General features: G+C 60.3%; 117 protein-coding genes (2 of these 117 only partly in view). 56 read left to right on the top strand and 61 right to left on the bottom strand.

Annotation, left to right across the window (positions count from 1 at the left end; genetic code table 11):
* Positions 1–1,185, top strand: partial view of an ATP-binding protein gene (locus C934_RS0104505; protein WP_018855508.1) — the 3' portion only. Its footprint begins 141 nt before the window's first position; only the last 1,185 of its 1,326 coding nucleotides appear in the window; the start codon falls outside the window, past its left edge; the stop codon is at positions 1,183–1,185.
* On the top strand, positions 1,182–1,835 hold the full coding sequence (locus C934_RS0104510) for a LuxR C-terminal-related transcriptional regulator (protein ID WP_018855509.1): 654 nt from the start codon (positions 1,182–1,184) through the stop codon (positions 1,833–1,835). Before C934_RS0104505 ends, C934_RS0104510 begins: the two co-directional genes overlap by 4 nt.
* Here the strand turns inward: C934_RS0104510 and C934_RS0104515 are convergent.
* From C934_RS0104515 to C934_RS35025, 3 genes are all read right to left on the bottom strand, one after another.
* Entirely contained in the window at positions 1,829–2,320 is a 492-nt protein-coding gene (locus C934_RS0104515; protein WP_018855510.1) for a hypothetical protein, read from the bottom strand. The two genes, C934_RS0104510 and C934_RS0104515, sit on opposite strands and share 7 nt — an antisense overlap.
* Before the next feature lie 326 nt (positions 2,321–2,646).
* A complete protein-coding gene (locus C934_RS0104520) occupies positions 2,647–3,114 on the bottom strand; it encodes an Lrp/AsnC family transcriptional regulator (RefSeq protein ID WP_018855511.1) in 468 nt (155 codons plus the stop codon).
* A 228-nt stretch (positions 3,115–3,342) separates the two neighbouring features.
* Positions 3,343–3,489 (bottom strand): hypothetical protein, encoded by a 147-nt coding sequence (locus C934_RS35025; RefSeq protein ID WP_198011797.1) that lies wholly within the window; start codon positions 3,487–3,489, stop codon positions 3,343–3,345.
* A 280-nt stretch (positions 3,490–3,769) separates the two neighbouring features.
* Between C934_RS35025 and C934_RS0104530 the strand changes: the two genes are divergently transcribed.
* The gene (locus C934_RS0104530; RefSeq protein ID WP_018855513.1) at positions 3,770–4,216 is read left to right on the top strand and encodes a GNAT family N-acetyltransferase; all 447 of its coding nucleotides are present in this window, start codon (positions 3,770–3,772) and stop codon (positions 4,214–4,216) included.
* A 48-nt stretch (positions 4,217–4,264) separates the two neighbouring features.
* Here C934_RS0104530 and C934_RS0104535 read toward each other — a convergent pair whose 3' ends face one another.
* The 6 genes from C934_RS0104535 to C934_RS0104560 all read right to left on the bottom strand — a co-directional run bounded on the left by C934_RS0104535 (position 4,265) and on the right by C934_RS0104560 (position 9,023).
* The gene (locus tag C934_RS0104535) at positions 4,265–4,516 is read right to left on the bottom strand and encodes a hypothetical protein (RefSeq protein WP_018855514.1); all 252 of its coding nucleotides are present in this window, start codon (positions 4,514–4,516) and stop codon (positions 4,265–4,267) included.
* Positions 4,517–4,616: 100 nt separating this feature from the next.
* Positions 4,617–5,324 carry a TfuA-like protein gene (locus tag C934_RS0104540; protein WP_026371553.1) on the bottom strand — a complete coding sequence of 236 codons (708 nt, stop codon included), beginning with the start codon at positions 5,322–5,324 and terminating at the stop codon, positions 4,617–4,619.
* On the bottom strand, positions 5,321–6,487 hold the full coding sequence (locus tag C934_RS0104545; protein WP_083929817.1) for a YcaO-like family protein: 1,167 nt from the start codon (positions 6,485–6,487) through the stop codon (positions 5,321–5,323). Before C934_RS0104545 ends, C934_RS0104540 begins: the two co-directional genes overlap by 4 nt.
* An 11-nt stretch (positions 6,488–6,498) precedes the next feature.
* Complete coding sequence (locus tag C934_RS0104550; protein ID WP_018855517.1) at positions 6,499–6,720, bottom strand: hypothetical protein; 222 nt, start codon at positions 6,718–6,720, stop codon at positions 6,499–6,501.
* 20 nt (positions 6,721–6,740) lie between these two features.
* Positions 6,741–8,576, bottom strand: a complete 1,836-nt coding sequence (locus tag C934_RS0104555; RefSeq protein ID WP_018855518.1) for a peptide antibiotic resistance protein — start codon at positions 8,574–8,576, stop codon at positions 6,741–6,743.
* 3 nt (positions 8,577–8,579) lie between these two features.
* Positions 8,580–9,023 (bottom strand): helix-turn-helix domain-containing protein, encoded by a 444-nt coding sequence (locus tag C934_RS0104560; protein ID WP_018855519.1) that lies wholly within the window; start codon positions 9,021–9,023, stop codon positions 8,580–8,582.
* Between the two features lie 464 nt (positions 9,024–9,487).
* Here C934_RS0104560 and C934_RS0104565 point away from each other — a divergent pair, with 464 nt between their 5' ends.
* Positions 9,488–9,685: a hypothetical protein gene (locus tag C934_RS0104565; protein WP_018855520.1), complete on the top strand. Its 198-nt coding sequence runs from the start codon at positions 9,488–9,490 to the stop codon at positions 9,683–9,685.
* Between the two features lie 159 nt (positions 9,686–9,844).
* Here the strand turns inward: C934_RS0104565 and C934_RS0104570 are convergent, their stop codons facing one another.
* The 3 genes from C934_RS0104570 to C934_RS0104580 form a co-directional block, all read right to left on the bottom strand.
* The gene (locus C934_RS0104570; protein WP_018855521.1) at positions 9,845–10,144 is read right to left on the bottom strand and encodes a hypothetical protein; all 300 of its coding nucleotides are present in this window, start codon (positions 10,142–10,144) and stop codon (positions 9,845–9,847) included.
* 140 nt (positions 10,145–10,284) lie between these two features.
* Positions 10,285–11,472 carry a mannonate dehydratase gene (gene uxuA / locus C934_RS0104575; RefSeq protein ID WP_018855522.1) on the bottom strand — a complete coding sequence of 396 codons (1,188 nt, stop codon included), beginning with the start codon at positions 11,470–11,472 and terminating at the stop codon, positions 10,285–10,287.
* 44 nt (positions 11,473–11,516) lie between these two features.
* Positions 11,517–12,239, bottom strand: a complete 723-nt coding sequence (locus C934_RS0104580) for a GntR family transcriptional regulator (RefSeq protein WP_018855523.1) — start codon at positions 12,237–12,239, stop codon at positions 11,517–11,519.
* A gap of 208 nt (positions 12,240–12,447) precedes the next feature.
* Between C934_RS0104580 and C934_RS0104585 the strand changes: the two genes are divergently transcribed.
* Genes C934_RS0104585 through C934_RS0104600 form a run of 4 tightly spaced genes read left to right on the top strand, consistent with a single transcriptional unit; the run spans position 12,448 to position 16,500 of the window.
* Positions 12,448–13,623, top strand: a complete 1,176-nt coding sequence (locus C934_RS0104585) for an extracellular solute-binding protein (protein WP_018855524.1) — start codon at positions 12,448–12,450, stop codon at positions 13,621–13,623.
* Between the two features lie 56 nt (positions 13,624–13,679).
* On the top strand, positions 13,680–14,780 hold the full coding sequence (locus C934_RS0104590; RefSeq protein ID WP_037089274.1) for an ABC transporter ATP-binding protein: 1,101 nt from the start codon (positions 13,680–13,682) through the stop codon (positions 14,778–14,780).
* On the top strand, positions 14,777–15,655 hold the full coding sequence (locus C934_RS0104595; protein WP_018855526.1) for an ABC transporter permease: 879 nt from the start codon (positions 14,777–14,779) through the stop codon (positions 15,653–15,655). Before C934_RS0104590 ends, C934_RS0104595 begins: the two co-directional genes overlap by 4 nt.
* A 2-nt stretch (positions 15,656–15,657) precedes the next feature.
* Positions 15,658–16,500: an ABC transporter permease gene (locus tag C934_RS0104600; RefSeq protein ID WP_018855527.1), complete on the top strand. Its 843-nt coding sequence runs from the start codon at positions 15,658–15,660 to the stop codon at positions 16,498–16,500.
* 57 nt (positions 16,501–16,557) lie between these two features.
* Here the strand turns inward: C934_RS0104600 and C934_RS0104605 are convergent, their stop codons facing one another.
* Positions 16,558–16,809, bottom strand: coding sequence for a YMGG-like glycine zipper-containing protein (locus C934_RS0104605; RefSeq protein WP_018855528.1), 252 nt, complete (start codon positions 16,807–16,809; stop codon positions 16,558–16,560).
* Positions 16,810–17,029: 220 nt separating this feature from the next.
* On the opposite strand from C934_RS0104605, the gene pepT reads away from it, so the two are divergent.
* The gene (pepT, locus tag C934_RS0104610) at positions 17,030–18,262 is read left to right on the top strand and encodes a peptidase T (RefSeq protein ID WP_018855529.1); all 1,233 of its coding nucleotides are present in this window, start codon (positions 17,030–17,032) and stop codon (positions 18,260–18,262) included.
* An 87-nt stretch (positions 18,263–18,349) separates the two neighbouring features.
* Here pepT and C934_RS0104615 read toward each other — a convergent pair whose 3' ends face one another.
* The 4 genes from C934_RS0104615 to C934_RS0104630 form a co-directional block, all read right to left on the bottom strand.
* Entirely contained in the window at positions 18,350–18,796 is a 447-nt protein-coding gene (locus C934_RS0104615; protein ID WP_037089275.1) for a helix-turn-helix domain-containing protein, read from the bottom strand.
* A gap of 224 nt (positions 18,797–19,020) precedes the next feature.
* Complete coding sequence (locus tag C934_RS0104620) at positions 19,021–19,299, bottom strand: hypothetical protein (RefSeq protein ID WP_018855531.1); 279 nt, start codon at positions 19,297–19,299, stop codon at positions 19,021–19,023.
* Between the two features lie 121 nt (positions 19,300–19,420).
* Entirely contained in the window at positions 19,421–20,581 is a 1,161-nt protein-coding gene (locus tag C934_RS0104625; RefSeq protein WP_018855532.1) for a fumarylacetoacetate hydrolase family protein, read from the bottom strand.
* A gap of 250 nt (positions 20,582–20,831) precedes the next feature.
* Positions 20,832–22,667, bottom strand: a complete 1,836-nt coding sequence (locus C934_RS0104630; protein WP_026371556.1) for an IlvD/Edd family dehydratase — start codon at positions 22,665–22,667, stop codon at positions 20,832–20,834.
* A gap of 117 nt (positions 22,668–22,784) precedes the next feature.
* Here C934_RS0104630 and C934_RS0104635 point away from each other — a divergent pair, with 117 nt between their 5' ends.
* Complete coding sequence (locus C934_RS0104635) at positions 22,785–23,693, top strand: LysR family transcriptional regulator (RefSeq protein WP_018855534.1); 909 nt, start codon at positions 22,785–22,787, stop codon at positions 23,691–23,693.
* Between the two features lie 9 nt (positions 23,694–23,702).
* Here the strand turns inward: C934_RS0104635 and C934_RS0104640 are convergent, their stop codons facing one another.
* Positions 23,703–24,611, bottom strand: a complete 909-nt coding sequence (locus C934_RS0104640) for a helix-turn-helix domain-containing protein (RefSeq protein ID WP_018855535.1) — start codon at positions 24,609–24,611, stop codon at positions 23,703–23,705.
* Positions 24,612–24,697: 86 nt separating this feature from the next.
* Here C934_RS0104640 and C934_RS0104645 point away from each other — a divergent pair, with 86 nt between their 5' ends.
* The 6 genes from C934_RS0104645 (at position 24,698) to C934_RS0104670 (ending at position 31,402) form a co-directional block, all read left to right on the top strand.
* Positions 24,698–25,975 carry an ABC transporter substrate-binding protein gene (locus tag C934_RS0104645; protein WP_018855536.1) on the top strand — a complete coding sequence of 426 codons (1,278 nt, stop codon included), beginning with the start codon at positions 24,698–24,700 and terminating at the stop codon, positions 25,973–25,975.
* A gap of 76 nt (positions 25,976–26,051) precedes the next feature.
* The gene (locus tag C934_RS0104650) at positions 26,052–26,912 is read left to right on the top strand and encodes a carbohydrate ABC transporter permease (protein WP_018855537.1); all 861 of its coding nucleotides are present in this window, start codon (positions 26,052–26,054) and stop codon (positions 26,910–26,912) included.
* On the top strand, positions 26,909–27,745 hold the full coding sequence (locus C934_RS0104655) for a carbohydrate ABC transporter permease (protein ID WP_018855538.1): 837 nt from the start codon (positions 26,909–26,911) through the stop codon (positions 27,743–27,745). Before C934_RS0104650 ends, C934_RS0104655 begins: the two co-directional genes overlap by 4 nt.
* Before the next feature lie 14 nt (positions 27,746–27,759).
* Entirely contained in the window at positions 27,760–28,845 is a 1,086-nt protein-coding gene (locus C934_RS0104660) for an ABC transporter ATP-binding protein (protein WP_018855539.1), read from the top strand.
* Positions 28,846–28,889: 44 nt separating this feature from the next.
* On the top strand, positions 28,890–30,893 hold the full coding sequence (locus C934_RS0104665) for an aldo/keto reductase (protein ID WP_018855540.1): 2,004 nt from the start codon (positions 28,890–28,892) through the stop codon (positions 30,891–30,893).
* Positions 30,894–31,063: 170 nt separating this feature from the next.
* Positions 31,064–31,402: a DUF2147 domain-containing protein gene (locus C934_RS0104670; RefSeq protein WP_018855541.1), complete on the top strand. Its 339-nt coding sequence runs from the start codon at positions 31,064–31,066 to the stop codon at positions 31,400–31,402.
* A 36-nt stretch (positions 31,403–31,438) separates the two neighbouring features.
* Here the strand turns inward: C934_RS0104670 and C934_RS0104675 are convergent, their stop codons facing one another.
* Together C934_RS0104675 and C934_RS0104680 are read right to left on the bottom strand one after the other, a co-directional pair.
* Entirely contained in the window at positions 31,439–31,750 is a 312-nt protein-coding gene (locus tag C934_RS0104675; RefSeq protein ID WP_018855542.1) for a hypothetical protein, read from the bottom strand.
* A 442-nt stretch (positions 31,751–32,192) separates the two neighbouring features.
* Positions 32,193–33,344: an alpha/beta hydrolase gene (locus C934_RS0104680; protein ID WP_026371557.1), complete on the bottom strand. Its 1,152-nt coding sequence runs from the start codon at positions 33,342–33,344 to the stop codon at positions 32,193–32,195.
* A 230-nt stretch (positions 33,345–33,574) separates the two neighbouring features.
* Between C934_RS0104680 and C934_RS0104685 the strand changes: the two genes are divergently transcribed.
* The 15 genes from C934_RS0104685 to nuoG all read left to right on the top strand — a co-directional run bounded on the left by C934_RS0104685 (position 33,575) and on the right by nuoG (position 49,435).
* Positions 33,575–34,633 (top strand): AI-2E family transporter, encoded by a 1,059-nt coding sequence (locus C934_RS0104685; protein WP_018855544.1) that lies wholly within the window; start codon positions 33,575–33,577, stop codon positions 34,631–34,633.
* Between the two features lie 384 nt (positions 34,634–35,017).
* Positions 35,018–35,518 carry an NADH-quinone oxidoreductase subunit J family protein gene (locus C934_RS0104690; RefSeq protein ID WP_018855545.1) on the top strand — a complete coding sequence of 167 codons (501 nt, stop codon included), beginning with the start codon at positions 35,018–35,020 and terminating at the stop codon, positions 35,516–35,518.
* Positions 35,518–35,820, top strand: a complete 303-nt coding sequence (nuoK, locus tag C934_RS0104695) for an NADH-quinone oxidoreductase subunit NuoK (protein ID WP_018855546.1) — start codon at positions 35,518–35,520, stop codon at positions 35,818–35,820. The genes C934_RS0104690 and nuoK overlap by 1 nt, the downstream gene beginning before the upstream one ends.
* Positions 35,821–35,824: 4 nt before the next feature.
* On the top strand, positions 35,825–37,288 hold the full coding sequence (locus C934_RS0104700) for a monovalent cation/H+ antiporter subunit D family protein (RefSeq protein WP_018855547.1): 1,464 nt from the start codon (positions 35,825–35,827) through the stop codon (positions 37,286–37,288).
* Positions 37,285–37,539 carry a hypothetical protein gene (locus tag C934_RS0104705; protein ID WP_018855548.1) on the top strand — a complete coding sequence of 85 codons (255 nt, stop codon included), beginning with the start codon at positions 37,285–37,287 and terminating at the stop codon, positions 37,537–37,539. Before C934_RS0104700 ends, C934_RS0104705 begins: the two co-directional genes overlap by 4 nt.
* Entirely contained in the window at positions 37,532–39,289 is a 1,758-nt protein-coding gene (locus C934_RS0104710) for a Na(+)/H(+) antiporter subunit D (protein WP_018855549.1), read from the top strand. Before C934_RS0104705 ends, C934_RS0104710 begins: the two co-directional genes overlap by 8 nt.
* A gap of 9 nt (positions 39,290–39,298) precedes the next feature.
* Positions 39,299–40,774, top strand: a complete 1,476-nt coding sequence (locus C934_RS0104715; protein ID WP_018855550.1) for an NADH-quinone oxidoreductase subunit M — start codon at positions 39,299–39,301, stop codon at positions 40,772–40,774.
* A complete protein-coding gene (locus C934_RS0104720; RefSeq protein ID WP_018855551.1) occupies positions 40,771–42,210 on the top strand; it encodes an NADH-quinone oxidoreductase subunit N in 1,440 nt (479 codons plus the stop codon). The genes C934_RS0104715 and C934_RS0104720 overlap by 4 nt, the downstream gene beginning before the upstream one ends.
* Before the next feature lie 161 nt (positions 42,211–42,371).
* Complete coding sequence (locus C934_RS0104725; RefSeq protein WP_018855552.1) at positions 42,372–42,737, top strand: NADH-quinone oxidoreductase subunit A; 366 nt, start codon at positions 42,372–42,374, stop codon at positions 42,735–42,737.
* The gene (locus C934_RS0104730) at positions 42,725–43,228 is read left to right on the top strand and encodes a NuoB/complex I 20 kDa subunit family protein (RefSeq protein WP_018855553.1); all 504 of its coding nucleotides are present in this window, start codon (positions 42,725–42,727) and stop codon (positions 43,226–43,228) included. The genes C934_RS0104725 and C934_RS0104730 overlap by 13 nt, the downstream gene beginning before the upstream one ends.
* Complete coding sequence (locus C934_RS0104735; protein ID WP_018855554.1) at positions 43,225–43,761, top strand: NADH-quinone oxidoreductase subunit C; 537 nt, start codon at positions 43,225–43,227, stop codon at positions 43,759–43,761. The genes C934_RS0104730 and C934_RS0104735 overlap by 4 nt, the downstream gene beginning before the upstream one ends.
* Positions 43,762–43,789: 28 nt before the next feature.
* Complete coding sequence (gene nuoD / locus C934_RS0104740) at positions 43,790–45,004, top strand: NADH dehydrogenase (quinone) subunit D (RefSeq protein WP_018855555.1); 1,215 nt, start codon at positions 43,790–43,792, stop codon at positions 45,002–45,004.
* 17 nt (positions 45,005–45,021) lie between these two features.
* A complete protein-coding gene (gene nuoE / locus C934_RS0104745) occupies positions 45,022–45,534 on the top strand; it encodes an NADH-quinone oxidoreductase subunit NuoE (RefSeq protein ID WP_018855556.1) in 513 nt (170 codons plus the stop codon).
* Between the two features lie 4 nt (positions 45,535–45,538).
* Positions 45,539–46,804, top strand: a complete 1,266-nt coding sequence (gene nuoF, locus C934_RS0104750; RefSeq protein WP_018855557.1) for an NADH-quinone oxidoreductase subunit NuoF — start codon at positions 45,539–45,541, stop codon at positions 46,802–46,804.
* A gap of 30 nt (positions 46,805–46,834) precedes the next feature.
* Entirely contained in the window at positions 46,835–49,435 is a 2,601-nt protein-coding gene (gene nuoG, locus C934_RS0104755) for an NADH-quinone oxidoreductase subunit NuoG (RefSeq protein WP_018855558.1), read from the top strand.
* Between the two features lie 15 nt (positions 49,436–49,450).
* Here nuoG and C934_RS0104760 read toward each other — a convergent pair whose 3' ends face one another.
* The 9 genes from C934_RS0104760 to C934_RS0104800 form a co-directional block, all read right to left on the bottom strand.
* A complete protein-coding gene (locus C934_RS0104760) occupies positions 49,451–49,891 on the bottom strand; it encodes a CBS domain-containing protein (RefSeq protein WP_018855559.1) in 441 nt (146 codons plus the stop codon).
* A 45-nt stretch (positions 49,892–49,936) separates the two neighbouring features.
* Positions 49,937–50,503, bottom strand: coding sequence for an NADH-quinone oxidoreductase subunit I (locus tag C934_RS0104765; RefSeq protein ID WP_018855560.1), 567 nt, complete (start codon positions 50,501–50,503; stop codon positions 49,937–49,939).
* A gap of 30 nt (positions 50,504–50,533) precedes the next feature.
* Positions 50,534–51,520, bottom strand: a complete 987-nt coding sequence (gene nuoH, locus C934_RS0104770; protein WP_026371558.1) for an NADH-quinone oxidoreductase subunit NuoH — start codon at positions 51,518–51,520, stop codon at positions 50,534–50,536.
* Between the two features lie 225 nt (positions 51,521–51,745).
* Complete coding sequence (locus tag C934_RS0104775) at positions 51,746–52,756, bottom strand: zinc-binding alcohol dehydrogenase family protein (protein ID WP_018855562.1); 1,011 nt, start codon at positions 52,754–52,756, stop codon at positions 51,746–51,748.
* A gap of 149 nt (positions 52,757–52,905) precedes the next feature.
* The gene (locus C934_RS0104780; RefSeq protein ID WP_245267905.1) at positions 52,906–53,697 is read right to left on the bottom strand and encodes a transporter substrate-binding domain-containing protein; all 792 of its coding nucleotides are present in this window, start codon (positions 53,695–53,697) and stop codon (positions 52,906–52,908) included.
* A gap of 34 nt (positions 53,698–53,731) precedes the next feature.
* Positions 53,732–54,460 (bottom strand): amino acid ABC transporter ATP-binding protein, encoded by a 729-nt coding sequence (locus tag C934_RS0104785; RefSeq protein WP_018855564.1) that lies wholly within the window; start codon positions 54,458–54,460, stop codon positions 53,732–53,734.
* On the bottom strand, positions 54,444–55,094 hold the full coding sequence (locus C934_RS0104790; RefSeq protein WP_018855565.1) for an amino acid ABC transporter permease: 651 nt from the start codon (positions 55,092–55,094) through the stop codon (positions 54,444–54,446). The genes C934_RS0104785 and C934_RS0104790 overlap by 17 nt, the downstream gene beginning before the upstream one ends.
* Before the next feature lie 14 nt (positions 55,095–55,108).
* Positions 55,109–55,792, bottom strand: a complete 684-nt coding sequence (locus C934_RS0104795) for an amino acid ABC transporter permease (RefSeq protein WP_018855566.1) — start codon at positions 55,790–55,792, stop codon at positions 55,109–55,111.
* Positions 55,789–56,904, bottom strand: coding sequence for a hypothetical protein (locus C934_RS0104800; protein ID WP_018855567.1), 1,116 nt, complete (start codon positions 56,902–56,904; stop codon positions 55,789–55,791). Before C934_RS0104800 ends, C934_RS0104795 begins: the two co-directional genes overlap by 4 nt.
* 209 nt (positions 56,905–57,113) lie before the next feature.
* On the opposite strand from C934_RS0104800, the gene C934_RS0104805 reads away from it, so the two are divergent.
* On the top strand, positions 57,114–58,010 hold the full coding sequence (locus tag C934_RS0104805; RefSeq protein WP_018855568.1) for a GntR family transcriptional regulator: 897 nt from the start codon (positions 57,114–57,116) through the stop codon (positions 58,008–58,010).
* An 88-nt stretch (positions 58,011–58,098) separates the two neighbouring features.
* On the opposite strand, the gene C934_RS0104810 is transcribed toward C934_RS0104805, so the two are convergent.
* Positions 58,099–58,893 carry a potassium channel family protein gene (locus C934_RS0104810; protein ID WP_018855569.1) on the bottom strand — a complete coding sequence of 265 codons (795 nt, stop codon included), beginning with the start codon at positions 58,891–58,893 and terminating at the stop codon, positions 58,099–58,101.
* Between the two features lie 135 nt (positions 58,894–59,028).
* On the bottom strand, positions 59,029–59,235 hold the full coding sequence (locus tag C934_RS0104815) for a hypothetical protein (RefSeq protein ID WP_018855570.1): 207 nt from the start codon (positions 59,233–59,235) through the stop codon (positions 59,029–59,031).
* Positions 59,236–59,901: 666 nt separating this feature from the next.
* On the opposite strand from C934_RS0104815, the gene C934_RS0104820 reads away from it, so the two are divergent.
* Positions 59,902–60,369, top strand: a complete 468-nt coding sequence (locus C934_RS0104820) for an L-2-amino-thiazoline-4-carboxylic acid hydrolase (RefSeq protein ID WP_018855571.1) — start codon at positions 59,902–59,904, stop codon at positions 60,367–60,369.
* A gap of 473 nt (positions 60,370–60,842) precedes the next feature.
* Complete coding sequence (locus C934_RS33475; protein ID WP_018855572.1) at positions 60,843–60,989, top strand: DUF1127 domain-containing protein; 147 nt, start codon at positions 60,843–60,845, stop codon at positions 60,987–60,989.
* 547 nt (positions 60,990–61,536) lie between these two features.
* On the opposite strand, the gene C934_RS0104830 is transcribed toward C934_RS33475, so the two are convergent.
* The gene (locus C934_RS0104830; RefSeq protein WP_018855573.1) at positions 61,537–62,178 is read right to left on the bottom strand and encodes a DUF1109 domain-containing protein; all 642 of its coding nucleotides are present in this window, start codon (positions 62,176–62,178) and stop codon (positions 61,537–61,539) included.
* Positions 62,175–62,723 (bottom strand): sigma-70 family RNA polymerase sigma factor, encoded by a 549-nt coding sequence (locus C934_RS0104835; protein ID WP_018855574.1) that lies wholly within the window; start codon positions 62,721–62,723, stop codon positions 62,175–62,177. The genes C934_RS0104830 and C934_RS0104835 overlap by 4 nt, the downstream gene beginning before the upstream one ends.
* 192 nt (positions 62,724–62,915) lie before the next feature.
* On the opposite strand from C934_RS0104835, the gene C934_RS0104840 reads away from it, so the two are divergent.
* The 6 genes from C934_RS0104840 (at position 62,916) to C934_RS36140 (ending at position 66,236) form a co-directional block, all read left to right on the top strand.
* Positions 62,916–63,179 carry a hypothetical protein gene (locus C934_RS0104840; RefSeq protein WP_018855575.1) on the top strand — a complete coding sequence of 88 codons (264 nt, stop codon included), beginning with the start codon at positions 62,916–62,918 and terminating at the stop codon, positions 63,177–63,179.
* An 81-nt stretch (positions 63,180–63,260) separates the two neighbouring features.
* Positions 63,261–64,103 carry a cytochrome b/b6 domain-containing protein gene (locus C934_RS0104845; RefSeq protein ID WP_018855576.1) on the top strand — a complete coding sequence of 281 codons (843 nt, stop codon included), beginning with the start codon at positions 63,261–63,263 and terminating at the stop codon, positions 64,101–64,103.
* Positions 64,100–64,876 carry a molybdopterin-binding protein gene (locus C934_RS0104850; protein WP_018855577.1) on the top strand — a complete coding sequence of 259 codons (777 nt, stop codon included), beginning with the start codon at positions 64,100–64,102 and terminating at the stop codon, positions 64,874–64,876. The genes C934_RS0104845 and C934_RS0104850 overlap by 4 nt, the downstream gene beginning before the upstream one ends.
* Positions 64,877–64,978: 102 nt before the next feature.
* Positions 64,979–65,596: a hypothetical protein gene (locus C934_RS0104855; protein WP_018855578.1), complete on the top strand. Its 618-nt coding sequence runs from the start codon at positions 64,979–64,981 to the stop codon at positions 65,594–65,596.
* A gap of 279 nt (positions 65,597–65,875) precedes the next feature.
* Positions 65,876–66,121 (top strand): hypothetical protein, encoded by a 246-nt coding sequence (locus C934_RS0104860; RefSeq protein ID WP_198011798.1) that lies wholly within the window; start codon positions 65,876–65,878, stop codon positions 66,119–66,121.
* On the top strand, positions 66,102–66,236 hold the full coding sequence (locus C934_RS36140; RefSeq protein WP_272481242.1) for a hypothetical protein: 135 nt from the start codon (positions 66,102–66,104) through the stop codon (positions 66,234–66,236). Before C934_RS0104860 ends, C934_RS36140 begins: the two co-directional genes overlap by 20 nt.
* A gap of 303 nt (positions 66,237–66,539) precedes the next feature.
* On the opposite strand, the gene C934_RS0104870 is transcribed toward C934_RS36140, so the two are convergent.
* The 3 genes from C934_RS0104870 to C934_RS0104875 form a co-directional block, all read right to left on the bottom strand.
* Positions 66,540–66,875: a helix-turn-helix domain-containing protein gene (locus C934_RS0104870; protein ID WP_018855581.1), complete on the bottom strand. Its 336-nt coding sequence runs from the start codon at positions 66,873–66,875 to the stop codon at positions 66,540–66,542.
* Positions 66,876–66,877: 2 nt separating this feature from the next.
* Complete coding sequence (locus C934_RS35515; protein ID WP_335326411.1) at positions 66,878–67,087, bottom strand: type II toxin-antitoxin system RelE/ParE family toxin; 210 nt, start codon at positions 67,085–67,087, stop codon at positions 66,878–66,880.
* 640 nt (positions 67,088–67,727) lie between these two features.
* Entirely contained in the window at positions 67,728–68,024 is a 297-nt protein-coding gene (locus tag C934_RS0104875; protein ID WP_018855582.1) for a hypothetical protein, read from the bottom strand.
* Positions 68,025–68,198: 174 nt separating this feature from the next.
* Here C934_RS0104875 and C934_RS0104880 point away from each other — a divergent pair, with 174 nt between their 5' ends.
* The 5 genes from C934_RS0104880 (at position 68,199) to C934_RS0104900 (ending at position 73,367) form a co-directional block, all read left to right on the top strand.
* Complete coding sequence (locus C934_RS0104880) at positions 68,199–69,725, top strand: ABC transporter substrate-binding protein (RefSeq protein WP_018855583.1); 1,527 nt, start codon at positions 68,199–68,201, stop codon at positions 69,723–69,725.
* Between the two features lie 78 nt (positions 69,726–69,803).
* Positions 69,804–70,745 carry an ABC transporter permease gene (locus C934_RS0104885; RefSeq protein WP_018855584.1) on the top strand — a complete coding sequence of 314 codons (942 nt, stop codon included), beginning with the start codon at positions 69,804–69,806 and terminating at the stop codon, positions 70,743–70,745.
* Entirely contained in the window at positions 70,745–71,623 is an 879-nt protein-coding gene (locus tag C934_RS0104890) for an ABC transporter permease (RefSeq protein WP_018855585.1), read from the top strand. The genes C934_RS0104885 and C934_RS0104890 overlap by 1 nt, the downstream gene beginning before the upstream one ends.
* Position 71,624: 1 nt before the next feature.
* Positions 71,625–72,836 (top strand): amidohydrolase/deacetylase family metallohydrolase, encoded by a 1,212-nt coding sequence (locus C934_RS0104895; RefSeq protein ID WP_018855586.1) that lies wholly within the window; start codon positions 71,625–71,627, stop codon positions 72,834–72,836.
* An 18-nt stretch (positions 72,837–72,854) separates the two neighbouring features.
* The gene (locus tag C934_RS0104900) at positions 72,855–73,367 is read left to right on the top strand and encodes a RidA family protein (RefSeq protein WP_026371560.1); all 513 of its coding nucleotides are present in this window, start codon (positions 72,855–72,857) and stop codon (positions 73,365–73,367) included.
* Positions 73,368–73,377: 10 nt separating this feature from the next.
* Here the strand turns inward: C934_RS0104900 and C934_RS0104905 are convergent, their stop codons facing one another.
* The gene (locus C934_RS0104905) at positions 73,378–74,211 is read right to left on the bottom strand and encodes an IclR family transcriptional regulator domain-containing protein (protein ID WP_018855588.1); all 834 of its coding nucleotides are present in this window, start codon (positions 74,209–74,211) and stop codon (positions 73,378–73,380) included.
* A gap of 96 nt (positions 74,212–74,307) precedes the next feature.
* On the opposite strand from C934_RS0104905, the gene C934_RS0104910 reads away from it, so the two are divergent.
* Together C934_RS0104910 and C934_RS0104915 are read left to right on the top strand one after the other, a co-directional pair.
* Positions 74,308–75,504 carry an aminotransferase class V-fold PLP-dependent enzyme gene (locus tag C934_RS0104910; protein ID WP_018855589.1) on the top strand — a complete coding sequence of 399 codons (1,197 nt, stop codon included), beginning with the start codon at positions 74,308–74,310 and terminating at the stop codon, positions 75,502–75,504.
* Between the two features lie 40 nt (positions 75,505–75,544).
* Positions 75,545–77,377, top strand: coding sequence for an ABC transporter ATP-binding protein (locus C934_RS0104915; protein ID WP_018855590.1), 1,833 nt, complete (start codon positions 75,545–75,547; stop codon positions 77,375–77,377).
* A 199-nt stretch (positions 77,378–77,576) separates the two neighbouring features.
* On the opposite strand, the gene C934_RS0104920 is transcribed toward C934_RS0104915, so the two are convergent.
* The gene (locus tag C934_RS0104920; RefSeq protein ID WP_018855591.1) at positions 77,577–78,596 is read right to left on the bottom strand and encodes a LacI family DNA-binding transcriptional regulator; all 1,020 of its coding nucleotides are present in this window, start codon (positions 78,594–78,596) and stop codon (positions 77,577–77,579) included.
* Between the two features lie 182 nt (positions 78,597–78,778).
* Between C934_RS0104920 and C934_RS0104925 the strand changes: the two genes are divergently transcribed.
* The 9 genes from C934_RS0104925 to C934_RS0104970 all read left to right on the top strand — a co-directional run bounded on the left by C934_RS0104925 (position 78,779) and on the right by C934_RS0104970 (position 89,963).
* Entirely contained in the window at positions 78,779–79,807 is a 1,029-nt protein-coding gene (locus tag C934_RS0104925; protein WP_018855592.1) for an ABC transporter substrate-binding protein, read from the top strand.
* A gap of 82 nt (positions 79,808–79,889) precedes the next feature.
* Complete coding sequence (locus tag C934_RS0104930; RefSeq protein WP_026371561.1) at positions 79,890–82,124, top strand: ABC transporter permease; 2,235 nt, start codon at positions 79,890–79,892, stop codon at positions 82,122–82,124.
* A complete protein-coding gene (locus C934_RS0104935; RefSeq protein WP_018855594.1) occupies positions 82,121–83,182 on the top strand; it encodes an ABC transporter ATP-binding protein in 1,062 nt (353 codons plus the stop codon). Before C934_RS0104930 ends, C934_RS0104935 begins: the two co-directional genes overlap by 4 nt.
* Before the next feature lie 35 nt (positions 83,183–83,217).
* Positions 83,218–84,018, top strand: a complete 801-nt coding sequence (locus C934_RS0104940; RefSeq protein ID WP_018855595.1) for an inositol monophosphatase family protein — start codon at positions 83,218–83,220, stop codon at positions 84,016–84,018.
* Between the two features lie 178 nt (positions 84,019–84,196).
* Positions 84,197–85,504 (top strand): sn-glycerol-3-phosphate ABC transporter substrate-binding protein UgpB, encoded by a 1,308-nt coding sequence (ugpB, locus tag C934_RS0104950; RefSeq protein WP_018855597.1) that lies wholly within the window; start codon positions 84,197–84,199, stop codon positions 85,502–85,504.
* Positions 85,505–85,569: 65 nt separating this feature from the next.
* Positions 85,570–86,451, top strand: coding sequence for a sn-glycerol-3-phosphate ABC transporter permease UgpA (gene ugpA, locus C934_RS0104955; protein ID WP_018855598.1), 882 nt, complete (start codon positions 85,570–85,572; stop codon positions 86,449–86,451).
* A 9-nt stretch (positions 86,452–86,460) separates the two neighbouring features.
* Complete coding sequence (ugpE, locus tag C934_RS0104960; protein ID WP_018855599.1) at positions 86,461–87,309, top strand: sn-glycerol-3-phosphate ABC transporter permease UgpE; 849 nt, start codon at positions 86,461–86,463, stop codon at positions 87,307–87,309.
* Complete coding sequence (locus tag C934_RS0104965; protein ID WP_018855600.1) at positions 87,309–88,352, top strand: sn-glycerol-3-phosphate import ATP-binding protein UgpC; 1,044 nt, start codon at positions 87,309–87,311, stop codon at positions 88,350–88,352. Before ugpE ends, C934_RS0104965 begins: the two co-directional genes overlap by 1 nt.
* A gap of 207 nt (positions 88,353–88,559) precedes the next feature.
* The gene (locus C934_RS0104970) at positions 88,560–89,963 is read left to right on the top strand and encodes an ATP-binding protein (protein ID WP_018855601.1); all 1,404 of its coding nucleotides are present in this window, start codon (positions 88,560–88,562) and stop codon (positions 89,961–89,963) included.
* 294 nt (positions 89,964–90,257) lie between these two features.
* Here C934_RS0104970 and C934_RS0104975 read toward each other — a convergent pair whose 3' ends face one another.
* From C934_RS0104975 to C934_RS0105085, 23 genes are all read right to left on the bottom strand, one after another.
* On the bottom strand, positions 90,258–91,250 hold the full coding sequence (locus C934_RS0104975; protein ID WP_018855602.1) for a dihydroxyacetone kinase subunit DhaK: 993 nt from the start codon (positions 91,248–91,250) through the stop codon (positions 90,258–90,260).
* 55 nt (positions 91,251–91,305) lie between these two features.
* Positions 91,306–91,716: a hypothetical protein gene (locus C934_RS0104980; RefSeq protein WP_018855603.1), complete on the bottom strand. Its 411-nt coding sequence runs from the start codon at positions 91,714–91,716 to the stop codon at positions 91,306–91,308.
* 2 nt (positions 91,717–91,718) lie between these two features.
* Positions 91,719–93,299 carry a putative PEP-binding protein gene (locus tag C934_RS0104985; RefSeq protein WP_018855604.1) on the bottom strand — a complete coding sequence of 527 codons (1,581 nt, stop codon included), beginning with the start codon at positions 93,297–93,299 and terminating at the stop codon, positions 91,719–91,721.
* Entirely contained in the window at positions 93,283–93,627 is a 345-nt protein-coding gene (locus tag C934_RS0104990; protein ID WP_018855605.1) for an HPr family phosphocarrier protein, read from the bottom strand. The genes C934_RS0104985 and C934_RS0104990 overlap by 17 nt, the downstream gene beginning before the upstream one ends.
* Positions 93,627–94,025, bottom strand: coding sequence for a dihydroxyacetone kinase phosphoryl donor subunit DhaM (gene dhaM, locus C934_RS0104995; protein ID WP_018855606.1), 399 nt, complete (start codon positions 94,023–94,025; stop codon positions 93,627–93,629). Before dhaM ends, C934_RS0104990 begins: the two co-directional genes overlap by 1 nt.
* Positions 94,022–94,636 carry a dihydroxyacetone kinase subunit DhaL gene (gene dhaL, locus C934_RS0105000; RefSeq protein ID WP_018855607.1) on the bottom strand — a complete coding sequence of 205 codons (615 nt, stop codon included), beginning with the start codon at positions 94,634–94,636 and terminating at the stop codon, positions 94,022–94,024. The genes dhaM and dhaL overlap by 4 nt, the downstream gene beginning before the upstream one ends.
* A gap of 22 nt (positions 94,637–94,658) precedes the next feature.
* Positions 94,659–96,299: a dihydroxyacetone kinase subunit DhaK gene (locus tag C934_RS0105005; protein WP_018855608.1), complete on the bottom strand. Its 1,641-nt coding sequence runs from the start codon at positions 96,297–96,299 to the stop codon at positions 94,659–94,661.
* Between the two features lie 46 nt (positions 96,300–96,345).
* The gene (locus C934_RS0105010; RefSeq protein WP_018855609.1) at positions 96,346–97,353 is read right to left on the bottom strand and encodes an ABC transporter ATP-binding protein; all 1,008 of its coding nucleotides are present in this window, start codon (positions 97,351–97,353) and stop codon (positions 96,346–96,348) included.
* Positions 97,346–98,443, bottom strand: coding sequence for an ABC transporter ATP-binding protein (locus C934_RS0105015; protein WP_018855610.1), 1,098 nt, complete (start codon positions 98,441–98,443; stop codon positions 97,346–97,348). Before C934_RS0105015 ends, C934_RS0105010 begins: the two co-directional genes overlap by 8 nt.
* A gap of 3 nt (positions 98,444–98,446) precedes the next feature.
* Entirely contained in the window at positions 98,447–98,662 is a 216-nt protein-coding gene (locus tag C934_RS0105020) for a hypothetical protein (protein WP_018855611.1), read from the bottom strand.
* Positions 98,659–99,612, bottom strand: coding sequence for a carbohydrate ABC transporter permease (locus tag C934_RS0105025; protein WP_018855612.1), 954 nt, complete (start codon positions 99,610–99,612; stop codon positions 98,659–98,661). Before C934_RS0105025 ends, C934_RS0105020 begins: the two co-directional genes overlap by 4 nt.
* Positions 99,609–100,577, bottom strand: a complete 969-nt coding sequence (locus C934_RS0105030; protein ID WP_026371562.1) for a carbohydrate ABC transporter permease — start codon at positions 100,575–100,577, stop codon at positions 99,609–99,611. Before C934_RS0105030 ends, C934_RS0105025 begins: the two co-directional genes overlap by 4 nt.
* A gap of 101 nt (positions 100,578–100,678) precedes the next feature.
* Entirely contained in the window at positions 100,679–102,004 is a 1,326-nt protein-coding gene (locus C934_RS0105035) for an ABC transporter substrate-binding protein (RefSeq protein ID WP_018855614.1), read from the bottom strand.
* 365 nt (positions 102,005–102,369) lie between these two features.
* Complete coding sequence (gene atzF / locus C934_RS0105040) at positions 102,370–104,199, bottom strand: allophanate hydrolase (protein WP_018855615.1); 1,830 nt, start codon at positions 104,197–104,199, stop codon at positions 102,370–102,372.
* Positions 104,196–104,549: a cupin domain-containing protein gene (locus C934_RS0105045; RefSeq protein ID WP_018855616.1), complete on the bottom strand. Its 354-nt coding sequence runs from the start codon at positions 104,547–104,549 to the stop codon at positions 104,196–104,198. Before C934_RS0105045 ends, atzF begins: the two co-directional genes overlap by 4 nt.
* Entirely contained in the window at positions 104,542–105,210 is a 669-nt protein-coding gene (locus C934_RS0105050) for a cysteine hydrolase family protein (protein WP_018855617.1), read from the bottom strand. Before C934_RS0105050 ends, C934_RS0105045 begins: the two co-directional genes overlap by 8 nt.
* Positions 105,210–106,760 carry an ABC transporter ATP-binding protein gene (locus C934_RS0105055; RefSeq protein ID WP_018855618.1) on the bottom strand — a complete coding sequence of 517 codons (1,551 nt, stop codon included), beginning with the start codon at positions 106,758–106,760 and terminating at the stop codon, positions 105,210–105,212. The genes C934_RS0105050 and C934_RS0105055 overlap by 1 nt, the downstream gene beginning before the upstream one ends.
* Positions 106,757–107,818, bottom strand: a complete 1,062-nt coding sequence (locus C934_RS0105060; protein ID WP_018855619.1) for a ring-opening amidohydrolase — start codon at positions 107,816–107,818, stop codon at positions 106,757–106,759. Before C934_RS0105060 ends, C934_RS0105055 begins: the two co-directional genes overlap by 4 nt.
* Entirely contained in the window at positions 107,818–108,519 is a 702-nt protein-coding gene (gene biuH, locus C934_RS0105065; RefSeq protein WP_018855620.1) for a biuret amidohydrolase, read from the bottom strand. The genes C934_RS0105060 and biuH overlap by 1 nt, the downstream gene beginning before the upstream one ends.
* 9 nt (positions 108,520–108,528) lie before the next feature.
* Positions 108,529–109,545 (bottom strand): formamidase, encoded by a 1,017-nt coding sequence (locus C934_RS0105070; protein WP_018855621.1) that lies wholly within the window; start codon positions 109,543–109,545, stop codon positions 108,529–108,531.
* A gap of 10 nt (positions 109,546–109,555) precedes the next feature.
* On the bottom strand, positions 109,556–110,482 hold the full coding sequence (locus C934_RS0105075; RefSeq protein WP_026371563.1) for an ABC transporter permease: 927 nt from the start codon (positions 110,480–110,482) through the stop codon (positions 109,556–109,558).
* Positions 110,482–111,612: an ABC transporter permease gene (locus tag C934_RS0105080; RefSeq protein ID WP_018855623.1), complete on the bottom strand. Its 1,131-nt coding sequence runs from the start codon at positions 111,610–111,612 to the stop codon at positions 110,482–110,484. The genes C934_RS0105075 and C934_RS0105080 overlap by 1 nt, the downstream gene beginning before the upstream one ends.
* A gap of 18 nt (positions 111,613–111,630) precedes the next feature.
* Positions 111,631–112,254 carry the 3' portion of a BMP family ABC transporter substrate-binding protein gene (locus C934_RS0105085; RefSeq protein ID WP_018855624.1) on the bottom strand. 501 nt of this gene lie beyond the right edge of the window, so the window shows 624 of its 1,125 coding nt (coding positions 502–1,125); its start codon lies off the right edge, out of view; the stop codon is at positions 111,631–111,633.

Consider the following 112,254-nt stretch of genomic DNA (forward strand, 5'->3'; position numbering starts at 1 on the left):
CAAGAGCTCGACGATACTGTATCGCGCGCCCTCGACGAGACGCTGGAGCAGGGGGCGCTTGGAAACCGCCTGATCTCCTTCCGGCTTTGGCGCGCGGACGGCACGGTTCTCTATTCAAACGATAAAAGCATGCAAGGAAAGCGCTTCGAGTTGAGCGACGACCTCAAGGCGGCCTTTTCCGGCAAGATGGTCGCCCAGTTCAATCGTCTGGACGATGCTGAGGATCAGGTCGAGCGGGCGAGTGGCAAACCCCTGCTCGAAATCTACAATCCCGTCCTGCAGCCATGGTCCGGGCAGGTCGTCGCTGTCTCCGAATTCTATGAGATAGCCAACGATTTCGAGCGCAGCCTCAATGAGGCGCGATTGCATAGCTGGATGGCCGTCGCCGCCTTCACGCTTGCATTCTTTATCGTGTTGTCGGCGATCGCATTGAGAGGTAGCCGAACCATCGAGGATCAGCGGCATGCTCTAAGGCGCCGCGTGGACGACCTTTCGGCCCTGCTATCCCAGAACCAGGCCTTGCGTCGGCGCGTCCAGCGTGCGTCCCAACGCGCAACAGCACTCAATGAAAGCCACCTGCGCCGTATTGGTGCAGATCTCCATGACGGCCCAGCCCAACTCGTTGCATTCGCCTCGTTGCGCCTGGACAGCAATGCCCTGATCGATCCCTCAACACCGGCATCCCGGCGCGAGGGTGAAATTGCAGCCATCAAGGAAAGCCTGGACGAGGCAATGCATGAGATCAGGACCATCTGCAATGGGCTGGTGCTGCCACAGATCGAGGCCGCAACCCTAACGGAGATACTGGAGCGCAGTGTGCGCGCGCATGAGCAGCGAACAGGATCAAGCGTTGAACTGTCTGTAGCGGAGGCGCCCGAACATCTTTCGCCTTCGGCCAAGATCTGCGTATACCGCTTTGTGCAGGAAGGCTTGAACAACGGCTACCGTCACGGCGGCGGCAAAGAGCAACGCGTCGTGCAACGCATGGAAGGTGACCGCGTCTGTATCGAGGTGTCCGACGGTGGCTCCGGTTTTGACCCCGACGACGTTGGCCCTGCCAGCCTTGGCCTTGCAGGATTAAGAGAGCGGATTGAAAGCCTCGGCGGCACCTTCCAGCTCCGATCGTCCGCTAGAGGCACCATAGTCAGCATGTCGCTCAGCAGCGAGGAGATTACCCAGACATGACAGCAGGAATTCGTGTCGCAGTCATAGATGACCATCCATTGTTCAGGGAAGGGGTATCCCGGAGCCTGTCCGAGATAGATGGATTTCAGATTGTCGCGGAAGGAGGCACGCGGGACGATGCAATCAGGGTCGCCGAAACCCTCCAGCCCGATGTCCTGCTCATGGACATTTCCATGCCTGGCGGCGGGTTGAACGCGATCCTTCCCATTCTGGCAACCGTACCATCACAAAAGATTGTCATGCTTACGGTTTCCGAATCCAGCGATGATGTCACGGCGGCATTGAATAGCGGCGCAAAGGGCTACGTGCTGAAGGGGGTCGGCTCAAGGGCGCTTGCAGAGATTATCCGCAGCGTGGCAGCTGGTGAAAGCTATGTCGCGCCGGCGCTGTCTGCGCGTCTACTTTCCAGTCGCTCTTCACCCGCACCGAAAACACCATCGGCTCTGGAGGCGTTGACCGCCCGTGAGCTGCAGGTCCTGCAGCTGGTCGCTTCCGGCTTGAGCAACAAGCACGTCGCAAGGCAGCTCGATCTGCACGAAAAGACCGTCAAACATCACATGACGCAGATCATGGCCAAGCTCGGGGTTGCCAACCGAACGGAAGCGGCTATAGCGCTGCGCGATGCCACCGACGGGCGAGGCAATCAGTGAATGAAGGATTCAAGGCGCGCCTCATCTGCTGAGGTTGCCCGCCGATTGACGATCGTGCGTCCCCGGGCGTCTTTCATGATGTAACGGCCGTTCCGGATGAATTCGCTCATGCCGTCGCGGTGGCGAACCTCCATTGACGCGTTGTCCGCATCACCATCAACCGTCGGGCCTTTTCCGGTCGTGGCGCTACCATTGGACTTGCCGCCGCTGTTCCCGTTACCATTCCCTCCGCCGTTGCCGTTTCCCCCGCCATTCCCATTACCATTGCCACCGCCATTTCCACCCCCGTTGCCGCCACCGCCTCCATTGCCTCCGCCGTTTCCGTTGCCTCCGCCGTTTCCGTTTCCGTTGCCGCCATTGCCTCCGCTGTTTCCATTGCCGTTGCCGCCTTTGGCGGCCTCGGCAGTCTGAAGACTGAGCTTGAACGAACCGCCCGAAACCGCGACCTTGAACGGCATTGCCGCAAGCGACAGACCGATTGACATTGAGCATAGAGCCACAACAAAACTACGTCGTGAGAGCATCACCATTCCCTTGCATTCCATGGTTTTCCTGGTCGCGGTCCAGCCAGCTGGCGCTGTCAGCCATCTTGGGCTGGGGCCCAGATAAACCACGCGGCATTGCAAATGCTAGCCGCTCAACCCTTGCCAATTTGCCCACGGGTCGACCCGACCGTCAATTCGCAATCGTTGACATCAGACCTTTCCTTGATCACCGCCCGACGTTAGTCCGGGCCTCCTAGGACCAAGGTCCGAACTTGTGGCTGGGGAACAACGGACCTCGCGGGAGTAACCAGAGAAAAGCGACCGGCTCAGACTGGAACCGAAGTGGAGTACTTCACCCGCTTCAAGGCGAAATGCGACGACGATGTCGCCACTGCGTGGTGCGTCAGAATACCCTGCATGAGGAGACGCTCGTAGTCCTGGACATCGGCGACGGCTACGCGCAACAGATAGTCCCAATCACCGGACATCGAATAGCATTCAAGCACTTCCTCATGGCTCTCTGCGAACCGCTCGAAATCATCTCTTGCAGCCGGATCATGCGTCTTCATTCGCACCTGGCAGAACACGGTCAGCCCACGACCAACGGCTTCGGGGCTCACGAGCCTGACAGTCCGCCCCAGCATGCCCGCCGCCTCCAGCGCCCTGATGCGGCGCCAGCACGACGCGCTCGATGCCCCGACCCGCTCGGCGAGCGCGGCGTGGCTGAGATCACCCTCGCTCTGGAGCAATCGGAGGATCTTTCGATCGATATTGTCAATTACGGGCAATTTCATTGGAATCTCTCGCTTCCGCGATATGTGCGGTTCTCGTGACAAGGCGCTTCGGGCGAAACTATGCGGCCCGCACGAGTTTTGCGCACCACTCGATTTAAAAGAGTAGCGCGCCTTGTCTCAGATAAAATGCCTGGATGAGAGAGTTTTGCCGAACGATGCGGCCCGCACATCAGGCCGTGCTCTTGTGCTGCCACCGTCAAACGCCAACGGCACCAGCGCGACGCGATGTCAGACCGGCGGGCTGAACAGGGTGAAATACCCCCATGCGGCAACGAACAGCGCAAGAATTGCTGCGGCGATCGCGAGCTTGCGAAGCCCTGGCCGGGGTGGCCGGGGCGGCTTTCGTCGACGGAATTGAATGACATTATCGTTCATCTGCGGTTTCTCCTCGCGCCAGATCATACGCTGTTTCGGGCGAGCAACAGCAAATGTCAAAAGGAAAAAGGCGCTCAGTCTTTCACGAAGCGCCCTTTCTTTGCCGGGCAGGACCCGGCACAAAGCGCTGGCTTGCAGGTCGCTCCGGAGTTCGCGCAAAACGCGTGTCACGATGAAGTCACAACACGGGTCGTTTGGCCTATGCTTTAACGCTCTGGGGTGGAGTGAACAGGAAGGCGCCATGAAGCGTGTCGTGCGCGGTGATGGCGACAGTGTATGAATGCCGATAATTTATAGACGCGTGACCCGGGATGAAGCACTCCTCAATGCTGACATCATCGTTGAAGCCTACGCGAGGCCGCCCTGGCATGAGGAGTGGTGCCTTCAGAACGCAATCTCACGCATAGACGAACTGACAACGACGCCGATGTGCCTGGCGGTGGCCGCGTTCGATGCCGAACGACCCGTTGGCTTCGCCTTCGGCCTGCCGCACACCTCTGTCATGGGACGCGGGATCCACGTCGCGGAAATAGCGATAAGGCCACGGTTCCAGCGCACGGGGATCGGCTCCCGCCTCCTGCGCACATTGGAGGAGGACGCGCGCACAATGGGCTATGTCCACGTTTGGCTCGTCTCGCGCAGCACTGGGGGCGTTGCGGAGTACTACAAGAGCAACGACTATGAACACTCCGAAAAGCTCTGCGTCTACTCCAAGAAATTGAAATAGGGCCGACGCAACGCGCCGGCCCCATCCCCACCGTCCCCTCAATTCATGTCAATTCAGGCATGTCGCCGCTTTAGACGCCATCACGTCCGCCAGGCCCTCATGCGGACCGTCCCCAATTTCACGCAGAACCTCATTCAGCGCCATGCCAAGGTAGTCCATAGCCCCCACCAGATCGGCATCTCCAGCGGCATTTTTCGCGTAGGCGATCATACGCGCCAGTGCGACGAGCTCATCCAAGTCATCAGAAGATCGCTCACTGCTGTCCAATACCACCGATCCGTTTGCCGATGCTGCACTCATATCTGTTCTCCCTCGAACCATTGGAGAATAGTAAGTCTGCGCGCAAAAGGCTCGTGAAAAACCCGTGACACACTTTATTGTTGCATTGCAGGAGGCAGTTTCAAAATTGTTGCTCTTCCGAGCGGACAAAGGTCTCGTTGAATTGCCAAGCCAACTCAGCCGGGGTCGAGCAGTCATCGTCCGCCACTCGGACAGCGTCCAGCAGAGCAAGAGCGTCCGCCCGTTTCTGATCGACCTCGTTCGATCGCAGCAACGACAGGAGCTCTTGCCGATCGGCGGAAACATCCGCATTTGCCACAATCGCGCGCCAAGTCCGCTCCTTGAAGAACAAATCGCCCGCAGCCACTTCGAGCGCCACGCGAAGATCATGCGTCAGCATCTGCCGGCCCTCCAGCCTATCGAGTGTCGACCTGACATTCACCAGCGGCACGGTCAACGCCCGATATGCGAGTTCCATGGGTCCATGCAGCAGCGCTACATCGGCGTCGTCCACCGTCGCTCCCGAGGCATATTCGCCGTAGATCCGGCCAACGCCGACCATTCCGAAGACTTTACATTCCGCCGCGCGAAGCGCCCCCATGCTTGCACCACCGAACACACGGACCTGCCGTGAGAGTGCAAAAAGGATCTCTTTGTGCCAGACAGGCGCGGTGTATTCGAAACCGCCATCGACGATGCCGATCACTCGCGCGCCTCTCCGCACTGCGGCCAACACATCACCTTGAACGGCGGGCGGATATACGGTGACCCCATCTCCTGCCAGCGTCGCGGCGTCCGGGAGACTCGGCCCAACAAAGATGACTTTCATGAAAACAGCGCCTTTGCGATCGCGCGGGCGCCAAAGCGACGCGCCCGCGCGCCCTCGGGGTTTTCGAGGCTTGGAACGAAGACTTTGACGACATGGAAGGGCAAGGCGGGGTCGCTGAGTGGGAGCGATATCACTGGCGCGATCTGTCGCTCCCGCAAGGCATCGAGGATCCTGTTGAGGTGCGGTTTGTCATCGCACCGCGCAGCAGCGCTCCAGGCGATTGGGATGGCATCGAGGGCATGCAGGGTCTCCGCAGGCACAGGCCTTTGAAACTCGTCCGGCGACAGGTCGTCGCGGGCGCCGCTAATGTATGTTATCCTCGACTGAACGGCTTCTGTTATTGCCCGAATGGCCGCGCGGACAGGGGAGGGATGCGCACCGCTTCCTCCCGTCACCTCGACAAAGCGAATATTGTTGCCCCGTCGCTCCGCGGGCCCGAGGACGGTCGTGAAGCAGGGCACAGCTAGATCGCTTGTCATATCGAACAGGCGAACGACAAGACCGGCGGCCTCAATCTTTCGAACGAGGACATCGAGCCACGGATCTTCGAAGCTTGCCGGATCAATGCAGCGCGAAAGCCGATCCTCAACGGCGCCAACCTGCCAGAGGCAAAATGCGTCGCGTTCGACACGCTCAAGGAGTCCGTGCAGGGTGGCCTCTTCCATCGTATTGCCGGAGGCAAGACCATCGGAAGACATCCAGAAGCGATTGCGGCGGGTGCGGTCCAGAAGTGCCGCCTCAAACGGAACATACACGTCCCGATCGGTCAGGAGATCCTTGCCAAGCGCCCAGTCAATCTGTTCGTCGAGGCGAATGTCGTCCTCATGCCGACCAATCAGGCAAGCAAGCGTGTCAAAAGAGAATCCCTCCTCCCGCAGATCGTGCGCCGAGGCCCAAAGCGTTGCAATGGCCGGCCTGTTGGCAACGACGCGCTCAAGCGCTTCCATAACGGCCGAAGCCTTGGCATCGTCGTCGGTCAGACCCTTGCCTTGGGCGATCGCGATCGACCGCCCATTGGGGACATAAGCGCACCACACCGGGATGCCGATGTTGTCCAAGCCGGTGTGGCGCGCCACGCGTGTTATACCAAAGTTCGCGAGTAGTGGCGCGGTTCGGGCCAGCGTCTCAGAGGCTGGAACCGTGCGGTCGGAATAGGCGGCCAGCTTGATGTTGGTCAGGGGTTCGGCTCGACGTGACCGGAGAACGCCGCTTTCGCCGAAGAAACCGCAATTGCGAAATCCACCTGCTTGACGACGGAGGCACCTGACTTGCGCAGATCCGCGACCTTGGCCAGATCACCGGTTGCCCCATCGAGTGGCTTGACGGTCCCCGCATCGAGGTCGGCAATCCAAAGTTTCGCATCCCCTGCAATGCCGAATACTACTGCCCTTGACATGACGTTTCCTTTCGTTGGTGTCAAAATCCAGCTTTCAAAAGCCCTTCTCTGTAGAGATCCTTCTGCCATTGTTCCTTGAACGGAATGACAGAAAGCCATTTTTCCAGGTCGAAGACCGGGTTCAGCGCTTGCGCACGCTGCCGATAAAACTGGGCCCGCCTGCGATCGCCAATCATTGCACAACTCGCAGCAGCAATGCGGTAAGCCGGCTCCTTGTCCTTCATGGCTTCCACATAGGCAATGGCGTCGTTGTAGCGCTCGAGGAAGTAGCTCGCGCCTGCGGCACACCAAAGATAGCTGTCAGGCGAAATGGGATTGAGCGAGATCGCCTTTTCGATCTTGGCCAATGCCTCCTTGGGACGCGAGGCATGAACAAGTGTGTCGGCGTGGCTGTAGATCACGTCCGCGAAATGAGGGCTCAATTCTTCCGCGTGGCTGAGCGCCGCCACGCTCTGATCGACGTCGCCGAGATAGAGTTTTGTCACGCCGAGTTCGCGATAGCCGCCGGCGAAAGCTTCGTCCCGCTCGATGGCCTTCAACGCACTCTGTTCAGCAAGGCCCAAGAGCTCCTCGTTACCCTGTGCCGTCACCAGCCATTCGCTGGTGTAAGTCCGCGCCAGGCCGGTAAACGCTGGTGAAAAATCCTTGTTATATTTCAACGCCTCCTTGAAGGCCGCTCTCGCCCTGCGAATGTGCGGCAAGGTCAGCTTGCCCATCAGGCTCGCGCCGACAAGGTAGGAGTGGTATGCCTGCGGGTTCGCCTCCAGGCTAAGCCGGGCTTCCTCGTTCCTGGCAAGTTCATCCACGACGGCTAATGACAAGTGCTGGGCCATGAGCCGCCGCTGGGTTGGCAGCGTTGCCGCGGTCATGGGAAATCGCACGGCCCAGATGATTTCGTCCGTCGGGAAATAGACCAGTTGCGCATAGAGGCCTTCGCCCGAAAATCTTGTATCGAGAAGATAGGAGATCGAGTGGCGGGCAATCATGGCTGCCTTGTCAGAGTCGCGACGGATTTGCTCCGCAGTGTGAGGCGCAACGATGGAAATGTTTCGGAGGCCGCATAGCTCGATCGTGACATCTTCGATCAGCGCTGCGGCAAGCGACAGACCAACGACGTTACCCTGGGAAGTTGGCGGAAGCAGAACCAGCCGCGGCAGGCTCGAAGTGGCCCGAAGCTCCGCCTCACGAGTGGTCGCATTCTGCGCCTCCGCTGACACGAAATAGCTTCTCGCTTGGCGTTCGCCCCGAGGCAGTACGTCCGGGTCGGCTACTCCCGGCAGCCCGCGGAGGATCGCCCGGATCTGCTCATCGGACGGGTCCTGTTCCAGGAGCTGTAGAGCAGCGCCCGACACAACGCGATAATCCTCGGCACACTGAGCAGCCGAGCCCGCATCGAGGAGCGTCTGGCGCAACTTGGCCCTATGGCTTCGCTGCTCCCGCGCGATCCAGTTGTCGACCGCTTTGCTGGCTGAGCGAACATTGCCGACGAATTCACGCTGAAGCAGATCGCTACTCGCTTTCAGCCTGTCCATCGGCGATTTTGCCTCATCGAGTATTCCAATATCAACGGTCAGGAGTTCCGCCCGCAGTTCGACGGAGGCCGAGGTGATCCGAAGTGGTGCGGCAAGGCTGTCATCGATTTGTCGAATACGGGAAATCAGCTTTCGCAGATTGAGCCCGGCCTGATCGGCTTCGGCATCCGACCACAGAAACGAAGCCACCTCTTGGCGTGTGAGCGCATGACCCTTGCACGTGAAGAGATACGCCATCGTCAACAGTGCCTTGGCGGGATAGCCGACTGCATTGCCCGCTTCATCTGTCAGCCGCAGTTCGCCAAATGTCTGGAGGTGCAGCACCGCCTATCCTCGTGTTTCGTCCGCGCGTTCCCAGCCCTCATGCGAGTCCGTGACCGATTGCGCGGAGCCAAGGCTCCTTGCAAGCGCCAACAGCTTTCGACGAATGTTCGGATCTTCGATCGCGATAAAGGCGCGCGTTAGCGCCAACCCCTCCTTCGAGGCGATGAAATGCGCAACTTCATCGGTCTCAGCGCTCAACTGCAGACCAGCCGTATGCGCCCCCTCTTCATCGAAAAAGAAGCCAATAGGCACGCCAAGGACCTCTGCAATCCGCTGCAGCCGGCTCGCACCTATGCGATTGACACCTTTTTCGTATTTCTGGAGCTGTTGAAACGTAATCCCAAGCGATTCTGAAAGGCTAACCTGGCTCATGCCAAGTAGCTTCCGCCTCAACCTGACACGCTCGCCCACATAGGCATCAATGGCGTTTGGAGTCTTGGCCTTCATGGCGCCCACCGTTTCCTCGTGTCAGACTGGCATTATCTTCGAACTCTGAAAAAATACAACCGGGAGTAAATTATTTCAAGAAGCTAATTGCTGATCGCCCAAATTTTTCCAGGGCCGTTGCGAATTTATCCCTGGCGCGCAAATGCGACCAAGGTCAAAGCGGTCAAGCAACAGTATTGATGCAGCACAACATTGACCCTGGGCGGTACATATTTTTGGCGATTCAATTTATGGTCGTGTCACGTCGATTTCACGAGCCGCTTTGAACTTTTGCGACTATGGTCGAGGCACGGTTAAGTTGAAGCTTCGATCGCCGATCGCTCCAGCGGAGATGATTGGTGGCAAAGCCATTTCGCTGAACTGAGCGATGGGTGGGCGTCTTCGACAGCGTCTCTGTTGTCAACAGGTGCACCGCTTAACCAATGTCAGCATTCAACACAGATCAAGAACGACCGGAGAGGGCAATGGAACTACGTCCTATAGTAATCAGTCACGCCGACAGGCTTTCCGCCTGCAGGGAGAAGATCGAGCAAGCCGTCTATCTGATCATCCAGGGCGACAAACTCGACGGCTTTTCGTCGACCGAAATCGCAATGGCAATCGCCGATATTGCCGACGACTACATCCTTGCCGCCTCCAGAAAGCGCGCAGCGACACACTGATGGAGCGTGGGACACCCGGCTCCGGGGAGCCGGACAACACGCCCTATCGTCGCTAGCCAGGCCGTGGCCAGGAGAGCCGGGGCCGGCTGAAACCGACCAGAGTGCGATCAGAAAACGGGAGCCTCCGAGGAACGGCAAGGCTCCCGATTCCGCTCATGGTTATTGCGGTGTCGTGCCGCCGGTCGAAGGATTGGCCGGGGCTGGCGTTGCCGGCTCGCTTGACGGCGCGGCGGGCGCTACCGGCGGCTTCACCGGCTGAGTTTCAGTCGTCGAAGCCGTCGGGTTCATGTCGGTACCCGGCCGGCCGAACCATTCCGTGATAGCAAACGCCGCAACGAGGATCACAGCGATCGCGGCAACCCATCCTATCCAGGCACTCGAGCTGCGACGCACCGGTGGCGTGCGCAGATCGTGATCTGTGTCGGGATTGCGGTTGGGATCATTGGGGTCGTACGTCATGTCGTTTCTCCTCTCTGCAAGAAGAGAAATGAGCCTTGCCGAAGTTTGTTCCCGATGCGGGAGATGCGGCGTGCGGGACGATCAGCCGTTTCACCCCCGCAACAAGCGCTTAAAAGATCGACAATGCGATGCGGCCACCGTCACGACGGTGCCGCCCCCAGCGCATGGAGAATGCCGCGGAGCTCCGCCAGACCGCGCAGACGCCCGATTGCCGGGTAGCCTGGTGTCACGTTCTTGTTGAGATCGTCGAGCATGCGATGACCATGGTCGGAACGGAAAACGATCGTTTCGTCTGCCTGACGCCGCCGGTCCTCCGCAACAAGCTCCTTCAGGACCGCGACCATATCAACGTCACCCTCCAGATGGGCGCTCTCATGGAAGGTACGGCCGTCGCCCTCGCGCCTGGTTGCCCGCAGATGCGCGAAATGGATCCGGGCGGCAAAGCGCCGCGCAATTGCGGCCAGGTCGTTGTCTGCACGAACACCGAGGCTGCCGGTGCAATAGCACATGCCATTTGCCTTGGAGGGCACGGCATCGAAGAGTGCTGCATAGTCATCCGCGGTAGATGCAATACGCGGCAGGCCAAACAGCGAGCGCGGCGGATCGTCGGGGTGCAGCGTCAGCTTCACGCCACGCGCCTCGGCAGCCGGTGTCACCGCTTGAAGGAATTCAATGAGGTGCTGGCGCAGCCTGGGGGCATCGATCCCAGCATAGGCGGCGAGCTTTTCGCGGAACTGTGGGATCGTCAATGGCTCGGTCGTAGAGCCGGGCAGGGCAGATGTGATGATCCGGGTGATCTCCGCAATTTCGTTTTCGCTCATCGTGTCGAACACTTCGCGCGCCCGCGCCGCATCCTCGGCGCTGTATTGCTCCTCGGCGCCTGCGCGCTGTAGTACAAACAGATCGAAGGCAGCAAACTTCTCGTGATCGAAACGCATGGCGGTGGCGCCGGTATCGATCACATGGTCGAGTTCGGTGCGCGTCCAGTCGACGACGGGCATGAAGTTATAGCAAACAATTGGAATACCGCAGGCGGCAACAGCTTCCAGGCTGGCAATCCAGGCCTCGATTTCCGCCTTTGCCCGCCCGCCATTGCGCTTGACCGCATCGGGAATGGGGATGCTCTCCACGACGGACCATGTCAGGCTCGAGCGCCCAGCCGGCGTGGTTTCGATCATCGCCTGCCGCTCACGCACTTCAGCCTCAGTCCACGCGCGCCCGATCGGAACCTGATGCAGGGACGAAACAATATTCGTCGCTCCGGTCTGGCGCACCTCATCAAGTGTCACCGGAGCCTCAGGCCCAAACCATCTCCAACCCTGGCGCATGCACTTCCTCCTTGGGATCGTCTTGTCGTTGTCCGCTGATCGGCTCAGCAGAAGTAATCTGGATACTGCGTTCGAAGCTCGGCGACATCGGGTATGACGGCGCTGAGGTGATGCATCATTGCCGCGCGCGCTGCTTGAAGATCATGGGCCGCAATCGCATCGCGAATAAGTTCGTGTTCGTGCACGACATTGTCCATGCGGCCAAGAACGGGCAGCGTCAGCCGACGCGCCCTGTCGATCTGCACCTTGACCGTCTTGAGGATCGTCCAGATCCCGGGATATCCAGCAATGCTGGCAATCGCCTCGTGGAACGCCTCATCCTCTTCGTGAAAGGCCGAGGGGTCGCCGAGTGCGGCCAGTGATCTCTGTCGTGAGATGATGCCATCCAGGCGACTGATATCGGCAGCTGTCGCGATCTCAGCCGCACGTTCCACCGTGGTACCCTCAAGCGACTTGCGAACGACGACTGCCTCCGGGATGGCCGCGACGGGCACGCGCGACACAACGGTGCCCGATTGCGGATAGATATCGACAAGCCCGCCTTCCGACAGTCGAAGCAGCGCCTCACGCACAGGGGTGCGGCTGACGTTGAACTCTTCGGCAATGCGCTTTTCCTGCAGTTGCATTCCAGGTCGCATACGCAGAGCAAGAATGTCGGCGTACAGCGTGTTGTAAATGGCATCTGCGGTCGTCACGCGACGAAGCTTCGCCGGCCTCTCGGCCCCGGAAGGCAAGGTCGCGGGAATGGAAACAACTGATGCCTGCATTACGTGCGGCCCTGACATTGACTCGTTCATGAATACTAGTATATCAATTTATCGCGACTGCCAAGCTGCACCTGGAGGAATGGTGTTTTCGGCAATCATTTCAGATGTTCACGCATCTAAGAGAAGGTGCCGATCCCTGCAACGATCGGTTCGGGGACGCGCAGCACCACGTTTTGCGGTGCCCGGCAACAAGAGGAGGAGAAACAATATGAAAGTCACCCGCAGAACATTTGTCGGCACCGCCGCAGGCGCGGCCGTCGCGAGCATGCTGCCGTTGAAGGTCTTTGCACAGGCCAAGAAACCGGCAAGTCCAGTCACCATCACGATCGCGGATGTCGCCGGCAACCTCGCGCTCACGCAGGGCATGTTCGAGGCCTATGCCGCGGAGAAGCCGGAATGGGTCTCCAGCTTCGCCTTCACAAAGGCACCGGCGCCGGAACTCCCTGGCAAGATCAAGGCGCAGCAGGCAGCCGGCAAGGTCGATATCGATCTCGTTCTGACAGGCACGGATGCACTTTCGGCCGGCCTCGACCAGGGACTTTGGATCGATCTCGGAGCGCACAAGTCCGAGCTTCCCAACCTCGAGCAAATCCTGCAGCCGCAGGCCTTCAAGATGCAGGCCCTTGCCAAGGATCAGGGCGTCGTCGTCACCTATTACCCATCCGGTCCCCTCATCGAATATATGCCGGACAAGGTGCCCACGCCGCCGAAGTCGGCGCAGGAGCTGCTTGACTGGGCGAAGGCCAACAAGAACCGCTTTATCTACGCTCGCCCTGCCAATTCCGGCCCCGGCCGCACCTTCCTCATGGGCTTGCCCTATCTGCTCGGCGACAGCGACCCGCGTGATCCCGCCAAGGGCTGGTCAAAGACGTGGGACTATCTCGCAGCACTCGGCGAACACATCGAATACTATCCGACCGGCACTGGCCAGGTGATGAAGGAGCTTGGCGAGGGGACCCGCGACATCGTCGTCTCGACGACCGGCTGGGACATTAATCCCCGCGCGCTCGGCATCGTTCCGGCTGAAGCGAAGGTGCAGAAGCTCGATGGCTTCCATTGGGTCACCGACGCCCACTACGCAGTGATCCCGAAGGGCGTGTCCGACGAGAAGATCGGCGTGCTGATCGACGTCCTCAACTACGTCCTGCAGCCCAAGCAGCAGGCAATCGCCTACGACGCCGGCTACTTCTATCCGGGTCCGGCCGTCAAGGACGTCACAATTGACATGGCGCCGCAGGAAAGCCAGGACACCCTCAAGGAATTCGGCCGGCCGGAATATGCCGACTGGATTGCCAACAATCCCCTGGAGGTTCCGCTGGAGCCGAAACAGTTGGTCGAAGCCTTCCGCATTTGGGACGAGAAGATCGGCGCCAAGAAGGGCTGATCGAAGAACATCAGCCGGCCGGGATTTTGTCCCGGGCCGGCCACCTCATTCTGCAGATGGAGATTGGTTTGACCTCGGTATCGAATGCCGCAGCATCGACGCGCAAGAACGCGCGCCTGGAACTCGACGGAATGCGTCGCGCCTTCGGGGCGTTCAACGCCTTGAATGGCATCGATCTTGCGATCGAGCCCGGCGAGTTCGTGGCGCTGCTTGGTCCATCCGGCTGCGGCAAGTCGACCGCGCTGAACTGCATTGCCGGCTTGCTTGCACTGACCGGTGGCGAAATCCGCCTTGGTGGCACGCGCATAGACCAGCTCGAACCGGAGCGCCGCGGTTTTGGGATGGTTTTTCAGAGCTACGCCCTTTTTCCACACATGACTGTCCGAAAGAACGTCGGCTTCGGGCTTGCCATGCAGGGCATAAAGGGTCCAGAGGCCGACCAGCGCGTTCGCGATGCCTTGGCCCTGGTTCGCCTCGAAAGCCAAGCCGACAAATTGCCGGGCCAGCTCTCTGGCGGGCAGCAGCAGCGCGTCGCAATCGCCCGCGCCATTGTCATTCGCCCGCCAATCGTCCTGATGGACGAGCCGCTATCCAATCTCGATGCAAAGCTCCGGCTTGAGATGCGCGCCGAAATTCGCGGTATCCACGACCAGATCGGGTCCACCACCATCTATGTCACGCATGACCAGGACGAGGCACTGTCGCTTGCCGACCGTATCGTGGTCATGAGCCAGGGTCATATCGAGCAGATCGGTTCGCCCCAGGATCTCTACCAGCGGCCGGTCAACGTTGATGTCGCCGACTTCATGGGCTTCAGAACCCGTGTTCCGGGCCGCATTACGCGCGTGTCCGGCGATGAGGCTGAGATCGAGGTCGCCGGCGCTCGCCTCGTCGGCACGATGCGTGCGCCCCTCAAGGCAGGTGATGCAGCCATCCTGTCTGTCCGTCCGGAAGATCTTGTCGCGTCCAACGGCGAGGGGATCGCCGCCACCGTCAGCAGCATGGAGTATCGCGGACGCGCATTTTTCGGCATGGCGCGGGCAGGCGACGGTTCGGAACTCTATTTCCGGGCGGACGAGCCGCTGGGCCGCGGCGCATCGACGAGGCTGCAGCCGGTTGCCGGTCGGGCCCTGGTCTTTTCGGGGGCGGCGGGATGAACCAGCCCTCGCTGCAAACTCGACTTGCCGCTCGTGGGCTTGACGGCACGACGCTGCTGCTTCTGCCAGGCCTGATCTTCATGATCGCGCTGTTCGTCTACCCCTTCCTCTATGGCCTGGCCGATTCACTCATGCCGAAAGAGGGCGCCTGGTATGCCAACTACACGAAATTCTTCAGCGATCCGTTCCAGTACCAAACGATCGCTGCGACCATGTGGCTGGCCCTGCCGGTAACCATAATTAACCTCGCATTCGCGGTGCCGGTTGCCCTGCGTGTGCGCCTGATGCGCCGACAGCGCTTGCTGACGACCATTCTCGTCTTGCCAATCACCCTTGGCACGGTCTTCGTGGCCGACGGATTGCTGACCTTTCTCGGACCGCGCGGCTGGTTCAATCATACGCTCCTGCTGCTCGGCATCCTCGACACCCCTGTGAAGCTGACGAACAATTACTGGGGCGTCTTTGCCTCGCTGCTGATCACCGGCTTTCCGTTTGCCTTCCTGCTCACGTTGTCCTACGTCACCGGTATCGATCCCGCGATTGAACAGGCAGCCGCAACATTGGGCGCAGGGCCACGGCAGCGCTTCTTCCGCGTCTTCCTGCCGCTTCTGGTTCCGGGCCTAGCCGTCACCTTTTGCCTTGCCTTCGTCCAGGCCTTTGCTGTCTTTCCCTCCGCCGTGCTTCTGGGTGCGCCGGCAGGGCCGACGCGTGTCATCTCCATTGCCGCCTATCAGGCCGCCTTCGAGCAATATGATCATTCGCTCGGTTCGGCGATCGCGCTCATCATGGGTGCCGTGGAGCTCGCTGTCGTGCTGGCGGTTCTCGCCATACGCTCACTCTTCTACCGCGGCCCCGCCGGCGGCACGAAAGGCTAATCATGATCCGAGATCAGGGCCTCACCTCGAAGATCTGGCGTTTCGCCATTTGGGCGCTAGCCATCCTCTTTGTCCTAAACCTGCTTGCCGTCATCGCAGCCGTCATTGTCAATTCGTTTGCGACGCGCTGGCTTGGCACATGGCTGCCAGCCGGCTGGACGACACGCTGGTACTTCAGTGCCTGGAAGGAATTTCAGCTTTCCAGTGTCGTTCTCGTCACCTTCGAGATCGTCTTCACCGTCGTCATCATTTCCGGAATTCTGGGCGTCACGACCGCCTACGCGCTTGCGCGGCGTAACTTTCCCGGAAAGGGCCTTGTCGTCCTGCTGTTCCTGTTGCCGTTGCTGATCCCGCCGCTGACCTACGGTATTCCGCTCGCAACCGTCCTCTATCGGCTCGGTCTCGGCGGCACATTCTGGGGTGTCGTGCTGATCAACATCGTGCCTTCGCTGCCCTTTGTGGTCCTGGTGATGATCCCCTTCATCGAGCAGATCGACCCGCGTATCGAAGCGGCAGCCCGCGTGTTCGGTGCAGGAACGACGAGCCTCTTTCTGCGGATCTTGCTACCGCTGCTCCTGCCGGGAATGCTGGCTGCCTTGCTTTTGGTTCTGGTTCGAACCATCGCGATGTTCGAGCTCACCTTCCTGATTGCCGGTCCCACGACCCAGACACTCGTCGTTTCCCTCTACTATGCCGTCTTCGCGTCAGGCGTCCGGGCAGGCCAGTCCATCGATGCGATGGCGGTGGTCTACATGGTCACGACATTGTTCTGGCTGGTTCTCGCGCTGCAGTTCGTCAACCCGACGCAGATCGTCGCGCGGGCAAAACAACAAAGTGCCCACTAGCGAGGACATGATGGAAATGACCGCCTCTTGAGGAGGAGGCGGTCATCGGGCATGCGCCTAGCAGCGCGCCTCATACCTGCGGCCATACCGGTCACGATAGACACAGTAGCCGCGATGTTCGGTGGAGCGCCCGATCAGGGCACCCGCCACGCCGCCGGCCACGGCACCAATGGCCGCACCTTCCCAGCTATTGCTGACTGCACCGCCGATGATGGCTCCCGAACCGGCGCCGATCGCCGTTCCCTTCTCGGTCGCGGTGCACGAGGCCAACGCGCCCATAAATGCACCAACCAGGATAATTTTTCTCATCTTCCACTCCAACCATAATAGATTTTTTGCGTTACGGCGTAGGAACTAAGTCGGACGTCTCAAGGTTCCATCGGACTTAGGTCTGACACTGGCATTCGCTGGACGGCAGGACCCCGGTCTTTCGCCAACCTGCGGTCGAACATGGGCGTCGAAGGCCACTATTCAAGACCTGTCCTTGAAGGCTATACCCGTGCGACGCCAAACACAAACCGGAGCCGCCATGACCGACACTGTCCTCGATCGTTTCCTCCGCTACGTCGTTATTGACACTCAATCGGATGCGGGATCACCAACACAGCCGTCGACAGCCAAGCAGAAGGACCTCGGTCGATTGCTCGTGGACGAGTTGCTGGAGATTGGCGTATCCGATGCTCACCTCGACGAGCACGGCTATGTCTATGCGACCATTCCGTCGAATACCGACAAGGCAGTCCCGGTCATTTGCTTCTGCTCGCACATGGACACGGCACCAGATTTCACGGGAACGAATGTGAGGCCAAAAGTCCTGCACAACTATGGCGGCGGCGATATCAAGCTTTCCGGCGACCAGAAGCAGGTCATTCGCGTTACTGAAAATCCTGCGCTCAATGACCAGATCGGCAACGATATCGTTACAACCGACGGGACGACGCTGCTCGGTGCCGACGACAAGGCCGGCATCGCCGAAATCATGACGGCGGCGCAAATCCTGATGGACAATCCCGACATCAGGCACGGAACGATCAAGCTGCTTTTCACGCCCGATGAGGAGATCGGTCGCGGCGTCGACAAGGTCGACCTGACCAAGCTTGCTGCGCAGTTTGCCTATACGATGGATGGGGAGACAGCTGGACACATAGAAGACGAGACGTTCTCGGCCGACGGTGTGGACATTGCCATCGAGGGCGTCGCCATCCATCCAGGCTTTGCGAAGGGAAGAATGGAGAACGCCATCAAGATCGCCGGTGCGATCATTGATCGGTTGCCCAGGAATATCGCACCGGAAACGACCGACGGACGGGAAGGCTTCATCCATCCGACCGGTCTGAGCGGATCGATGGAAAAGGCGGCTATCAGCCTCATTGTCCGGGACTTCGAAGAAAGCGGCCTCGTCGACAAGGAGAAGCGTCTCGAAGCAATCGTGCGGGAGGTGATGAAGGACTATCCGGGCTCGTCTTACACCTTCGCCGTCAAGCAGCAGTATCGCAACATGAAGGTGGTTCTCGATCGCCACCCGCAGATTGTCGAAAACGCAATCGAAGCGATCCGCCGTGCCGGAATGTCGCCGGTTCGCGGCAGTATTCGAGGGGGAACGGACGGTTCGCGTCTCTCCTTCATGGGACTGCCGTGTCCGAACATATTTGCAGGCGGGCACGCCTTCCACTCGCCACGCGAATGGATCAGCAGGCAGGACATGGAAAGGGCCGTCGCCACTCTGGTTGAGCTTGCAAGGGTTTGGGAAGAGCGAGCATGAGTTGCCCGACCGCCCGAACAACGCACGGGGATGACAGGCGGAATTGCATCTTGCCGACCGGCCCTACATCACCTGAGCCTGATTTGCTCAGGCGAAGGTTTCGCCGTGTTTTCCTCGCTCACCTGATACGTCACGCCCTTCCTGCGCCTGCGCCATGGCCTTGACCAGGGCGACGATTTTTTCGCGCAGCTGCGTATCGGTGATCTTTAGGAACGCGCGGTTAAGTGCGAGCCCCTCCTTCGAATGCAGGAATTCGGCGACGGGGTCAGCCGCGACATTCGTCTCAACCAGGCTCAGTGGCACGGATTCGTTCTGTTGGAAGAAGAAACTCGGCGACGTACTCAGGACCTCGGCGATCCGTTGCAGCCGGCTGGCACCGATCCGATTCAGACCCTTCTCGTATTTCTGCACCTGCTGGAACGTAACACCGATCTGGTCGGCTAGCCTTTCCTGACTGAGACCTAGGAGTTGCCTGCGCATCCTCACGCGAGAACCGACATAGGTATCGATGGCATTTGGTGTCTTTGCATTCATCATACGCGTTTCCATGACCGGGCCGGCGTGGCGATCATCGCTCGATCTCCGGTATAGCACTCCCATAAATGTGTATTAGGCATGGGCCAAATTCAATTGGTAGTTCTTCCTAGTTGGGTAATATCATCTGACAAGAATGTGACTCCAGCCTGAGCATGCGGCAAGCGCTCGCTCACAACGACCGCCAGGCTACGGCCTTCGCTAAAGCCCCGTGTCAACATTGCTTACCGGTTGAAGCGAATTGGCCGGAACTCCCTGTGGACGATCTTCAACGACCTGTCGGGCTGTATCATGTAGGTTTCATCCACTTGTCGACCCCACTGGTCTATGAAGTTGTGGGGGAAGGTCGATCCGGGCGGGGATTTCGTCAGCTTGGTGCGTGGCTGACCGCCATAAGTGACACTGCCGGGGATCGGCTCGAGGCCGGGCGATGAAAAATCCTTCGCAGCCGTGCATGCAGCAAGAAGGAATGCTCCAACCAGTACAAGAGCTCTCTTCTTCATGGCATCCTCAACGCTTCGGCCCTGTTTCAGAAGCATATATGTGATCAGTTGCGCCGGAACAGGTAGCCTGCCCGTCCGGCGCAAGATTTCAGCGGCGCCTGCCGCACCACATCTTCAAAACCTACAGCAGATCGCGCCTTGCAAGGCTTGCCATCAGGGCCGTAATCCCGAAGCTCCAGGGCGGGCACTCGGTCGAAAGCCTCACCGTGTTGACGAGCGAGCCGAGACCCGCCGAAGAGATTTCGACGACGTCGCCAACCTTGTGGGTGAAGCCCTGATTCGGCGCGTCGCGATCCTGCGTTGGGGCAAACAGCGTTCCCAGAAACAGCATGAAGCCGTCCGGATACTGATGATGGGCGCCGCAGGTCTGCTTGACGAGGTCAGTCGGGTCGCGGCTGATCTTCGACATCGAGCTCTTGCCGTGCAGGACGAAACCGTCTGTCCCGGTAACCTTGAGGTCGAGCTCTGCGCTGCGCACGTCATCGAGGCCAAAGGTCTCGTCGAACAGACGGATGAACGGGCCGATCGAGCAGGAAGCATTGTTATCCTTCGCCTTGCCGAGCAGAAGCGCCGAGCGGCCCTCGACGTCGCGCAGATTGACGTCGTTGCCAAGCGTTGCACCCTTGATGTCCCCGCGACTATTCACGGCAAGCACGATCTCGGGCTCGGGATTGTTCCAGGTCGAGATCGGATGCAGACCAACATCGGCACCCCAGCCGACAGAAGAAAGCACCGGCGACTTGGTGAACACCTCGGCGTCGGGCCCGATGCCGACCTCGAGATATTGTGACCACATGCCTTCCTCGATCAACGCCTGCTTGACCTTGGCAGCTTCCGGCGACCCGGCCTTCAGGTTGTTGAGGCTACCGCCGATGAGCGTGCTGACCCGCTCCCGGATGGCCGCTGCACGATCCGGGTTTCCAGCGGCCTTCTCCTCGATGACCCGCTCGATCATCGACTGGGCAAACGTCACGCCGCAGGCCTTGATAGCCTGAAGGTCAGCCGGGGCAAGCAGATGGACGCGCGACAGGTCGGGTGTGCCGATGCCCGAGGCAGCGATCTCCTCCAGCGTGCCGAGCACAGGGCCTTGTGCATTACGGGCAACTGCTGCGGCGTCGGCCTGCTCCAGAAGTGCGCTCAGCGTCGGCACGGCCTTGGAGGTGATATCGACCACTTGGCCATCCCGAACCACCACGACGCTCGGCCCTTGGACAACAGGGTTCCAGGCACGACCTACAAACAAGCCACCGGCGGCAGCAGAGTCCAGAAGATTATAAGACATCGTCATGTTCCGTCACGCGAGCGATGGACGCGCTCAAAATGAAAAACGAACCGGCCGCCCTCCAACCCAGCGGCCGCGGAAATCGATCACAATCGATGCCTGACGACAAGGTCAAAACCAAGGATTCTCGACCTCCGGAAACGCAATTGGACGAAACGCGAAAGGACGCGATGCCGGAGACAGCGTCGCGCCCATTGTACTCGATCAGACCGTCTTCGGCGCCACGCGCTCTCGCCCGCGCGCCGACGACTTAGTGGTTATCGCGCGGAATGCCCTTCGTCTGAGCGATACGCTGATACTTGACGGCAGGCTCGAGCACGGCACCGGTTTCCATCTGACCAACGCAGGCACGCTGCATTTCCTGCCAGGGCGTCTGGCTTTCCGGATAGACATAGCCCCCGGCTGCCTCGAGCGCCTTGCGGCGTTCGGCGAGCTCCTCGTCGCTGATGAGGATGTTGGCGCTCCCCTTCTTGAGATCGATACGAACCTGGTCGCCGGTCTTGAGGAGCGCAAGCCCACCGCCTGCTGCCGCTTCTGGCGAAGCGTTGAGGATGGAGGGCGATCCGGACGTCCCGGACTGGCGGCCATCGCCGATGCAGGGCAGGGAACTGATCCCCTGCTTCAGGAGGTAGTCCGGAGCGCGCATGTTGACGACTTCGGCCGCACCCGGATAGCCGATCGGGCCGGCGCCGCGCATGAAGAGGACCGTCGAAGCGTCGATCGCCAGTGACGGATCGTCGATGCGGTGATGGTAATCTTCCGGTCCGTCAAAGACGACAGCGCGGCCAACAAAGGCTTCCGGATCATTCGGGTTGGAGAGATAACGCTGACGGAACTCGGGCGAGATCACGCTCGTCTTCATGATTGCCGACGAGAAGAGGTTGCCGCGCAGGACGCGGAACCCGGCGCGCTCCTTAAGCGGACGCTCGAACGGGCGAATCACCTTGTCGTCTTCGATCGTCGCCGTGGTGTAATTCTCGCCAACAGTCTTGCCGTTGACGGTCATTGCGCCGGTGTTGAGAAGGTTATGCTTGATCAGTTCGCCCATGACAGCGGGAACGCCGCCGGCGTGATAGTAGTCCTCGCCGAGATATTCGCCAGCCGGCTGCAGGTTGACGAGCAGCGGGATTTCCTCGCCGTAGGTCTGCCAATCGTCGACCGTGAGCTCGACGCCGATGTGGCGGGCAAGTGCGTTGAGATGGATCGGAGCATTGGTGGAGCCGCCGATCGCGGAGTTGACCTTGATCGCGTTGATGAAGGCTTCCTTGGTCAGAATGTCGGAGGGCTTCAGATCTTCCCGAACCATTTCGACGATCCGCAGGCCGGTTTCATAGGAAACTTCCTGGCGGTCACGATAGGGGGCCGGAATGGCAGCGCCGCCCGGCAACTGCATGCCGAGTGCTTCGGCAAGCGAGTTCATCGTGGTTGCCGTGCCCATCGTGTTGCAATATCCGGTCGACGGCGCGGAGGATGCGACGAGCTTGACGAAGCCCTGATAGTCGATTTCGCCACGCGCCATCATTTCGCGTGCCTTCCAGACAATCGTGCCCGAGCCGGTGCGTTCGCCGCGGAACCAGCCGTTCAACATCGGGCCGACCGACAGCGCGATCGCGGGAATATTGACGGTTGCCGCGGCCATCAGACAGGCCGGCGTCGTCTTGTCGCAGCCGATGGTCAGAACGACGCCGTCAAGCGGGTAGCCGTAGAGAACCTCGACGAGACCGAGATAGGAAAGGTTGCGATCGAGGCCCGCCGTCGGGCGCTTGCCGGTTTCCTGGATCGGGTGGACCGGGAACTCGATGGCGATACCGCCAGCGTCACGGATGCCTTCGCGAACGCGCTTGGCGAGTTCGATGTGGTGACGATTGCACGGCGACAAGTCAGAGCCCGTCTGGGCGATACCGATGATCGGACGACCCGACTGCAGCTCTTCCTGGCTGAGACCGAAGTTCATGTAGCGCTCGAGGTAGAGCGCGGTCATGTCGGGATTTGCGAGATTGTCGAACCAGGCCTTCGAGCGAAGCTGGCGCGATCCGTCCTGCTCTTGAACTGCGTTCTGATTCGGGGAAGGTGTTTTCTCAACCACGATGAATTTCCTTGCTTTGACGCCGTTGTTGTCATGCACTTAGCTGATCGATACAGGAATGTATAATCAGTCTTTCGCATTTTGATATGCAAATCCCTTATATCAAGTGAGGCAAGCATGGGATTGGATGGTTTCAGGCTACGCCACCTGAAGATGCTCGTGGCGCTCAGCGAGCACGGAAAGCTCGGTGTCGTTGCAGAGATGTTCGGCGTCTCGCAGCCGGCACTGTCGAGGACATTGAACGAGTTGGAGCAAATGTCCGGACACCAGCTCTTCGAGCGACACAACCGTGGACTTATCCCCACCCCTCAAGGAGAGGTGATCGTTCGCCACGCCAAGATGTTGATCTCCGAGGCGCAGCGCGCCGAATACGAAATGGTGGTCGCTGCAGCCGGGCAGGGCGGCAGTGTCGCGTTCGGCACGATCATGACGCCAGCCGCCGACTATGTCGCCCCCGCGCTGAAACGCATCTTCCAGACCCATCCGACAATCGACATCAGCATCGCTGTAGGAAGCAGCGACGTGCTGCTCGAGGACGTGCTGAGCAGGAGGCTCGACTTTGCCGTTTGCCGAATTCCGAGCGGCATGAACCCACTCTGGTTTGATTATCTGCCTGTTGGCCAGGAGACGCTGCGCGTCATCGTGGCGGTGGATCATCCGCTCTCGGCAAAGCCTGTCGTCACCGAGGACGACCTCCGGCACCAGAGCTGGGTGCTGCAGCCGCATGGCTCCTTCCTCAGGCAGGTCATTGATGATTTCATCCGACGCCATGGCATCGTACCGGCCAGCGTCGTTTCGACCTCCGATGCGCTCCTGACCATGCTGTTGATCCTGCAGAGCCAGCGGCTCGGCATCTTCGCCGAGCCTGTCGCCGCGCTCCTCGAGAGGCATGGTCTCGTCAAGGCGCTGCAGATCGAGGGAGACATTTCCGTTCCGGGTTTCGGCCTCATCAAGCTCAAGGAACGTGACCTGTCGGCCTCCGCCGAGCTTGTCTACAATGTGTTTGCCACGACACGAAATCTGTGAGGCCATGGACTAGGGCGCATACTGCGTGACCATGCGCGCATCGCGACGAAAATCGGAAGGCGACATCCCGGCGATATGGCGGAACGACTTGTTGAAGGCGCTGATCGACCCGAAGCCGCTGTCCATCGCGACCTGCAAGACGTTCGCCTCATCGTTCATCAGCATTGCCTGTGCCCGTGACAGACGCAGCAGATTGACATATTTGCTGAGCGTCATGCCTGTCGTCTTCTTGAACAGGTTCATCGCATATTTCGGATGAAGATCGGCGGCGCGAGCGATATCGACCGAATCGATTTCCTGCAGGAAGTTGACGGCGATGAAGTCGCACATACGCGCCACGCTTCGCGACGATTGCGGGTAGCATTGCTCGATATCGTCGGCATCCGTCGGCCCGAGGGTCGGGATCATTGAATAGGGTTCGAGTGCGATTCGCTCCACCCGCAACAGCATCTCGTCGACAGCGTGCTGCGCCTTGGCGGGATCGCCGGATTTGGTATAGCGCACCCAGCGCGGAAAGTTCTCGAGGTCGGCCGCATCAGTTGCCGAGGTGAACAGGATCTCACCCTTCATCAGTCGGCTGGAGATGTTGATCGGCAGGCGCATACGGAAGAAATAGACCAGTGGCAGGTGGCCGCCGGCGTAGATCGCGTCCTCGGAGCAATCGTCCATCTGGTGCGGTTGCCCACCCCAAAACAGGCACATATCGCCCGCCTTCATCGAGATTTTCTGGCCGTTCATGCGGTAGTGCACGCTACCCTGCATGATATAATTCACTTCGACCTGCACATGCCAATGAGGCATGAGCATCACTGGTGGATGGTTGTGAAACATCTGAAGGGCCGTCGGCAAACCCTCGATGCTGCTCGCTCCCGGTTGATAGACTGCCCGCCTTACGATCTTACTTTCCGCCAAGTCCATGTTCCCTTTTTAGGAGACAGCGGCTCCCTTGTAGATAGTCTAGCCGCGTTCGCTAAGGGACGGCAATTGAAAAGGGAGGATTTTCAATGCGCTTCAAACTCATCGGTGCGACCGCTGCAGTCGCACTTCTTGCTTCCGGTTCTGCTTTCGCACAGCAGTCGGGCAATCTGACCATCTGGAGCTGGAACATCGCCGCATCGGCGCTGAAGTCCACGCTCGAAGGCTTCAACAAGCAGCATCCTGACATCAAGGTCACGGTCGAGGATCTTGGCAACCAGCAGGTCTTCGACAAGATGCTGGCCGCCTGCGCCGCCGGTGGCGAAGGACTGCCCGACATCGTCAGCGTGGAAAACTTCGAGGCTGAAATCTTCTGGAGCCGCTTCCCTGACTGCTTCGCCAATCTGAAAGAGTTGGGCTACACTCCCGAAATCCAGGCGAAATTCCCGGATTTCAAGCGCACGGAGCTCGAAGTCGGTGATGTCGCCTACGCCATGCCGTGGGATTCCGGTCCGGTCGCCGTTTTCTATCGCCGGGATTTCTATGAAAAGGCCGGCGTTGATCCGTCGACGATCAAGTCCTGGGACGATTTCATTGCGGCTGGTAAGAAGATCTCCGCGGCCAATCCGGGCGTCGTCATGGCGCAAGCCGACTTCAACGGCGACAGCGAATGGTTCCGCATGATTTCCAACGAGCAGGGCTGCGGCTATTTCTCGACGGACGGCCAGACGATTACCATCAATCAGCCGGCCTGCGTTGCGACACTCGAAAAAGTCAAGCAGATGAAGGACGCCGGAACGCTGACGGCAGCCATCTGGGACGAGAAGATCCAGGCCAATACCGCTGGCAAGGTAGCAAGCCAAATGTATGGCGGCTGGTATGAAGGCACCATTCGCTCCGGCTCGCCCGACCTTTCCGGCAAGTGGGGCGTCTACATGATGCCAAGCCTGACGCCCGATGGCCCGCATGCTGCGAATCTCGGCGGCTCGTCGCTTGCGATCGCTGCCAATTCCCAGAACAAGGAAGCAGCCTGGACCTACATCAACTACGCACTTGGCACCAATGAGGGCCAGGTGACGATGCTGAAATCCTTTGGTCTCGTCCCGTCGCTGTTGACCGCAGTCCAGGATCCCTTCGTCAACGAACCACAGGCCTACTGGCACGACCAGAAGGTATGGGCCGATATCCTTTCGACCCTGCCGAAGATCGTTCCAAGCCGCGGGACGCCGTTCCAGACGGATGCGGACTCGATCTACAGGGCAGCGCAGACCAAGTACTTCGCCGGCGGCTATCCTGATGCGAAGGCCGCGCTTGACGACGCCGCAAAACAGATCGCGACGGCGACCGGTCTTCCCCTTGCGAAATGAGTAACGGTGCCGGGCGTCGCTTGGCGCCCGGCCTCCATCCTCAGGGATGGCTCGTCTCGTCTGTGAGGAGAATAGAATGCCGATCCGGAACCGGAACGCCTACGCTTTTCTTGCGCCCTATCTCTTGGTATTTGCCGCCTTCTGGATATGGCCGATCATCAGTTCGTTTCTGACCTCGTTTCAGAATACCCGTGTCAATCCCTGGAAATTCAGTCCCGGCGTTAACTGGGGTCGTCTCATTGGTGACCCTGCCTTTTACAACGCGCTCTACAACACGCTGATCATCCTGGTCATCCAGGTACCGGTCATGATCGCGATTGCGACCGTCATGGCGGTCCTGCTGAACTCCCCGCTTCTAAAGGCGCGGCCCCTGTTTCGCTTTGCGTTTTTCGCACCCGTCGTCGTCGGCGAAGTGGCCTATTCCGCAGTCTTCCGCCTGATGTTCAGCTTCGATTTCGGGATCATCAACAAGATCATCACCTTGGTTGGCCTCCCGGCGGTCTCCTGGTTCGACAATGCCAACGCCGCCATGGCCTTGATCATCATCGCGGTGACGTGGCGCTGGGCTGGCTACAACGCGATCATCATACTTGCCGGCCTGCAATCCATTCCAGACGACGTCTACGAGGCAGCAACGCTCGATCGCGTCAGCAAGACGCAGCAGTTCTTCCACATCACCCTGCCGCTCCTGAAACCGATCATCCTGTTTTGCGTCATCCTGTCGGTCATCGGCACGATGCAGCTCTTTACCGAGCCATTCTTGATCACCAATCGCGGCGGCCCGGGCGGTGGAACCGAAACGCTTGGCCTTCTGCTTTATCGCGAAGGTTTCCGCTCTCTCAATTTCGGATACGCCTCCGCTGTCGCCTACACGATGGCAGCTCTGGCGGTGGCGATTTCGCTGCTCAACCTCTGGATCGGAAGGGAACCCAAATGAGATCGAAGTCTCAATCCCTGCTGCTGCGACAGATCGCTCTTCATGCCGCCCTGACGCCGCTCGCCATCATCTGGCTGTTTCCGCTATGGATGATGTTCGTCTTCTCCACGATGTCGGATTTCGGCATCTTCAGCCCCGAGATTGTTCTCTGGCCGTCGACCAACTTCGTCGAGAACTTTAAAAACCTGCAGGCGGACACCGACTTCCTCCGCGCGATGTTCATCTCCATCGGCGTCGCGGCGATCTATACGTTCCTGTCGGTGCTTCTCACTTCGATGGCCGGCTGGGCGCTGGCGCGCTACCGCTTCGTCGGGCGGTCAATCGTGATTGGCATCATTCTTGGGACCATCACACTGCCCTTTGCCGTCGTCGTCATTCCGCAGTTCATCATGGTGGCCCGCGAATTCAGGCTGGCCAACACGTGGATTGCACTGATCGTCCCGCCGCTCTTCAATTCCCTCGGCGTTCTTTTCATGCGTCAGGCCTTTTCGATGATGCCCGGCGAGCTCTTCGATGCCGCACGTGTCGAGGGCGTCAAGGAGTGGCAAATCTTCCTCCGCATCGCCCTGCCACTTGCAAGGCCGACGATGGCCGCGCTGGCCATCATCCTCTTCCTGCACTCCTGGAACAACTACCTCTGGCCGCTCCTCATCAACTCCAAGCCCGGAATGATGACGGCGCCTGTGGCCCTTGGAACGCTGATCGGCCTGACCAAGGTGTCCTGGGGAGGCATCATGGCCGGTGCGATCATGCTGACAGCCCCGATCCTGGTCGTCTTTGTGTTCCTGCAACGCCACTTCATCGCCGGCATCGCGGCCGGCGCAGTCAAATAATCGGGGAACGGCTGATGTCGGAACTTTCGTTGAAAAATGTCGTCAAGCGCTTCGGCGCGCTGGAAATCATCCATGGCGCCAATCTTGAAGTGAAGGACGGCGAATTTGTCGTCTTCGTTGGCCCTTCCGGCTGCGGCAAGTCGACATTGCTTCGCATGATCGCGGGCCTTGAGGATATCACGGGCGGCGAGATCAATATCGGCGGCAAGGTCGTCAATGACGTCGAACCTGCCGAGCGCGGCATCGCCATGGTCTTCCAATCCTACGCGCTCTACCCGCACATGACTGTCGAGGAAAATCTGAGCTTCGGCCTGCGCATGAACGGCAACCCGAAGCAGGATACGGAAAAGCGCGTCAAGCACGCGGCCAACATCCTGCAGATCAACGAGTTGATGCAGCGACGGCCGAAGCAACTGTCCGGCGGCCAGCGCCAGCGCGTCGCCATCGGCCGTGCCATCGTGCGCGAACCGCAGGTCTTCCTGTTCGATGAACCGCTGTCGAACCTGGATGCCGAACTGCGGGTGCAGATGCGTGTCGAGATATCACGACTGCACAAGCAGCTCGGTACGACGATGATCTATGTTACCCACGACCAGACCGAAGCGATGACGCTCGCCGACAAGATCGTCGTCCTGCGGGCCGGCAACATCGAGCAGGTGGGCGCGCCGCTGGACCTTTATGATGATCCCGCCAACCAGTTCGTTGCCGGCTTCGTCGGTTCGCCGAAAATGAACTTCCTCAAGGCCGAAATCCTGGAACGGAATGCTGCAGGCGTCACCGTTGCGATCACCGGTGACAAGAATGTTCGTCTGACCATGCCAGTAACAGGCCCGCTCGAGGCCGGTCAGTCGGTGACGCTTGGGTTGCGCCCGGAGCACTTCGTCGATGCAGGGCAGGGCGATGCGGATCTTGCCGTTACGATCGATGTCGCTGAACACCTCGGCAACACCAGCTACATCTATGCGACCACGGCGGCAGGCGAACAGCTGATCATCGAGCGTCCCGAATCGCGGGCGGCCGGCAATCGCAACACGCTGACTGTCGGTCTGAGCACCAACCGCAGCTTCCTGTTCGACAGCGCCGGCAACCGCCTCCGGTGACTGCCACCTCATCCCAAGACCTATTCAATGAAAGAGGAATTCCCATGAGCACAGACCAACCGATCCGTTGGGGCATCATCGGCCCGGGTGCCATCGCCCGCACCTTCGCGGACGGTATCGCCCATTCGCGCACCGGAAAGCTCGTTGCCATCGCCACCCGCAATCCGGAAAAGCCGGGGCTTGTCGAAAACTTCCCAGGCGCCCGGATCGTCAAAGGCTATGAAGCGCTGCTGACGGATGCAGAGATCGACGCGATCTATATCGCGACCCCTCATACCGGCCATGCTGAATGGGCGATCAAGGCGATCCGGTCAGGCAAGCACGTTCTCGTCGAGAAGCCAATTGCGCTGTCCGCGTTCGATGCCGAAGCGATCTATCATGAAGCCAAAAAGGCTGGCGTCTTCGCCGGGGAAGCCTTCATGTATCGGGTTCACCCGCAGACCGCCAAGATCGTCGAACTGGTCAAGAGCGGCGTCATTGGCACTGTACGGATCATCCGTTCGAGCTTTGGTTTCAACATGGGCTCGTTCAAACCCGAACACCGTCTCTTTTCCAATGATACCGCCGGTGGCGGCATCCTCGACGTCGGCGGCTATCCGGTCTCCATGGCGCGGTTGATTGCGGGTGCTGCCGAGGGCAAACCGTTCCTCGAACCGGACAAGGTCTCCGGTGTCGGTCATCTCGGTCAGTCGGGTGTCGATGAATGGGCCTCCGCGGTCCTGAAATTTCCGAACGGCGTTATCGCCGAAGTGTCCTGCTCCATCATGGCGCAACAGGACAACACGCTGCGCATCATCGGTTCGGAGGGTCGCATCGAGGTCAAGGACTTCTGGTTTGCCTCCGGTCACAAGGGCGGCGTCGGTCGGATCGAGATCTTCAAGGGCAGCGAGCAGCAGACCGTCGAGGTCAAGGAAGACCGCTGGCTCTATTCATTTGAAGTAGACGCAGCCGGCGATGCAATCGGCGCCGGCGAAAAGGAATTCCGCGCACCCGGCATGGGCTGGAGCGATTCCATCGGAAACCTGCGCGTTCTCGACCAATGGCGCGCCTCGATCGGCCTGGAATATGGCGTCGAGAAGTCAGACAGGCGGACCACGAACCTTGCAGGCGGTATCGTTCGGCGCGGCAGCAGTATACCACAGCGGCAGATTCCCGGCATTTCCAAGCCTGCTTCGGTCGTCACTCTCGGCTTCGAGTTCTTCCCGAATTTCGCTGCCGCGTCGCTGACCCTCGACGCCTTCTACGAGGCAGGCGGCAACGTCTTCGACACGGCCTTCGTCTATGGAGGTGGCAAGACGGAGAGCATATTTGGTGACTGGCATACGAGCCGGAATGTTCCGCGCGACGAGATCGTGCTGATCGGGAAGGGCGTTCACTCCCCACTTTGCTACCCCGATGTGATCGGCAAGCAGCTCGACCAGTCGTTGAACCGCCTGAAGACCGATTACGTCGACATCTACTTCATGCATCGCGACAACACCGATATTCCGGTCGGCGAGTTTGTCGACGCCATGGACGCGGAAGTCAGGCGCGGTCGGATCCGTGGCATCTTCGGCGGTTCAAACTGGACGCGAGAGCGCATGGATGAAGCCGCAGCCTACGCCGCCAAGAACGGCAAGACGGCGCCGGCTGCCCTATCCAACAACTTCTCGCTTGCCGAAATGCTTGATCCGATCTGGGCTGGATGCGTGGCGGCCTCAGACGACGACTGGAAGAAATGGCTGAACGCAAAGCAGATCCCGAACTTCGCCTGGTCGAGCCAGGGCCGCGGCTTCTTTACCGACCGTGCGGGCCGCGGCAAGCACGACGATGAAGAAATCGTCCGTTGCTGGTATTCGGATCGCAACTTCGACCGCCGGGACAGGGCCATCGAGCTGGCAACCAAGCTCGGCCGCAGCCCGATCCATATCGCGCTCGCCTATGTGATCGCCCAGCCTTTCCCGGTCATTCCCCTGATCGGGCCGCGCACTATCGCCGAACTGGAAGACAGCCTCTCGGCGCTCGACATCAAGCTCACACCAGAACAGGTGAGGTGGCTGGAAGGCTGAGCCGACAGCAACAATCGCCCGGGTCTGCCTAACACCAGTCCCGGGCGCATGACCTGCCGAGACAGCATGGGGAGCACGCAGCGCTGGAGCGGGGCGCCATCGGGGCGTATAGTGGAACGCTTTAGGCCTCCCACGGCCTCACCCTGATTGCCAAAGAAGGGGAGCAAACCATGCTAAGGCTGGCACTGATCACCGCGCCAATGGCGCTCGTGACCTTCACCGCTCTGGCTCAAGAGCCTGTTGTGGGTAACTGGAAGACACAAGTCGGCACCACCGCGACAATCGACGAATGCGCCCAAGGCTACTGCATTACCATGAAAACTGGCAATAATGCGGGAAGGCGCATAGGATCATTCAAAGGCAGTAACGGCAATTTCACCGGCAGCATCATCGAGCCCGAGAGCAAGAAGACATTCACTGGCGTACTGACCCTGAGCGGCGACACCGTGCGCATGCGCGGCTGCACGATGAAGGTGATCTGCGTCTCGCTTGTCTGGACGCGATTGTGATAGGCAATCCGAACTGGTGCCGGCTCTCGTGAGCCGTCAGTTGTTTCGCCTCACCTCATCGATAACCTGCCGGTATTCCTCCGCGATCGAGATTGCCGCTTTTGCAACCAACGGATTGACTGATTTGCGATCAATAGCATCAGAGCAGGCTTCGAATACGCCGCGCAGCTCGCTCTCGATCCAGAAGAGTTCCGGGTAGTGCTCCACCAGAACCTGCGGGAGAAATTTTGCTTTCTCTCTCATGGACTTGGAGCAGACCAGAATGTCCGGATCTGCAGTGGTCGCATCGAGAATCGCTGCTTCAAGCTGACCAGTGGCGCTGACGATATCGGTAACCAAAGCCGTCATTTTTCCCTCCTGACAAAGGAACCCCGGCAAAGGTCATGCATACGCCGTGCCAAACTGGTGCCGGGCGGCCTTACGGCTGCAGAAAGACGCCCTTGGCAGCGTTCGATGCCGAAGTGTTGATCTGACGTGCCGTTTCCCCGATCCCGCCGCGAACTAGTTTCTGTCACAACTGGTGGCAGGCTACGCAGGGGTGGATGCAATGAAAACGCTTCGAAAAATGATGTGCCTGGGAATAGTGCTTGCCGTAGCGGGTGTCGCAACGGCGTGTTCGACGAGCTCGGAGGCTCCCAGAACGACGGGGTCAGTCGGCTATGGCGCTCACAATGCCGACTTTGCACTGCGGCCAGCGTGCAGTGGCGGATTTGGCAACGATCGGCCCTGCAGTTACTGAAGCAGGCGAAACGTTGGCCAAGCGTATCCCGCTGGCTATCGGGCACGATGGCTATTGGCTGGCGGCTGCCTGTGTGATCCCGCCCAGAATGCGGCTTGGCAGAAAAATGATCAGCGATGCAGCGCCTTCGATCACCGATGCGCCGTCGGCAAGCATTGTCTGCCCGGCGGGGGGCTCGTCATCTCTGATAAGACCACGCATCAAAGTATCGTTGTTGACCATGTCCATCAGCGTCGGTGAACTCGCAAAGACGCTGTGTGTGCCGCCATCAACAGCAGAGGCATCGATGACCGCGATCTCTCTCGCCTGAAGGACGGCGAGCTCGGAGCCACTGCCGACGCGCGGACGGCCGCCTGCCAATCGCCGGGAAAACCCGAGCGCGCGATCACGGCGCGAGACGATGATTGTAAACGGTCTCGGTATGTCACCAATGTCGTCAAGCTGGCTGAGGAACACGTCGACATCGATATCGGGCGCAGCAAGAACCACGCCACCCAGCCGCTTCAATGCATTGGTGCGCCCCCTGAGGGCAAGATCGCGCAGGGCCTCGGTGACGACATAGGCGCCCATGGAATGACCAACCAGGATTATTCTCTTCGCATTGGTTTCGGCTGCGATCTCGATTGTTTCGGCAAGGCCACGCCGGCCAACAAGGGCGCTGTCACGATCGAAGACGTAGAGCGGAACCGACGCGCCTGACGGCCAGGCGTAATGCAAAGAGACCGACTTGACATCGAAGTCGTAGCTGATCTGGGCGTTTCGAAAGACGCTGTCGGCGAAGTTGTTGTTGTAACCGTGGACGAAGATGAAGATCTCACGGTTTTCGGGCGCCTTCTGCGCCAGCGCCGCATTAAGCCGTCGGATGAAGTCCTCTCGCCCGGCAATTGGCTGATAGGTCCTTGCCGAAAAGTGCCTTCTCGGATCGGGGGTCCTGCCACTTTTCTCGACGCGGCCGGCAACATGGTTTTGCGGGATCCCAACGTCGATTTCTGCAAAATTCAACGTTTTCGACCGCTCAGCCGAGTATGGCAGGGAGAGATTATTGGATCGGGCGCGGTTGGTCGCGACATAGATCGGAACGATGGCTCGCGGTTCTGCGCCTGATGATGATGCGACGGGGAGGCCAAGGACCGCACGCGGTCCGCCACAACCGACGAGAGCCAACAGGATGACGACAATGACCGACAAACGGATTGAGGACACGGGTGCGACCTAATCTTCTGCCAAGCTAATCAAAACGGTCAACAACAAAGACAAGCGGTCCGGTGGCTCCCTGTGGCAACATGCATGATCCGAAGCACGCCATTGTTCTAAGCTATCCGCAGCAGTTGCGGTAGATAAATTCCAGTCCTGCGCGAAGTATTCAATTTGCCGTCGAGCTCCGCTATCATCGGGCGGCATCCGGAAACTCTATCACTATTCAAGGGGCGAGCATGCAGGAAGCGGGCGGTGGTCGCATGATCGGTTCGATAGCAACCGGTATCTTGGTGCTTGCTTTGCTTTATGTCGCCCAATCGATCTTTGCGCCCCTGATCTTTTCGCTCTTTGTCATAGCCCTGGTCTGGCCATGCCAGGCCGCCCTGCAGCGCTGGCTTCCCAAGCTCGTCGCCCTCCTGATAACGCTTATCGTCACAATGACCGTTATCGTCGCGATCGGGTCTGCGGTAGCGTGGGGGTTTGGCAAGCTCGCGCAATGGCTGTTCGTCAATGCTGACCGTTTCCAGGCAGTCTATGTCGACTGGACAAATTGGCTGGAGGAGCGGGGCCTTGCGGTCGCTGGTCCCCTGGCCGACCGTTTCGATGTTGCCTGGCTGGTTGGTTTCGTGCAGGGAATGGCCGGCCGCTTGAACAGCTTCGCCGGCTTCGCGCTGCTGGTCTTCATTTTCGTCATGCTCGGCCTCCTCGAGGTCGAAGACTTCAACAAACGCCTTGTCTCTCCCGCAGCGCAACCTCACGGAATGCGTATCCTGACTGCCAATCGCGTGATTGGTGCCAAGCTGCGTCGCTTCATGACCGTGCGGACGTTTGCCAGTATCCTGACCGGACTGGTGGTCTGGCTGTTTGCGCTGGGTGCAGGGCTTGAACTTGCCACCGCTTGGGGCGCGATCGCATTCGCGCTCAACTACATCCCCTTCCTCGGAGCGTTTGTCGCAACCGCGCTCCCAACCCTGTTTGCCATTGCCCAATTCGAGAAATGGCAATCCGTGGTCTTGATCTTCGCAAGTCTGAACGTGATCCAGTTCATCATCGGGAGCTATCTGGAGCCGCGCCTTACCGGCGCGTCGCTGGCAATATCCCCCTTCGCCGTCATTTTCGCTGTCTTCTTCTGGAGCTTCATGTGGGGCATCTCCGGTGCCTTCATCGGCGTGCCTATTCTGATCGCCTTCATCGTCTATTGCGCAGGCACGCCATCTGGAAAGTGGATCGCGACGCTGCTGTCGGGCGGTACAAACGCACACCCGGATCACGGCGTGATGAAGCAGGATCTGTAGCACATCGAGTGCCTTCCAGAGGCTCGCTGAAGTCCAACCAATATCGCGTTCGTCAAGCCTCAGATATGGGTTGCGTGACCCTCACCCCGCGCTTGACCAGCTGCGATGATGTGCTTTCAGTTTGAGCCAGCGGCAAGACGGAGTTTTCTGGCGCGTCGCAGCGACGCAGAGCGCCGGTGACGGAACCGGTGGCTCCCCGGCCAATGGGTTGCCTTGAGCATTGTTCGCCCTACGCGGGTTGGCCCGCCTTTTCTGCCACCATGACAATAATCTTGTGAAAGATCCGAGACTAGGGCACAATTTATAAATGCACCTGAGGTGCGCAACTATCTCAAATCCGGCCATCACGCGCTGGGTGACAGTTTGCGTGGGAGGGTCGCGTCGATGGGTCAGGGGTTTTTTCTTCTGTTCGCGACGGTGTGCGTGATTGCGGCACTCATTGTGGTCGTGGCGCGCAATCCCGTTCACAGCGCATTGGCGTTGATGGTCTGCTTCCTGCAGATCTCGGCAATCTTCATCCTGCTTGAAGCACCGTTGCCCGCCGTCATCCAGATATTCGTCTATGTCGGCGCGATCATGGTCCTCTTCCTGTTCGTGATCATGATGATCGATGTACGCGAAGCCGTGTTGCAGCGGTTCTTGCCGGGCCCCAACCTGCCCGCTCTTGTGCTGCTGGTCCTGCTTGGGATCGAGATGCTTGCGCTGGTGCTCTGGAGCAGCCGCTTTTCGGTTGCGTTGCCCCCCGCAATATCAAGCGACGACTCGGTCAGGCAACTTAGCACGGCACTTTTCGCCGACTATCTCCTGCCGTTTGAAACAGCCTCCGTCATCCTGCTGGCCGCCCTGGTCGGCGCCATCGTGCTGGCGAGAAAGGACGAGCGATAATGGTTCCGCTCTCCTGGTTCATCCTGCTCGGAGTGGTCGTCTTCGTGATTGGGGCGGCCGGCGTCTTGCTGAGACGCAATATCCTGGTCGTGCTGATGTCGCTGGAGCTGCTGCTCAACTCGGTCAACATCAACTTCATCGCATTTGGGCGCCAGCATGGTGATTTCCGCGGCCAGGTTTTCGCGATCTTCGTCATCGCGATCACCGCGGCGGAAGTTGCAGTCGCCCTTGGCATCCTGGTCGCCTTTGTGAGGAACAAATCCACTCTCAAGGTCGACGATGTGACGATGATGAAAGGATAGCGGTTTGGACCCGGTGACATCGATCCGGCCCCTGCTTGCCATCGCCATACCAGGTCTGGCGGCCCTTTCGATTCTCCTTTTGAACAACCGTGAGAAACTCCGCGACGCCGTCTCGCCGATCGCCGCGGTCGCCATGTTTGCGATTGTCGCCTCGATGGCGCCAACAGTGCTTTCCGGCCAGACAATCGACTTGCGCCTGTTCGAGGTCCTGCCGGGGATTGACTTTGCCTTCCGGGTCGACGCGCTCGGCATGGTGTTTGCCACCGTCTCATCGCTGCTATGGATCGCGGCGGCGATCTATTCCATCGGCTACATGCGACATTTGAAGGAGCACGCGCAGACCCGGTTCTTCGCCTGCTTCGCCAGCAGCCTTGCGGCCGCCGCCGGCGGCGCCTTCGCGGCCAATCTGTTCACACTGGTGATATTCTACGAGGTGCTCAGCCTCGTTACCTACCCGCTCGTCTATCACCACGAGGACGAAGCGGCATGGACTGGCAGCCGCAAATACCTCGTCTATCTGATGGGCGCCTCGAAGAGCGCACTTCTGGCCGCTCTGGCCCTGACCTACTCGATTGCGGGATCGCTCGACTTTGTGGCGGGTGGTCTGCTGGCGGGGGTTAATGCTACTGCAGCGCTGCTGACGGTGGTCTACTTCTGCTATCTCTTCGGCTTCGCCAAGGCTGCGGTGATGCCGATGCACGCCTGGCTGCCAGCCGCGATGGTGGCGCCGACACCTGTCAGCGCGCTCCTGCATGCCGTGGCCGTCGTCAAGATGGGCGTCTTTTGCGTATTGCGGGTGGTTTTTCATGTCTTCGGCACCGGGCTGATGGGCAGTCTGCATCTCGGCATCGCCACGGCCTATCTGGTCTCGTTCACGATCCTGATGGCGTCTGTCTACGCGCTCACGCGGGACGACCTGAAGGCGAGGCTCGCCTATTCGACGGTCAGCCAACTCTCCTATATCGTGCTCGGCGCGGTTCTGCTGTCGCCGGTCGCCATGGTCGGCGGCATCGTCCACATTGCGGCGCATGCCTTCTCCAAGATCACCCTGTTTTTCTGCGCCGGGTCGATCTATTGCGCGTCGGGGAAGCGCAACATCAGCGACATGGCCGGGATCGGCCGCCGGCTGCCCTGGACGATGGGGGCGTTCTTCGTCGGGTCGCTGAGCATGATCGGGGCGCCCCCGACCGCCGGTTTCGTCAGCAAATGGTATCTGACGCTGGGCTCTATGGAGGCGGGGGATGTTGCCTTCCTGATCGTGCTTTTGGTGAGTTCGGTTCTGAACGCCGCCTATTTCCTGCCAGTGACCTATCTCGCCTTCTTCAGGACGGAGGCGGAGGGAAGCCCGGAAACGGTCCGGGAAATTCCGATGATGACGATCCCGTTGGTCGCAACCGCGATCCTGTCTGTCTCGATGGGTGTCTTTCCCAACTATTTCCTCGCTCTGGCGGAAGGAGTTGTCAGATGATCAAGCGCGTGGTCGATTTCCTTGGCGAGGAGAGATATGCCAGCCAGCGACGCCGGCTGTTCTACCTTGCGCTTGTTCTGATCGTCATCGCGGACTTTCTGGTCCCGCGCGAACACGCAGAATACCTCTGGGACCGCCTGCCGGGCTGGTCGGCCGTCTACGGATTCGTATCCTGTGTACTGCTGATCTTCGTTTCCAAGTTCCTCGGCCATCAGGGTGGGCTCATGCGGCGCGAGGACTATTATGATTGACTTCGCCCATCCCGCCCTGCTGTTCGTTCTTGGTGCCGTGCCGATCCCTTTCCTTAAGGATCCGATCCGCAGGATCTATCTGGTGCTGGTCCCGCTGCTGGGCCTGCTTGCAGTGGTCACAATGCAGCCGGGCAGCTATGGGGCGACGCAGTTCCTGGGGCAGGACATCCTGATTGCCAGGGTCGACAAGCTCAGCATCGTCTTCGCGACGGTTTTTGCGATCATGGCTCTGATCGGAACGGTCTACGCCCTGCACCTGTCTCACCCCGGCCAGCACGTCGCGGCGTTCGTCTACGTCGGCAGCTCGCTTGGCGTGGTGTTCGCCGGCGACTACCTGACCCTCTACCTGTTCTGGGAAATCATGGCGTTTGCTTCCGCCTATCTGGTCTTCGCACAGGGCGGTCAGCGAGCCATCGGTGCCGGTTTCCGGTACCTCATGGTCCATGTCACGGGGGGCGTCGTCCTGCTTGGCGGTATCATTCTCCATGGACATTCAACAGGATCGCTCCTCTTCGGACCGATCGGGGAAATGGGCACCGGGACTTACCTGATCCTTGCAGGGTTCCTGCTCAACGCTGCCGTACCACCGCTCAACGCCTGGCTGACAGATGCCTATCCCGAGGCGACCGTGACGGGAGCGGTGTTCATGAGCGCCTTCACCACGAAGACCGCGGTCTATGTGCTCGCCCGTGCCTTTCCGGGAACCGAGCTTCTTGTCTGGCTTGGCACCGCGATGGCGCTTTACGGCGTCGTCTATGCGGTCCTGGAAAACGACTGCCGGCGCCTCCTGGCCTATCACATCGTCAGTCAAGTGGGCTACATGGTGGCCGGCATCGGGATCGGAACCGAAATGGCGGTTAACGGGGCCACTAGTCATGCCTTCGCGCACATCCTCTACAAGTCCCTACTGTTCATGGGCGCCGGGGCGGTGATCCATGTTACGGGCAGGCGCAAGCTGACCGAACTCGGCGGGCTCTACAAGAGCATGCCGGTAACCGTTGCACTCTACATGATCGGTGCTTTCGCGATCTCGGCATTTCCATTCTTCTCGGGCTTCGTAACCAAGTCGATGGTGATTGCCGCTGCGGGCGAGGATCATCGGGCGCTCGTGGTGCTGGCCCTGACCATGGCGTCCTCCGGCACTTTCCTGCACACCGGGCTCAAGCTTCCCTATTACATGTTTTTCGGGACGGACCGAAGGCTTCAGGCGCGGGAGCCGCCAGCAAACATGCTGGTGGCAATGGCCATGGCGGCGGTGCTCTGCATCGCGATCGGGGTTTTTCCGCAGCCGCTCTACGCGCTCCTGCCATACCCGGTCGACTTCGAACCCTATACGGGCTCCCACGTCACCGAGACCCTCGGCATACTGATGTTTACCGCCCTGGGTTTTATACTGTTCCTCAGGGCGCTCGACCCCGAGAATACGATCAGCCTCGACACCGACTGGTTCTATCGCAAGGGCGCGCGGGCATTCATGTGGTTCGCCGAAAAGCCGCTCGCGCGCTACGAGCAGGCGGTGAGCAACGTATCGGAGACAGTGGCGCTGCCCCTCCTCTACCACGCGGCGCGGGCAGGACTGCGGATCGATGTCGTCGCCGTGGATGGCGTCGTGAACGCCGTCGCCCACTCGATCCTGCGCGGTGGCGGGGCGCTGCGGCGGCTCCAGACGGGCGTCGTGACCCATTACGCACTGGCGATGATTGTCGGTGTGATCGCAGCCACCGTCATTCTCGCCGTGGCGTGGCGATAGGGGGCGTTCATGGGGTTGCCGCTGCTCAGCCTCATCGTATTCACGCCCGCCATCGGGGCAGGGGTGTTGATGCTTCTGCGCAGCGAAGGTGCGATCAGATGGACAGCACTGGGCGTCGCCATCCTCGATCTCGTCCTCTGCATCATCATGCTTGCGCGTTTTGACACCACGACGCACGCGATGCAGTTCAGCGAAAGACACCTCTGGGTGCCCGCGCTTGGGATCAGCTATGCGCTGGGCGTGGACGGGATCAGCGCGCTTTTCGTATTCCTGAGCGCGCTCCTTGGCGCGATCTGCGTGCTCGCCTCATGGGTCGCGATTGACCGGAGGGTGAAAGCGTTCATGGTCAGCCTGCTAGCCATGCAGGCGCTGATGCTCGGAGTGTTCTGCGCGCTCGACCTGTTCCTGTTCTATGTCTTTTGGGAAGCGATGCTGATCCCGATGTACCTCATCATCGGCGTCTGGGGTGGCGAGGGCCGGGTCTATGCGGCATTCAAGTTCTTCCTCTACACCTTGGCCGGCAGCGTCCTCTTCCTGATCGGCGTCATCGTGCTCTATTTCAATGGCGGCGAGACCTTCGACATCCTCGCGCTGACAGCGCAGGAATTGCCGTTCCGGATCCAGTCGTGGCTGTTCTTCGCCTTCCTGGTCGCCTTTGCAGTCAAGGTACCCATGGTTCCGCTCCACACGTGGCTGCCGGACGCCCATGTCCAGGCCCCGACGGCAGGCAGCATCATCCTTGCCGGCGTGCTCCTGAAGATGGGCGCCTACGGTTTCCTCAGGTTCTCTCTGCCGATGCTACCGGAAGCGTCGGCCCATTATTCCACGCTGATGCTGGCGCTTTCGGCCCTTGCGATCGTCTACGGCGGACTGCTTGCGCTGGCGCAGGATGATCTCAAGAAACTGGTCGCCTATTCAAGCATCAGTCACATGGGCTTCGTGACGATGGGGATATTTACGCTGAACCTGCGCGGGCTCGAGGGCGCCATCCTCCAGATGTTCAATCACGGCGTAACGACGGGCGCGCTGTTCCTGTTCGTCGGCCTGATCTACGAGCGGACGCATACGCGCAGCATCGCGGATTATGGCGGGTTGATGAAGGCAGCGCCTGTCTATACCGCGTTTTTCCTGCTGTTCACGCTGTCGTCGATGGCGCTCCCGGGAACGAATTCCTTCGTGGGCGAACTGCTCGTGCTGTCAGCTGGCTTTGCGGCCAACCTAGTTGTCGGTGCGGCAGCCGTCTTTGGCGCCTTGCTGGGCGCGGCCTACCTGCTCGGCATGTATGGGAAAGTTGCGCTCGGTCCGGCAAAGATCAGTGCGAAGTTCAAGATACGCGATGTCAACACCCGCGAGATGGCGGCGATCCTGCCGCTGGCGCTCTTCGTGCTCTGGGTCGGCTTTTATCCAAAGCCCTTTCTCGGCATCATCGACGCCTCGGTGAAGCAGCTCATGCTACATGTGCACGGTGAGGGGAGTGTCCAATGACTGCTGCCGCGCTCTTGCAGTCGATTGTAGCAAGCCTGCCCGAAATCGTGGTCGTCACCGGGGCCTGCATCCTCCTCATCCTCGGACAGCTTGTCCGGAAAAGGCAGGAGCATTTCCTTCTTTCGGCATCGGTCGCGGTGATCCTGACGGCCGCTGTCCTGACGATCATGCTCGCCGGCGAGGTGCGCCCCGCTTACACGGGCATGTTCATCGCCGACCGTTTTTCGGTCTTTTTCAAGATGGTCTTTTATCTGGCCACCGTTCTGACACTCCTCCTTTCCAGAAAATATGCGGAGATCGAAGGCATAGCGAACAGCGAATATCATGTCCTGTTGCTCCTTGCGCTTTCAGGAATGATGATCATGGCCTCGGCGATCGATCTCCTGTCGATCTATGTTGGGCTCGAACTGATGGCGCTTTGCACCTATGTTCTGACCGGCTTCCTGCGCAAAGAACGGCGGTCGAACGAAGCAGCGCTGAAATATGTGATCCTTGGCTCGGCCTCGACCGGGATTTTCCTTTATGGCGTCTCGCTGGTCTACGGGCTGACCGGCACGACGCAACTGGATGGGGTCGCTGCGGCTGTGACCGGTGTCCGGCCCGATCCCGGATTGTTGCTTGCTGTCGTCTTCATTGTCGCGGGGCTTGTCTTCAAGGTCGGCGCGGTTCCGTTCCACATGTGGTTGCCGGACGCCTATGAAGGGGCGCCGACAACCATCACCGCCTTCATGTCTGTCGGACCGAAAGCGGCGGGTTTTGCAGTGATCCTGCGTGTGTTTCTCAACCCGCTGGTCGCAGCCTCAAATGCCTGGATCATCGTCGCTGTCATCGCTGTCGCGACGATGGCGCTCGGCAGTTTCTCAGCGCTGGTGCAGGATAATTTCAAGCGCCTGCTCGCCTATTCCAGCATTGCCCATGCCGGCTTCGCCCTATTCGGCGTGGTTGCCGGCGGCACAGATGGGATCGCCAGCGTGATGCTCTACCTGCTGATCTACTCGTTCATGAATCTCGGCATTTTCGGCACCATCATCATGATGCGCAACGGCAATTTCTCGGGCGAGACTATCGATGACTATGCAGGTCTTTCCAAGTCGCATCCCGGGCTGGCACTTTTGATGCTACTCTACCTGTTTTCACTGGCAGGCATTCCACCGACGGCCGGGTTCTTCGCCAAGTTCTACGTGCTTGTCGCGCTGGTCGAGCAAGGGTTCGTCATACTGGCGGTGACCGCAGTGCTGCTCAGTGTTGTGGCGGCCTATTTCTATATCCGCATCGCCATGCTGATCTACATGCGCGAACCCAAAAGGGTGTTTTCCCCCGCACTGTCTCCCTTGTTGCGCGCCACGCTTGCTTTTACCGCCGCCGGCACCATAGGAATTGGCCTGTTTCCGGCATGGTTTCTGAGGCTTGCCCAGCACTCGGTATTTGGCGGCTGATCTATTGAATTTGCAATGATCCACCCGACGGAATACACTGACAATTCTAGAAAGGATTGCCAAAGTCGCTCCCTTTGCGACCGCACCTCCGGTTCCGAACTGGCGCCGGCGGCGGCCTGAAAAGAACCCTCGGTGGGCGACCGCAGCAATGCGATATGGCTATGACTGCAATGGAATTCCTGCCAGTCCTCGTCATGGTCGCCGGAGTTGCTCTGGTGACGGGAGCAACGCTTTTTGTCTCGTCACTGCTACGGCCATCCAATCCCTATCCTGCAAAGAACGTGGCCTATGAATGCGGCATGGACCCGGCCGGGGAGGCCGCCGGCGGCCGTTTCAGGGTGCAGTTCTTCATGCTGGCGATCCTGCTGGTGGTCTTCGACGTCGAGACGATGTTTCTCTTTCCCTGGGCCGTCGTCCTGAAGGACATCGGTCTGGTCGCCTATGTCGAGATGTTCGTGTTCATGTTGCTGCTGATCGTGGGTTTCGCCTACGCCTGGCTGAAGGGAGCGCTGGAATGGGAGGCGTAGGCGATGCGATCCGCGACAGCGTGCTGTTCACGACTGCCGACAGCATCATCGGCTGGAGCCGACGCTCGGCGCTGTGGCCAGAGACCTTCGGCATTGCCTGCTGCGCCATCGAGATGATCTCGGCAGGATGCGCGCGTTACGACCTCGACCGGTTCGGTGTGGTGTTCCGGCCTTCGCCGCGCCAATCCGACGTGATGATCATCGCCGGTACCGTGACCCGGAAATTCGCTCCCGTCGTGCGCCGGCTTTATGACCAGATGCCGGAGCCGCGCTGGGTGATCGCGATGGGCACCTGCGCGATCTCGGGCGGGGTCTACAATACCTATGCGGTGGTGCAGGGATCGGAAACCTTCGTGCCGGTGGACGTGCACGTTCCCGGCTGCCCGCCTCGGCCCGAGGCGCTGATGCACGGTTTCCTGCTGCTTCAGGAGAAGATCAAGAAATCCCGCGCGCTGGCCGGGACGCCTCTCGATCGGATTGCAGTCTCATGAGCGTCAAGTCGTCTTTCAATCCCGCTCTGGTCATCGAACATTTCAACGCCGCAATCGAGGATCTCGGCGCCAGGCATGGCATTCATGCCTTTGCCGTTCCACCGGAAATGATCGTTGAGTTCTGCCGATTTCTGAAACAGCACCCGGCGCTGCAGTTCAATTTCCTGTCCGATATCTGCGGCGTCGATCATTACCCCGAGCTGCCACGCTATGAGGCCGTGTACCACCTCTATTCGCTGGAGAACAAATGGCGCGTGCGCATCAAGTGCCGCCTTAGTGAACTGCCAAGCGTTCCGTCGGTGACGGGCATCTGGCGGACGGCCAATTGGCATGAGCGCGAAGCCTGGGACATGTACGGCATCAAGTTCGAGGGCCATCCCGATCTGCGCCGGATCTACATGTGGGAAGGCTTCGAGGGCTTTCCCCAGCGCAAGGATTTCCCCTTGAGGGGCTACAAGGACAAACTGAATCCCTTCGGTGCCGAAGGTCCGCCGCCGACGCAGCCGGACATTGCCACCAGGGACATCCCATAAGGAGGCCGTTCTACGCCGGAGGGTTGAGATGACCGAAGTCACCGAGCTCAGCAGGCCGCAAGGCGAAGCGCTCCACACCAAGGAAGTGCTTCTCAATCTCGGCCCGCAGCACCCCAGCACTCACGGGGTGCTCCGGCTCGTTCTCGAACTGGACGGCGAGTATGTCGAGCGCGTGGACCCGCATATCGGCTACCTCCATCGCGGCACGGAAAAGCTCGCCGAGAGCTTCACCTACACCCAGATTTTCCCGCTGACGGACCGGCTCGACTATCTCTGTCCGCCGTCGAACAACCTGGCCTTCGCGCTGGCGGTGGAGAAGCTCCTCGGCATCGAAGCGCCGATCCGCGCTCAGTATATCCGCGTGATGATGGCCGAACTGGCAAGGATTTCCGGTCATCTTCTGATCACGGGTGCGCTGCCAATGGATCTCGGCGCAATGACTGCGCTGCTCTACGTCATGCGTGAGCGCGAAATGATCATGGACTTGCTGGAGATGGTTACCGGTGCGCGCATGCACACGTCCTTTTGCAGGGTTGGCGGAGTGCGCGAGGATCTGCCCGACGGCTTCCTGCCCAAGATCAGGGAGTTCTGCGACATCTTCCCGAACCGGATCCGCGACTATGAGCGATTGCTCGAAGATAACAGGGTCTTCCTCAAGCGCACGAAGGGGATCGGCGTGATCTCCGGCGAAGATGCGGTCGATCTTGGTCTGAGTGGCCCGAACCTGCGGGCCTCAGGTGTCGACTGGGATATCCGCCGCGACGAGCCCTACGAGATTTATGAAAGGCTCGCCTTCAACGTCATCACCCGCAACGAGGGCGATTGCTATGCGCGCTGGCGGTGCCGCGTTGACGAGATGCGCGAAAGCATCGCGATCATCGAACAATGCCTCGAGCAGATGCCGGACGGGCCATTCCAGATCGACATGCCGACGATCGCGTTCCCGGTGGACAAGGAACGCGTGCATTGTTCGATGGAGGCCCTGATCCAGCATTTCGACCTGTCGGCCTACGGCTTTGACGTACCCAGGGGCGAGGTCTATTCGGCGATCGAGGCGCCAAAGGGTGAATTGGGCTTCTACATTATCAGCGATGGGTCGCCGAAACCGTTCCGCATGAAAGTGCGCGCCCCGTCCTTCGTCAATCTTCAGGGGCTCTTCGGGGTGACCAACGCACACTACCTGGCCGACATGATAGCCGTGCTGGGTAGCCTCGACCCGGTGATGGCGGAGGTGGACAAGTAACTGGAGATCTGGATGCAATGAGCATGCGCGAAAAAATAGAAGCAGCGGCAGCGCGGTATCCGAACCAGCGCTCAGCGATCATGCCCGCGCTTCTGATCGCGCAGAAAGAACATGGTTATCTGCCAGGCCCCGTGCTCGAGGAGGTCGCCGACATCCTCGGCGTCGAGCGGATCTGGGTTTACGAGCTGGCGACTTTTTACACGCTCTTCCATACCGAACCGATTGGCCTGTTCCACCTGCAGCTCTGTGACAATGTTTCCTGCATGCTGTGCGGCTCGGAGAATCTGCTGAAACATCTCGAAACCGTGCTGCAGATCAAAAAGGGAGAAACGACCCCGGACGGGCTGTTCACGCTTTCGACCGTGGAATGCCTCGGGGCCTGCGAGATGGCTCCAGTGATGCAGGTTGGCGACGACTACCATGGCAAGCTGGATGACGCGCGGGTGAATCAACTGCTCGACAGTCTGCGGGCAGGAGTGTCGCGAGCGGCAGGCATTGAGCCCGCTTCGGCGCGGCCGCCGGGAGAGTAAAGCCATGTTCGAACCGGTTCTCCTCAAGAACATCAACGCGCAGGATGGTCATTTGTTGTCGACCTATGAAGCCGGCGGCGGCTACCAGGCGCTGAAGAAGGCGCTGCGCGAGCACGCCCCCGACGAGGTCATCGACCTCGTCAAGGAGGCAAACCTGCGAGGTCGCGGCGGTGCCGGTTTCCCGACGGGGATGAAATGGAGCTTCGTCCCGAAGCAAACAGGCAAGCCGAAATATCTCTGCTGCAACGCCGACGAGGGCGAGCCCGGTACCTTCAAGGACCGCATCATCATGGAGCGCGACCCACACCAGCTCGTGGAGGGGTTGGCGGTGAGCGCGTACGCAATTGGCGCCAAGACCGCTTATGTCTATGTTCGTGGAGAGTATGTGACAGCGATCCGTCGCCTGGAGCAGGCGATCGCCGAGGCCCACGATAAAGGCTACCTCGGGCGGAGAATCCTGGGTACCGATTTCGATTTCACCGTGCATATCCATTGCGGTGCTGGCGCCTATATTTGCGGCGAGGAGACCGCGATGCTCGACTCGCTCGAGGGTAAACGCGCCCAGCCCCGGCTGAAACCGCCGTTTCCGGCAGTCGAGGGGCTATATGCCAGCCCCACGGTGATCAACAATGTCGAGACGCTTGCCTGCGTGCCGCATATCGTGATGCGTGGCTCGAGGTGGTTTCGGGAGATCGGACCGGACAAGAGCCCCGGCCCGAAGCTCTATTGCGTCAGCGGACAGGTGTTGAAACCCGGTCTCTATGAGTTGCCGATGGGCATACCGCTGCGGGAACTCGTCGAGAGCCACGCCGGCGGCCCGTTGCCGGGACGCAAAATCAAGGCGGTGATCCCGGGCGGGGTCTCGGCGCCGGTCATACCGGAGAACGGGCTTGATGTGGGGATGGATTTTGACTCGCTAGCTGCCGCCGGCTCGATGCTCGGCTCGGCCGGCGTGATCGTGATCGATGATGCGACCTGCATGGTCAAGGTCGCCACACGGATCGTCGAGTTCTTCCATCACGAATCCTGCGGCAAATGCACCCCATGCCGTGAAGGGCTGGACTGGGCGGTGAAAGTACTGCGCCGGGTCGAGGCGGGACAGGGTGAGCCCGGTGATCTGGAGCAGCTCGACGCCCTGTGCAAAGGCATTTTCGGAAATACGTTCTGCGCGCTGGGTGACGGCGCGGCGATGGGACTGCGGGCTGCGCTCAAGCATTTCCGCGACGAGTTCGACGTCCATATCAAGGAGCACAGGTGCCCGTACCACTAGGGTGCATCGGGAGAAGACCGCGAGGAAGCCATGGTTCGCGTCACGATCAATGACCAGACACTGGACGTGGAGGCCGGGTCTACGGTGCTGCAGGCGGCTCAGCGTCTGGGTATCGACATCCCGACTTTCTGCTATATGAAGCGGCTGCCGCCGCTGGCCTCGTGCCGGATGTGCCTGATCGAAATCGAAGGACAGCGAAAGCTGCAGCCGTCCTGCGCCACCACGGTCACAGACGGCATGGTCGTGCGAACGAACACGCCGCTGATTGACGAAACACGTTCGTCCATGCTCGACATGCTGCTCGCCAATCACCCCCTCGACTGCCCCATCTGCGACAAGGGCGGCGAGTGTGAACTGCAGAACCAGGTGATGGCCTATGGGCCACGCGAAAGCCGTTTCCGCGATGCCAAACGCGTGTTCCATTCTGAAGATATCCGTCTGAGCCCCGTCGTCATCATGAATGTCAATCGCTGTATCCAGTGCCAGCGGTGCGTGCGGATGTGCGAGGAGGTGGTCGGCGCGGTCGCCTTGGGCACGGTCGAGAAAGGCATGGATACTGCCGTAACCGGGTTTGAGGGCAGTCTCGCGAGCTGCGACCAATGCGGCAATTGCATCGAAGTCTGCCCGGTCGGTGCGCTGATGAGCTTCCCCTATCGTTACAAGGCGCGGCCCTGGGATCTGACTGAGACCGACACCATCTGCCCGCATTGCGGTACCGGCTGCCAGCTGACAGTTGGCACGCGCAAGGGCGAGTTCATGCGCGTGCGCTCAAAATGGGACGAGGGGGTCAACCGCGAAACGCTCTGCGTGCGCGGGCGCTTTGGCCTCGATTTTGTCACAAGCCCGAAGAGGATCAGGCGACCGATGGTCCGCCGTGATGGCGCCCTTGTCGCAGTTTCCTGGGAAGAGGCCGGGGACCACCTGAAACGGCGCCTTTCGGCGGTGCAAGGAAAGGCCGCAGGCGGGCTTGCCTCGCCACGCCTTCCAAACGAGACGCTTTATCAATTCCAGAAAATGATGCGCACGGTCTTCCGGACCAACAACATGGACTGTTCCTCGCGCTGGTCGACACCCTACGATCCGCTCGGTGCGTTGGTCACCGGCCACTACAGCCGCGCGCCGCTGACGGACGTGATCGGCAACGATTGCGTGCTTGTCATCGGTGGTAACCCGACCGAGGAAAACCCGGTCACCGAATACCTCCTGCGGGACGCTGCGCGGCGGCGACAGACCGGATTATTCATGCTTTCGGCCCGGCCATCCCGTCTGGACGCCGATGCCAGGGCGGTCGTTCGTGTGTCACCGGGCGGTGAGGGGCCAGGTCTCGCTGGGGTGGTGGCTGGGCTCATGGCAGCGGCTGATCCGAACCTGCTGGGCGCCGTTCCCGCGAACCTCGGCGGATCGCCGGCGGCCATTGGCGATGAGGTATCTCGTTTGGTGCGGGCATTGCTCGACGCGCAGAGCGTCACACTGCTTGTCAGCGCCGAGCTCCTGAGGTCGTCGACAGCACGTGACACACTGCAGCAACTCTCAAACCTTGTGCAGCTTGTCCGCCTGCTTGGCAAAAGACTGGCGATGCAGTTTCTCTTCGACCGCGCCAACCAGCTTGGAGCCTGGGATATGGGCGTGCTGCCGGCAACTCTGCCGGGGCTGCGCCCGGTCGCTGACGATCAGACACACACAACACTCGAACGGAGCTGGGGCACTGAGATACCGTCCGAGCCCGGCTCGGATTTCGACGGGATGCTCGGCCTCTGCGACAAGGGGCAGATGGGCGCGCTCTACATTGCCGGAAGCGACCCGCTTGGGTCCTATCCCGACCGTGCGTACGTACAGCAGGCCCTTCGTGCCGCCGAGCTCCTGATCGTGCAGGATGCGTTTCTCACCGAGACTGTCGGCATGGCCGAGGTGGTGCTGCCGGCCGCGAGTTACGGCGAGGAGCCCGGGACCTTCACCAACAATGAGGGCCGGCTACAGAAGGTCTGCAAGTTCCATGAACCCTTCGGCGAGGCACGCGGCAATCTGGCGATCTTCGACTTCGTCGCGGCACTTCGTGGCCACTCACTGCGACCATCGATCCAACGCGAGATTTTCGACGAGATTGCCAGGCTGGTTCCTGCTTACGAGGGCTTGAACTGGGACGGCCTTGGCGCAGACGGAGCGTTCACCAAAGGGGGACTTGCCCCACCGGCTGGCGGGTTCTTCGCCCCGGCGCCTGCTTGCGCTCAATCCGACCGTCTCATGCTGGTCACCGGCAACTGCCTGTTCCACAACGGATATCTTTCCGAACGATCGGAAATCCTGAATACGGTCGCAGATGACCCCTATGTCGAGATGGGCGCACAGGATGCCGAGGAGTTGGACCTTTCCGATGGCGATCAGCTTGTCGTGCGCTCAGCAAAGGGCGAGCTGACTGCAAAGCTCAAGGTCAACAGGCGCTTCCCAAGGAACCTTGTGTTCGTTCCTGAAAACTACAGCGCGTTGCGCCTCAACAGCCTGATGCAGCGGGGCGAATACCCGTGTCCGGTGGAGGTTCGAAAGGCGCGGGTGGCCGATGGAACCGCAGCCGCGCTCGTCCTCGCACCTGACCCCGAAGACAACGCCCAGGGCAGCACCGGTGGCCGCCTCTGACCCTGGCGTGCCTTGTCAATGATAGCTGACCCCGCAGATGTAATCCTGCAGATCCTGCTCCGTGCGCATCGCTTCCTCGAGCCTGTACTTGACCACGTCGCCGATGCTGACGATGCCGGCGATGTTGTCGCCTTCCATGACGAGCACATGGCGCGTACGCCGCTCGGTCATGATCGCCATCACGAGAGGCAGTAAATCGTCTGTGGCGCAGGTCGCCACACGTTGGCTCATGATATCGCTGACGCGCATGGCGGGTGCTTGGGTGCCATATTTGGCGACGGCATTGCAGCAGTCCCGCTCCGACACCGTTCCCAGGCATTCCCCCGGGTAACGGGCGACGATAACAAAGCCGATGTTGTTTTCGCGGAACAACCTCAGGACCTCCACCATCGTGTGGTTGGGTGTAACCGAGATGACCTCGGGAGACTTGCTGTTCAAGATCTGGCGCACATGCATGTGGGCCTCCTCTCTGCGCGCTTTGCCTAGACGGCTGGCGCATTTTCACCTTCGTCGGATATTACGCCACCAATTGTACCCCTGCCGCCCGCCGGTCTCGACCAGGACCTTCGGTTCGACACTGAGGCGCGCAGCCACCACGCTGCCGCCAGTCGCTGCCTTGCCCGGCTTGGCAAGCAGATCGTCACGCCCGATCACCAGCTCGCGCGAAGAGAAGCTGGAGAATTCGTATTCCTGGCCAAGCGCGATCGCGTCGGCGGGACAGGCATCCTCGCACAGGCCGCAGAAGAGGCACCGTGCCGTATCGATCTCGAATTTTGCCGGGTGACGCTTGCCCTTCTCATCCTCGTAGGGGACGACTTCGATGCAGTCGCATGGACAAATGCGCGCGCAGAGTTCGCAGGCCACGCACTTGATCTCACCCTCATCGTCACGCTTCAGGAAGTGATGCCCACGGTAGCGTGAATAGGGGAGCCATTTTTCCTTGTCCGGGTACTGCATGGTTACCGGTTTGGAAAACATGTAACCGAAGGTCAGAGCCAAAGCTTTCGCCAGGTCGGCGAAGAACGCCCAGCCGATCCATGCGCCAATTCTGTCCTGCGCGTGCGACATCGCTGCCTCACTACCGAGCCCGCTCTGGCCCTAAAGGAAGACAAGACCAGTGATAATTATGTTCGCCATCGAGAGAGGAAGCAAGACTTTCCATCCGATCGCCATCAGCTGGTCGTAGCGGTAGCGTGGGAAGGTGAAACGAAACCAGATGAACATATAGACGAAGAATGCGACCTTGAGCGCGAACCACAGGAGCGGTGGCAAGGGAATGAGCGCGCCGTTCCAGCCGCCGAAGAAGAGGATCACCGCCAGGACCGACACCAAAAGGACGATGGCATATTCGCTCACCATGAACAACGCAAACCGGATACCGCTGTATTCGGTATGGAACCCGGCACCGAGATCGCCTTCCGCTTCCGCCAGGTCGAAAGGAATGCGCTGCGCCTCGGCCAGGCCGGCGACAAAAAACACGAAGAAGCCGATCGGCTGGTAGACGATGTTCCACACATCGGCCTGCGCACGCACGATTTCCAACAGGCTCATGGATTGCGCCAGCATGACCACGCCGATCACCGCGAACCCCATCGGGATCTCGTAGCTGATCATCTGCGCGCAAGTCCTGAGGCTGCCGAGGACGGCGTATTTGCTGTTGGCGGCCCAGCCACCGAAGATAACGCCATAGACCTCGATCCCAAGCACCGCGAAGACGAAGAGAAGCGCGACATTCATGTTGGAGACATAGAGGGAAATCTCGTTGCCGAGCACCGAGACGGATTCGCCGAAGGGGATCGCGACGAAGACGACAAAGGGCGGAGCGAGCGCCAGGATGGGGGCCATTTTGAACAGCAAGCGATCGGCCTCGGCGGGAATGTGGTCCTCCTTGGTCAGAAGCTTGATTCCGTCCGCCATAGGCTGCAGCAGCCCATGCCACCCAACCCGCATCGGCCCCATCCGCTGCTGCATGTGCCCGGCGATCTTGCGTTCGAGCCAGGTGAGCGGCAGAGGCAGCAGCAGCAGCATCGCAATCAGCAACGCGACCTTGAAGACGATCAATCCGGTGGCGAGTATGAGTTCCATGGTCCGCGGCTGCTTGTTCACGGGTTGAAACACATGGCCGGTTTCTATCTCCGGCTATTCATTGCGCATCTTGCACCTGTCAGGTCGCAGATACAACTGTGACGCAGCCCAATGCGGTTGCGCCCATGATCTTGTCGCTGCCTCACAGCTGCTGTCGCAGGCATTCGATGCTTCGGCGATAGCCCGTCAGGGACCCGAGCTCGCGCTTGAAATTCGTCGATGCTTTCAAACGTCCAGGATCGCTTTGATCACGCCCGCCTCGGGACGGGCCCATTCCACCAGCAGCGCCGCGCCATCTTCCAGGCGTCCCCGATGCGTATTGAGAGCACGGGTCGGCACCTTGCCGGCCTCTATCTGGCGCACGACCTCGGCAAAGTCGTCCGGCTGGGCATTGCGGCTGGCCAGAAGCGTCGCCTCACGCTTGTGGAATTCGGGGTCGGAGAAGGTGATGTCTTGCCGTACGACGGAGAGCAGCACATAGCGCGCGCCGTGGGCGAGGAAGGCGAAACCCCGCTCGATGGGGCCGGCACTCCCGGTCGCGTCGATCACCACATCGAAACCGTCGCCGCCGGTCAGGCGGTTCGCTTCCGCCTCGGCGGAGGCATCGGCGAGCATTGCAGCGTCAGCGCCGAGCCGGTCTGTGGCAAAGGCAAGCCGGTCGGCGCGCGTGTCCATGACAGTCACCTGCGCTCCGCGCGTCTTGGCGAAAATGATTGCCGACATGCCGATCGGACCGGATCCGGTAACGAGCACGCGGTCGGTGGCGTGGATCGCGCCGCGCTTGACGCCGTGCGCGCCAATCGCCAGGAATTCGATCATCGCCGCATCTTCTAGCGCGATACCGCCCGTCGGCACCACGTTGGCCTCGGGCACCGAAACATATTCGGCCATGCCGCCGTCGCAGTGCACGCCCAGCACGCGGATCGACTGGCAGGCATTTGTCAGCCCCTTCCGGCAGGCATGACATGTACCGCAGGAGAGATAGGGCACGATATAGACGTGTTCGCCCGTCTTGAGACGGCTGCCCTCAGGGGCTTCCTCGACCGTACCGGAAAGTTCGTGGCCCATGACACGCGGGTATTCGAGAAAGGGGTGCTTGCCGGCGAAGATGTGAAAATCGGTCCCGCAGATGCCGACATGGCGGATGCGCACGAGAACCTCGCCAGCGCCGCGTGCCGGTGCCGGACGGGAGACAAGCGAAAGACGGCCGGGTTCTTCGCAGAGAAGCGCTTTCATGAAGTTCATCCTGATTGTCTGAAGGTTTGGACGGCACCACAGAGCCGCCGGGCATATCGACAGGGTCCTTACGCCTCATCATCAGCAGGCAACCCGACCGGACGAGGGAGGTGCATGGGCGACCGTGGGTCGGCCGCCCCGCTGTTCGCTTACGGTTTCGGCATTTCCGCCGGCAGGTCGACGTTGTTGTACTTCTTGTAGATCTCGTTCAGCTTTCCGTTGGCGAGATCGGTCTTGACCCAGTCGTTGACCGCCGCCTTCAGCGCATCGTCGCCCTTGCGCAGGCCAACGGCATACGGATTGACCTTGAGCACGAACTTGACCTCGAGCGGGTCGTTCGTCCGGCGCTCGTTGACGGCATTCATGATCTGCGGAGCGGAGATCATGATATTGTTCTGGTCGGAGACGAGTGCGGTGACGAGGGTCGCGTCGTCGTCATAACGCACGATGTTGGCTCCCGTTGCCTGGCTGGTGGCTACCTTGTCGTTGGTCGTACCGCGGGTTGTTGCGACATCCTTGCCCACCAGCTCTTCCACCCCCTTGATCTCAAGGCCCTTCGGAGCAGCTGCGATGACCTGGATGACGCCGTGCGGATCGGCGAAATCGATCACCTTCTTGCGTTCCTCACTGATGGAGAGCGAAGCGACGACCACGTCGGCCTTGTTTGTGAGCAGGAAGGGAATGCGGTTCGGGCTGGTCACTTCGATGATTTCGAGTTTCACCCCAAGGTGATCGGCGAGCAGCTTTGCGCTTTCCACCTCGGAGCCCGTCGGCTGCATGTTGGCGTCCTGCATGCCGAAGGGCGGTGAGCCGAGGTCGATGGCCGCGCGCAACGTGCCGCGTGCCTTGATGTCGTCAAGCGTATCGGCGATGGCTATTGCCGGGACGGCACCAAAGAGAGCGAGCGCCAAGGCGCTGGTCATCAGGGTTCTGCGTTTCATCATTTAATCTCCTCCTTGAGACAGTTCGATCGAATTAGAGGCCGTTGCTCAGGAACTCGCTTAGTTCCTTGGTCTGCGGATTATCCAGCATCGCGCCGGGGCCTGTTTCCCAGACCTTGCCCTGGTGCATGAAGATCACCTTGCTCGCCACCTTGCGGGCGAAGGCCATTTCGTGGGTGACGAGGATCATGCTCATGCCCGCGCGGGCGAGATCCTCCATGACGCGAAGCACCTCGCCGGTGAGCTGCGGGTCGAGTGCCGAGGTCACCTCATCGAAGAGCATCAGCTTCGGTTGCATGGCGAGCGAACGGGCGATGGCGACGCGCTGCTGCTGGCCGCCGGAAAGTTGTTCGGGGTAATTGTCGGCCTTCTCCAGGAGACCGACCTTCGCCAGCACCTGCTCGGCAAGCGCGCGCGCTTCAGCCTTGCCCATGTTCTTCACGCAGGAGGGCGCGAGCATGATGTTTTGTGCCACCGTCAGATGCGGGAAGAGGTTATAGCTCTGAAAGACGATGCCGACATCGCGACGCAGCGCCCGCCGGTCGAGAGCAGCGTCGTGGACCTTGTGGCCGCAAACGAGGATCTCACCGCTGTCGATGGTCTCGAGTGCGTTGATACAGCGTAGCGCAGTCGACTTGCCTGAGCCCGAAGCGCCGATCACCGCGATCACTTCGCTGGCGCCGATATCGAAACTGACACCCTTCAGGACCTTCACGGCCCCGAAGCTTTTGTGCACGTTGCTGAGGCTAACGACGGCCGACATTGAGTTTCCTTTCAAGGCTGCGGCTCCAGGCCGAGAGCGGGTAGCAGATGGCGAAGTAGAAGGCGGCGACGACGATGAACACCGTGAAAGGCTCAAAGATCGTGTTGTTGACAAGCTTGCCGGCCTGGGCGAGCTCGACGAAGCCGACAACCGAGGCCAGCGAGGTGTTCTTGACGATCTGCACGAGGAAGCCGACGGTCGGCGCCGTGGCGATGCGCATGGCCTGCGGAAGGATCACCCGGGTCATGCGTTGCCAGCGGCTGAGCGCCAGGCATTCGGCCGCCTCCCACTGGGTCTTCGGCACAGATTCCAGGCAACCGCGCCAGATTTCCGCAAGGAAGGCAGAAGAGTAGATGACAAGGCCAAGGCCGGCGGCGACAATGGCCGGCAGGCTATCGAGGCCGATGACGGCAAGGCCGAAATAGAAGAGGAAGAGCGTGACGAGCAGCGGTGTGCCCTGCACGATCTGGATATAGCCGCTGGCAAGTCGCCGCAGCAGCGGGCTTGGCGAAATCCGGGCGAGCGCCATGGAGAAGCCCAAGACGGAACCGCCGATGAAGCCGACAGCTGAAAGACCGATGGTCCAGAGCGCCCCGACGGCGATGAATTCGATGTGGACGGGCGTGAGCGACATGTCCTGTTCCTTCCTCAGATGGCCGTGCCCAGCTTGCGCCGACGGGGGAAAATAACGAGGCCGAACAGGATGAAGGCTACCCGCACCACGAAGGACAAGACGATGTATAGAGCCCCTGTGACGATATAGGTCTCGAAGGAGCGGAACGTGTCCGACTGGATGCGGTTTGCCACAGCCGTCAGTTCCTCGGCGGAAATTTGCGATGTGATCGACGAGGCGAGCATCAGGAGTACGTACTGGCTGGTCAGTGCCGGATAGACACGCTCGATCGCAGGACGCACGATGACGTGCCAATAGGTCTGGGTGCGCGTCAACCCAAGACATTCGGCGGCTTCCAACTGGGACTTGTGAATGGATTCGAGGCCCGCCCGCACGATCTCGCAGGTATAGGCACCAACATTGACCACAAGGGCTGCGACGGCTGCCGTGTTCGCCGATACCTTCAAGCCCATCGAGGCGAAGCCAAAATAGACCAGGAAGATCTGCACCAGCAGCGGTGTGTTGCGGATCGTCTCGACGTAGACCGCTACCAGAAATTTCAGCCAGGAAGGACCGTCCGCCCGCGCGATGGCGCAGAGCGTGCCGACAACGAAACCAAGGACTGTTGCGAGCGCAGAAAGCTTCAGCGTAAGCCAGACCCCCTGCAGGAACACCGGCCAGTACGGCAGGAGGGCGGAAAAGTCGAATGTATAGCTCATGCCGTCGCCTTCTGCCGGGAAACGATCGAGGAAAGAACCGGCGCTGGCGTACCGGCCCAGTCGAGGAAGGCCGCGATACGCCGTTCGACCTTCAGCGCGTGATTGCCAGCGATGTCGGCGATGCGGTGGTCGAGATAGGGATTGCGGAAGCGGTCCATGGTGGTGGCGACATAGGCGCGCGCCGCATCCTCCATCCCGCGTGCGGAGAAACCGGGCAGGACCTCGTCGCGATAGATCGCGTCGAGGCGGGTGTTGACGGCAGGGTCTGCCAGGATGGCACGAACGGTCTCATCCTCCGGACGTCCGTCGCGCTGCCAGATATCGGCAAGGACACTGTGGCCGAGATTGAGAATATGCAGCTTGAGCCGCTCGTAGGGTTCGAGGTCGTCCGTCAGCACGATGGACGGATGCGTGCAGGGAAGGCTGAGGCCCGGCGCCCGCTCGATCGCCCAGAGCGCATAAGGCTCCGCCACGGCGCCCGCGGGCTGCAGCGGCTCGGAGACGATGCGATCGACGAGGGTGTTGGCGAAAACCACCTCCTGGTCGAGGAACCTCAGGAAATCCGCAGGGGCGTTGGCCGTCGCCGCAAGGTCGCGGACAATGGCCCTTAGCGCCGGTCCGTTGCGGTTGACGAGTTCGCAGGGCAGGACCGTCAGCGGACGCCCGCCACGTTGCCAGCGGGCATGGAGGAGCTGAAGGAGCTTGCCGGGAAACGAGACAAGCGGCGTGTCAGCAAAAAGGCCGGTGGACGCCTCGCCGGGAGTGACCGCATAGCCTGAGTCACCCGTGTTGGAGACCACAAAATCGGCTTCGCGTGCGAAGAGATCGACGATCTCGACCCAGTCGCCGGCGGTCGAAAGGCCGCGCGATACGCTTTTCACTGCCACGCGACGCTCGGTGGCCATGCCGTTTTCAAGGCCGCGAAGAACGACAGGAAAGCCCGCCGGATCGGAAAAGGCCGCAAGCCGACCGGCCCTCTCGGCAGAGCCCGAGGTCTGCACGATGACGACCGATGGCACGTCCTGACCCGCTTCCCGTGCCTCGTGCAGGAACAGATCAACATGCGCCTGAAGGAAGCGGCTCGTGCCGAATTGAAGGATGAGCCCCGTCATAGGCCGAACACCGGGAGGCGGCCGGTGCCCAGAAGAGGACAGCAACAGAAAAGGGTGTGAGGATGCGCTTCGCATCCATTGTTCGCGTGCATGAACTCCTCCTTCCACACAGCTGGTCTGTTTTTTTTGTATAAAAGACATTATTTGGGCGGGCAATCTGTTTTTTTTATAAAAAAATCATTGTAAAAGACAAAGCGTCGGGGGGCGGCATGAAGACGAACACGCTTTACAAACGGACGCTCAATCAATGTCTTGACGTACTCGCACGCAAGTCGCCGGGATCAAAGCTTGCGTCTGAGCCGGTCCTGGCGGCCGAACTCGGCGTCAGCCGGACGACGCTGCGCGCCGTGCTAGCGGAGCTTTCGAGCAGTGGTATCGTCGCGCTCGACGGGCGCTCAAAAGTGCTCCTGCGCCTGCCGTGCGCCAAGGACTATCAGGCAGGCACTGATCTTGGGCCGCTCGCGGAGATCGTCGAGCGCAAGTTCATGACCTGGATGGTGGGACCCGATTGCAGTCCTGGCCAGAGCATCAATGCGCTCGATCTGGCCCGCCAGTTTGGGGTCTCCACGTCCGCCATCCGCGAATGCCTCAACACGTTCAGTCATTTCGGCCTGCTGGAGCGGCAGAGCAGCGGACGCTGGAAGGCCCTCGGTTTGACGGTGGACTTCGTGGCCGAGCTTTTCGACATGCGCGAATTCATGGAAATCCGGGCAGTGGAGCGCTTCATGGCGCTACCGCCCGACCATGCCGCATGGCGCACGCTTGCGTTCCTCGAACAGGAGCATCGGGAGATGCTGGCCGAAATCAGCTGGCGCTACCGCGATTTCTCCGATCTCGACCACCGGTTCCATAAGCTGGTCCACGGCGTCGCCCCCAACCGGTTCTTCATCAATATCCAGGGCGTGATGTCGGTCATTTTCCACTATCACTATCAATGGAGCAAGAAAGACGAGCGACAGCGCAATCACGTCGCGGTCGGGGAACATCTGGCCTATATCGCCGCCCTTCAGAGTGGCGACCTCAACCAGGCGCGCCATGCCTGCGCCGAGCATCTGAAGACCGCCCGCTCAACGCTTCTCTCCTCGATCGAGATCGCCTCGGACTGACCACGTCGCGTCCTTTCTCGGACAGACATCGCCACATGTCGCCCCGGGTTCGAAATCCGCCTCGAAACCCTGCCATCGGTAAGGCCCTTCAGTTTCCTTCGTCGGGGATATTCAGCACCTCCCCACAGGCCTTGCAATGCACGGCATCGGTATCGTGCCGCTGCAGGCCGCATCTGGGGCACGGGAAGGTGACCTTGTGCGGACGCACGACCGCCTGCGCCAGCCGTACAAAAAGCGAGACGCCGACGATCATGGTAACCACCGACGTGAGCTTTCCGAGGGTTCCGGGCAGCGTGATGTCGCCGAAGCCGGTCGTTGTGACAGTGGCGACCGTGAAATAGAGGGCGTCGACGAATCCTTCCTCACCGTTTCTGTCGTAGAAGAACGACGTGTAGACGAATCCCGTGATCAGGAAGAGGAAGACCAGGAAGTTCAGGATCGCGCGCAGAACCTCAACGAATTCGCTGCAACCAATCCGACGCAATCCTGCCAGAAGAAGGGGGCTACGGCCGAGCGCCCAGAGGCGCATGACCCGGAGGAAGGCGAAATTGAAGAGAAGGGACGGGAAGAGCAGGGTCGCCAGAATGATCAGGTCGACCCATGTCATCGGTCGAACGACCCATGCGCCGACTGAGGGGGCCGCGACTGCGCGCGCAACCATCTCGAGAATGATCCACGCCGCAATCGCGTAATCGATGATCAGGTATGACGGTCCCGTTCGCAGATAGGGCCCGAGGACGAAAAACGCGAGGATGGCTATGTCAACCGCCATGAAAGCAGCCTGCACCGCCATCGCCTTGGCGTCATCGCTCGTTTCGAGGCGACGAAGCCAATCGCGGATAGACTGCCGATACGAACGATCACCAACGTCGAGGATGCCCATGTATCGGAAATGTACTCGCTTTGCGCGCCTCGTTATAGATCAAAATAGCGAGGGAAAACGACATGCGTCACGACATGGGTACACTTTGGACATGCGCTCGAATTGCCGTCAGGCAAACACCTAGGCTGGCCAGATCTAATCGGAGCGAAGGGCCTCGGCGGGCTTCTTTGACGAAGCTCGCTTGCGTTTCCCGCCCTTGCCGGGATTCGACCGCAACCGGTTTCGCAGGCTTATCCGCGATGGAATCGGTTGCGCATCGACCAGAAGCGGTTTCGCATTGATCGCTGCGATGCTTGCCTCAAGCGCAGTCAGCCCGGAAATCACATTATCGAAGATGCCCATGTCCTGCTCCGTTGTTTCTGGCAAAAACCTAACATGGGTTCCTGGGGCAGGCCACATCATATTAGAGGTATCTTACTTTCCGAATCAATCGAGCCTACCAACGCGACGACGGTCTTCTGGAATTCCGTGCTCGGACCTCAAACGCGGACGTAGTCTGCCGCAGGTCCGCCATACGCCATTTGCGGCCCGTAGCTGCGATGAGCCTGCTCCTTTTCCACCTCATCTGATGCTGACGCCCGAAAACGGCGTTTGATACCATCACTCGAAGCATTACAATGTCATCGGGGGAAGGACAGCCAAACGAGGAGAGCACCGTCGCGTCAAGATTTGCAAGCGCTTGCAAGAGCTTGACGGCGAGGTGGGCGTTGTTCATGACCGCACCGCGGACGGCATCGGCAATCGCTCCGTCTTGAATTTTTGTCGTTGCCGCGGAAATCGAGCGCCGCGCTTTACAGAACCGATGGCCAAACCGCGCTCTTTCATTGCCATGTACAGCGCTCAACGCTGACCTGACTGCCACATCGAGCCTTGAACGTGATTGGCAGCGTGTGGCAAGGTTGCGCCCACCACCCTAGACAGACGAAGCAACGGGAACCCGGCATGTCGAATTTGCCAAATGAAGAGACAAGTTGCCCGGACCCAGCGACTGTAGAAGCGCCAAAACCAATGGGCATCCTCCAGCGGCGCAAGATCGAAGCGGCCATTATCGCGCCGATCTATGATGAGTTGAGGCAGCGGCTGGGCGAAGCGGAGGCACAGGCGATTATCGATGCGGCTGTAAGCAAGGCGGCGATGCGGGCCGCCCGTGAATTCGCAGACGCGACGGAGGAGGGTACCAGTCTGTTGACGTTTCAGGCGCTGCAAAGCCTTTGGACGCAAGATGACGCGCTTGAAATCGAGGTCGTGCGGGCGGATGACAAGGTGTTTGACTACAACGTCCTGCGCTGTCGTTATGCCGAAACCTACCGCGAGATGGGGCTCGGCCACATAGGCCATCTCCTGTCCTGCAACCGGGATGCCGTCTTCTGCAAAGGCTACGATACTCGCATCAAAATGTCTCGAACGCAGACCATCATGCAAGGCGCGACACATTGTGACTTCCGGTATGTCCTGGAGGAGAAAACCGCGCCGTAGCCGGTCACCGCCAGGGCAATTCAACCAGGCTTCATTTCCACGAAGATCGCTGACCTCGTCAGCGGACAGTGGGACCCGTGCGCGTGGTCCAAGGAGCGCCCTTGCCCTTCGAGCACTCCCATAGGATCACTTCCACCGATTTTTCGAACCTAGATTGGCATGAGGAGCCGAGGACAGTCGATCAGGGCGCGCGGACTCTTTAAAGGGCAACAGGTCTATTTGCCCGCTGGCGCGGCGGCCTGAAAAAAGCGACCATCGTCCCTGGTGTCTTCCCGCGAAACGGGCTCACTCATGGGGTTAAAAAACAAGCACATTCTGATAGCGAAAGACCATTCTATGCACCAAACGCATAGGTGAGGTGAGGTATTGTCACTGTTTTAAACCGATTGAACCACCTATATCTCAACCATCGAAACGACGCCGGAGCCAAGCAAGGTTGCTGACGTCATTAGCCCTCAGGAAAGGGGATTATCATGAACGTAGCACGCTCTTTCAACAACTGGCGCAAGTTCCGTCAGACTGTTAACGAACTCGGCCGTATGTCCAGCCGCGAATTGCAGGACCTTGGCATCGACCGCGCCGACATCCGCAGCGTTGCCCGCGCAGCTGTCGCCCGCTGACCGCGCACACCTTCCGTCTCCAAGACTGCCCGACGCCCGCTGGTAACGCGGGCGTTTTGGCGTCGATCGCGATAGCTGAGGTCGGGTCAGGCCCTATACTCATCGCGAGTCATACCAGCTTGAGTTATTTGCATAGCTGCAGTGCAACATAAGGCATGGAAACTGCCGCCGAACGATGTAGTGTTGGACCTGTCGAAGCAATGCAACTCCTCCCGCAAGGCTTCGAGTTTCAGACGGCCAATCTCCTCCCAGGGACGTCTGAAGGAACAGCGACACTCCTCCTCCCAGTCGCTGTTCGGTTCTTTTCGAAAAGCCTGCCGCACCTCCTCCCGCGGCAGGCTTTTTGCTTTTGGGCCATGTCTCGCTCAAAGGCCCGGATCGAGTTGCGGGAGTTTTCCTTCGGCGCACACACAGATGCAGGAATAGCGGTGCATCGCTTGCCCGGGGCCAATCTGGAGCCTTCGAATTCCTGTTAAGCCCCCGCGCGATTGCTTCTCGCCGGTTCGATCGCACTTGGAAGTTTCCTGAACCTCCAGTCCGGCTTGGCTTACCAGCGCAGTAGCGACCGCGATGTCGACGCGCCGAGGATGCCGCACAGGACGATGCCGAGCGTGTACCAGAGCGCTACGAAAGGCAGTCCGTTTTCGATGCAGCCCCAGGAATAGGTCCAGGCACCGACGGCCCCAGCCGTGATGCCGGCGACAAATCCCGCCAGACGAAGATGGGTGGGGGCCGCGCGGCGCAGGAACCAGATATTGGCGGCGAAGACCGGAAGGGCCGCACCAAGGATGATGAGCGGGCAAAACCAGGAGGAAATGCCGAATATCAATGCCGGATAGTCGCTTGCCGGAGATGCATGCAACTGCCACAGGCCAAGTGCGACCAGGATCAGGTAGATGATAAGAGCGGCAATACCGCAGCTGCGCGGCACGCCACCCGGTCGAGCGACGATCATCAGCGCGCCGATGCCGGTTAGCGCGAGCAACAGCGGATAGAAGGACTTGACCCAGAAGGCCGGCAGATGAAGCGCTGTCGACAGGTCGGGCCTCAAGCCATGCGCAAAGAATATCAGGGCCGCCGACAGCACAAGACCAGGCGCCAGTGTCAATGCCAGCAGCCGCCCGAGCGCACCCGGCGAAACCGGCCGCAGGTCGCTTGCCAGAGCGTTGATGAGGTCATCGGTCGTCACTTACCTTCGCCTTTCAATTTCGCCGCCATTGCCTGTATGCCGCGGAACACACTGATCTTGACCATGGCTTCGCTGCGCCCGCTGCTTGCCGCAGTTTCGGCGACGGAATGTCCTTTGAGCCTGACATCCCGGATCATCTCACCCTGCCATGCCGGCAGGCTTTTCAGTAGCCGGTCGATATCCATGCCCGCGGCGATCGCATCCTCGCTATAGGCGTCCACCATGTCTTCGACCATCTCCAGTCCGAGATAGGAACGTCCACCCGTCCTGCGGTGGTGATCCACCAGCTTGTGGCGCGCGATGGTGAAGAACCATGCCGTGAACGGCCTGCCCCGATCATAGGTGATCCTGCGTTGATGCAGGGCGAGCAGTGTTTCCTGCACAAGGTCCTCAACGTCGGCCGAGGCTGAGCGGTAGAGCCGTCGCGTGTAGTAGCTTGCAAGCAGATGCCGCAGCATCTCGAGCAGACAGCGATATGCCGCCTCGTCGCCATCGAGGGACAAGAGCATAAGGGCTTTCAGCTCGGGCTCGGTCAATTGCTTCATGTCTATGAGCACTCATACGGCCGGATGAGGAAACCGTTACACGCGGGCGAAAGGAAAAGCGAGAAAACTGAAGCGATAGAAATTTCACGATCACATGACCGTGATGCCTGTAACCGGTCAGCGCTGCGGCCGAAGGAGCCAATGTGACCGTCGTCGCATCCTGCGGCGACCACGCAACCTGGGAGAACCAGCATGAGCATTCGTCCTTTCGCCGTCACTGCAGGCTCGGTCTTTCTCGGTCTTTTCCTTGCCGCTGGCGGGACCAGCGCACAGACGGGCACGGATACGATGAAGAAGTCCGACACGATGAAAATGGACAGCATGAAGACCGGCTCCATGAAAACAGACAGCATGAAGATGGGCATGAGCAAGGCCGACTGCATGCACAAGGCCGGCATGGAGAAGGACAGCATGAAGAAGACCGAAATGATGAAAAGCTGCGATGCGATGAAGTGATCAGGTGGCGCCTTTGCCGGTGAAACTCCGGCAGGGGTGGCGCCGTATAGCAAGATGACGACTGCTGTGAGGACGCGATCAATGGAAACTGCTGATCTTGGCATGACGAGCGGACGAAGGCTGATCCGTCGCCACAGCCTGACCGTGCGCCTGTCGCACTGGCTTAACGTGTTGTTCATGACGGTCCTGCTGTTCAGCGGGCTGCAGATCTTCAATGCCCATCCGGCCCTTTACTGGGGCCAATATGGTGCTGACAGCGATCCATCCTTTCTCTCCCTGGAGGCGGTGGAAGAGGGGGATGCCATCCGGGGTGTCACTCGCGTCGGTGGGCTTTCCTTCGACACGACCGGAACGCTCGGGGTATCGAATGTCGATGGCGAACCCACGGCGCGCGGGTTCCCCGCCTGGATTACGCTCCCGAGCTACCAGGATCTCGCAACCGGGCGCCGGTGGCACTTTTTCTTTGCATGGCTGTTTGTCGTCAACGGCCTGATTTACCTGGGCTACGGTCTTCTTACCCGCCATTTCCGCCGCGACCTGTTGCCGACGACCGACGAACTGGCCCCCGCGCATCTGGCGCAGGAGGTTGTCGACCATGCCCGACTGCGTTTCCCCAAGGGCGAAAAAGCCCGCCGCTACAATGCCTTGCAGAAGCTGACCTATCTGCTGGTAATCTTCGTGGCTCTGCCGCTGATGATTGCCACCGGCCTCACCATGTCACCGGGGTTCGATGCTTTCGCACCATGGCTCATCGATCTTTTTGGCGGTCGTCAATCGGCCCGGACGCTGCATTTCATTACCGCCAGCTCACTCGTTGCCTTCGTTGTCGTCCACGTAGCGATGGTTCTGGTGTCCGGCGTCTTTAACAATATGCGTTCGATGATCACCGGTCGATACGCCATCCAGACGGAGCCAAAGCCATGAGCCGCCTCATAACCCGCCGCCGATTTCTGATTGGCTCGACGCTTGGCGCATCGGCGCTTGGTCTCAGCGGCTGCGACATGTTGGTCGAAAACCCGAAAGTGCAGTCGGTCCTGAAGATAGCCGAGGGCCTGACGATGCGCACGCAACGCCTGCTGATCGGAGATGGCACACTCGCGCGCGAATTCACCATGGCGGACATCTCGCCGACCTTTCGAGCCAATGGCACGAGCATGCCGGACGGGGCGCAATATCAGGAGCTGCTCGGCCGGAAGTTCCAGACGTGGCAGCTGCAGGTCGGCGGCCTGGTCGAGCGTCCGGCGGCGTTCTCGCTCGCCGCATTGAAAGCGATGCCGTCGAAAACCCAGATCACCCGGCACGACTGCGTCGAGGGCTGGAGCGCCATCGGCCAGTGGACCGGCGTTCCGCTCGGCGCCTTGTTGCATCAGGTCGGCCTGAAGCCAGAGGCGCGCTATATCGTTTTCCATTGCGCCGACGAATACGAGAAAACACTCGACAACAGCGGCTGGTATTACGAGAGCATCGATCTCGTCGATGCCTTCCATCCGCAAACTATCCTCGCCTATGCGATGAATGGTCGGGACCTCGAGGTACCGCATGGCGCGCCGCTCAGGCTCCGGGTCGAGCGGCAGCTCGGCTACAAACAGGCAAAATACCTGATGCGCATCGAGGCGCTTGCCGATCTGTCTGGTCTTTATGGCGGCAATGGGGGGTTCTGGGAAGACCGCGGCTACGAATGGTACGCCGGAATTTGATGTTCGCGGGGCCGGCCTGTTGGCAGCGCCTCGAGAAAGCCGACGGTTTCAACCCGCATCCGCCGGCCGTTTCGATGTCAGGGTTTCAAGAAGGAAAAGCAGATGTCCCCTATTTTCAAAACCGGCTTTACGTTGCTTGCAGGCGCGCTGATGGCCGTCACCGTGGGCTTTTCGGCAAACGCTGCGGACCCGATCCGCGTCCGTGGCACTGTCGAAGGCCTCGAGGGCAGCACGCTGTCGGTGAAGACACGCGAAGGCACCGATGCCAAGATCATGCTCAAGGATGGCTGGAAGGTTTCGAGCGTCGCCAAGGCGTCGATTGACGACATCAAGCCAGGGGATTTCGTTGGCATCGCGTCCCTGCCCACCGCCGACGGTGGTGATGGCGCACTCGAAGTGCTGATTTTCCCTGCCGCCATGAAAGGCACCGGCGAGGGCAGTTATGCCTGGGACCTGAAGCCGAACAGTTCGATGACCAACGCGACCGTGGCCGATGCGGTCAAATCGGTCGACGGCCGAACCGTGACGGTAAAGTACAAGGGCGGTGAGAAGAAAATCTCCATCCCGGACGGCACGCCCGTCGTCACCTTCGCTCCGGCGACCGAGAGCGACATCAAGAGCGGTGCGACAGTGTTCATTCCGTCAGAACGGGCTGCCGATGGCTCGATGTCCGCCCTTCGCGTCGTTGTCGGCACCCACGGCATCGTGCCGCCGATGTGAAAGTTTGGAAGGCGACCTTGGGAGGGCATGCCGGGACAGGCCTGGGCCCGGGCTTCTGCTGCAGGAGCCTGCCCTCCCATCTGCATACAAGGAACCTCGAACGACAGGAACGGAGGCCTCTTCTAGAGGCATCCGGATGTTCGAGGAGGATATAGTCAAGCCGTTCGCCAGGGTCTGATATTCTTGCCCAGGCCGTCATGGCGTAGGGCCCGTGGTAAGGCAGCATTCGGCGCGACACTGCATAGAGCCCTTTTGGCCCTCTCGGGTGTCTCGACGAAGATGGCGGCGTTCTCCGAGGCTCCTGTCGTCGAGGAGAAGGAGACTGTACCGGTCGCAGTGGACAAGACCGTCAGGAAGAAATCAAACATCCTCGGCTGGGCTAGCACGGCATTCGGTGGCGGTGGGTTCGGTCTTGCTGCCTTCTCTGGCTTCGACTGGCGGGCCTTGGTTGTCATCCTCGGTTTTGCCGTTGTTCTCACCATTGGCATGCATGGTGGGTATCGGCGTGGTATGGGCCAATCTTAACAACACCGTGGACGATCTGAAGCAAACTCAGCGCGAGCTTGCAGACCGGTTCGACCGCGAAGCTCTCGATCGCAAGGAGCGTCAGAAGATCTACCACGTGACCATGGACGGGTGAATACCCAGATTGGCCAGATTGCTCCGCTTCAGTACCAGCAGTCTCAAATGCTTGAGAAGGTCAGCGAGAACAAGACCAGCATCGCTCAAACAAGCGGATTGATCGCGTCGTTGAGTCCTTCGGCGGTAAGCTGGATACGGTCCTCGACACCGTCAACAAGATCGCTACCCGAGGAGAGGTGTTGTCCGGCAAGATCGACGAGCCAACGGGAAGAGCGAAAAGTCGCTATAGGCCTTAAAACAAATACCCGCCAGGAGGCGGGGTATGACTCGTTCCTAATTGGTTGTGTATTGCCCAGCTTACTCAGCAGGCAGCGCGTCTCATAGGGACGTCGTGCGATGCGATATTGATCTCCCTGAGAGCCTGAACCATCTTGTGCGGCTCAGAATTGATCAGAAGGAGATATGCCCTCATCGCCTGCACAGGCCGCGAACGGCCCTGTTCCCACTGCTTGAGTTGGTCTAAGCCAAACCCGAACGTCGACGCGAAATCTTTCTGCGTCAGACCCGTGCGCACACGTATGGCCTTGACATCGATCTCGGCCGGCACATGGAGCTTGTAAGGTTCGGCTTCGTCGCGAGCAACGGCCAAAGCCTCATTCAAGCCCTCTGCGATTTGATCGAATACCTTCTTGCTCATTGTCATTCTCCTACTGCGAGCGGTAAAACCCGTCTTGAATATTCTTGGACCACACGGTCAGATATTTTCTTCAGATCGTTCCGCTCGCCCTTGGTGAGATTGGATTTCTGACCTTTCCCAAAGGCGGTGATCAGGAACACAGGAAGATTCTCCCCGGAAAACAGCGTGATGGTTCGAACACCGCCGCTCTTACCTTTGTTATTTCCTCTAATGGCCCAGCGTAGCTTCTACACCCACCGGTGCCTTCCATCTCGTCTCCCGCATCAGGGTTCTCTGACAGATGATCGACCAGAGCTTCTATGTCCTGTTCGGACATCCCGCTGCCAGAGCAGCCTTGCGGAAAGACCAGAGTTCTGTGACCTGTGCATGGACCTCTTATGTGAGTAAAATACGCACCTAGTCAATACGTATTTCACATTAAAGTTCCGTAAATAGACCTTAGAGGTAGGCTTCGCGCGAGGTAGAGGTACTCGAGACCTAGTACCTCTTCATCGACTTAACCCTCTTCGGAGGAATGCAAGCGGCCCGCAATCGGGGTGCGGGCCCCGTGATCATAGCACGGGCGCCCTTGGTGGGCGCTAAAACTACTGCGTTTGCCGCCCGATTACGTCAATGCTACCGTTCGACCGTAGCGATAGAGATGGCCAAGCCACGTGCACGATTCCCGGATGGATTCCGTTACATTAGAGCTTCAAAGGGACATCTACGTGGCGGGGCACGCGCTGCGTAAAGGCAGCTATTCCGGTCTCCGTTTTGAAGCAGCGCATCGGGCGACAAAAAGCCGCCCGACGCAGGTTTTTCGCTTGGAACCGCCACCCGATGATTGTGGTGGCCTTCAAACGACTCTTGACGTCAATGCTCTGTAGCCAACGGCACAATAATAGTCGTTTCAAGCGGCTGAACTCCGGCCAAAAAAAGCCCCGCGGAAGTGCAAGACCAAGCGGGGCTCTCAGTTGGGGAGACGACGGTGGGGGAACTCGCAAAGGCATAGACCGTCTCTCGGTTTACGTGGCCATTGGTCTGCTTCTTCCTGCGCTTCAGCGTCACGCCGTGCCACGGATTCGGCGTGTCGGTGCGGAATAGCTCCGGATGGTGCGGCTTCATCCGTTTCCACATGGCCTTACAGTAGGTGACGACCTTCTCGGCCATGCGAGTGCCGCCGAACTGCGTTCCAACTGCGGCGTCCTTCGACTTGCTCCGCTCACCTCCACGAATGCATTGACGCTACTCGTGTCGTGTCCCGCCATTGACACCACCATCACTCCATGTATTCTTTTATAAAAGCGCATATACCATAATTGTGGAACAAAACGGGAGATAGATATGAGAATGAAGCTCGCATTCCTCGTCGCCACGGCGTTGATCGCAACACCGTCTTTTCTGCTGGCGCAGGAAAAAGGCGGCGTGATCAACGTCGCCACGATTGGCGAACCGCCCACACTCGATCCGATGACGTCGACAGCCGACCTTGTCGGTATCGTCACGCAGCATATCTTCGAGACGCTTTATACGTTCGACAAGAAGTGGGCCGTAACGCCGCTATTGGCTGAAAGCCTCCCTGAGGTTAGCGCCGACGGGAAGACCTACACGATCAAGCTGCGCACGGGCATCAAGTTTCATGACGGCAGCGACATGGCATCCGACGACGTAGTTGCCTCGCTCAACCGTTGGACCAAGCTTGCCTCACGCGGGAAACAGGCTGCTAGCTTTATCGAGTCGATCACTGCAACCGACGCATCGACCGTCACGATCAAGCTGAAACAGCCCTACGCTCCACTGGTCTCGCTGCTTGCCTTCAACAACTCCGCTGCGATCATCATTCCCGCGGAAAAGCAGGCCGACACGATGACGGATTTCATCGGCACCGGCCCATACATGCTGAAGGAGCGCAAGGCTGACCAATATATCCAGCTCGTTCGCTTCAATGACTACAAGCCGCGCTCCGGCGACAGTGATGGCTATGGCGGCGCCCGCCATCAGTATCTCGACGAAATCCGCTTCGTACCGGTGCCGGATGCCAACACCCGCGTCGAGGCCGCCGTCTCTGGCCAATACGACTATATCGACTCCCTGCCGGTCGAATCCTACGACAAACTCAAGTCGTCAACGGCAACCCAGCCGCTGCTCCTGAAGCCGTTTGGCTACCCGGTATTCGTCTTTAACACCGCTGCCGGCGTTACAAAGAACGTTGCGATCCGCAAGGCAATCCGCCAGGCGCTCAGTATGGAAGACATGATGGGAGCCGCCTTCGGCGGTACGGACTTCTACGCGGCGGATGGCAACATCTATCCTGGCAACTTCGCCTGGAGCACGGACGCAGGTGTCAAAGGCAACTACAATGTCGCGGATCCGGAAGGCGCAGCCACGGCTGCCAAGGAGGCAGGCTACAACGCTGAGCCCATCCGCATCCTGACCAGCCGCCAGTACGAGTTCCACTACAAGATGGCCCAGGTCGCGGCCGAATATCTGAAGCTGGCGGGCTTTACGGTGGACCTCCAGGTTGTCGACTGGGCGACGCTGACACAGCGCCGCACCGACAAGGCGCTGTGGGACATCTATATCAGCCACAGCCCGTTCCTTCCGGAACCGGCCCTGATCGGCTCCCTGTCTCCGAGCTCGCCTGGATGGTGGGACACGCCGGCGCGCAAGAGTGTCGTCGATGCGTTCACCACAGAGGTCGATCCAAAGAAGCGCGTTGATCTCTGGGCCAACGTCCAGAAGACGATGTACGACGAGGTGCCGTTCATGAAGATTGGCGATTTCAACGCCGTCTCGGCCATGTCAACGAAGCTTCAGGGTGTCGATCCCGCCCCTTGGCCATACTTCTGGAACGCATCGATCAAGAAGTAACCCCGCGTGCCGGGTGCTGGTCGTGAGGCCGGCATCCGTCCACGATCGTGCTGTGTTTGGACACAGGAGCCGCTTTCCATGATACGCTACATCCTTCAGCGCCTGCTTGGCATGATCGTTGTGATGTTTCTCGTCGTCACGATTGTCTTCGTGATCGTGCGTGTGACGCCCGGCGACCCCGCCGCAGTCATGCTCGGCCCTGATGCAACAACACAGGACGTTGCCGAATTGCGCGCGCGCCTCGGTCTCGACCAGTCGATCGTTGTTCAATACTTCTTCTATATAGGACAGCTTCTGAAGGGGGATCTTGGCCAGTCGATCTTCCTCAACATGCCGGTGACGTCGGCGCTTCTCGAACGCGCAGAACCGACCTTCTTCCTGACGATCTTCTCGCTCGTGATTGCAAGTGTCGTGGCACTGCCGATCGGCATCTATGCCGCCTACCGACGCGGCTCGTTCATCGATCAGTTGTCGACCACCATCGCCATGCTGGCCGCAAGCATCCCGAGCTTCTGGCTCGGCCTCATTCTCATGCAGTTCTTCGCCGTGCGCCTGAACCTGTTTCCTGTCTCCGGATACGGCGGCCCCGGCGCGTCCTTTCTTGAGCGCATGTACCACCTGACGCTGCCTTCCTTGGCCCTCGGCCTTGTCTCCTCGGCGCTGATCCTGCGCTTCACGCGCGCCTCGATGCTTGATGTGCTCGGCGACGATTACATTCGCACCGCGCGCGCCAAGGGGCTGGTCGAACGCAAGGTTGTCCTCAAGCATGCGCTGAAGAATGCCTTGATCCCGATCCTGACAGTGCTTGGCCTCACTGCCGCCGTGCTGATTTCAGGTGCTGTTGTAACGGAGACCGTGTTTGGCCTTCCGGGGGTCGGCAATCTCGTCGTCTCTGCCGTTCTCAGACGCGACTACCCCGTCATCCAGGGCGCGCTGCTGGTCATTGCCGGCCTCTACGTCCTCATCAATTTCGCAATCGACATGCTCTATCTGCTGGTCGATCCAAGGGTGCGCTACTGATGGCTGATGTCGTAACCACCACCGAGAGACACGCCGCAGCCGAGCGCAGCAAGTTTCTTCGCCGCCTGTTGAGACGCAAGACGGTCGCCGCCGGCATCATCGTGCTCACCATCTTCGTGCTGTTGGCGGCATTGGCGCCCTGGATTGCGCCGTACTCGCCTTCGAAGCTGTCGATCGTCAACCGGCTCAAGCCGCCGAGTGAAATGTTCTGGTTTGGCACCGACGAGTTCGGCCGCGATGTGTTTTCACGCACCATCTATGCCGGGCGGCTGTCGCTGCTGGTCGGCGCCGCCGTTGTCGTGCTCTCCGCGTTGATCGGCGTCACGCTCGGTTTGCTTGCCGGCTTCTTCCAGAAACTCGATACGCCGATCGCCCGCCTGATCGACGCGATGATGTCTTTCCCCGACATTCTCCTGGCTATCGCGCTTGTCGCAGCTCTCGGGCCATCGCTGACGACGGTCATCGTTGCCCTGTCGATCGTCTACTCGCCGCGCCTGGCGCGTATCGTTCGCGCCTCGACCCTGGTCATCCGCGAGCTACCCTATGTGGAGGCGGCGCAGGCGCTCGGCATTTCCACCTTCCATATCATGACGCGACACGTGCTTCGCAATCTTCTGTCGCCGATCCTGGTGCAGGGCACCTTCCTGTTTGCCAGCGCCATGCTGGCCGAAGCCGGACTTTCCTTCCTCGGCCTCGGCGTCAGCCCCGAAATCCCGACCTGGGGAACCATGATCGCAGCCGGCCGTCAATATATCGGCCAGGCCGACTGGATGACCTATTTCCCGGGCTTCGCCATCATCCTCTCCGTACTGTCGCTGCAAATGGTTGGCGACGGTCTCCGGGACATGCTCGATCCAAGACTTCGAAAGGACCTTTAGAATGACCGGTGAAAAAGCGGGCAAGCCGCTCCTCATCACCAATGTGAAGCCTATGGCTTTCGGCGCGGCTTCCCCCTCCAGCAGCACGACGGACATCCTTGTCGGCGCCGACGGCAGGATCTCCGCAATCGGCCCGTCGCTCGCCGCGCCACCAGATGCCGCGCGCGTCGACGCCAAGGGAGCATGGATCTCGCCCGGCTGGGTCGATCTTCACGTCCATATCTGGCATGGCGGCACCGACATTTCGATCCGTCCGTCGGAATGCGGCGCCGAGCGAGGCGTCACGACGCTGGTTGATGCCGGATCAGCGGGGGAAGCCAACTTCCACGGCTTCCGCGAATATATCATCGAGCCGTCGAGAGAGCGCATCAAGGCTTTCCTCAATCTTGGTTCGATCGGCCTTGTCGCCTGCAACCGCGTTGCCGAGCTGCGCGATATCAGAGACATCGACCTCGACCGCATTCTCGAATGCTATGCTGAGAACAGCGAACACATTGTCGGCCTGAAGGTACGGGCGAGCCATGTCATCACCGGTTCCTGGGGTGTCACGCCTGTCAAGCTCGGCAAGAAGATCGCCAAGATCCTCAAGATCCCGATGATGGTCCATGTCGGCGAGCCGCCAGCGCTCTATGATGAAGTGCTTGAGATCCTCGGTCCCGGAGACGTCGTTACCCATTGCTTCAACGGCAAGGCCGGGTCGAGCATCATGGAAGACGAGGACCTCTTCAATCTCGCCGAACGTTGCGCTGGCGAAGGTATTCGCCTCGACATTGGCCATGGCGGCGCATCCTTCTCCTTCAAGGTGGCGGAAGCAGCCATCGCACGCGGCCTTCTGCCGTTCTCCATCTCGACCGACCTGCATGGTCATTCGATGAATTTCCCGGTCTGGGATCTCGCGACCACCATGTCGAAGCTCCTGTCCGTCGGCATGCCCTTCGACAAGGTCGTGGAGGCTGTGACGCACGCACCGGCCTCGGTCATCAAGCTGTCGATGGAAAACCGTCTTTGCGTTGGCGAGAGGGCGGATTTCACCATCTTCGAGCTCATCGATGCCGATCTCGAAGCGACCGACTCCAACGGCGACGTTTCCCGCCTGCAGAAGCTGTTTGAACCGCGATACGCGGTGATCGGATCGGAGGCGATCGCGGCCAGCCGCTATATCCCGCGTGCCCGCAAGCTCGTCCGTCACAGCCACGGCTATTCGTGGCGCTGAGCGGAAGGTCCAAACCGCATGATAGGAGCAGACGTGGACACGTCCCCAGAAAAGGCCGCAGCAGCGGTACCGACACCCTACGAGCGGCTCGCAGCGCTCGGCATTACGCTGCCATCAGCTCCACCGCCCATCGCCAACTTCATTACCCATGTTCGCGAAGGCAACATCCTCTATCTGTCGGGTCAGGGCCCGCGGGAAGCGGACGGTCATCTGCACGCCGGCAAGGTTGGCAGCGAAGTGAGCACGCAAGAAGCCTATCAGCATGCACGGCTTACCGGCATCAACCTGCTGGCCGTCATGCATGACGCGCTCGGCGACCTCTCCCGGGTGAAGCGGGTGGTCAAGCTGCTCGGCATGGTCAACGCCGTGCCGCACTTCGAAAACCATCCGAGCGTCATCAATGGATGCTCGGACCTCCTTATCGAGGTTTTCGGCGAGGCCGGCCAGCATGCTCGCTCCGCCGTTGGCTTCGGCTCCCTGCCAGGCAACATCACTGTCGAGATCGAGGCGATCGTCTCGCTCAACGACTGAGGAGGTCAGGTCAGTGGTTGCGCCATCCCATCAACTTCTCGATCCGCTCCGCCGAAGCTCGCACCTGTTCGGTGTAGTGGCTTTCGTCGGACAGAACCTTCTGTTCGGGCAGGACGATCGAAATGGTGGCAACGCATTGGCCTTCCCGGTCGCAGACCGGCGAAGCGATGCAGGCAACCGCGTAGTCCGACTCGGCGACCTGGATAGACAGTCGTTCCCCGAACGCCTTGCCTGCGGCATCAGAAAGCGTGCGCGCATCGATCTCAGCGCGCCCGGTCGGCGAGGTGCGGGCGCAGCGCTTGAACAATTCTACCCGCTCGTTCTCGGGCAGGTGGCCGACAAGAAGCCTGCCGGACGCCGTCCAGTTCAATGGCACGCGCGTGCCGACACGCGAGGCAACCTGAAAATGGCTTGGGCCGTCCGCCATCGCAAGCACAAGCATGTAATCGCCGTCGCGACCGCAGACCTGCACGGTTTCGCCGGCCTGCCGGCAGAGATCGTGCATCTCGTGCGTGGCAACGCTCATGAAGTCCAGCGACCGGGCATAGGCGAGGCCATAATGATAGAGGCGCGAACCAAGCCAGATCGACCCATCCGAGTTGCGAGCCAGCATGTTCTTTTCGACCAGGTCGTCGATGATAACATAGACGGTGGAAAGCGGAGCCCGGACTGCCTTGGCAATTGCGTAAGCACCCGCTGGAGAACCGGTTTCGTAAAGATAATCAATTACCTGCAAGGCACGGTCAATTCCGCTGACGCGAGAACGCCGCGCGCCTTTTGCGTCGGCCGCCTCGATCGATGCGGCCTCGTAGAGGGGGGCTGCGGATGAGCTCTTGGTGTCCAATTCAACGTTCCTCGTCTGATAACGAGAAGCTATTACATTACTATGGCATAACTGTCGATGGCAATTTGCAACCTGCCGCCACTCTGGAGAAATAGAATGTCCGATGATATCCGCACCAAGATCGGCCTGCGCCCGGTCATCAACGTGTCCGGCACCATGACAAGCCTCGGCGCATCGATCGTTGTGCCGGAAGCGATAGAGGCGATGGCAGCGATCCTGCCGCAGTTCGTCGAGATCAACGACCTGCAACGCAAGGCAAGCAGCGTCATCGCACGGCTGACTGGTGGTGAAGCTGGCTTTGTCACCGCATCGTGCTCGGCCGGCATAAGCCTCGCCGTCGCCGGCGCCATCACCGGCGACAATCTCCTGGCCATCGAGAAATTGCCCGATGTCTCTCTCGAGAAGAACGAAGTCCTCGTGCAGATGGGCCATGTTGTCAGTTACGGCGCGCCGGTTGATCAGGCCATCCGCCTCGCCGGGGGCAAGGTCGTCCTGATTGGGCAGGCAACCTCGACGCATCGTTTCCATATGGAAAATGCCATTACCGAGAAAACGGCGGCAGCCGTCTATGTCGTGTCGCATCATGTTGTCGACTACGGCTTGCTACATCTTGCCGAATTTGTCGAGATCGCCCACGCGAAGGGCGTACCGGTGATCGTAGATGCGGCCTCCGAATACGATCTCAAGCTCTTCCTGGCGCAAGGAGCCGATATCGCGCTTTACTCCGGCCACAAGTTCCTCGGCGGCCCGACCTCCGGCATCGTCGCTGGCAAGAAGGAATTGGTGCGCAGCGCCTTCCTGCAGAACATGGGGATCGGCCGCGGCATGAAAGTCGGCAAGGAAAGCGTCTATGGCGTCATGGCTGCGTTAGAAGCTTGGGAAAAGCGCGATCATGCGGCCATCCGGGAACGTGAGACCGCCTGCCTGAACCTCTGGAAGAACGAACTGGACGATCGCCCGGGCGTGACGGCACTGATCGAGCCCGATCCTACCAACAATCCGCTTGACCGCTTGCGGGTGGTGATATCGCCGACGGAGGCCCACATCACCGCCTGGGATCTCGCTGCCGCTCTGTCGCAAGGCAACCCGCCGGTCATCGTGCGCGACCATGAGGTCGAGCATCAGCATTTCTATCTCGATCCCTGCAACCTGCACCCTGGCCAGGAAGAGATCGTCGCCGTCCGCCTTGCGGAAGAGCTCAACAAGGCTCGTGCCTCGAACGAGATCATCGCCACCCCGTTCGAAAACCGCAGCAAGCATCGTTTTGACGGCATGCTGCGCTGGCCGGACTGAGGACCGACAGGCGACAAACGATAGAAGAAAGGGAACGATCATGAGCGCCACAGAGACAAGCACTGCACGGTCCGTCGATCCGGTTCTGTCTGTCCAGAACCTGACCACCTCGTTTCTGGTGGATGGCGGATTAAAACCCGTCGTGCGGGATGTTTCCTTCTCTGTAGCACCGCAGGAAACGGTCGCGATCGTCGGCGAAAGCGGCTCGGGCAAGAGTGTCACGTCGCTTTCGATCATGCGGCTCCTGCAGCCGGATTCGAGCCGCATCGAGGGCAAAATCATGCTGGGCGGCCGCGACCTGCTGTCACTTTCAGAAAATGAGATGCGAAAGGTCCGCGGCAACGACGTCTCGATGATCTTTCAGGAACCGATGACGAGCCTCAATCCGCTCTTTACCATTGGCGACCAGATCTCGGAGGCATTGCTGTGCCACCAGGCGATGTCGAAGGCCGAGGCGAAGGCGGAGACGATCCGGTTGCTGGAAAAGGTCCGCATCCCGTCCGCCGCATCTCGTTTCGATGAATACCCGCATCGCTTCTCCGGCGGCATGCGCCAGCGTGTGATGATCGCCATGGCTCTGGCTTCGAAGCCAAAGCTCTTGATCGCCGACGAACCGACGACGGCACTCGACGTAACGATCCAGGGGCAGATCCTCGATCTCATCAAGATGCTGCAGGACGAGCAGGGGACCTCGGTCCTGTTCATCACTCACGACATGGGCGTCGTTGCCGAAATTGCCGACCGCACAGTCGTCATGTATCGCGGTGAGCAGGTGGAGACCGGTGCCACAGCCGACATCTTCCACCGCGGAAAGCATCCCTACACCCGCGCCCTGCTGTCAGCCGTCCCGGTGCTTGGATCAATGCAGGCCTATGCCCGGCCATTGCGCTTTCCTGTTGTCAACACCGCAACCGGTGAAACGGACAAACAGGTCGAAGTGCCTGACACCGTATCCAAGGACAAGCCGATCCTTGAGGTGAAGGGGCTCACCAAGCGGTTCGACATCCACTCGGGGCTGTTTGGACGACTGAGCGGTCGCGTGCATGCTGTCGAGAACGTTTCCTTCGACCTTTTCGCCGGCGAGACGCTGTCACTGGTCGGCGAATCCGGTTGTGGCAAATCGACCACAGGGCGCGCCATCATGCGGCTGATCGAACCGGATTCTGGATCCGTGCTGGTCGCAGGACGCGACGTGCTCGCTCTCGACAAGCGCGGGATGCGCGATATGCGCAAGTCTGTGCAGATGATCTTTCAGGACCCGTTTGCATCGCTCAACCCACGCATGACCGTCGGTCAGGCGATTGCCGAACCCTACCTCGAGCACAAGATGGGCACAGCAAGAGAGGCAAAGGACGTTGTCGCTGACATGCTCCTGAAGGTCGGGCTGACACCCGATATGGCACGGCGCTACCCGCATGAATTCTCTGGCGGCCAGCGACAGCGCGTCTGTATCGCCCGAGCCCTGGCACTTAAACCCAGGGTCATCGTCGCTGATGAAAGTGTCTCGGCACTCGACGTGTCCATCAAAGCGCAGGTCATCAACCTGATGCTCGATCTGCAGCACAACCTCGATCTCGCCTTCCTGTTCATTTCGCATGATATGGCGGTCGTCGAACGCGTCAGCCACCGTGTGGCGGTCATGTATCTTGGGGAGATCGTCGAAATCGGGCCGCGCGCGGCAGTCTTCGGCAACCCGCAACATGACTACACCAAGAAACTCATGGCCGCGGTTCCGGTGCCGGATCCGGACCGTCGCCGCCAGAAACGAATGGCTGTCGTCGAGGAGCTGAAGAGCCCGATCCGGCCTGTCGAATACGAGGCTGGACGGCGCGAATATCGAACCGTTTCGCCAGGACATCTCGTGATAAACTGACGGTTCTCCCGCCAATGGGCATGGACGACCCCTTGCCTCTCGCCTGGCCGGACAGGGATGCCGGGCACCATCTCGTCCTCGTCGCTGTCGACCTTCGCCATCCGGCGTGGTCAGGACGTCATGTCGCGGCGCCAGCCAGAGCCGGTATGGGCGACGTTGCGCGTCTGCGCAGCATTTACTCGCCGTGCCGGTAGCGGTGTTATGATTTCCTGGCGCGAATAGACTTTCGCCAAAGCAGTTCGGCCCTCAACCTGATGGACTGAACGTCGCCTTGGCCGTCCTCCCGCTCGAACTTGGTCAACCATTCGACGGCCTTTGAAGCGATTTCGGCGACCGGCTGTGCGAATGTCGTCAGTTCGTAGGATGACCAGGACGCCTGCTCGATATCGTCGAAGCCGGCGACGCAGAGTTCGTCCGGAATGGATATGCCGAACTGGTGGCGTGCCGCATCCATGAAACCGCAGGCCAGAAGGTCGGTGGCGCAGAAGACGGCGTCGGGCCGCTCCTTGGCCGTCAGCAGGCGATGGGCGAGAACGCGCCCGGCCTCATAGCCCGTCCAGCCGTGACGTTCGACGATGACATCCATTCCAAGCGCCCGCGCGCCGGCAACGAATCCGCGCTCGCGCCCCATGAGACTAGGCGTCCCCGCTTCGGAATTGGCAAAGGCAAGCCGGCGGCAGCCGGCCCGCACAAAGGCGGTCAGGATGCGTCCGCCGGCCTCGTCGTCGTCGAGATTGATCCGGAGCGGGCCAGGCTGATCGTCGTCGCGGTTGATCAGCACCAGGCGCTGGCCATTGCGCAGACAAAGCTGCGTTATCGACTTGTCGGGAAGCCCGGAAAGAATGACCGATGCATCGGCGCGATAACGGATGGCCTGTTGCAGCGCCCGGTCGACGCTGCCGTCGGAGCGATCCGTGTTGATGAACATCGCTACCTTGCCGGCATTCTGCAGCTGCAGCGTCAGCTCCCTGAGCAGCGCCGACCGGTACGGCGTCGCGACCTCGGAAACGATAAGGCAGACGATGCCGCTTTCGTTGCGCATCAGGCCTCGGGCAAGATGGTTGACGTGGTAGCCGAGCTCCTCCGCCGCCCGCAGCACCCGTTCGCGCGTCTCTGCCGAAACGCTCGCTCCCGGGGTAAAGGTTCGCGAGACGGCGGAACGCGATACGCCGGCCCTTTCGGCGACTTCCTGTGCACTAACGAAAATTTTGGACCGCACCTTTCCCTCCCGCACGGTCTTTTCTTAGCCGTTTGTTGCACGTGCGTGCAAGCGGTCTTGCACGAGACTTTTATGACAGTTTTGCGAAAAACGAGTTGACAGTTATTTTGCCCGTATGCAAGCTCTGCACACGCTTGCAAGAGCGAGCGGCGTGGAGGCGCCGTCACAACCAGGAGGAAATCATGCGACCGGTCAAGTTGGCCGCGGCATTGCTTGCCGCGGGTGTATCCTTTGTTGCCTTTTCGGCTCATGCCGCCGGCGATCTCAATGTCATCTGCTCGGCGGATTCGCAGGTCTGCGACCTGATGAAGGGTCTGTTCGAGAAGCAGACCGACATAAAGGTGAACATGGTTCGCCTGTCGGCTGGCGAGACCTATGCGAAGATCCGTGCCGAGGCACGCAACCCGAAGACGGATATCTGGTGGGCCGGCACCGGCGATCCCCATCTTCAGGCAGCCGCCGAAGGCCTGACCCAGGAATACAAGTCGCCGCTTTTCGATCAGCTCCAGGACTGGGCCAAGAAACAGGCCGAGAGCGCCAAGTTCCGCACCGTCGGCGTTTATGCCGGCGCGCTCGGCTGGGGCTACAACTCCGAAATCCTTGCCAAGAAGGGGCTGAAGGAGCCGAAATGCTGGGCTGACCTGCTCGATGTGAGCTACAAGGGTGAGATCCAGATCGCCAATCCGAATTCGTCCGGCACCTCCTATAACACGCTTGCCACGCTGGTGCAGATCATGGGCGAGGACAAGGCTTTCGATTATCTCTCGAAGCTGAACGCCAATGTTTCTCAATACACCAAGTCCGGTTCGGCGCCGGTAAAGGCGGCCGCGCGCGGCGAATCCACCATCGGTATCGTCTTCATGCACGACGCTGTCGCCCAGACCGTCGAGGGATTCCCGGTCAAGGCCGTCGCGCCATGCGAAGGCACGGGCTACGAAATCGGTTCGATGTCGATCGTCAAGGGCGCCAAGAACCTTGAGAACGCCAAGAAATGGTACGATTGGGCGCTTTCCGCCGAAGCGCAGTCGCACATGAAGGAAGCGAAGTCCTATCAGCTTCCGTCCAACAAATCCGCCGAGGTGCCGAAGGAGGCGCCGAAGTTCGAGGACATCAAGCTCATCGATTACGATTTCGCGAAATACGGCGATCCCGATGTACGCAAGGCGCTTCTTGCTCGCTGGGACAAGGAGATCGGCGCCAAGGCGAACTGAACCTGACTTCGCCCGTGCCCCGGGCCGGACTATGTTCGGCCCGAAGGCACAACTGAAACCGGATGAAGACGCGGACCCGACCATGACACATAGCAATCGACGGCTCGATGTCGCTCTTCTTCTCGGCCTTGCTGCCTTCGTTCTCCTTCCGTGGTACCGGATCGAAGGTGGCTTTTACAGCTTCGGCTGGCTTTCCGGCTTTCCAGCTGACCCTGCCGCCGCGCCTGGCGTTTTGCAGATATTGATGCACGGACGCTGGTGGCTTGCCGGCGCCCTTGCGTTCCTGTTGGCGGGCGGCTCGGCGCGCCTGATGACCGATCCGATCCGCCGCGGTCGGCTGCTTGCCTTGGCAGGTGGCCTCGGCTTTGTCTTCCTGGCGCTGCAGGGATTGGCAATTACCTTCTCCGGCTGGAGCTGGACGATCAGCGAAGTACTTTTCGGTACGCTCAAAGATGGGCAGCCCTCGATGGGTGCTGGCGCCATCCTTGCCGGCATCGTTTTCGTGCTTCTCTTCTCCTTCGGGCTTGCCGAACGCGGCGTCATGAAAGGTGATGCCTTCCTTGTCGGCGCCATCGTCATGTTGATCGTGCTGGTTGCAATCTTTGTCTTCTACCCGGTAGGCAGCATGTTCGTCGGCGCCTTTCAGGCCTTCGACGGGTCCTTTGATCCGAGCGGGTTCGTGACCAATATTCAGGACTCGTCCGTCTGGAGTCTCGACTGCCTGGTTGGTGGCGACCGCTGCGGCGTCGCCTGGCGCACGCTCTGGCTCGCGATCCTGACGGCCAGCGGCGCAACGCTCCTCGGCCTCTGCTTTGCGCTGGTTGCGACGCGCACGCGATTTCCCTTCAAGAAGGGGTTAAGGTTGCTGACGATCTTGCCGATCATCACGCCGCCCTTCGTCGTCGGTCTGGCGCTGACGCTGCTCTTCGGGCGTGCCGGCGTCGTCACCCAAACGGTGGCAACTCTTCTTGGCGCGGAACCGGGCCGCTGGCTCTATGGACTGACCGGCATCTGGATCGCCCAGGTTCTTTCCTTCACGCCGATCTCTTTCCTCGTGCTTATCGGCGTGGTGGAAGGCGTCAGCCCCTCGATGGAGGAGGCGTCTCAAACCTTGCGTGCCGACCGCTGGCGCACCTTCTGGCGGGTGTCGCTGCCGCTGATGAAGCCCGGTCTCGCCAATGCGTTTCTGATCGCCTTCATCGAGAGCATGGCGGATTTCGGCAATCCGATGGTACTTGGTGGCAGCCATGGCGTGCTGTCGACGGAGATCTTCTTCGCCGTCGTCGGCTCGCAGAACGATCCGTCACGGGCCGCCGTCCTTGCGATGATCCTGCTTCTCTTCACCATGTCGGCCTTCATCGCGCAACGCTTCTGGCTCGCCGGCAAGAGTTTCGCGACTGTGACGGGCAAGGGGGATTCGGGCGCCCATATCGCCCTGCCGCGCGGACTTTCGATCGGCGTGCATGCGATCGTCATTCCATGGATGATCTTCACCATCGTCGTCTACGCGATGATCCTCTTCGGCGGCTTTGTCCGCACCTGGGGCCTCGACAACACGCTTACCGTCGAGCACTACGTGAAGGCCTTCTCGATTGGCTGGCGCGACGATGGCGGCATTGCCTGGACGGGCGTCGCCTGGAACTCCTTCTGGACGACAATGGAGATCGCCCTGATTTCCGCGCCGCTGACAGCAGCCGTCGGCCTCTTGACTGCCTATCTGATCGTTCGTCAGCGGTTCGTCGGCCGCAACCTCTTCGAATTTGCGCTGATGATGAGCTTTGCCATTCCCGGCACCGTTATCGGCATCAGCTACATCATGGCCTTCAACTTGCCGCCGCTCGAAATGACCGGCACGGCGCTGATCCTCGTCGCCTGCTTCGTCTTCCGCAACATGCCGGTCGGCGTGCGCGGGGGCGTGGCGGCCATGAGCCAGCTCGACAAGAGCCTCGACGAGGCGTCGCTGACACTGCGCGCCGACAGCTTCCGCACCATCCGCAGGGTCATCCTGCCGCTGCTTCGGCCAGCAATCACCGCAGCACTCGTCTATTCCTTCGTCCGTGCCATCACTTCGATCAGCGCGGTCATCTTTCTGGTCAGCGCGAAGTACAACATGTCCACCGCCTATATTGTCGGCCTTGTCGAGAACGGCGAATACGGCGTGGCGATCGCCTATTCCTCGGCGCTTATCCTGGTGATGATCGTCATCATCGCCGGCTTCCAGCTTCTCGTCGGCGAGCGCCGGCTGCGGCGCGAAAACCGCGTCGCGCTTGCCGGTAAAGCCGCTTCCGCGCCTCTTGGTCAGGAGAAAACCGCATGAGCAACACCGCCGCCGGTTCCGTCGTCTTCGAAAATGTCCGCAAGACCTTCGGTGCCTTCACAGCGATCCCCGATCTTTCGCTGACCATCGAGCCGGGTACGCTCGTCACGCTGCTCGGTCCATCGGGCTGCGGCAAGACGACGACGCTGCGCATGCTGGCCGGACTGGAACATCCCTCGGCCGGCCGGATCCTGATCGGCGGCAAGGATGTCACGGCCCTTCCGGCTAACGAGCGCGACGTCTCGATGGTGTTCCAGTCCTACGCGCTGTTTCCGCACATGACGGCGCTCGATAATGTCGCCTATGGCCTCGAGTCCTCCCGCATTCGCCGCAAGGAGGCCCGCGAGCGGGCGGAGGAGGGGCTGAAGCTGGTTGGTCTCGCCGGCATGGGCCAGCGCCTGCCGGCCGAGCTTTCCGGTGGCCAGCAACAGCGTGTCGCCGTCGCCCGCGCCCTGGTGCTGGAGCCACAGGTCCTGCTGCTCGACGAGCCGCTTTCCAATCTCGACGCCCGCCTCCGGCGGCGGGTGCGCACGGAGATCCGCGATCTTCAGCAGCGTCTCGGCTTCACCGCGGTCTATGTCACGCATGACCAGGACGAAGCCCTTGCCGTTTCCGACCGCATCATTGTCATGAAGGATGGCCAGATCGCACAGGCAGGTGCGCCGTGCGACCTCTATGACGCGCCGGCCTCCGCCTTCATCGCCGACTTCATGGGAGAGGCCAACGTGCTGCCCTGCGACATCGTCGGCGTCGAGGGCGACAGCGCGACGATCAGCGTCGAGGGGCTGCAGCATCGGGTTGCTGGCCGCAACATCCGCACCGGACCGGCGCAGCTCGCCATTCGTCCGAACGCCATCACCCTTGCGCCGCGTACCTCCGATGGATCGTTCAATGGCGAGATCACCCATGCCGCCTATCTTGGCGACCGTGTCGAATACGAGGTCAAGACGAGCAACGGTACGCTTTTCGTCGTCGACCCGGCTGTCGAACAGGCGCTCGCGCCGCGAACGGAAGTGACGATCGGCTTCAAGAGCCGTGGCATCGCCATTATCGGTTGACTCCAAACCCGCTTTGACAAGAAGGATATTAGTTCATGACGTCGCATGTCATCTCCGGTCTCGAAGCCCGTCTCGCGCTTGCTGAGGCGGTTGCCCGTGAGGCAGGCGAAGTGGCGCTCGATTATTTCAGGAAGCGCGAAACCCTCGTCATCGAGACCAAGCGCGACCCTCAGGACGTCGTTTCGATCGCCGATCGCGAAGTCGAGAACCTGATCCGCGCCCGCTTTCATGAAGCCTATCCGGGCGACGGTGTCCTCGGCGAGGAGTATGGGCTCGAACATGGCTCCTCGGGCTTCACCTGGGTTGTCGATCCGATTGACGGCACAAGCCCATTCGTCAACGGCATGCCGAACTGGTGTGTTTCGATCGGCCTTCTGCACGGCGACGTTCCCGTGCTTGGCGTCATTTCCGCGCCCTGCCACGGCGAACTCTATACCGCAGCACTTGGCATGGGTGCGACGCTCAATGGCAAGACGCTGACGCTCGACCCCTCGCGCAACATTCGCAACGCGGTGACGGGAATCGGTGCCAACAACTACGTCTCGCCGGCTTTCGTCGGGAAGATGGTCGAAAGCCTGCTGGACGCCGGCGGAAATTTCATCCGCAACGGCTCCGGCGCGCTGATGCTCGCCTATGTCGCGGCGGGCCGGCTGGTTGGCTATTACGAGCCCTACATGCATGCCTGGGACTGCATGGCCGGCTATTGCCTCGTGAAAGAAGCGGGCGGCTGGTACCACCCCTTCCCGACACAGGGCGAGACGCTCACGAAAGGCGCGCCGGTGCTTGCCGCCGCGCCAGGCGCGATCGAGGATTTGAGGAGTATCGCCGGCCTTTGAGGCGATCTTCGCTCCGGTGCTCGACAGATTGCGAAAGCGTCCTAGTTCTCTTCGATTGCACAGCTTTGCATCGGGAGTTCGCCGCTTTCGGGAAAAGACAGAAGAGGATTTCCGGAACGATCGAGGAGGATCGTCCGGAAAAGGTCGCAGACGATCGCCAAAACCACAGGGAGGAATTATGTCCAAACGTCTACTTTTCGTTTCCGTCGCAGCCGCGGCCCTTTCGGCCGGTGCCCAGCACGCCTTTGCGGTGACCGAACTGCAATGGTGGCATGCCATGGCAGGCGCCAATAACGAGGTCGTCGAAAAGCTGTCCAAGGAGTTCAACGAGAGCCAGAGCGAGTACAAGATCGTCCCGGTGTTCAAGGGCACCTATCCGGAAGCCCTGAACGCCGGCATCGCCGCCTTCCGCGCCAAGCAGCCACCGGCAATCCTGCAGGTCTTTGACGCCGGCAGCGGCGTCATGATGGGAGCAGAGGGCGCCGTCATGCCGGCTGCCCAGGTGCTGGAGAAGGGCGGCTACAAGTTCGACAAGTCTGAATATCTGCCCGGCATCGTCGCCTATTACTCGAAGCCGGACGGCACGATGCTGTCCTTCCCCTACAACTCCTCTTCGCCGATCCTTTACTACAACAAGGATGTCTTCAAGAAGGCCGGCCTCGATCCGGAGACGCCGCCGAAAACCTGGCCTGATGTCTTCGAGGCAGCCAAGAAGATCAAGGCGAGTGGCGCAGCCCCCTGCGGCCTAACATCGACGTGGCTGACCTGGATCCAGACGGAAAACTTTGCCGCCTGGAACAACGTCGCCTACGGCACCAACGAAAACGGGCTTGGCGGCACGGATGTGAAGCTCGAATTCAACTCGCCACTGTTCGTCCAGCATTTCCAGGCGATCGCCGATCTCGCCAAGGACGGCACCTTCCGATACGGCGGCAGGACCTCGGAGGCAAAGCAACTCTTCACCTCCGGCGAATGCGCCATCATGACGGAATCCTCGGGTGGCCTCGGCGACATCGTCAAGTCGGGGATGAACTACGGCATCGGTCAACTGCCCTATTATGATGGCGAAGGGCGGCCGCAGAATACGATCCCCGGCGGCGCGAGCCTCTGGGTCTTCGCCGGCAAGTCGGATGCGGAATACAAGGGCATCGCCGAGTTCTTCCATTTCCTCTCCCAGACCAAGATCCAGGCGCGACTGCATCAGGTTTCGGGCTACATGCCGGTCACCATGGCGGCCTACGAGGACACGAAGAAGTCCGGCTTCTATGACAAGAACCCTGCTCGCGAAACGCCGATCCTGCAGATGATGGGCAAGGCGCCCACCGAAAATTCCAAGGGCGTTCGTCTCGTCAACCTGCCTCAGGTCCGCGACATCATGAACGAGGAATTCGAGGCGATGCTCGCCGGCAAGCAGGACGCCAAAGCGGCGCTTGACAAGGCGGTCGAGCGAGGCAATGCGGCGATCCAGCAAGCCCTGGGCAACTAACAGACGCCACCTGCCGCCCGTGGTCGAAGCCGCGGGCGGTTACTACCGTTTGTCAGGAGCCTCATTTGCAGCGTGTTGTTTTTCCAAACAAGATCCTTCCCTATCTCCTGGTCGCGCCTCAGATCGTGCTTACCGTGGTCTTCTTCTTCTGGCCGGCAAGCCAGGCGCTCTACCAGTCGACGCAGCGCGAGGATCCCTTCGGACTCAAGAGCGGTTTTGTCGGCCTCGCCAATTTCCGGGCGGTTCTCTCTGACGAGAACTATCTGAACTCGCTGCAGGTAACTGTTGTCTTCAGCATCGCGACGGCGTTGCTGTCCATGGTCCTGGCGCTGGCGCTTGCGACCGCCGCCGACAAGGTGGTGCGCGGGCAGGGCTTGTATCGGACGCTGCTGATCTGGCCCTATGCCGTCGCGCCCGCCGTTGCCGGCATGCTCTGGCTCTTCATGTTCAATCCCGCCATGGGCACCTTTGCCTATCTGCTGCGCCGGAACGGCTTCGGCTGGGATCCACTGCTGAACGGCAACCAGGCCATGCTGCTGGTGATTGTCGCAGCCGCCTGGAAGCAGATCAGCTATAATTTCCTCTTTTTCGTCGCCGGGCTGCAGGCAATCCCGAAATCGCTGATCGAGGCGGCGGCGATCGACGGTGCGCGCGGCAGCCGGCGCTTCTGGACGATCGTCTTCCCGCTCTTGGCGCCGACCACCTTCTTCCTGCTTGTGGTCAATACCGTTTACGCCTTCTTCGACACTTTCGGCATCATCCACGCGGTTACCGGAGGCGGTCCGGCACGGGCGACCGAAACGCTGGTCTACAAGGTCTTCAACGATGGCTTCGTCAATCTCAACCTCGGCTCCTCGGCGGCACAATCGGTCATCCTGATGGCAATCGTGATTGCCTTGACCGCCTTCCAGTTCCGCTTCGTGGAACGCCGCGTTCATTATGGGTGAGGCAGGCTGATGATCGAAAAACGTCCCCTGGCCACGCTTCTCGGCCACCTGATGCTGATCCTCGGCATCGTCATCGTCGCCTTTCCGATCTACTACACCTTCGTCGCCTCGACGATGAGCTCGGCGGAGATCCTGCGACCGCCGATCTCGCTGCTGCCGGGTGCGCACCTGTCCGGAAATTACGGCGAAGCGCTCTTCGGTGGAGTCGAACGCACCGTCGGTGTAAGTCTCGAGCGGATGCTCTGGAACACCTTCGTCGTTTCCTTCGTCATCGCGGTCGGCAAGATCGCGATTTCCTTCCTGTCGGCTTTCGCGATCGTCTTCTTCCGTTTTCCCTTCCGCATGGGTTTCTTCTGGATGATCTTCATCACGCTGATGCTGCCGGTCGAAGTCCGTATCCTGCCGACCTACAAGGTGATCGTCGATCTCGGCATGATCGACACCTATGCCGGTCTGACGCTGCCGCTGATGGCGTCAGCGACGGCGACTTTCCTGTTCCGGCAGTTCTTCCTGACGATCCCGGGCGAGCTGGTCGAGGCGGCACGTATCGATAGCGCCGGTCCCTTCCGCTTCATGCGCGATATCCTGCTGCCGCTATCGCGCACCAATATCGCCGCGCTTTTCGTCATCCTCTTCATCTACGGCTGGACACAATATCTTTGGCCGCTGCTCGTGACCAACGACGCGCGCATGACGACGATCATCATCGGCTTGCGCAAGATGGTGGATTTTGCTGATGCGGCGACCCCGTGGAACTTCGTGATGGTGACGGCGATCCTGGCAATCATCCCGCCAGTCCTCGTCGTCGTGCTCATGCAGCGCTGGTTTGTCAAAGGTCTGGTGGAAACGGAGAAATAATGGCCGAAATCAAGCTTAACGACGTCCGCAAGTCCTATGGCGGCGGCATCGACGTGATCAAGGGCGTGTCGCTCGACATCGCCGACGGCGAACTCCTCGTCCTCGTCGGCCCCTCCGGCTGCGGCAAGTCCACGCTGCTGCGTATGATCGCCGGGCTGGAGGGTATCACTGCCGGCGAGATCGGGATCGGCGGGCGTAGGGTCAACGAGCTGGAGCCCTCCGAGCGGGACATCGCCATGGTCTTCCAGAATTATGCGCTCTATCCGCATATGACGGTACGCCAGAACCTCGCCTATGGCTTGAAGAACCGCAACACACCCAAGGACGAGATCGACAGGCGCATTGCCAAGGCGGCTGCTTCGCTCGAGATCGAGCCCTACCTTGAGCGCAAGCCGCGCCAGCTTTCAGGCGGCCAGCGCCAGCGTGTGGCGATGGGCAGGGCGATCGTGCGCGAGCCCGCCGCCTTTCTCTTCGACGAGCCGCTCTCCAACCTCGACGCCAAGCTGCGCGTACAGATGCGGGTCGAGATCAAGCGCCTTCAGCGGTCACTTGCAACCACCAGCGTTTACGTCACGCATGACCAGATGGAGGCTATGACCCTCGCCGACCGGCTTGTCGTCCTGAACGGCGGCCTGATCGAGCAGGTCGGCACACCGATCGAGCTCTATGAGAAACCCGCAACAACCTTCGTCGCGACCTTCATCGGCTCGCCGGCGATGAACCTGTTTTCGACCGACAATCCGAGCCTGACATTGAGCAACCCGGACCTTCTTCCAGCCGAGACCGCCACCATCGGCATCCGCCCAGAGGATTTCTATCTGGTGGAAGGCGCAGCACCCGCAGCCCTAACCACCGATGCTCGCGTCGCCGCTGTCGAGCTGATCGGCGCTGAAAGCTACGTTCACGCAACGCTGCCAACCGGCGACAATGTTGTCTTTCGTGTCGCGGGCCGATCAAGAATAGAGATCGACGCCCCGGTGCGGATTGCCGCCAAGGCAGAGAGACTGCACTTCTTCGACCGAAGCAACGTTCGGGTGCAGTAAGAGACTGTCGGAACTCTTTCTGCCCACGAGAGATCAACAGCCGGGTTTCAAAGGGATAGGCTTGCCCTGTTGTCTGAGGAAAAATCGACAATCTGGCACGGTTTGGAGAGCCTGTAGCGCGCAGAACTTGACAAACTGATCGTCAATAAGGTAAACACGATTAAGGTAATCGCGATTACGGTAATTATAATTACCGTAGGCAGGCATATGCAGTTTCTCGGGCGCGAACGTGAACTCAAGCTGGTGCGGATCGAATTGGATTCGCAACGACCTTCCCTCATCATCGTATTTGGCCGACGGCGGATCGGCAAATCGCGGTTCCTTCGGGAGGCCGCCAAGAACCGCCCAGAAATCTACTTTCAGGCGACCCGCGTCTCATCACTTTTGAACCTGGAACAGTTCAAATCCGATGTCGGAAAGGCAATCGGATCAAAGCCGCAGCTCGAAGCCCTGTCAAGCTGGGAGGGGGTACTGCACTATGTTGCCGAGCGTGCCGGCGAGCATCCGGGATTGATCGTCACGATCGACGAATTTCCCTATCTGCTTGATAACGAGCCAGCACTGCCATCGATCGTGCAGAAATTCTGGGATTCCGGCGCACTTGCAGATGGGGCGATGAAACTGATCCTTTGCGGCTCTGCCATTTCTCAAATGGAAGACCTGTTGGCGGAACGGAACCCGCTTTACGGGCGAAAAACCCTGTCGATCGACATGAAGGCCTTGCCCCTTGTCGACGTCGCCAAGTTTTTCCCGGAGTACACGGCCGACGACATTATCAGAACCTATGCGATTTTCGGCGGCATTCCCTACTATCTTCAGCTTTGCGACGCTCAGGAACCGCTCCGCAATAACGTCATCAAACTCTTGCTCACAGAGACAGGCACCCTGATCGACGAACCGAACACGCTGCTGCAGACCGAACTCAGAGAGCCGTCCTTTTACTCAAGCGTGGTTGCGGCTATATCTGACGGTTGCAACACTAAGTCGGCGATCGCAAGCCGACTGGGTGTCAAAGCAGACGGTATTGGACCGTACCTGGCAAAACTGCTCGCGCTTGATTTGATCGATAATTCGAAATCGCTGGATGCCGACGAAAAGGGCCGAAACCGCCGCTATCGCGTTGCAGACAGCCTGATGTCGTTCTGGCATCGTTTCGTGCGACCAAGCCTGAGCGCGATCAGCAGCGGGTTTGGCGAGGAGGTTTACGACCGCGTCGTGGAGCCTCGGTTCTCCGAATATATGGCAATTGCGTTCGAACCGATCACCCTTCAATTTGCAAGGCTTCATCTGCAGGAGGTCCTTGCGGTTCCGACGCAGGAGGTTGGCCAGATTTGGGGTCACGCCGATTTCGACATCGATGTCGCGGGGCGATTGTTGGATGGTGCATTTTTCTATGGCGAATGCAAATGGCGATCGCGCGTGATCGACCTTGGCCACGTCCGATTGTTGCGTGAGCGATCCGAGAAAACGACTTACGGGGAAGGAGCGACGGGCAAGCACTACCTGTTTTTCAGTAGAAGTGGTTTTTCAAGCGATGTCGAGAGTTTGGCGGAAGAAGACGAGCGGCTGCATCTGATAACCCCAGAAACACTGGTAAGACCGCGTCGGTAGAGGCGACAGCGTGGGCGCATTGCCGCTTCCAACGCGCCGCCTGGCGCATGTGGCACTTGCTCCATAACGTCGGTAATTTCTGTAGTAAATCAGATGCCTAAGCTGCTTTTGGTGGTCTTTGCTACCTAACGCCGGAAAATTCTGTGGTTCCGTGTCTCACGATGATGTCCTGAGGTTCTGGATGACGCTAAATTTAGACGCGTTTGGTGGGACCCAAGCTCGCTCCTGTCACCGCATGCCATTGTTTGCATGGGTAGCCGCAGGGCCGGTTCGCGCTTGCGATAGGTGACCGCCCTAGCACCCCCAGCGCAATGCCGCCGTCGCAACGGGCGAATCCCAGAGGAGGAGTTCGTCCTCCCTGAGGATGGCGAGCGTGACGGAAAGGCCCTGCATGTCGAGGGAGGTGGCGTAAGTGCCGACCAGCGAGCGTACGATCCTCAGGTCATGATCCGTCATGAAGCGGTGGGCAGTATTGTAGGCGAGATAGAGTTCGGCCGGTGGCGTGCCGCCAAGTCCATTCACGAAAAGCAATGCCTTATCCGCAACCGGGGCGACTTCGTTGAAGACTGTTTCGCTCAGATGCGTGATGATGGCATCTGCGTTGGAAAAGGGCTCTCTCTCGTGGCCTGGTTCCCCGTGAATGCCAACGCCCATTTCTATCTCACCCGGGCCGAGCGCAAAGGTTGATCGCTGCGTGTGAGGAACCGTTACGCCAGTCAATGCGACACCCATCGATCTGATGCGGGGCGAAAGATCACCGGCAAGGGCTTTCAGTTCGGCGAGCGCCATTCCCTTTTCGGCTGCAGCGCCGAGAAGTCTCTCAACGATCACGGTACCGGCAACACCGCGTCGGCCGCGCCCGTCCCGCGTCCGCGCCGTTTCGACGTCGTCGCTCACGATCACCATTTCAATCTTGTGGCGGCTCGATGCCATCTCTGCCGCCATTTCGAAATTCATGACATCGCCGTCGTAGTTTTTCACCACGAGCAGGCAGCCAGCCCCGGTATCCGTTTCCTCGATCGCGCCAACGATCTGGTCCGGAGTAGGAGAGGTGAAGATATGCCCGACACATGCCGCATCGAGCATGCCGCGGCCGACGAAGCCAATATGCATTGGTTCGTGACCCGCGCCACCGCCGGAGATGATTGCCACCTTGCCCGGAACGAGGTGACGACGTCGGACAAATCTGCGATCAGCGCCGAACACAACGAAGTCCTCATGGGCGCGCACAAATCCGTCGAGGCTTTCGGCGACCATTGTTTCCGCTGTATTCATGAATTTCTTCATCAAGCCCCTCCCAAGGCGATGATCATCTAGCGTCTCGTCGCGCGCAATGGTCCGTTCAATCCGGCGATCCCGAAATTGCAGCGATCTTTTGCACCAAGTCGGTGATGGCCTCTTCAAGCAGCCGGTTGCGTCGTTCGTCACCGAAGTCAGGCACCATGATGGAAAGGTGACGCAACTTTTCCGAGGCGCCAAATTCCGGCAGTTTGCCGGGATGGGCGGTCTGATAAGCGTCGAGAAAGCGTTCCTGTTCGGCGGCGCTGAAATGGCAAACCCGGAAGATCGTCGCAAGATGACGGGCCGGAAGAGGCGTCGCATAAATGGGGCTGGTTATCTGGGTGACGAAGCTTCGATGCTTGCCGAGTTCCGTCGCCAGCCGCTGACGGGTTCCCGAAGGCCGGTTTTCGATGATCTGCGCCAGAATGTTCTTATAGGCGATAGTGGCGTCTTCGGTGTCTTCGCGCGCCATCCCTATTCTCCGGCTGCCCTTGTCCCATCGGCATTCAGGCCGACTATGGCCGATCTTATCGTGGGAAGCCGATCTGGCGCCACGGAAAAATGCCGCAGACCGACGGCGAGAAGATCAGAGATACGGGATGGATCGCCGGCCATGTCTCCGCAAATGCTGACTGGTTTGCCGCCGGCAAGCTTGACCGCCTGTGCGACCAGGCGCAGCACTGCGGGCACTGCGCGGGCTTGATATCGAGCAAAGTCGGCCTGCTCGCGTGCGGAAGCGACGAGGTATTGCGAAAGGTCATTCGTGCCAAACGAAAAGAAGTCTGCGTTTTCGAATTGATCGAGCATGAGAGCCGCCGCCGGGACCTCCACCATCATGCCAATCGGGGGAATGCGGTGCGGCACACCCCGGCTTGCGAGGAGGCTGGATTCTTCGCGATAGATCTGCCTGATATCGTCGACATCAGATGGAAAAGTCACCATTGGCAGCATGATGCGAAGATTGCCGAAGACCGCCGCGCGCAAAAGCGAGCGAGCTTGCACACGCGCAATTTCGGGCCGGGCTAGAAGAAGACGAATGCCGCGCAAAGAGGACATTTCCGTGAGGCCGGAGAGCGGCTTGTCGCCGCCGATGTCCAGCATACGGATTGTCACGGACCGGCCATCAGCCCAATTCAGGAGGCGGCGATAGATCTCAAATTGCTTTTCTTCGTTTGCGGCATCACCGAGCGACGTCACCGCGAACTCCGAGCGCACCAACCCTATTCCGGCGGTTGTCGCGACCGGGATCGCATCGATTTCGTCGGGAGCATTGACATTGATCGACAAGAGGACCTGCGCTCCGTCCGCGGTATGCAGGATTCCGCTGTCGAGTGGCGGTGCGGTGCTTGTTGGCGGACGGCTGACTTGCGTCGACGTCGCATGGTCCTTGGCTGCCTGCAAAATGACAACACCTGAATCGCCGTCGACTCCCATGTGTTGCCCTCCCTCCGTCGCGAAGCGGCCGGTACCAATCACCATCGGGACGGACCGGGATTTGGCAAGCAGGGCCACATGGCCGACGGCACTCCCTGCAAAAAGAACGATACCGCCGCCTGCCGACCAGTCATGGGCGAGGAAGCGGCTGGGTTCCATGTCCTTTCCGACATAGATGGATCCGGCTGGAAAGTCGTCGACCGGCGTTCCAGTGAGTACGGAGAGGACGCGGTTCTTGATGTCCAGAATATCGACGGCACGCGCCCTTAGTTGATCTTCTTCCGAGCATTCCAGTTCCCGGATGTATCCATCGAGCGTTCCGATCCAGGCGAAAGCTACATTTTCACCCGCATCGATACGCGCGCCGGCCATCTCGGTCAGCGTTGGATCGCGGAGCACCTCAATCTGAAACTCGACGATGTCGCCGCCCTCGGGGTCTGCCCCGGTGCCAAGGTCCTGCAGTTCGCGGATGGCGGTGTCGATCGCGCTGGCGAGTTCGGCATGGCCGGAGATGCTTGATGGCGGTGACGGGGCAGGGGCCATTGGCTCGGTGACGAAGGCCGGTCCGCTGGCAACACCTGGCGCCGCGCTCGTGCCTTTCAATTTAAGCGGGGCGGCCATGCTTCTTTTCCTCATCGAAATTGCGCTCGACGAGGCCCTTCAATGCCCGGATCGCTTCTTCGGCGAGGATTCCGTCGGCGCGAATCTTAAGCACCGAGCCCTTGCGGATCTTGGCGCCCATGATCTTGATGATGCTCTTGCCGTTCAGCCAGACGTCGCTGCCATTGACAGCGACCTCGATGGAGCAGGGGAACGACTTTGCCAGGCGCGTGAACGTCACCGAAGGCCGGGCATGCAGTCCGACGCCATGCTTGACCTCGACCTCCGTCTGGCAACTGGCATGGACCTGCCCGGCCTCATGGGTTCCTATGCGCAATCCACTGCTCATCAGGGTGAGAGCTCCTCTGCCGTTGCGACCACCTTGGTCAGTGATGCGCCACCGGAGGCCTCGGCAGCGGCGATAACGGCTCCTTCAACGATAGGGGCGTTGCAGATCGATACCCGCTTGGACCGGGGCGAGCCGAGCATTTCGATTGCCATTTCGCTATTGGTTTCAGCTCCACCCAGATCGACGAAGACGGCTACGCCGGCGTCCGACCAGGCCTCTTCGATGGCTTTGAGAATTCCGCCGGCATCCGTTCCCAACTCGCCGTGACTGTTGCCACCGGACCAGGCCAGCGGCACGCTGTCGCCCACCATTTGCCGCACCATATCGGCGGTGCCACGCGCAATCAGCGGCGAGTGGGAGACAATTACAATTCCGACGTTTGGCGTCTTCGCATTCATGCGCTGCGGTGCTCCTCGAGATAGCGGCAGATCGCGGTTGTCAGAAGCGCACAGCTTGAAGCGCCCGGATCGACATGGCCGATTGACCGGTCCCCGAGATAGGAAGCCCGTCCGCGCATCGCCCTCATCGCAGACGTCCGCTCGGCAGCAACCTCGGCTTGACGTGCGATGTCCGTCAAAGACGAACGATGCGCAAGTGCGTCCTGAACCGGATAGAGAACATCGAGAAGGGTTTTGTCCCCGGCATGCGAGCGGCCACGACGGGCGACCGCATCAATTGCTTGCATCAGTACCGCTGGAAAATCTTGGTTCTGGTGCAATGCACGGAGCTCGCGACCCATCTCCATGAGCAGTGTGCCATAGAGAGGGCCGGCCGCTCCACCGATGTTCATAACGAGCGTCAGTCCGATCTTTTCAAGCGCGTCGGGCAAGGGAAGAGTTGCAACAGAGGCTTCCTCGGCGCTGACTGCGTCGCAGCCACGGCGCATATTCGTTCCGTGGTCACCGTCCCCAATCGCCCGATCAAGCGCGCAGAGATGTTCGCTGTTTGCCGCAATCGTTGCCCGGCAAGTCTCGATCAGTCCCGTCAGAAGAACCGGTTCTGACTGCATCCGATATCCTCCAATCGCCAATTCATGCCAGCGCTGCAACGACTTCGAACACGCCCGCCGTAGCGACAGCCCCCGGATCCGGCACTCCCTCCAGATCCTTCTCACCGACATAGGAGGCGCGGCCGGCCTTCGCCTTAAGCATCGCCTTTGTCGATTGAGCACCGGTAGCCGCAGCCTTCGCCGCGGCCGCGACATCACCTGATGCCAGGGCCGCGAGTGCCGGCGCCAGCGCGTCGACCATGGTACGATCGCCGATGCCGGCGCCTCCATAGAACGTCATCCGATCGAGCCCGGCAAGCAGGGCAGCGGCTATATCAGCCTTTTCCGCCATGGCCTTGGAGGCGGCGGTAAAAAAGATCGAGAGCAGTACACCACTGGAGCCGCCCATGCTCGTGCTCAGGATCTCACCGATCGAGGCCATGGTGGCGCCAGCATCCTTCAGCGGCAGCGTGTCGATGCGGGAAAGAACGCTACGCGCCCCTGCTGCCACGGTGGACCCGGTATCGCCATCACCGACGCGGCCATCGAGGCGGTTCAACTCGCTCTCGAGCGAAATCAGGTGTTCGCAAATCGCCGTCAAGAGCAGACGGCTCCTGCTGTCATCGCTGGCCGGGGCCACTTCGTCCCGGCCAGATATCTTATCCGGGGCGGGAACGATGGCGATCTCGTGCCGTTCGGCGACGGGTGGCCAGGCATGCGGCCCGACTGCGGCCTTCAGCGCGGCTTCGCGAGCAGCGTCCAGCCGAATGAGCGAAAGCGAAAAACCGTTCATGTTGAGCGCGGTCATCATCGGTGCCGGTCCGACGATCAGGCGCACACGGCCGGTGACCGGCGAGGACAACACGGCATTGGCAATGACGCCCATCTCAAGCGGCGGCACGGCGCCAAGGTTGTTGATCAACAGTGCGTGGTCGTGCGCACCATCCAGTCTTGCGGCCAGTCGCTCGGTCATCGTCGCGACAAGGTCGACAACCGGTTGCAAGGCGATCCGCTCGACACCGGGCTCGCCATGGATGCCGAGGCCAAGCTCCCCTTCATTGGCGCCGAGCCGATCCTCATGTGCCTGACCGGGAACGCTGCAGGTCGAAAACGACATGCCGAGTGAAACGATATCTCGGGCTGCGGCAGCCGCTTGTGCGGCGACCGTCTTCAGGCCGGCTCCTGCTTCGGCGTGGTAGCCGGCGATCTTATGCACAAACAAGGTACCGGCAACGCCGCGGGGCTGGTTGATTCCGGGGATGGCAATATCGTCGGCAACGATCACCATCTCGACATCGAAGCCTTCGGCACGGGCCTTTTCGGCAGCGAGGCCAAAGTTGAGCCGGTCGCCCGTATAGTTCTTGACGATCAGCAGGGCGCCCTTGGGGCCCGTTACCGCACGGATGGCCGTCAGCACGGCATCGACGCTCGGCGAAGCAAAGATCTCGCCCGATACAGCCGCTGTCAGCATGCCCTTGCCGACGAAGCCGGCATGCGAGGGCTCGTGACCCGCGCCGCCGCCGGAGATGATCGCGACGTTCGATTTATCCCAATCCGCGCGCAGGATCACCTTGATGTCGGGGAAGCTATCGAGACGGGCAAGCCGACCGGCACTGCTTGTCAGGAGCAGACCATCGAGGGCTTCGGTAACAATGGTTTCCCGGCGATTGAAGAAATGTTTCATGGAGAGAGACCCGTCTTCTATGCAGTGTGTTTTGTATCGTTCAATTCTAGCCCAGACGCTGGCCGCTGGCGTCGAAATAGAGCGGATCGCGTAACGTGAGGCTGATTCGATCACCCGGCCGGATTGCGAGATATGGATCGGCAAGTGTGACGAGCTTGTGGTCGCGAACCCGGATGTGAAGGTGGTTCTGGTCGCCAAGGTGCTCGATCCAGTCGATTTCGGCGTTGGCATTCGTTTCGACCATGATATCGAGATGCTCGGTTCGCGCACCGATCGTCCTGGTACCTGGCGGCGGATTGGCGCCTGGCAGGAGATCGGCAGGCAGCAGGTTGATATGCGGTTGGCCAAGCCGGGCAGCGACATCGAGGCTGGTGGGATTGCCGTAGATTTCACGCGGCGTTCCGACCTGCAACAGCCTGCCTCCAGCAACAATGCCGATCCGATCCGCCATCGTCATGGCTTCGACCTGGTCGTGGGTCACGTAAAGCAAGGTAGAACCGAGTTCCTTCTGGATCCGTTTGAGTTCCAGGCGCAGTTCGGCACGCAGCTTCGCATCGAGCGACGAGAGGGGTTCGTCCATCAGGTAGATGGCGGGCCTTCGTACCAACGCCCGGCCGATCGCGACACGCTGCATTTCGCCGCCCGACAGACGCGTCGAACGGTTCTCAAGCTTGTGGTCGATCCGGACCATACGCGCAATTTCGCGCACGCGACGGTCGATCTCTTCAGCCCCTAGCTTGCGCACAGGCGCTCGCAGCGGGAAGGCGAGGTTGTCGTAAACCGTCATGTGCGGATAGAGCGAATATTGCTGGAAGACGAAGGCAACGTCGCGCTCGGCGGGCGCTTCGCCCGAGACGTTGCGACCATTGATCTCGATGCGACCGCTATCGGGCCGTTCCAGGCCGGCAATGAGGCGCAGCGTCGTCGTCTTGCCGGCACCGGTCGGCCCAAGCAGGACGACGAACTCGCCATCGCGGATGGAAAGGTTGAGATCAGACAGAGCCTGCGTATCGCCGAAGCGCTTGTCGAGGCCCTTGAGAACGATATCAGACATGCTCGGCCTCCGAGTAGAGTGCCGAAGCAATGGCGCGGCCCGACTGGCAGTCAAACAGCGCGAGCTTGGCCGAATTGAAGTCAAGACCGACCGTCTCGCCGATCCGGAAGTTGCGGTTTGCCGGAACTCGCGCCTTGATGACGCCGCTCGACGTCTCGATCGTCACGACCTGATTGGTCCCGAGATATTCGCTGCCGTAGACCGCTCCCCTCAAGGGCGACGTATCGCTCAGGCGAATATGCTCAGGCCTAACCCCGAGTGCCAATTCGGCCTCGGCCAGGTCCTGGTGCACCTCGGGAATGGCGACATCGACCCCATCAAGCGAGACGGACCGAGCGCCGGTCTGCAGACCCGAGGTGAAGCGCATGAAATTCATCGACGGCGAGCCGATGAAATCGGCGACATACATGGTGGCGGGCTTGCTGTAGATTTCCTGGGGCGTACCGAATTGCTCGATCACCCCATGGTTCATGACGGCAATCTTGTCGGCCATCGCCATCGCCTCATGCTGGTCATGGGTGACGTACACAGTCGTCGCTTGAATGCGGTTGTGCAGTTCACGAAGTTCGTGAACCATGACCTCGCGAAATTCCGCGTCGAGCGTCCCCAGCGGTTCGTCCATCAGGAAGCATTTGGGACGCCGCACGATGGCGCGACCGAGCGCCACACGCTGCCGGTCACCGCCGGCAAGTCCGGAGACCGATCGGTCAAGGATATGATCGATCTGCAGCAGCCGGGCGGTTTCCTCGACGCGCTGGCGGATCTCGGCCTTCGGCATGCCTTGCGACAGCAGCGGAAAGCCGATGTTCTTGCGCACGTTCATATGCGGATAGAGCGCAAAGAGCTGGAAGACGAAGGCGATGTCGCGCGCGCTGGCGCGGTTGAAGGTGACGTCTTCGCCGTCAAGATAGATCTTGCCGCTGGTCGGCAGTTCCAGACCGGCGATCATGCGCAGCGTCGTCGTCTTGCCGCAGCCGGATGGTCCGAGCAGTGCCAGGAATTCGCCGTCATGGATGGTGAAGCTTGAATCCTGCACAGCGACGAAGCTGCCGAACTGCTTGCGGAGATTTTCTATTCTGATGTCCGCCATGGCTCACTCCGGAAACTTCGAGACGATGATGAACATGGCCGTGCCCGCAAGCAGCGTCACCAGCGAGTAGGTGTAGAGCACCAACAGGAATGGCTGGAAGAGCATGAGAAAGCCGATGGCAATCAACGCGGTTGCGATATTCTCCATTGGGCCGCGACGCAGAAGGAACGGGCGCTTCGGGCGGGATGGGCGGCGCGGTGTTTCTATGAGGTGGGTCATTTGCGGACCGCTCCGAAGGTGATGCCACGCAAGAGCTGCTTGCGCAGGAGAATGGTGAAGACGAGGATCGGGATCAGGAAGATCGTTGTTCCCGCCGCGACTGCCGGCCAGTCCTGACCGCCTTCGCCGATAATGGTCGGTATGAAGGGCGGTGCCGTCTGCGCTTCGCCCGATGTCAGCAGTGCCGCAAAGGCATACTCGTTCCAGGCAAAGATCAGACAGAAGATCGCGGTGGCGGCAATACCGGTCGTTGCTTGCGGCAGGACGACTTTCCAGAAAGCCTGCAGCCGCGTGTAGCCGTCGATCATCGCTGCCTCCTCGTACTCCCGTGGGATCTCGTCGATGAAGCCCTTCAGGAGCCAGACTGCAAGAGAGACGTTGACCGCGGTGTAAAGCAGGATCATGCCCAGCGACGTGTCGGAAAGACCAAGCTCACGGTACATGAGATAAATTGGGATGGCGACGGCGATCGGCGGCATCATGCGTGTCGACAGGATGAAGAACAACAGGTCGTCGGCAAGGGGGACCCTGAAACGCGAGAAGCCATAGGCGGCCAGCGTTCCCAATGAGACGGCCAGGAATGTCGAGCCGAAGGCAATCACCAGCGAGTTGGCAAAGCGCGGAAGGAAATTGGAGGGACCGGCGATCACCATGTTGCGCTTGCGGGTGACCTCGTCGCAGGTGCCGGTCGGCGCGGGAAGGGAGGCGATGTATTCCGGCGTCTGCCGCGTCCTTGTTGTCAGGAGGTTGCAGTAGCCTTCCAGCGTCGGTGTGAAGATGATCTTCGGAGGATAGCTGATGGAGTCCGGCGGAGACTTGATGCTGGTCAGGAAGATCCAGACGAGCGGGATCATGGTGATCAGGGCATAAAGGATCACGATGGTGCCGGCGATCCTCTTGTTGGCCCGGCTCGGTTCGACGACGGAATGGGCTGAGGTGACGGAGCTCATCGTTGCTTCACCTTGTTGAGTGCCTTGACGTAGATGTTGGCGAGGCCGAACACGGCAACGAAGAGGATGATGGCGAAGGCAGAGGCCCGCCCTGTCGCCCAGCTCTCGAAGGCCGTGCGCTTCAAGGTGATCGAGGCCACTTCGGTGGTCGAACCCGGGCCGCCCCCCGTCAGCAGTGTAACCATGTCGAACATCTTGAAGTTCTCGATGCCGCGGAACAGTACGGCGAGCATGATGAAAGGCAGGGCCATCGGCACGGTGATCGACCAGAATTGCCGCCAGGGGGAGGCGCGGTCGACCTCGGCTGCCTCATAGATGTAGTCCGGGATGGAGCGCAGGCCAGCGAGGCAGATCAGCATGACATACGGCGTCCACATCCAGGTATCGACAATGATGATGGCCCAAGGCGCCAGCGTGACGCTGCCGAGCATCTGGATGTCGGCGGTCGGAATGCCGGTGATGAGCGAAACCGCGTAGGCGAAAAGACCAATCTGGGGCTCGTAGAGAAAGCGCCAGAAATTTCCGACGACAGCCGGAGACAGCATCATCGGTATCAGGATGAGCGTCGTCCAGAAGGCGTGGCCACGAAACTTGCGGTCGATCAGATAGGCGAGCGTAAAGCCGATAACCGTCTGCAGCAGGATCGTCCAAAACACGAAATGCGCCGTCGTCTGCATGGCCTGCCAGATATCGGGGTCGTTCAGGACCCGCTGGTAGTTGCTAAATCCGACGTTCAGAACAGGCGCATTCGGGCGGTTGGCACGATAGTTCGTGAACGACAGATAGATCGCCCAGATGAGCGGGAAGATGTTGATGGCGAGAAGCAGGATGATGGCCGGTGCAATGAACAGCCAGGCAATCGCTCGGTCGGAAAGTCCCCGGACACGGCGTGCGACCGATGTGGGCGTCGCCCTCGCAGTCGCGTCAGCTGCCTTTTCGACCATGGAGGAGGATGAAATGTTCAAGGTATCACCTGGTCTTTGCGTATGTGAGACACGTGGCGGCCCGGCAGTCTTGGCAATCCGGGCCGCCATTCTGGCAAGAATGTTTTGCGTCCAGCCGGACACTAGATCTTGCCGTCGTCCTTGAAGACTTCGGTCCAGTCTTTCACGAGGCCATCGAGCGCTTCCTGAGCCGTGCCGTTGCCGGCCACGACATAGTTATGAACGCGCTTCTGCATGTCCTGCAGGAGGGTTGCGTAGCTTGGCTCTGCCCAGAAATCCTTGACGATCGCCATCGAGTCCAGGAATGCCTGGGCATAAGGCTGGCTGGACGCAAAGTCCGGGGCGTTCACAACTGACTTCAGGCACGAGTAGCCGCCGAGCTGCCACCACTTGGCCTGCACTTCAGGCTGGGCGAACCACTTGATGTACTGCAGCGCCGCGTCCTTCTTGTCGGAGTATGAGACGACCGAGATACCCTGTCCGCCAAGCTGGGCGAAATGTTTCTTTTCCGCCGGGTTGGGGAAGAAGCCGATCTTGTCGCCACCGACTTTCTCATCCTTGTAGAGACCCGGCCATGTGAAGGCGAAGTTCATCTGCATGGCCACCTGGCCGGACTTGAAGGCGTCGGCGGATTCAACCATGTAGACGTTGGAGCTGCCGGGCGGTGTGCAGCAGTCATAGAGCGCCTTGTAGAACTCCAGTCCCTTGACCGCATCGGGCGAATTGACGAAGCCTTCCATCTCGTAGGGCTTGTCTGGGTTGTCGTACTGGAAGCCCCAGTCATAGAGGACGTTGGTCACGCCCATCGTGATGCCTTCGGAGCCGCGCTCCGTATAGATCGAGGCGCCGTAGACGGTCTTGCCATCGATCTCGCGCTTCTGGAAGAACTCGGCGATCTGCTTCAGCTCGTCGTAGGTCTTCGGCGCCGCAAGATCGTGACCATACTTTGCCTTGAATTCCTTCTGCAGTTCCGGCCGCTCGAACCAGTCCTTGCGGTAGGTCCAGCCGACCACATCGCCCATGGCGGGCAGCGCCCAATAGTTCGGCGTATTCTTCGGCCATTCCGAATAGCCGACGACCGTCGCCGGCACGAAGTCATCCATCTTGATGCCTTCCTTGTCGAAGAAGTCGTTGAGCTTGACGTAGTGGCCGTTTTCAGCCGAGCCACCGATCCACTGGCTGTCGCCGATGATCAGGTCGCAGAGCTTGCCATGGGAGTTCAGTTCATTGAGGAAGCGGTCTGCATAGCTCGTCCACGGTACGAACTCGAACTTCATTTCAGTGCCGGTCTTGGCGGTGAAATCCTTGGAGAGTTCGACCAGTGCGTTTGCCGGATCCCATGCGGCCCAGCAGAGCGTCAATTGGTCGGCTTTGGCAAGATTGGGCAGCGCCGACGAGATGATGAACGCCGAGGCCAGCCCGAGAAGGGCTTTCGATTTCTTTTGCATAAGTTCCTCCCAGAACCAAAGGCCGGCTCCCCGCCGACCGCGCAAGTTCACCCATTTGCGAGAATGCCTACATGAACTCCTCAACTCTCATGTTTAGCAATATGTTTAGTGATAGATGATTTTATAAACATTGCAAGTGCCAATCGCTGTTGCTCTGCAGCAATTGCTGACCTCCATGCTTACCTGCGCCCGTGGCCACAAAATCATTGCTGCCGGTTGAACCGACCGCGGTTACCTCAGAAATGGAGCCAGAGCGCGGCCGCATTGGCGTCGTGGCAACGCAGCCGGTTATCTTGGCAGTTGGCGCTGCCGTAACAGATGGGTGAGAACTCCCAGGCTCTGCGATCCGCAATTGCCGGGATTGATCAGCCTGCGCTTCGCGCTCTCCGGTCGGTGTCCGCCGCCACATAGTTGCGCCAGCCGCCATAGTTGGTGATGTCGGTGGCCCCTGTTATCCCTGCGGCCTCGACAAGGAAGCCCTTAGCCACAGTTCCGTCTGACAGACTGATTGAGCCGATTCCGAGAGGCGAGGGTATTGCCGCCACGAATTGCCCGAAGGCAGCGGGCGTCAAGCGCCAGACTTCCACGTCGATGCGACCGCCTTTGCCGGGCTCGACACGGATCATCCCCGGCTTGGCTGGCACCTGGCCGGCAAGGGCATAGAGCCTGTAGGCATCCGATGTCTGCGCCTGCCGAGAGAAAACGGCGTCGAGGTCGCGCAGTTGGACGTTTAGTTGCATCCCGGAGAGATGCGCACCGACGACAACGAGATCAATCATCCCATCCTCATCAATTCTCGCCGGTTTCGGAAAAGCCGGTGTCAGAGACCAGCTTGTCGCTCCCAGACTGACACCGGCTGCTTGGTGGATCTCTCGTGCAAGGGACGCCGCCAGGCCATCCCGGCCAGACGGTGCCAGAAGGGTCACGCTCGCCGGGAGGCCGTCGCCACGCTTGCCAGTCGGCACGGCGATCCCGCACATATCGAGCAGATTGACGAAATTGGTATAGGTCCCAAGCCGCGAGTTCTCGCGGATCGGTTCGGCGGCGAGGTCGGCCAGCGTATAGTGGCTCGGGGCCGTCGGCACACAGAAGAGATCGACAGTGTCGATGATCGGCTGCACTGTCTGCTTCAGAGCCTGAAGGGCGTAGAGACCATTGAAGGCATCGGCCGCGCTCAGCGCCTTCGCGCCACCATAGATCTTGCGTGTGACCGCATGGAAGCTCGTTTCGTTGGCATCGAAGAATGCCTTCACCGCGGCATAGCGTTCCGCCACCCAGGCGCCTTCGTAGAGCAGATTGGCAACCTTGTAGAAATCTCCGAACGGCACTTCGACCAGGCGATGGCCGAGCATCGTCAGCATCGCGAGCGCGTTCTCGTATGATGCCTCCATGCGGGCGTCGCCAAAGAACTGGCGGTCTGCCTTTGCAGGAACCCCGATGCTCAGGACCGGCGGAAGCGAGCCATAGCCGGATGCGGGTATGTCCTTCGAGTAAGTATCCGCCGCGTCGTAGCGCGCGGTGGTGTCAAAGACACGCCATGCATCATCGACGGTAAGGGCAAATATGGAAACACAATCGAGCGTGCGGCAGGCCGGTATGACCCCCGCTGTCGAAAGGGCGCCGACGCTCGGCTTGAGGCCGACGATGTTGTTAAGTCCTGCAGGGATACGGCCGGAGCCGGCCGTATCCGTTCCGAGCGCGAAACTGACGATCCCTTGGGCGGTGGCGACGGCCGAGCCGGAGCTGGAGCCGCCGGGAACGAGGTTGGCGTCGATGGCGTTGCGAGGGATCGGGTAGGGCGAGCGGACGCCCACGAGGCCCGTTGCGAACTGGTCGAGGTTTGTCTTGCCGATGACGAGCGCCCCTGCCTGCTTGAGCAAGCGAACGACAGTCGCATCAACAGCCGCTACATAGGAATAGTCAGGGCAGGCAGCCGTTGTCGGCATGCCGGCGACATCGATGTTGTCCTTCACGGCAAAGGGGATGCCCCAGAGCGGCTTGGCCTCGGCATCAAACGGCCCCAGCGCTTCCACCTCGGCAAGCAGCGCCTCGCGATCTGAGAGATGAAGAAAGATGCCCGGATCGTTGACTTCGGCCAGGCGCGCAAACACCCGGCCAATGATCGTGTCGGGCGTTCCACCCAAAGCGTAGAATGCGTGCAGCGATGCGATGTCGAAAGCCGGTGCGCCGGTCATGCTATTTCCTCTTCCAGTATCCTTACGGGCCGATCCCATTGGATCAGCACCACGCAGCCGGTGTCACTCCAGACGGAGTGCTCGGTCCCAGCCGCATTCACGACATAGCTGCCGCGCCCATAGTCGCCGGCCTCATCGGATTGTGTGCCTTCCAGGACTAGGATGGTTTCGAGCCCCTCGTGTCGATGCCGCGGTACGGAGGCTCCGGCCTCGTATTTCAAAAGGGCGACCCCCGGCTGATCGTTTTCGAAAGCGCGGATCCAGTGGATCGTAACGTCCTCACGAAATGGAGAGAAAGTTAGCTCTTTCCAGCCCCCTAGCGTCAGAAGCTCGCGTGTAGTCTCAGGCATGACCAATCGCCTCCAATATGTCGTCCACATGTGAAGTCCATCCAACGATCCCGCCCTGGGCGCGGATCATGGCGATGGCGGCATCCTTGAATTCGGGAAAATAGCTCTCGGTTGCTTCTTCGGCGAGAAGGCATTCGTATCCGCGATCATTGGCTTCGCGCATGGTCGTCTGAACGCAGACCTCGGTTGTGACGCCGGCAAAGACAAGCTGGCTGATGCCCCTCGCTTTCAAGATGTCGCCGAGTTCGGTCGCGTAGAATGCGCCTTTGCCCGGCTTCTCGATCACGATTTCGCCGTCGACGGGGGCAAGCTCCGCCAGGATCGCCGTGCCAGCCTCTCCGGCAATCAAGATCCGTCCCATCGGCCCGTCATCGCCGATCCGAAGGGTTGGAGCGCCGCGGTTGCGCTTGGCGGGAGGCAGATCGGAAAGATCCGGCTTGTGGCACTCCATGGTGTGAATGACAGGCAGGCCGGCCTCGCGAAATCCCTCAATCAACCGTTTGACATCGGGAATGATCCTGGTGATGCGGCTGACATCGTTGCCGAGGCTTGCGCCGAAACCGCCTGGCTCGGCAAAGTCACGCTGCATGTCGATGACGATCAGCGCCAGTTGGTCGGGCCTGGCCGGAAAGGCAAAAGGCTGTGCCTTGATGTCTGCCATCAGTGATGTCCTGCCATATGCGCGCCGATGACCGAGATGTCGGCCGCGCGCGCCGGGGTTTCGTAGACCAGCTTTCCGTCCGAGATGACCATGATCCGGTCGGACATCTCCAACAGTTCGTCGAGATCCTCCGACAGCAGCAGCACGGCCGCACCGGAGTTGCGCGCCTTCATGATGCGGGCGCGGATTTCCGCCACCGCTGAGAAATCGAGGCCGAAGCAAGGATTGGCGACGATCAGGAGATCGACTTCGCCAGTCAGTTCACGCGCCAACACCGCGCGTTGCACATTGCCGCCGGAAAGGGCTGCGATCGGCGAGGCGGAGGAGGCGGTCCTGACCTTGTAATCGGCGATCAGATCCGTCGCCCGCTTCTTCATCCTGCCCTTGTTGAGCCAGATCGCATCTTTTCCGTCGTTTTTAAGATCGAATGTACGGAAGGCAAGATTTTCGCTGACCGTCATGCGCGGCGCGCAGGCATTGTGCAGGGGCTCCTCGGGAATGAAGCGCACATTGTTCCGGCGCGTTTCCGGCCGGGTCGCGCCGTAGGCGTCGCCGTTGACAAGCACGCTGCCCACCTCGGTCGGCCGCTGGCCGGCCAGGATCTCCGTCAGCTCCTTCTGGCCGTTGCCCGATATGCCGGCGATACCGACGATTTCGCCGGAGCGAACCGTCAGCGTCTCGATTTCTATGGTTTTCAACCCCGAGCGATCCGGTGCCTTGACCTTATCGACCTTGAGAACAGGCTTTGCCATCTCAGACACTGGCACGCGTGTATCGAGCTGGGCGAGCTTGACGTCGCCGATCATCATCGATGCCATCTCTGCGGTCGAGAGCTGGTCGACCCCTCCGCCGCCGACCAGCTTGCCGCGCCGCAGGATCGAAACCGCGTCGGCGAACTTCGTAACCTCATGGAACTTGTGTGAGATCATCAGCACGGTCAGCTCGCCGCGATCCGTCATGCCGCGCACCAGTCCGAGCATTTCGTCCGCCTCGGCTGGCGTCAGCACGGATGTCGGTTCGTCGAGCACCAGAAAACTGCGGCCGAGATAGAGCTGCTTGACGATTTCGAGCTTCTGCTTTTCGCCAGCGGCCAGCTCGCTGACGGGGCGATCGAGCGGAATCTTGAACGGCATGTGCTCCATGAAGGCTGCCAGATCCCTACGCTCCTTGGCCCAGTTGATCACCGCGGGCACGGCAGCCCGGCTGATGACGAGGTTTTCGGCGCCCGTCAGCGACGGCACCAGCGTGAAATGCTGGTAGACCATGCCGAGCCCATAGGTTGCCGCATCCCTGGGAGAGGCGATCGCCACTTCGCGCCCATCGACCGAGAGCAAACCCGAGGTTTGATGGTAGAAGCCCATGATGCACTTGACGAGCGTTGACTTGCCGGCGCCGTTCTCGCCGAGGAGCGCATGGAAGGTTCCGGCCGGGATATCGATCGATACGTGGTCGAGCGCCGTAAAGCTGGCAAACCGCATCGTCATGTCGAGCGTCTGGATGCCGACGGCCTTGCCAGCCTGGGGAAGAGGCGTGTCGCGTACGATACTCACTTCAGGTCTCCTTTTTCGACGATAATTGCGACCGGCCCGCCACCTGGCGGTCCCTGATGTTCGGCACCGCCCGATACGTATAAGTCGGTCATGCCGAAGACGCCGGCGAGCACGCCGCCCACAAACGCGCGGGCATGGCGTGTGCCGGCGATATCGGAATCGTTCAGCATGGTATGGCGCCTGCCACCAACGTGACCTGACGGATCCGGTTCGGCCTTGGCCAGCACGGCCGCGAGCCTTCCTTCCGCCGGCAGACGATCCCAGGCAGCGCGGACGGATCCAGTGTCTATCGCGTCCCGCATGACGGCATGGTCGATGGTGAGAGGCCCGGACCATTTTGCGCTCATGCCGAGTACAATGACCTCATGATCCAAGAGCTCGACGCCTGAAGAAGCCGAGGCGCATCGGGAATAGAGATCGAAGCGGCTACAGATGTCACTGTCGTCGATGGCGTCGATATCCACCTCGCCAAGTGCAACGGCAACGCCAAGCGCCGACGCGCCGCGTGACAGCGCCATTGATTTCAGCGTATCTCGCGTCGCCGTCGTCTTTCCGGCTGCTTCCGCATCGGCAATGCGCTGAGTGGTCAGCAGCGGGCATTTGATCTGTACGAAGTGGACATCGGCGGTGTCCTCGATCCCGGCATCCCGGATGGCGGCTTTAACCGCCACCGCCACCATGCGGACCTGTTCTTGCCTGCCGAGTTGTTCAGGCGGCAGGGCAGGGGTACGCGCCACGCCGATTGCCAGAGCCCCTTCTCCGGGCTCCTCGACCTGTTTGCGCGTGAAGATGGTCCAGTGAGGAGAGAGAGCGCCTTCCGTGCCGCCGGACATGACGATTGAGACGCCTTCCACATTCTGTTCATCGAACAGCCGCTCGAAGCTGCGTGTGGCGTAGCCGCGGGTGAAGTCGTTGACGCAGCCGTTGCCCTCGGTCTTGCCAAGCACGGCGACCACGTCGGAGGCGTCAACTCGGCCGGCAAACAGGGCTTCGACACCGGAGACATCGTCCGGACTGCCTGCCGGGACGCGAAAGACATGAGCACGCAAGGAGGGCATCAGGGAAGGGCCTCGATCAGGGTAGCCGCGTTGGACACGGATCCGAATACGCCGCCCTGCATCTTCACCATCTTGATGGCCGCGAGGTGGTTGCCATAGTCGGTGGCGCCGCAGCAATCCTCGAGCAGCAGGCACTCAAAGCCGCGATCGTTGGCCTCGCGCATCGTCGTGTGAACGCAGACATCGGTGGTGATGCCTGTCAGGATGATGTTCTCGATCCGCTTCTGGTTGAGGATCAACTCCAGATCCGTGGCACAGAAAGAGCCTTTGCCGGGCTTATCGATGATCGTCTCGCCCTCGATCGGTTTCAACTCGTCTATAATATCCCAGCCCGGCTCTCCGCGAACGAGGATGCGGCCGCAAGGGCCGGCGTCGCCGATGCCAGCGTTAATACGCTGCGAGCGCCAGCGCTTGTTCGCCGGCAGGTCGGCGAGATCGGGCCGATGCCCCTCCCGGGTGTGGATGATGTGATAGCCCTTGGCGCGCATGGCGGAAAGGACTCTCTTGATCGGCTCGATCGGTGCGCGCACGAGCGAAAGATCATAGCCCATATGATCCACGTAGCCGCCTGGACCGCAGAAATCCGTCTGCATGTCGATGATGATGAGCGCCGTGTTGTCCGGCCTCAGCGCGCCGTTGTAGGGCCAGGCATAGGGATCGGCATTGATGTAGTGTCCCCTTGCTTCGACCATCGCATCCATCGTCTTCTCCTATTCGCCCGCAAGTTTGAAAGTTTCGCCATAGCGTCGCGCCGGCTTGTCGAAGCCGCAGGACGTGCCATCGACGACCTTGACCTCATCTTCCCAGGGCAACCGGTACCGGCCCGCGATGAGATCGTGCATGTAGCTGTAAGGCGCGTCCCCCGCGCCGCCGGCGACGGCGACATAACCGCGATGGCCGAACTGGTAGATATTGTTCTCGACGCCCCAGCTGCGCCGCGCCTCACGCACCAGGTCGGGGCGGACCTCGGCGGTGATGATCTCGTTCGGGCGACCGGACGTGCCGTGGGCGATGATCGTGCCGTCGAAATTGCAGATCATGCCTTCGCCCACGGAGTCGAACGTGCCGTCCGAACCGCACATGCAGACGCTGGCGGTCACCATCAGATTGCAGAAGGCGTTTGACTGGTTGGTGAACTTCCAGCTGTCGCGGATCGGAGCGGTATAACCCGCTGTCCGGATCATGATCTCGGCACCCTTGTAGGCGCACTCCCGGCCCATCTCCGGAAACATCCCGTCATGGCAGATGATCAGTGCGAGCTTCGCACCTTTCGGTCCCTCGATCACCGGAATGCCGAAATTGCCAGGCTCCCAGGGCTCGACAGGCACCCATGGATGCATCTTCCGATAATGGAGTTTCAGTTCGCCTCTGTCGTCGATGACGATGCCCGAATTGTACGGCATCCCATCCGGATTGAATTCCATGATCGAGAAACAGCCCCAGATGCGGTTTTCGCGGCAGGAATTCTTGAAGGCAGCAACCTCCGGCCCGTCGAGCGAACACATGATCTCGGGATTGATGTCCATCGACAGGCCATGCAGCGCGTACTCGGGGAAGACGACCAGATCCATGCCTGCCTGGTTGCGACGGGCCTTGCCAACGAGGTCGACGATAACCTTGGTCTGCCTTGCAAGGTCCTCCCTGGTGACCGTGACAGGAAGCTGAAGCTGGACCAGGCCGATACCGACGCCATGTTCCGATTTGTTAAGGCCGCCGAGACCATTCATGGCAGATCCCCTATTTCGTGAGCGACAACGCGCCGGGGGCACCGGCAAGCGAACGTGTTGGTGAGGACGTGGCAATGAGGATGACGAGCGTCAGCACGTAGGGAGCCGCATAGAACAGGTAGTAGCCCTGCGTGACGCCGACCGACTGCAGGGCAGGACCCAGTGCGCCCGCGCCGCCGAAGAGAAGGGCGGCCAGGAAGCAGCCGATCGGGTTCCAGCGCGCGAAGATCACCAGCGCCACCGCCATCAGGCCCTGTCCGGAGGAAATGCCTTCGTTCCAGGAGCCGGGGTAGTAGAGCGAGAGGTAGGCCCCGCCCAAGGCGGCGAGCGATCCGCCGACGCCGGTGGCGAGCAGCCGGACACGATCCGGATTGATCCCCATCGCCCGTGCCGCATCGGTGCTGTCGCCGACAACCCGCAATACGAGACCGACACGGGTGTTCTTGAACCCCCACCACAGGAAGAGTGCCAGCGCGCCCCCCACGATGAAGAGCACATTGATGTTCAGTGCCGCCTGAACCTGCGGAAGGTTGGACCACGCACCGAGCGGGATCGACGGCAGATGCGGTGCTGCCGGCTGAATAAAGGGCTTGCCGAGAAAGAAGGCCAGTCCCAGCCCGAATTGCATCATGGCGATGCCGATCGCGATGTCATTCACCTTCGGCCACTTGCAGATCCATCCGTGCACGAGGCCGAAGACAGTGCCCGAGCCCATGGCCGCCAGCACGCCGAGCCAGGGCGAGCCGGTAAGCACGGCGACCGCATAGGCCGTCATGGCACCGAAGACCAGCGTACCTTCGAGGCCAAGGTTGATGCGGCCAGAGCGTTCGGTGATGGTCTCGCCGAGGCTGACGAAGATGAAGGGCGTCGAGACACGGATCGCGCCCGCAAAGATGGCGAGGGGGACACCCCAGATGCCGATGCCGCTCGCTTCCATCATGGGCTCCTTTTCCAGAGGTCGGGATTGAAGATCCTGAAGCGACCGTAGAAGGTCTCGCAAAAGAGGATGACGACGAAGAGCGTGCCTTGCAGCACCAGGACCGTTGCGTCAGGCAAAGCCATCCGGCGCTGGATGAGGCCGCCCGACGCATCGATGCCGCCGAGCAGGATGGCGACCGGAATGATCGCCAGTGGATTGTGCCGCGCCAGGAAGGCGACGAGGATGCCGGTATAGCCGTAACCCGCCGCCAGCGAGGCATTGGCACTGCCTTGGATGGCGGCGACCTCGATCATGCCGGCAAGGCCGGCGAAGCTGCCGGCGATCGCCGTGAAGCCGACGATCAGGCGGCCGACCGGCAACCCCTGTATCTGTGCGGCGCGAACATTGCCGCCGGCGATGCGCGCCGCGAAGCCATAGCTCGTGACCTCGATCAGCACCCACGAGATGATGCAGGCGACGACGCCGATTGCGAGCCCCCAGTGCACATCCATTCCGGGTATCTTGCCCAGCATGTATTCGGCGGGCAGGGGCGTGGTGGAGGGTTTGTTAAGGCTCGCCGGATCGCGCAGCGGCCCTTCGACGAACTGGTTCATGAGGGCGATGGCGATATAGGCGAGCAGCAGCGAAGAAATGGTCTCGTTGACCCCGCGATAGTGCCGCAGGAAGCCGGCTAGACCGATCCAGATGCCGCCAACGAGCATCGCCGCCGCCGCCATCAGCAGCAGAACGAGGAAGGCGGGCAGCGTGCCAACGAACGGCAATGCGGCCGCCGCCGCAGCAACGCCACCCAATACGACCGCGCCCTCGCCGCCGATGATGACGAGCCCGAGACGCGCCGGCAAGGCGACGCAAAGCGCCGTCAGAAGAAGGGGGGCGGCCCGGCTGAGACTGTTCTGGATCGAGAACCAGCTGCCGAAACCGCCTGTGTACATCAATTGGAACAAGGTGGCCGGCGATTTGCCGATCACGAGGATGAAGATGGAGAAGAGCGCCAGCCCGATCAGGATCGCGCCGCAACTGATGACGACAGGTTCGGCGCGCCGTGCGACCCACTCAAGGATGGGTCTCACTACGGACGATTGTTGGGAAGCGATGGCTATTGCTGAGGTATTCGCCTCGACTGTCATGACGCTTCTCCCTCCGGGTCAGGCCGTGGATCCGACGACGCCTTCCACGAGATACGCCATGCTCTCGAGCTCGATGGCATCTTCGGCATAGCTCTTGTCGGGCGTGACGACGACGTTGCCCTTGTTGTCCTTGATCGGCCCCTTGAAGACGGAGAACTTGCCCGTCATCATCTCGGCGAGCGTTGCGTCGAACTTCGTCCGTCCTTCGGCCGGTACGGCAGGTCCGAGCGGGCTCATCTTGACGAAGCCATCCTTGAGGCCACCGCGCACGAAATTGCCGAGCTTCTCGCCGGCCTGGGCCTTCTTGACAAAATCCGTGTAGACGTTGCCCCACGCCCATTCGGCGCCGGTCAGATATTTTTCAGGCGCCAGCGGGCTCTGGTTTGCGTGGTAGCCGCAGACGAAGGCGCCGCGACCGGCTGCCGTCTCGACAACAACCTTCGGGCTGTCGACATGGCAGGTGATAACATCCGCACCCTGGTCGATCAGCGCGTTGGTCGCTTCGGCCTCCTTGACGGCAAGCGACCATTCCCCCGTGAAGATGACCTGGCAGGTGATCGACGGATCGACCGAGCGCGCCCCGAGCAGGAAGGCGTTGATGTTCTGCAGCACCTGCGGAATGGGCTTGGCCGCGACAAAGCC

It is taken from the genome of Rhizobium sp. 42MFCr.1 (assembly GCF_000377185.1).
Taxonomy (GTDB): Bacteria; Pseudomonadota; Alphaproteobacteria; order Rhizobiales; family Rhizobiaceae; genus Rhizobium; species Rhizobium altiplani.

Coding starts and splice junctions, on each gene's coding strand:
- C934_RS0104510 (WP_018855509.1), top strand. CDS start 1,182: ATGACAGCAGGAATTCGTGTCGCAGTCATAGATGACCATCCATTGTTC.
- C934_RS0104515 (WP_018855510.1), bottom strand. CDS start 2,320: ATGTCAATCGGTCTGTCGCTTGCGGCAATGCCGTTCAAGGTCGCGGTT.
- C934_RS0104520 (WP_018855511.1), bottom strand. CDS start 3,114: ATGAAATTGCCCGTAATTGACAATATCGATCGAAAGATCCTCCGATTG.
- C934_RS35025 (WP_198011797.1), bottom strand. CDS start 3,489: ATGAACGATAATGTCATTCAATTCCGTCGACGAAAGCCGCCCCGGCCA.
- C934_RS0104530 (WP_018855513.1), top strand. CDS start 3,770: ATGCCGATAATTTATAGACGCGTGACCCGGGATGAAGCACTCCTCAAT.
- C934_RS0104535 (WP_018855514.1), bottom strand. CDS start 4,516: ATGAGTGCAGCATCGGCAAACGGATCGGTGGTATTGGACAGCAGTGAG.
- C934_RS0104540 (WP_026371553.1), bottom strand. CDS start 5,324: ATGAAAGTCATCTTTGTTGGGCCGAGTCTCCCGGACGCCGCGACGCTG.
- C934_RS0104550 (WP_018855517.1), bottom strand. CDS start 6,720: ATGTCAAGGGCAGTAGTATTCGGCATTGCAGGGGATGCGAAACTTTGG.
- C934_RS0104560 (WP_018855519.1), bottom strand. CDS start 9,023: ATGAAGGCCAAGACTCCAAACGCCATTGATGCCTATGTGGGCGAGCGT.
- C934_RS0104565 (WP_018855520.1), top strand. CDS start 9,488: ATGGAACTACGTCCTATAGTAATCAGTCACGCCGACAGGCTTTCCGCC.
- C934_RS0104570 (WP_018855521.1), bottom strand. CDS start 10,144: ATGACGTACGACCCCAATGATCCCAACCGCAATCCCGACACAGATCAC.
- uxuA (WP_018855522.1), bottom strand. CDS start 11,472: ATGCGCCAGGGTTGGAGATGGTTTGGGCCTGAGGCTCCGGTGACACTT.
- C934_RS0104580 (WP_018855523.1), bottom strand. CDS start 12,239: ATGCAGGCATCAGTTGTTTCCATTCCCGCGACCTTGCCTTCCGGGGCC.
- C934_RS0104585 (WP_018855524.1), top strand. CDS start 12,448: ATGAAAGTCACCCGCAGAACATTTGTCGGCACCGCCGCAGGCGCGGCC.
- C934_RS0104590 (WP_037089274.1), top strand. CDS start 13,680: ATGGAGATTGGTTTGACCTCGGTATCGAATGCCGCAGCATCGACGCGC.
- C934_RS0104595 (WP_018855526.1), top strand. CDS start 14,777: ATGAACCAGCCCTCGCTGCAAACTCGACTTGCCGCTCGTGGGCTTGAC.
- C934_RS0104600 (WP_018855527.1), top strand. CDS start 15,658: ATGATCCGAGATCAGGGCCTCACCTCGAAGATCTGGCGTTTCGCCATT.
- C934_RS0104605 (WP_018855528.1), bottom strand. CDS start 16,809: ATGAGAAAAATTATCCTGGTTGGTGCATTTATGGGCGCGTTGGCCTCG.
- pepT (WP_018855529.1), top strand. CDS start 17,030: ATGACCGACACTGTCCTCGATCGTTTCCTCCGCTACGTCGTTATTGAC.
- C934_RS0104615 (WP_037089275.1), bottom strand. CDS start 18,796: ATGAATGCAAAGACACCAAATGCCATCGATACCTATGTCGGTTCTCGC.
- C934_RS0104620 (WP_018855531.1), bottom strand. CDS start 19,299: ATGAAGAAGAGAGCTCTTGTACTGGTTGGAGCATTCCTTCTTGCTGCA.
- C934_RS0104625 (WP_018855532.1), bottom strand. CDS start 20,581: ATGTCTTATAATCTTCTGGACTCTGCTGCCGCCGGTGGCTTGTTTGTA.
- C934_RS0104635 (WP_018855534.1), top strand. CDS start 22,785: ATGGGATTGGATGGTTTCAGGCTACGCCACCTGAAGATGCTCGTGGCG.
- C934_RS0104640 (WP_018855535.1), bottom strand. CDS start 24,611: ATGGACTTGGCGGAAAGTAAGATCGTAAGGCGGGCAGTCTATCAACCG.
- C934_RS0104645 (WP_018855536.1), top strand. CDS start 24,698: ATGCGCTTCAAACTCATCGGTGCGACCGCTGCAGTCGCACTTCTTGCT.
- C934_RS0104650 (WP_018855537.1), top strand. CDS start 26,052: ATGCCGATCCGGAACCGGAACGCCTACGCTTTTCTTGCGCCCTATCTC.
- C934_RS0104655 (WP_018855538.1), top strand. CDS start 26,909: ATGAGATCGAAGTCTCAATCCCTGCTGCTGCGACAGATCGCTCTTCAT.
- C934_RS0104660 (WP_018855539.1), top strand. CDS start 27,760: ATGTCGGAACTTTCGTTGAAAAATGTCGTCAAGCGCTTCGGCGCGCTG.
- C934_RS0104665 (WP_018855540.1), top strand. CDS start 28,890: ATGAGCACAGACCAACCGATCCGTTGGGGCATCATCGGCCCGGGTGCC.
- C934_RS0104670 (WP_018855541.1), top strand. CDS start 31,064: ATGCTAAGGCTGGCACTGATCACCGCGCCAATGGCGCTCGTGACCTTC.
- C934_RS0104675 (WP_018855542.1), bottom strand. CDS start 31,750: ATGACGGCTTTGGTTACCGATATCGTCAGCGCCACTGGTCAGCTTGAA.
- C934_RS0104685 (WP_018855544.1), top strand. CDS start 33,575: ATGCAGGAAGCGGGCGGTGGTCGCATGATCGGTTCGATAGCAACCGGT.
- C934_RS0104690 (WP_018855545.1), top strand. CDS start 35,018: ATGGGTCAGGGGTTTTTTCTTCTGTTCGCGACGGTGTGCGTGATTGCG.
- nuoK (WP_018855546.1), top strand. CDS start 35,518: ATGGTTCCGCTCTCCTGGTTCATCCTGCTCGGAGTGGTCGTCTTCGTG.
- C934_RS0104705 (WP_018855548.1), top strand. CDS start 37,285: ATGATCAAGCGCGTGGTCGATTTCCTTGGCGAGGAGAGATATGCCAGC.
- C934_RS0104710 (WP_018855549.1), top strand. CDS start 37,532: ATGATTGACTTCGCCCATCCCGCCCTGCTGTTCGTTCTTGGTGCCGTG.
- C934_RS0104715 (WP_018855550.1), top strand. CDS start 39,299: ATGGGGTTGCCGCTGCTCAGCCTCATCGTATTCACGCCCGCCATCGGG.
- C934_RS0104720 (WP_018855551.1), top strand. CDS start 40,771: ATGACTGCTGCCGCGCTCTTGCAGTCGATTGTAGCAAGCCTGCCCGAA.
- C934_RS0104725 (WP_018855552.1), top strand. CDS start 42,372: ATGACTGCAATGGAATTCCTGCCAGTCCTCGTCATGGTCGCCGGAGTT.
- C934_RS0104730 (WP_018855553.1), top strand. CDS start 42,725: ATGGGAGGCGTAGGCGATGCGATCCGCGACAGCGTGCTGTTCACGACT.
- C934_RS0104735 (WP_018855554.1), top strand. CDS start 43,225: ATGAGCGTCAAGTCGTCTTTCAATCCCGCTCTGGTCATCGAACATTTC.
- nuoD (WP_018855555.1), top strand. CDS start 43,790: ATGACCGAAGTCACCGAGCTCAGCAGGCCGCAAGGCGAAGCGCTCCAC.
- nuoE (WP_018855556.1), top strand. CDS start 45,022: ATGAGCATGCGCGAAAAAATAGAAGCAGCGGCAGCGCGGTATCCGAAC.
- nuoF (WP_018855557.1), top strand. CDS start 45,539: ATGTTCGAACCGGTTCTCCTCAAGAACATCAACGCGCAGGATGGTCAT.
- nuoG (WP_018855558.1), top strand. CDS start 46,835: ATGGTTCGCGTCACGATCAATGACCAGACACTGGACGTGGAGGCCGGG.
- C934_RS0104760 (WP_018855559.1), bottom strand. CDS start 49,891: ATGCATGTGCGCCAGATCTTGAACAGCAAGTCTCCCGAGGTCATCTCG.
- C934_RS0104765 (WP_018855560.1), bottom strand. CDS start 50,503: ATGTCGCACGCGCAGGACAGAATTGGCGCATGGATCGGCTGGGCGTTC.
- nuoH (WP_026371558.1), bottom strand. CDS start 51,520: ATGGAACTCATACTCGCCACCGGATTGATCGTCTTCAAGGTCGCGTTG.
- C934_RS0104775 (WP_018855562.1), bottom strand. CDS start 52,756: ATGAAAGCGCTTCTCTGCGAAGAACCCGGCCGTCTTTCGCTTGTCTCC.
- C934_RS0104780 (WP_245267905.1), bottom strand. CDS start 53,697: ATGAAACGCAGAACCCTGATGACCAGCGCCTTGGCGCTCGCTCTCTTT.
- C934_RS0104785 (WP_018855564.1), bottom strand. CDS start 54,460: ATGTCGGCCGTCGTTAGCCTCAGCAACGTGCACAAAAGCTTCGGGGCC.
- C934_RS0104790 (WP_018855565.1), bottom strand. CDS start 55,094: ATGTCGCTCACGCCCGTCCACATCGAATTCATCGCCGTCGGGGCGCTC.
- C934_RS0104795 (WP_018855566.1), bottom strand. CDS start 55,792: ATGAGCTATACATTCGACTTTTCCGCCCTCCTGCCGTACTGGCCGGTG.
- C934_RS0104800 (WP_018855567.1), bottom strand. CDS start 56,904: ATGACGGGGCTCATCCTTCAATTCGGCACGAGCCGCTTCCTTCAGGCG.
- C934_RS0104805 (WP_018855568.1), top strand. CDS start 57,114: ATGAAGACGAACACGCTTTACAAACGGACGCTCAATCAATGTCTTGAC.
- C934_RS0104810 (WP_018855569.1), bottom strand. CDS start 58,893: ATGGGCATCCTCGACGTTGGTGATCGTTCGTATCGGCAGTCTATCCGC.
- C934_RS0104815 (WP_018855570.1), bottom strand. CDS start 59,235: ATGGGCATCTTCGATAATGTGATTTCCGGGCTGACTGCGCTTGAGGCA.
- C934_RS0104820 (WP_018855571.1), top strand. CDS start 59,902: ATGGGCATCCTCCAGCGGCGCAAGATCGAAGCGGCCATTATCGCGCCG.
- C934_RS33475 (WP_018855572.1), top strand. CDS start 60,843: ATGAACGTAGCACGCTCTTTCAACAACTGGCGCAAGTTCCGTCAGACT.
- C934_RS0104835 (WP_018855574.1), bottom strand. CDS start 62,723: ATGAAGCAATTGACCGAGCCCGAGCTGAAAGCCCTTATGCTCTTGTCC.
- C934_RS0104840 (WP_018855575.1), top strand. CDS start 62,916: ATGAGCATTCGTCCTTTCGCCGTCACTGCAGGCTCGGTCTTTCTCGGT.
- C934_RS0104845 (WP_018855576.1), top strand. CDS start 63,261: ATGGAAACTGCTGATCTTGGCATGACGAGCGGACGAAGGCTGATCCGT.
- C934_RS0104850 (WP_018855577.1), top strand. CDS start 64,100: ATGAGCCGCCTCATAACCCGCCGCCGATTTCTGATTGGCTCGACGCTT.
- C934_RS0104855 (WP_018855578.1), top strand. CDS start 64,979: ATGTCCCCTATTTTCAAAACCGGCTTTACGTTGCTTGCAGGCGCGCTG.
- C934_RS0104860 (WP_198011798.1), top strand. CDS start 65,876: ATGGCGGCGTTCTCCGAGGCTCCTGTCGTCGAGGAGAAGGAGACTGTA.
- C934_RS0104870 (WP_018855581.1), bottom strand. CDS start 66,875: ATGAGCAAGAAGGTATTCGATCAAATCGCAGAGGGCTTGAATGAGGCT.
- C934_RS0104875 (WP_018855582.1), bottom strand. CDS start 68,024: ATGGCCGAGAAGGTCGTCACCTACTGTAAGGCCATGTGGAAACGGATG.
- C934_RS0104880 (WP_018855583.1), top strand. CDS start 68,199: ATGAGAATGAAGCTCGCATTCCTCGTCGCCACGGCGTTGATCGCAACA.
- C934_RS0104885 (WP_018855584.1), top strand. CDS start 69,804: ATGATACGCTACATCCTTCAGCGCCTGCTTGGCATGATCGTTGTGATG.
- C934_RS0104890 (WP_018855585.1), top strand. CDS start 70,745: ATGGCTGATGTCGTAACCACCACCGAGAGACACGCCGCAGCCGAGCGC.
- C934_RS0104895 (WP_018855586.1), top strand. CDS start 71,625: ATGACCGGTGAAAAAGCGGGCAAGCCGCTCCTCATCACCAATGTGAAG.
- C934_RS0104900 (WP_026371560.1), top strand. CDS start 72,855: ATGATAGGAGCAGACGTGGACACGTCCCCAGAAAAGGCCGCAGCAGCG.
- C934_RS0104910 (WP_018855589.1), top strand. CDS start 74,308: ATGTCCGATGATATCCGCACCAAGATCGGCCTGCGCCCGGTCATCAAC.
- C934_RS0104915 (WP_018855590.1), top strand. CDS start 75,545: ATGAGCGCCACAGAGACAAGCACTGCACGGTCCGTCGATCCGGTTCTG.
- C934_RS0104925 (WP_018855592.1), top strand. CDS start 78,779: ATGCGACCGGTCAAGTTGGCCGCGGCATTGCTTGCCGCGGGTGTATCC.
- C934_RS0104930 (WP_026371561.1), top strand. CDS start 79,890: ATGACACATAGCAATCGACGGCTCGATGTCGCTCTTCTTCTCGGCCTT.
- C934_RS0104935 (WP_018855594.1), top strand. CDS start 82,121: ATGAGCAACACCGCCGCCGGTTCCGTCGTCTTCGAAAATGTCCGCAAG.
- C934_RS0104940 (WP_018855595.1), top strand. CDS start 83,218: ATGACGTCGCATGTCATCTCCGGTCTCGAAGCCCGTCTCGCGCTTGCT.
- ugpB (WP_018855597.1), top strand. CDS start 84,197: ATGTCCAAACGTCTACTTTTCGTTTCCGTCGCAGCCGCGGCCCTTTCG.
- ugpE (WP_018855599.1), top strand. CDS start 86,461: ATGATCGAAAAACGTCCCCTGGCCACGCTTCTCGGCCACCTGATGCTG.
- C934_RS0104965 (WP_018855600.1), top strand. CDS start 87,309: ATGGCCGAAATCAAGCTTAACGACGTCCGCAAGTCCTATGGCGGCGGC.
- C934_RS0104970 (WP_018855601.1), top strand. CDS start 88,560: ATGCAGTTTCTCGGGCGCGAACGTGAACTCAAGCTGGTGCGGATCGAA.
- C934_RS0104975 (WP_018855602.1), bottom strand. CDS start 91,250: ATGAAGAAATTCATGAATACAGCGGAAACAATGGTCGCCGAAAGCCTC.
- C934_RS0104980 (WP_018855603.1), bottom strand. CDS start 91,716: ATGGCGCGCGAAGACACCGAAGACGCCACTATCGCCTATAAGAACATT.
- C934_RS0104985 (WP_018855604.1), bottom strand. CDS start 93,299: ATGGCCGCCCCGCTTAAATTGAAAGGCACGAGCGCGGCGCCAGGTGTT.
- C934_RS0104990 (WP_018855605.1), bottom strand. CDS start 93,627: ATGAGCAGTGGATTGCGCATAGGAACCCATGAGGCCGGGCAGGTCCAT.
- dhaM (WP_018855606.1), bottom strand. CDS start 94,025: ATGAATGCGAAGACGCCAAACGTCGGAATTGTAATTGTCTCCCACTCG.
- dhaL (WP_018855607.1), bottom strand. CDS start 94,636: ATGCAGTCAGAACCGGTTCTTCTGACGGGACTGATCGAGACTTGCCGG.
- C934_RS0105005 (WP_018855608.1), bottom strand. CDS start 96,299: ATGAAACATTTCTTCAATCGCCGGGAAACCATTGTTACCGAAGCCCTC.
- C934_RS0105010 (WP_018855609.1), bottom strand. CDS start 97,353: ATGTCTGATATCGTTCTCAAGGGCCTCGACAAGCGCTTCGGCGATACG.
- C934_RS0105015 (WP_018855610.1), bottom strand. CDS start 98,443: ATGGCGGACATCAGAATAGAAAATCTCCGCAAGCAGTTCGGCAGCTTC.
- C934_RS0105020 (WP_018855611.1), bottom strand. CDS start 98,662: ATGACCCACCTCATAGAAACACCGCGCCGCCCATCCCGCCCGAAGCGC.
- C934_RS0105025 (WP_018855612.1), bottom strand. CDS start 99,612: ATGAGCTCCGTCACCTCAGCCCATTCCGTCGTCGAACCGAGCCGGGCC.
- C934_RS0105035 (WP_018855614.1), bottom strand. CDS start 102,004: ATGCAAAAGAAATCGAAAGCCCTTCTCGGGCTGGCCTCGGCGTTCATC.
- atzF (WP_018855615.1), bottom strand. CDS start 104,199: ATGACCGGCGCACCGGCTTTCGACATCGCATCGCTGCACGCATTCTAC.
- C934_RS0105045 (WP_018855616.1), bottom strand. CDS start 104,549: ATGCCTGAGACTACACGCGAGCTTCTGACGCTAGGGGGCTGGAAAGAG.
- C934_RS0105050 (WP_018855617.1), bottom strand. CDS start 105,210: ATGGCAGACATCAAGGCACAGCCTTTTGCCTTTCCGGCCAGGCCCGAC.
- C934_RS0105060 (WP_018855619.1), bottom strand. CDS start 107,818: ATGCCCTCCTTGCGTGCTCATGTCTTTCGCGTCCCGGCAGGCAGTCCG.
- biuH (WP_018855620.1), bottom strand. CDS start 108,519: ATGGATGCGATGGTCGAAGCAAGGGGACACTACATCAATGCCGATCCC.
- C934_RS0105070 (WP_018855621.1), bottom strand. CDS start 109,545: ATGAATGGTCTCGGCGGCCTTAACAAATCGGAACATGGCGTCGGTATC.
- C934_RS0105075 (WP_026371563.1), bottom strand. CDS start 110,482: ATGGAAGCGAGCGGCATCGGCATCTGGGGTGTCCCCCTCGCCATCTTT.
- C934_RS0105080 (WP_018855623.1), bottom strand. CDS start 111,612: ATGACAGTCGAGGCGAATACCTCAGCAATAGCCATCGCTTCCCAACAA.